Source organism: Flavimobilis soli (genome assembly GCF_002564025.1).
GTDB classification, from domain to species: Bacteria; Actinomycetota; Actinomycetes; order Actinomycetales; family Cellulomonadaceae; genus Flavimobilis; species Flavimobilis soli.
Genome location: NZ_PDJH01000001.1, coordinates 228,996 through 344,338, shown reverse-complemented (window position 1 = coordinate 344,338; position 115,343 = coordinate 228,996). Strand labels below are relative to the sequence as shown.

100 protein-coding genes, 8 tRNA genes, 3 pseudogenes and 1 riboswitch (2 of these 112 cut by a window edge) are annotated in these 115,343 nt (G+C 71.5%); of the genes and pseudogenes, 70 read left to right on the top strand and 41 right to left on the bottom strand.

The annotated features are described in order from the left end of the window. The 20 genes from carB to ATL41_RS01495 all read left to right on the top strand — a co-directional run. Window positions 1–3,268, top strand: partial view of a carbamoyl-phosphate synthase large subunit gene (carB, locus tag ATL41_RS01590; protein ID WP_098456902.1) — the 3' portion only. 77 nt of this gene lie to the left of the window's left edge; the window shows 3,268 of its 3,345 coding nt (coding positions 78–3,345); its start codon lies off the left edge, out of view; the stop codon is at window positions 3,266–3,268. After that, a complete protein-coding gene (pyrF, locus tag ATL41_RS01585; protein ID WP_281253848.1) occupies window positions 3,265–4,140 on the top strand; it encodes an orotidine-5'-phosphate decarboxylase in 876 nt (291 codons plus the stop codon). Before carB ends, pyrF begins: the two co-directional genes overlap by 4 nt. Before the next feature lie 113 nt (window positions 4,141–4,253). Further along, the gene (mihF, locus tag ATL41_RS01580) at window positions 4,254–4,565 is read left to right on the top strand and encodes an integration host factor, actinobacterial type (RefSeq protein WP_098456901.1); all 312 of its coding nucleotides are present in this window, start codon (window positions 4,254–4,256) and stop codon (window positions 4,563–4,565) included. Window positions 4,566–4,575: 10 nt separating this feature from the next. Next, window positions 4,576–5,169, top strand: coding sequence for a guanylate kinase (gene gmk / locus ATL41_RS01575; RefSeq protein WP_425432642.1), 594 nt, complete (start codon window positions 4,576–4,578; stop codon window positions 5,167–5,169). Window positions 5,170–5,288: 119 nt separating this feature from the next. Continuing rightward, window positions 5,289–5,561 carry a DNA-directed RNA polymerase subunit omega gene (gene rpoZ / locus ATL41_RS01570; protein ID WP_098456900.1) on the top strand — a complete coding sequence of 91 codons (273 nt, stop codon included), beginning with the start codon at window positions 5,289–5,291 and terminating at the stop codon, window positions 5,559–5,561. 30 nt (window positions 5,562–5,591) lie between these two features. Beyond that, the gene (gene coaBC / locus ATL41_RS01565; protein WP_098456899.1) at window positions 5,592–6,809 is read left to right on the top strand and encodes a bifunctional phosphopantothenoylcysteine decarboxylase/phosphopantothenate--cysteine ligase CoaBC; all 1,218 of its coding nucleotides are present in this window, start codon (window positions 5,592–5,594) and stop codon (window positions 6,807–6,809) included. 55 nt (window positions 6,810–6,864) lie between these two features. Continuing rightward, window positions 6,865–8,064, top strand: a complete 1,200-nt coding sequence (gene metK, locus ATL41_RS01560; RefSeq protein ID WP_098456898.1) for a methionine adenosyltransferase — start codon at window positions 6,865–6,867, stop codon at window positions 8,062–8,064. Between the two features lie 7 nt (window positions 8,065–8,071). After that, window positions 8,072–10,270 (top strand): primosomal protein N', encoded by a 2,199-nt coding sequence (locus tag ATL41_RS01555; protein WP_098456897.1) that lies wholly within the window; start codon window positions 8,072–8,074, stop codon window positions 10,268–10,270. A gap of 93 nt (window positions 10,271–10,363) precedes the next feature. Next, the gene (locus tag ATL41_RS01550) at window positions 10,364–12,388 is read left to right on the top strand and encodes an acyltransferase family protein (RefSeq protein WP_143556549.1); all 2,025 of its coding nucleotides are present in this window, start codon (window positions 10,364–10,366) and stop codon (window positions 12,386–12,388) included. 476 nt (window positions 12,389–12,864) lie between these two features. After that, entirely contained in the window at window positions 12,865–14,634 is a 1,770-nt protein-coding gene (locus tag ATL41_RS01545; RefSeq protein ID WP_169924477.1) for a YhgE/Pip domain-containing protein, read from the top strand. A gap of 100 nt (window positions 14,635–14,734) precedes the next feature. Beyond that, window positions 14,735–15,667, top strand: a complete 933-nt coding sequence (fmt, locus tag ATL41_RS01540; RefSeq protein WP_098456894.1) for a methionyl-tRNA formyltransferase — start codon at window positions 14,735–14,737, stop codon at window positions 15,665–15,667. Then, on the top strand, window positions 15,664–17,187 hold the full coding sequence (locus ATL41_RS01535) for an RsmB/NOP family class I SAM-dependent RNA methyltransferase (RefSeq protein ID WP_098456893.1): 1,524 nt from the start codon (window positions 15,664–15,666) through the stop codon (window positions 17,185–17,187). Before fmt ends, ATL41_RS01535 begins: the two co-directional genes overlap by 4 nt. A 42-nt stretch (window positions 17,188–17,229) precedes the next feature. Next, a complete protein-coding gene (rpe, locus tag ATL41_RS01530; RefSeq protein WP_098456892.1) occupies window positions 17,230–17,892 on the top strand; it encodes a ribulose-phosphate 3-epimerase in 663 nt (220 codons plus the stop codon). Between the two features lie 104 nt (window positions 17,893–17,996). Continuing rightward, window positions 17,997–18,139: riboswitch (FMN riboswitch) on the top strand. An 87-nt stretch (window positions 18,140–18,226) separates the two neighbouring features. Then, the gene (gene ribD / locus ATL41_RS01525; protein WP_098458858.1) at window positions 18,227–19,348 is read left to right on the top strand and encodes a bifunctional diaminohydroxyphosphoribosylaminopyrimidine deaminase/5-amino-6-(5-phosphoribosylamino)uracil reductase RibD; all 1,122 of its coding nucleotides are present in this window, start codon (window positions 18,227–18,229) and stop codon (window positions 19,346–19,348) included. Continuing rightward, complete coding sequence (locus ATL41_RS01520) at window positions 19,348–19,947, top strand: riboflavin synthase (protein ID WP_098456891.1); 600 nt, start codon at window positions 19,348–19,350, stop codon at window positions 19,945–19,947. The genes ribD and ATL41_RS01520 overlap by 1 nt, the downstream gene beginning before the upstream one ends. Continuing rightward, window positions 19,944–21,260, top strand: a complete 1,317-nt coding sequence (ribB, locus tag ATL41_RS01515) for a 3,4-dihydroxy-2-butanone-4-phosphate synthase (RefSeq protein WP_098456890.1) — start codon at window positions 19,944–19,946, stop codon at window positions 21,258–21,260. Before ATL41_RS01520 ends, ribB begins: the two co-directional genes overlap by 4 nt. Continuing rightward, complete coding sequence (gene ribH, locus ATL41_RS01510; protein ID WP_098456889.1) at window positions 21,257–21,724, top strand: 6,7-dimethyl-8-ribityllumazine synthase; 468 nt, start codon at window positions 21,257–21,259, stop codon at window positions 21,722–21,724. The genes ribB and ribH overlap by 4 nt, the downstream gene beginning before the upstream one ends. 55 nt (window positions 21,725–21,779) lie before the next feature. Continuing rightward, window positions 21,780–22,043 (top strand): phosphoribosyl-ATP diphosphatase, encoded by a 264-nt coding sequence (locus tag ATL41_RS01505; RefSeq protein ID WP_098456888.1) that lies wholly within the window; start codon window positions 21,780–21,782, stop codon window positions 22,041–22,043. A 66-nt stretch (window positions 22,044–22,109) separates the two neighbouring features. Next, window positions 22,110–22,955 (top strand): ATP phosphoribosyltransferase, encoded by an 846-nt coding sequence (gene hisG / locus ATL41_RS01500; protein ID WP_098456887.1) that lies wholly within the window; start codon window positions 22,110–22,112, stop codon window positions 22,953–22,955. A 47-nt stretch (window positions 22,956–23,002) separates the two neighbouring features. Continuing rightward, a complete protein-coding gene (locus ATL41_RS01495; protein ID WP_098458857.1) occupies window positions 23,003–23,413 on the top strand; it encodes a PH domain-containing protein in 411 nt (136 codons plus the stop codon). A 163-nt stretch (window positions 23,414–23,576) separates the two neighbouring features. On the opposite strand, the gene ATL41_RS01490 is transcribed toward ATL41_RS01495, so the two are convergent. Together ATL41_RS01490 and ATL41_RS01485 are read right to left on the bottom strand one after the other, a co-directional pair. Next, complete coding sequence (locus tag ATL41_RS01490; protein WP_098456886.1) at window positions 23,577–25,562, bottom strand: DEAD/DEAH box helicase; 1,986 nt, start codon at window positions 25,560–25,562, stop codon at window positions 23,577–23,579. Between the two features lie 223 nt (window positions 25,563–25,785). Next, window positions 25,786–26,394, bottom strand: coding sequence for a DUF4126 domain-containing protein (locus ATL41_RS01485; RefSeq protein ID WP_098456885.1), 609 nt, complete (start codon window positions 26,392–26,394; stop codon window positions 25,786–25,788). Window positions 26,395–26,524: 130 nt separating this feature from the next. On the opposite strand from ATL41_RS01485, the gene ATL41_RS01480 reads away from it, so the two are divergent. The 7 genes from ATL41_RS01480 to ATL41_RS13120 all read left to right on the top strand — a co-directional run bounded on the left by ATL41_RS01480 (window position 26,525) and on the right by ATL41_RS13120 (window position 31,109). Then, complete coding sequence (locus ATL41_RS01480; RefSeq protein ID WP_143556548.1) at window positions 26,525–27,439, top strand: DUF881 domain-containing protein; 915 nt, start codon at window positions 26,525–26,527, stop codon at window positions 27,437–27,439. 22 nt (window positions 27,440–27,461) lie between these two features. Continuing rightward, window positions 27,462–27,794, top strand: coding sequence for a small basic family protein (locus ATL41_RS01475; protein WP_098456883.1), 333 nt, complete (start codon window positions 27,462–27,464; stop codon window positions 27,792–27,794). After that, window positions 27,791–28,762, top strand: a complete 972-nt coding sequence (locus ATL41_RS01470) for a DUF881 domain-containing protein (RefSeq protein ID WP_098456882.1) — start codon at window positions 27,791–27,793, stop codon at window positions 28,760–28,762. Before ATL41_RS01475 ends, ATL41_RS01470 begins: the two co-directional genes overlap by 4 nt. Before the next feature lie 125 nt (window positions 28,763–28,887). Further along, window positions 28,888–29,379: an FHA domain-containing protein gene (locus tag ATL41_RS01465; RefSeq protein ID WP_098456881.1), complete on the top strand. Its 492-nt coding sequence runs from the start codon at window positions 28,888–28,890 to the stop codon at window positions 29,377–29,379. Next, a complete protein-coding gene (gene ftsR / locus ATL41_RS01460) occupies window positions 29,376–30,149 on the top strand; it encodes a transcriptional regulator FtsR (protein ID WP_245854546.1) in 774 nt (257 codons plus the stop codon). The genes ATL41_RS01465 and ftsR overlap by 4 nt, the downstream gene beginning before the upstream one ends. 186 nt (window positions 30,150–30,335) lie before the next feature. Then, entirely contained in the window at window positions 30,336–30,923 is a 588-nt protein-coding gene (locus tag ATL41_RS01455) for a MerR family transcriptional regulator (RefSeq protein ID WP_098456880.1), read from the top strand. 18 nt (window positions 30,924–30,941) lie between these two features. Continuing rightward, the gene (locus tag ATL41_RS13120) at window positions 30,942–31,109 is read left to right on the top strand and encodes a hypothetical protein (RefSeq protein WP_169924476.1); all 168 of its coding nucleotides are present in this window, start codon (window positions 30,942–30,944) and stop codon (window positions 31,107–31,109) included. Between the two features lie 110 nt (window positions 31,110–31,219). On the opposite strand, the gene ATL41_RS01450 is transcribed toward ATL41_RS13120, so the two are convergent. Both ATL41_RS01450 and ATL41_RS01445 read right to left on the bottom strand, forming a co-directional pair. Further along, entirely contained in the window at window positions 31,220–32,458 is a 1,239-nt protein-coding gene (locus ATL41_RS01450) for a phospholipase D-like domain-containing protein (protein ID WP_245854544.1), read from the bottom strand. 47 nt (window positions 32,459–32,505) lie between these two features. Further along, entirely contained in the window at window positions 32,506–32,910 is a 405-nt protein-coding gene (locus tag ATL41_RS01445; protein WP_098456878.1) for a RidA family protein, read from the bottom strand. Between the two features lie 75 nt (window positions 32,911–32,985). Here ATL41_RS01445 and ATL41_RS01440 point away from each other — a divergent pair, with 75 nt between their 5' ends. Both ATL41_RS01440 and ATL41_RS01435 read left to right on the top strand, forming a co-directional pair. Further along, window positions 32,986–33,399 carry a winged helix-turn-helix transcriptional regulator gene (locus tag ATL41_RS01440; RefSeq protein WP_098456877.1) on the top strand — a complete coding sequence of 138 codons (414 nt, stop codon included), beginning with the start codon at window positions 32,986–32,988 and terminating at the stop codon, window positions 33,397–33,399. Window positions 33,400–33,620: 221 nt separating this feature from the next. Next, entirely contained in the window at window positions 33,621–34,097 is a 477-nt protein-coding gene (locus tag ATL41_RS01435; protein ID WP_245854543.1) for a GNAT family N-acetyltransferase, read from the top strand. A gap of 144 nt (window positions 34,098–34,241) precedes the next feature. Here the strand turns inward: ATL41_RS01435 and ATL41_RS01430 are convergent, their stop codons facing one another. Next, a complete protein-coding gene (locus ATL41_RS01430) occupies window positions 34,242–36,632 on the bottom strand; it encodes an ATP-binding cassette domain-containing protein (RefSeq protein WP_098456876.1) in 2,391 nt (796 codons plus the stop codon). Window positions 36,633–36,972: 340 nt separating this feature from the next. On the opposite strand from ATL41_RS01430, the gene ATL41_RS01425 reads away from it, so the two are divergent. Beyond that, the gene (locus tag ATL41_RS01425) at window positions 36,973–37,317 is read left to right on the top strand and encodes an RNA polymerase-binding protein RbpA (protein ID WP_098456875.1); all 345 of its coding nucleotides are present in this window, start codon (window positions 36,973–36,975) and stop codon (window positions 37,315–37,317) included. 88 nt (window positions 37,318–37,405) lie between these two features. Here ATL41_RS01425 and ATL41_RS01420 read toward each other — a convergent pair whose 3' ends face one another. From ATL41_RS01420 to ATL41_RS01375, 10 genes are all read right to left on the bottom strand, one after another. After that, window positions 37,406–38,179, bottom strand: coding sequence for a polyprenol monophosphomannose synthase (locus ATL41_RS01420; RefSeq protein WP_098456874.1), 774 nt, complete (start codon window positions 38,177–38,179; stop codon window positions 37,406–37,408). Next, the gene (gene lnt, locus ATL41_RS01415) at window positions 38,176–39,729 is read right to left on the bottom strand and encodes an apolipoprotein N-acyltransferase (protein WP_098456873.1); all 1,554 of its coding nucleotides are present in this window, start codon (window positions 39,727–39,729) and stop codon (window positions 38,176–38,178) included. Before lnt ends, ATL41_RS01420 begins: the two co-directional genes overlap by 4 nt. Window positions 39,730–39,802: 73 nt before the next feature. After that, window positions 39,803–41,464 carry an amidohydrolase gene (locus ATL41_RS01410; RefSeq protein ID WP_098456872.1) on the bottom strand — a complete coding sequence of 554 codons (1,662 nt, stop codon included), beginning with the start codon at window positions 41,462–41,464 and terminating at the stop codon, window positions 39,803–39,805. A 108-nt stretch (window positions 41,465–41,572) separates the two neighbouring features. After that, a complete protein-coding gene (locus tag ATL41_RS01405) occupies window positions 41,573–44,455 on the bottom strand; it encodes a DEAD/DEAH box helicase (protein ID WP_098456871.1) in 2,883 nt (960 codons plus the stop codon). A gap of 39 nt (window positions 44,456–44,494) precedes the next feature. Next, entirely contained in the window at window positions 44,495–45,409 is a 915-nt protein-coding gene (locus tag ATL41_RS01400; protein ID WP_098456870.1) for a diacylglycerol/lipid kinase family protein, read from the bottom strand. Then, window positions 45,406–46,191, bottom strand: coding sequence for a twin-arginine translocase subunit TatC (gene tatC / locus ATL41_RS01395; protein ID WP_342744397.1), 786 nt, complete (start codon window positions 46,189–46,191; stop codon window positions 45,406–45,408). The genes ATL41_RS01400 and tatC overlap by 4 nt, the downstream gene beginning before the upstream one ends. A 3-nt stretch (window positions 46,192–46,194) precedes the next feature. Further along, window positions 46,195–46,620: a twin-arginine translocase TatA/TatE family subunit gene (locus ATL41_RS13450; protein ID WP_098456869.1), complete on the bottom strand. Its 426-nt coding sequence runs from the start codon at window positions 46,618–46,620 to the stop codon at window positions 46,195–46,197. Between the two features lie 93 nt (window positions 46,621–46,713). Then, window positions 46,714–47,040, bottom strand: coding sequence for a hypothetical protein (locus tag ATL41_RS01385; protein ID WP_098456868.1), 327 nt, complete (start codon window positions 47,038–47,040; stop codon window positions 46,714–46,716). A gap of 36 nt (window positions 47,041–47,076) precedes the next feature. Beyond that, the gene (locus ATL41_RS01380; RefSeq protein WP_098456867.1) at window positions 47,077–48,042 is read right to left on the bottom strand and encodes a helix-turn-helix transcriptional regulator; all 966 of its coding nucleotides are present in this window, start codon (window positions 48,040–48,042) and stop codon (window positions 47,077–47,079) included. After that, window positions 48,035–49,072: a helix-turn-helix transcriptional regulator gene (locus ATL41_RS01375; RefSeq protein ID WP_245854542.1), complete on the bottom strand. Its 1,038-nt coding sequence runs from the start codon at window positions 49,070–49,072 to the stop codon at window positions 48,035–48,037. The genes ATL41_RS01380 and ATL41_RS01375 overlap by 8 nt, the downstream gene beginning before the upstream one ends. Before the next feature lie 33 nt (window positions 49,073–49,105). Here ATL41_RS01375 and ATL41_RS01370 point away from each other — a divergent pair, with 33 nt between their 5' ends. Both ATL41_RS01370 and ATL41_RS01365 read left to right on the top strand, forming a co-directional pair. Continuing rightward, window positions 49,106–50,221, top strand: a complete 1,116-nt coding sequence (locus ATL41_RS01370; RefSeq protein WP_098456866.1) for a DUF3866 family protein — start codon at window positions 49,106–49,108, stop codon at window positions 50,219–50,221. 101 nt (window positions 50,222–50,322) lie between these two features. Next, window positions 50,323–50,943, top strand: a complete 621-nt coding sequence (locus tag ATL41_RS01365) for a Dps family protein (RefSeq protein WP_245854541.1) — start codon at window positions 50,323–50,325, stop codon at window positions 50,941–50,943. Window positions 50,944–50,952: 9 nt separating this feature from the next. On the opposite strand, the gene ATL41_RS01360 is transcribed toward ATL41_RS01365, so the two are convergent. Then, window positions 50,953–51,399, bottom strand: a complete 447-nt coding sequence (locus ATL41_RS01360; protein ID WP_098456864.1) for a hypothetical protein — start codon at window positions 51,397–51,399, stop codon at window positions 50,953–50,955. A 303-nt stretch (window positions 51,400–51,702) separates the two neighbouring features. Here ATL41_RS01360 and ATL41_RS01355 point away from each other — a divergent pair, with 303 nt between their 5' ends. From ATL41_RS01355 to ATL41_RS01335, 5 genes are all read left to right on the top strand, one after another. Beyond that, window positions 51,703–54,174: a glycogen/starch/alpha-glucan phosphorylase gene (locus tag ATL41_RS01355; protein ID WP_245854540.1), complete on the top strand. Its 2,472-nt coding sequence runs from the start codon at window positions 51,703–51,705 to the stop codon at window positions 54,172–54,174. Window positions 54,175–54,411: 237 nt separating this feature from the next. After that, window positions 54,412–55,557: an LLM class flavin-dependent oxidoreductase gene (locus ATL41_RS01350; RefSeq protein ID WP_098456862.1), complete on the top strand. Its 1,146-nt coding sequence runs from the start codon at window positions 54,412–54,414 to the stop codon at window positions 55,555–55,557. After that, window positions 55,554–56,060 (top strand): MarR family winged helix-turn-helix transcriptional regulator, encoded by a 507-nt coding sequence (locus ATL41_RS01345; RefSeq protein WP_098456861.1) that lies wholly within the window; start codon window positions 55,554–55,556, stop codon window positions 56,058–56,060. The genes ATL41_RS01350 and ATL41_RS01345 overlap by 4 nt, the downstream gene beginning before the upstream one ends. Continuing rightward, the gene (locus ATL41_RS01340; RefSeq protein WP_098456860.1) at window positions 56,057–56,674 is read left to right on the top strand and encodes an FMN reductase; all 618 of its coding nucleotides are present in this window, start codon (window positions 56,057–56,059) and stop codon (window positions 56,672–56,674) included. Before ATL41_RS01345 ends, ATL41_RS01340 begins: the two co-directional genes overlap by 4 nt. A gap of 63 nt (window positions 56,675–56,737) precedes the next feature. Beyond that, on the top strand, window positions 56,738–56,953 hold the full coding sequence (locus ATL41_RS01335) for a hypothetical protein (RefSeq protein WP_098456859.1): 216 nt from the start codon (window positions 56,738–56,740) through the stop codon (window positions 56,951–56,953). Between the two features lie 110 nt (window positions 56,954–57,063). On the opposite strand, the gene ATL41_RS01330 is transcribed toward ATL41_RS01335, so the two are convergent. The 3 genes from ATL41_RS01330 to ppdK form a co-directional block, all read right to left on the bottom strand. Beyond that, window positions 57,064–57,642, bottom strand: coding sequence for a ScyD/ScyE family protein (locus tag ATL41_RS01330; protein ID WP_143556547.1), 579 nt, complete (start codon window positions 57,640–57,642; stop codon window positions 57,064–57,066). A 478-nt stretch (window positions 57,643–58,120) separates the two neighbouring features. Beyond that, a complete protein-coding gene (locus ATL41_RS01325; RefSeq protein ID WP_098456857.1) occupies window positions 58,121–58,630 on the bottom strand; it encodes a gluconokinase in 510 nt (169 codons plus the stop codon). Window positions 58,631–58,754: 124 nt separating this feature from the next. Further along, window positions 58,755–61,463, bottom strand: a complete 2,709-nt coding sequence (gene ppdK, locus ATL41_RS01320; RefSeq protein ID WP_098456856.1) for a pyruvate, phosphate dikinase — start codon at window positions 61,461–61,463, stop codon at window positions 58,755–58,757. 245 nt (window positions 61,464–61,708) lie between these two features. On the opposite strand from ppdK, the pseudogene ATL41_RS01315 reads away from it, so the two are divergent. Next, window positions 61,709–63,502 (top strand): annotated as a pseudogene (locus ATL41_RS01315) (heavy metal translocating P-type ATPase); the annotation flags it as partial. Between the two features lie 37 nt (window positions 63,503–63,539). On the opposite strand, the gene ATL41_RS13445 reads toward ATL41_RS01315, so the two are convergent. After that, complete coding sequence (locus tag ATL41_RS13445) at window positions 63,540–64,898, bottom strand: APC family permease (RefSeq protein WP_098456854.1); 1,359 nt, start codon at window positions 64,896–64,898, stop codon at window positions 63,540–63,542. A 96-nt stretch (window positions 64,899–64,994) separates the two neighbouring features. Between ATL41_RS13445 and ATL41_RS01305 the strand changes: the two genes are divergently transcribed. Genes ATL41_RS01305 through ATL41_RS01295 form a run of 3 tightly spaced genes read left to right on the top strand, consistent with a single transcriptional unit; the run spans window position 64,995 to window position 66,587 of the window. After that, window positions 64,995–65,609: a DUF2238 domain-containing protein gene (locus ATL41_RS01305; RefSeq protein WP_143556546.1), complete on the top strand. Its 615-nt coding sequence runs from the start codon at window positions 64,995–64,997 to the stop codon at window positions 65,607–65,609. Further along, window positions 65,606–66,349: a glycosyltransferase family 2 protein gene (locus ATL41_RS01300; RefSeq protein ID WP_098456852.1), complete on the top strand. Its 744-nt coding sequence runs from the start codon at window positions 65,606–65,608 to the stop codon at window positions 66,347–66,349. Before ATL41_RS01305 ends, ATL41_RS01300 begins: the two co-directional genes overlap by 4 nt. Window positions 66,350–66,404: 55 nt before the next feature. Further along, window positions 66,405–66,587, top strand: a complete 183-nt coding sequence (locus ATL41_RS01295; RefSeq protein WP_098456851.1) for a hypothetical protein — start codon at window positions 66,405–66,407, stop codon at window positions 66,585–66,587. A 29-nt stretch (window positions 66,588–66,616) separates the two neighbouring features. On the opposite strand, the gene ATL41_RS01290 is transcribed toward ATL41_RS01295, so the two are convergent. After that, entirely contained in the window at window positions 66,617–67,000 is a 384-nt protein-coding gene (locus ATL41_RS01290) for a hypothetical protein (protein WP_245854539.1), read from the bottom strand. Between the two features lie 190 nt (window positions 67,001–67,190). On the opposite strand from ATL41_RS01290, the gene ATL41_RS01285 reads away from it, so the two are divergent. Beyond that, the gene (locus tag ATL41_RS01285) at window positions 67,191–67,787 is read left to right on the top strand and encodes a M15 family metallopeptidase (protein ID WP_098456849.1); all 597 of its coding nucleotides are present in this window, start codon (window positions 67,191–67,193) and stop codon (window positions 67,785–67,787) included. 83 nt (window positions 67,788–67,870) lie between these two features. On the opposite strand, the gene ATL41_RS01280 is transcribed toward ATL41_RS01285, so the two are convergent. After that, window positions 67,871–67,944: transfer RNA gene (locus tag ATL41_RS01280), tRNA-Pro, on the bottom strand. 526 nt (window positions 67,945–68,470) lie between these two features. Here ATL41_RS01280 and ATL41_RS01275 point away from each other — a divergent pair. The 7 genes from ATL41_RS01275 (at window position 68,471) to ATL41_RS01245 (ending at window position 76,635) form a co-directional block, all read left to right on the top strand. Further along, the gene (locus tag ATL41_RS01275; RefSeq protein ID WP_098456848.1) at window positions 68,471–68,773 is read left to right on the top strand and encodes a WhiB family transcriptional regulator; all 303 of its coding nucleotides are present in this window, start codon (window positions 68,471–68,473) and stop codon (window positions 68,771–68,773) included. Window positions 68,774–68,885: 112 nt separating this feature from the next. After that, entirely contained in the window at window positions 68,886–69,665 is a 780-nt protein-coding gene (locus ATL41_RS01270) for a DeoR/GlpR family DNA-binding transcription regulator (protein WP_098456847.1), read from the top strand. A gap of 26 nt (window positions 69,666–69,691) precedes the next feature. Further along, window positions 69,692–70,903, top strand: a complete 1,212-nt coding sequence (galT, locus tag ATL41_RS01265) for a galactose-1-phosphate uridylyltransferase (protein WP_098456846.1) — start codon at window positions 69,692–69,694, stop codon at window positions 70,901–70,903. Further along, window positions 70,900–72,096: a galactokinase gene (gene galK, locus ATL41_RS01260; protein ID WP_098456845.1), complete on the top strand. Its 1,197-nt coding sequence runs from the start codon at window positions 70,900–70,902 to the stop codon at window positions 72,094–72,096. Before galT ends, galK begins: the two co-directional genes overlap by 4 nt. A gap of 114 nt (window positions 72,097–72,210) precedes the next feature. Further along, window positions 72,211–74,394: an MMPL family transporter gene (locus tag ATL41_RS01255; RefSeq protein WP_098456844.1), complete on the top strand. Its 2,184-nt coding sequence runs from the start codon at window positions 72,211–72,213 to the stop codon at window positions 74,392–74,394. After that, on the top strand, window positions 74,391–74,891 hold the full coding sequence (locus ATL41_RS01250; protein ID WP_098458852.1) for a MarR family winged helix-turn-helix transcriptional regulator: 501 nt from the start codon (window positions 74,391–74,393) through the stop codon (window positions 74,889–74,891). Before ATL41_RS01255 ends, ATL41_RS01250 begins: the two co-directional genes overlap by 4 nt. A gap of 55 nt (window positions 74,892–74,946) precedes the next feature. Further along, window positions 74,947–76,635 (top strand): long-chain-fatty-acid--CoA ligase, encoded by a 1,689-nt coding sequence (locus ATL41_RS01245; RefSeq protein WP_098456843.1) that lies wholly within the window; start codon window positions 74,947–74,949, stop codon window positions 76,633–76,635. 73 nt (window positions 76,636–76,708) lie between these two features. Here ATL41_RS01245 and ATL41_RS01240 read toward each other — a convergent pair whose 3' ends face one another. From ATL41_RS01240 to ATL41_RS01220, 5 genes are all read right to left on the bottom strand, one after another. Continuing rightward, window positions 76,709–78,361 carry an ABC transporter ATP-binding protein gene (locus tag ATL41_RS01240; protein WP_098456842.1) on the bottom strand — a complete coding sequence of 551 codons (1,653 nt, stop codon included), beginning with the start codon at window positions 78,359–78,361 and terminating at the stop codon, window positions 76,709–76,711. Beyond that, entirely contained in the window at window positions 78,361–79,347 is a 987-nt protein-coding gene (locus ATL41_RS01235; RefSeq protein WP_098456841.1) for an ABC transporter permease, read from the bottom strand. Before ATL41_RS01235 ends, ATL41_RS01240 begins: the two co-directional genes overlap by 1 nt. 1 nt (window position 79,348) lies before the next feature. Next, a complete protein-coding gene (locus ATL41_RS01230) occupies window positions 79,349–80,434 on the bottom strand; it encodes an ABC transporter permease (RefSeq protein ID WP_219810356.1) in 1,086 nt (361 codons plus the stop codon). 67 nt (window positions 80,435–80,501) lie between these two features. After that, window positions 80,502–82,145: an ABC transporter substrate-binding protein gene (locus tag ATL41_RS01225; protein WP_098456840.1), complete on the bottom strand. Its 1,644-nt coding sequence runs from the start codon at window positions 82,143–82,145 to the stop codon at window positions 80,502–80,504. Between the two features lie 200 nt (window positions 82,146–82,345). After that, window positions 82,346–83,149: a M17 family metallopeptidase gene (locus tag ATL41_RS01220; RefSeq protein WP_098456839.1), complete on the bottom strand. Its 804-nt coding sequence runs from the start codon at window positions 83,147–83,149 to the stop codon at window positions 82,346–82,348. A 317-nt stretch (window positions 83,150–83,466) separates the two neighbouring features. Here ATL41_RS01220 and ATL41_RS01215 point away from each other — a divergent pair, with 317 nt between their 5' ends. After that, on the top strand, window positions 83,467–84,735 hold the full coding sequence (locus ATL41_RS01215) for a nucleotide sugar dehydrogenase (RefSeq protein WP_245854537.1): 1,269 nt from the start codon (window positions 83,467–83,469) through the stop codon (window positions 84,733–84,735). A 122-nt stretch (window positions 84,736–84,857) separates the two neighbouring features. Continuing rightward, window positions 84,858–85,421, top strand: a complete 564-nt coding sequence (locus ATL41_RS01210; protein WP_219810355.1) for a GNAT family N-acetyltransferase — start codon at window positions 84,858–84,860, stop codon at window positions 85,419–85,421. On the opposite strand, the gene ATL41_RS01205 is transcribed toward ATL41_RS01210, so the two are convergent. From ATL41_RS01205 to ATL41_RS01190, 4 genes are all read right to left on the bottom strand, one after another. Further along, window positions 85,418–85,840 carry a CoA-binding protein gene (locus ATL41_RS01205; RefSeq protein ID WP_098456838.1) on the bottom strand — a complete coding sequence of 141 codons (423 nt, stop codon included), beginning with the start codon at window positions 85,838–85,840 and terminating at the stop codon, window positions 85,418–85,420. The two genes, ATL41_RS01210 and ATL41_RS01205, sit on opposite strands and share 4 nt — an antisense overlap. Window positions 85,841–85,954: 114 nt before the next feature. Then, window positions 85,955–86,029: transfer RNA gene (locus ATL41_RS01200), tRNA-Val, on the bottom strand. Window positions 86,030–86,115: 86 nt separating this feature from the next. Further along, the gene (locus ATL41_RS01195) at window positions 86,116–86,958 is read right to left on the bottom strand and encodes an aminotransferase class IV (RefSeq protein ID WP_098456837.1); all 843 of its coding nucleotides are present in this window, start codon (window positions 86,956–86,958) and stop codon (window positions 86,116–86,118) included. Window positions 86,959–87,011: 53 nt separating this feature from the next. Continuing rightward, complete coding sequence (locus ATL41_RS01190; protein WP_098456836.1) at window positions 87,012–88,091, bottom strand: chorismate-binding protein; 1,080 nt, start codon at window positions 88,089–88,091, stop codon at window positions 87,012–87,014. A 213-nt stretch (window positions 88,092–88,304) separates the two neighbouring features. Here ATL41_RS01190 and ATL41_RS01185 point away from each other — a divergent pair. The 3 genes from ATL41_RS01185 (at window position 88,305) to ATL41_RS01175 (ending at window position 88,577) form a co-directional block, all read left to right on the top strand. After that, window positions 88,305–88,376 (top strand) — tRNA-Gly (locus tag ATL41_RS01185). 42 nt (window positions 88,377–88,418) lie between these two features. Next, window positions 88,419–88,489 (top strand) — tRNA-Cys (locus ATL41_RS01180). 13 nt (window positions 88,490–88,502) lie between these two features. Then, window positions 88,503–88,577, top strand: a tRNA-Val gene (locus ATL41_RS01175). A 111-nt stretch (window positions 88,578–88,688) separates the two neighbouring features. On the opposite strand, the pseudogene ATL41_RS01170 reads toward ATL41_RS01175, so the two are convergent. After that, a pseudogene (locus ATL41_RS01170) lies at window positions 88,689–88,982 on the bottom strand (2,3-butanediol dehydrogenase); the annotation flags it as partial. 216 nt (window positions 88,983–89,198) lie between these two features. On the opposite strand from ATL41_RS01170, the gene ATL41_RS01165 reads away from it, so the two are divergent. The 6 genes from ATL41_RS01165 to ATL41_RS01140 all read left to right on the top strand — a co-directional run bounded on the left by ATL41_RS01165 (window position 89,199) and on the right by ATL41_RS01140 (window position 93,586). Next, window positions 89,199–89,270 (top strand) — tRNA-Gly (locus tag ATL41_RS01165). Between the two features lie 42 nt (window positions 89,271–89,312). Beyond that, a tRNA-Cys gene (locus ATL41_RS01160) sits at window positions 89,313–89,383 on the top strand. Between the two features lie 13 nt (window positions 89,384–89,396). Further along, a tRNA-Val gene (locus ATL41_RS01155) sits at window positions 89,397–89,471 on the top strand. A 121-nt stretch (window positions 89,472–89,592) separates the two neighbouring features. After that, window positions 89,593–90,375, top strand: a complete 783-nt coding sequence (locus ATL41_RS01150) for a helix-turn-helix transcriptional regulator (RefSeq protein ID WP_098456835.1) — start codon at window positions 89,593–89,595, stop codon at window positions 90,373–90,375. Window positions 90,376–90,534: 159 nt separating this feature from the next. After that, a complete protein-coding gene (glgX, locus tag ATL41_RS01145) occupies window positions 90,535–92,700 on the top strand; it encodes a glycogen debranching protein GlgX (RefSeq protein ID WP_098456834.1) in 2,166 nt (721 codons plus the stop codon). A 25-nt stretch (window positions 92,701–92,725) separates the two neighbouring features. Further along, window positions 92,726–93,586, top strand: a complete 861-nt coding sequence (locus tag ATL41_RS01140) for a polyphosphate kinase 2 family protein (protein ID WP_098456833.1) — start codon at window positions 92,726–92,728, stop codon at window positions 93,584–93,586. Window positions 93,587–93,593: 7 nt separating this feature from the next. Here ATL41_RS01140 and zapE read toward each other — a convergent pair whose 3' ends face one another. Beyond that, window positions 93,594–94,631: a cell division protein ZapE gene (gene zapE, locus ATL41_RS01135; RefSeq protein WP_098456832.1), complete on the bottom strand. Its 1,038-nt coding sequence runs from the start codon at window positions 94,629–94,631 to the stop codon at window positions 93,594–93,596. A gap of 211 nt (window positions 94,632–94,842) precedes the next feature. Between zapE and ATL41_RS01130 the strand changes: the two genes are divergently transcribed. From ATL41_RS01130 to ATL41_RS01120, 3 genes are all read left to right on the top strand, one after another. After that, complete coding sequence (locus ATL41_RS01130; RefSeq protein WP_098456831.1) at window positions 94,843–95,649, top strand: dihydrofolate reductase family protein; 807 nt, start codon at window positions 94,843–94,845, stop codon at window positions 95,647–95,649. A gap of 21 nt (window positions 95,650–95,670) precedes the next feature. Further along, the gene (locus ATL41_RS01125) at window positions 95,671–96,156 is read left to right on the top strand and encodes a hypothetical protein (RefSeq protein WP_098456830.1); all 486 of its coding nucleotides are present in this window, start codon (window positions 95,671–95,673) and stop codon (window positions 96,154–96,156) included. A gap of 94 nt (window positions 96,157–96,250) precedes the next feature. Continuing rightward, complete coding sequence (locus ATL41_RS01120; RefSeq protein ID WP_143556545.1) at window positions 96,251–97,477, top strand: carboxylate--amine ligase; 1,227 nt, start codon at window positions 96,251–96,253, stop codon at window positions 97,475–97,477. A gap of 104 nt (window positions 97,478–97,581) precedes the next feature. Here the strand turns inward: ATL41_RS01120 and ATL41_RS01115 are convergent, their stop codons facing one another. Then, on the bottom strand, window positions 97,582–98,742 hold the full coding sequence (locus tag ATL41_RS01115; protein WP_169924475.1) for a DegT/DnrJ/EryC1/StrS family aminotransferase: 1,161 nt from the start codon (window positions 98,740–98,742) through the stop codon (window positions 97,582–97,584). 99 nt (window positions 98,743–98,841) lie between these two features. Next, a complete protein-coding gene (gene gndA / locus ATL41_RS01110) occupies window positions 98,842–100,275 on the bottom strand; it encodes an NADP-dependent phosphogluconate dehydrogenase (RefSeq protein ID WP_098456827.1) in 1,434 nt (477 codons plus the stop codon). A gap of 291 nt (window positions 100,276–100,566) precedes the next feature. On the opposite strand from gndA, the gene ATL41_RS01105 reads away from it, so the two are divergent. The 5 genes from ATL41_RS01105 (at window position 100,567) to ATL41_RS01085 (ending at window position 107,024) form a co-directional block, all read left to right on the top strand. Beyond that, entirely contained in the window at window positions 100,567–101,142 is a 576-nt protein-coding gene (locus tag ATL41_RS01105) for a DUF3000 family protein (RefSeq protein ID WP_098456826.1), read from the top strand. A gap of 83 nt (window positions 101,143–101,225) precedes the next feature. After that, a complete protein-coding gene (locus ATL41_RS01100; protein WP_098456825.1) occupies window positions 101,226–102,488 on the top strand; it encodes an HRDC domain-containing protein in 1,263 nt (420 codons plus the stop codon). Window positions 102,489–102,511: 23 nt separating this feature from the next. Continuing rightward, window positions 102,512–103,513: a lipid II:glycine glycyltransferase FemX gene (locus ATL41_RS01095; protein WP_098456824.1), complete on the top strand. Its 1,002-nt coding sequence runs from the start codon at window positions 102,512–102,514 to the stop codon at window positions 103,511–103,513. Between the two features lie 109 nt (window positions 103,514–103,622). Next, entirely contained in the window at window positions 103,623–104,876 is a 1,254-nt protein-coding gene (locus ATL41_RS01090; protein ID WP_098456823.1) for a thiolase family protein, read from the top strand. A 9-nt stretch (window positions 104,877–104,885) separates the two neighbouring features. After that, window positions 104,886–107,024: a 3-hydroxyacyl-CoA dehydrogenase NAD-binding domain-containing protein gene (locus ATL41_RS01085; protein ID WP_098456822.1), complete on the top strand. Its 2,139-nt coding sequence runs from the start codon at window positions 104,886–104,888 to the stop codon at window positions 107,022–107,024. 58 nt (window positions 107,025–107,082) lie between these two features. Here the strand turns inward: ATL41_RS01085 and ATL41_RS01080 are convergent, their stop codons facing one another. Continuing rightward, entirely contained in the window at window positions 107,083–108,063 is a 981-nt protein-coding gene (locus tag ATL41_RS01080) for a CAP domain-containing protein (RefSeq protein ID WP_143556543.1), read from the bottom strand. A 202-nt stretch (window positions 108,064–108,265) separates the two neighbouring features. Here ATL41_RS01080 and ATL41_RS01075 point away from each other — a divergent pair, with 202 nt between their 5' ends. Both ATL41_RS01075 and ATL41_RS01070 read left to right on the top strand, forming a co-directional pair. Further along, window positions 108,266–109,105: a sulfurtransferase gene (locus ATL41_RS01075; protein ID WP_098456820.1), complete on the top strand. Its 840-nt coding sequence runs from the start codon at window positions 108,266–108,268 to the stop codon at window positions 109,103–109,105. Window positions 109,106–109,133: 28 nt separating this feature from the next. Beyond that, window positions 109,134–109,424 (top strand): DUF1416 domain-containing protein, encoded by a 291-nt coding sequence (locus tag ATL41_RS01070; RefSeq protein ID WP_098456819.1) that lies wholly within the window; start codon window positions 109,134–109,136, stop codon window positions 109,422–109,424. Window positions 109,425–109,533: 109 nt separating this feature from the next. On the opposite strand, the gene pflA is transcribed toward ATL41_RS01070, so the two are convergent. The 5 genes and pseudogenes from pflA to ATL41_RS01040 form a co-directional block, all read right to left on the bottom strand. Further along, a complete protein-coding gene (gene pflA / locus ATL41_RS01065) occupies window positions 109,534–110,415 on the bottom strand; it encodes a pyruvate formate-lyase-activating protein (RefSeq protein WP_098456818.1) in 882 nt (293 codons plus the stop codon). A 50-nt stretch (window positions 110,416–110,465) separates the two neighbouring features. Further along, window positions 110,466–112,864 (bottom strand): annotated as a pseudogene (pflB, locus tag ATL41_RS01055) (formate C-acetyltransferase). A 177-nt stretch (window positions 112,865–113,041) separates the two neighbouring features. Continuing rightward, window positions 113,042–114,922, bottom strand: a complete 1,881-nt coding sequence (gene dxs / locus ATL41_RS01050; RefSeq protein WP_098456815.1) for a 1-deoxy-D-xylulose-5-phosphate synthase — start codon at window positions 114,920–114,922, stop codon at window positions 113,042–113,044. A gap of 126 nt (window positions 114,923–115,048) precedes the next feature. Further along, window positions 115,049–115,288, bottom strand: a complete 240-nt coding sequence (locus ATL41_RS01045; protein ID WP_098456814.1) for a hypothetical protein — start codon at window positions 115,286–115,288, stop codon at window positions 115,049–115,051. A gap of 11 nt (window positions 115,289–115,299) precedes the next feature. Then, a protein-coding gene (locus ATL41_RS01040) for an inorganic phosphate transporter (protein WP_169924577.1) crosses the window boundary here: on the bottom strand, window positions 115,300–115,343 show its 3' end. 1,210 nt of this gene lie beyond the right edge of the window; the window shows 44 of its 1,254 coding nt (coding positions 1,211–1,254); its start codon lies beyond the right edge, outside the window; the stop codon is at window positions 115,300–115,302.

The window sequence follows — 115,343 nt, the reverse complement described above, 5'->3', positions numbered from 1 at the left end:
CGACTACTCGGGCACGCAGGCCTGCCGCGTGCTCAAGGAGGAGGGCCTGCGGGTCATCCTCGTGAACTCGAACCCGGCGACGATCATGACCGACCCCGAGTTCGCCGACGCGACGTACGTCGAGCCGATCACGACCGAGGTCCTCACGACGATCATCGCCAAGGAGCGCCCCGACGCGGTGCTCGCGACGCTCGGCGGCCAGACGGCGCTCAACGCCGCGATCGAGCTCGACAAGGCCGGCGTCCTCGAGCAGTACGGCGTCGAGCTCATCGGGGCCAACATCGCCGCGATCGAGAAGGGCGAGGACCGCCAGCAGTTCAAGGACGTCGTCGAGAAGTGCGGCGGCGAGAGCGCGCGCTCGGAGATCATCCACACGATCGACGAGGCGCTCGCCGCGGCCGAGACCCTCGGCTACCCGATGGTCGTCCGCCCCTCCTTCACGATGGGCGGCCTCGGCTCGGGCATCGCGTACGACGAGGCCGACCTGCGCCGCATCGTCGGCCAGGGCCTGCACTACTCGCCGACGACCGAGGTGCTCCTCGAGGAGTCCATCCTCGGCTGGAAGGAGTACGAGCTCGAGCTCATGCGCGACAAGGCAGACAACGTCGTCGTCATCTGCTCGATCGAGAACGTCGACCCGGTCGGCGTGCACACCGGTGACTCGATCACCGTCGCTCCCGCCCTGACCCTCACCGACCGCGAGTTCCAGAAGCTCCGCGACATCGGCATCGCGGTCATCCGCGAGGTCGGCGTCGACACGGGCGGCTGCAACATCCAGTACGCCGTCCACCCGGAGACGGGGCGCGTCGTCGTCATCGAGATGAACCCGCGCGTGTCGCGCTCCTCGGCCCTCGCGTCGAAGGCGACCGGCTTCCCGATCGCGAAGATCGCTGCGAAGCTCGCCGTCGGCTACACGCTCGACGAGATCACGAACGACATCACGGGCTCGACCCCCGCGTCGTTCGAGCCGACGCTCGACTACGTCGTCGTCAAGGTGCCCCGCTTCGCGTTCGAGAAGTTCCCGGCCGCCGACGACACCCTCACGACGACCATGAAGTCCGTCGGCGAGGCGATGGCCCTCGGCCGCAACTTCACCGAGGCGCTCGGCAAGGCGCTGCGCTCGATCGACAAGTCAGGCGCGGTCTTCCACTGGGACGGCGAGCCCGTCTCGGGCGCCGAGCTCGACGAGCTCCTCGAGACGATCAAGAGGCCCACCGAGAAGCGCCTCGTCCAGGTCCAGCAGGCGCTGCGCGCCGGCGCGACGATCGAGCAGGTCTTCGAGTCGACGAAGATCGACCCCTGGTACCTCGACCAGATCCAGCTCGTCAACGAGATCGCCGCCGAGGTCGCCGCGGCGCCCGCGCTCACGCAGGACGTGCTCGCGCGCGCCAAGCGCCACGGGCTGTCCGACCAGCAGGTCGCCAAGCTCCGGGGCATCGGGGGCGCGGCGGGGGAGGCGGTCGTCCGCGAGGTCCGGCGTGCGCTCGGCGTCCGGCCCGTCTTCAAGACGGTCGACACGTGTGCCGCAGAGTTCGCGGCGTCGACGCCGTACCACTACTCGTCGTACGACGTGGAGTCCGAGGTCGCCCCGCGCGAGCGCGAGGCGGTCATCATCCTCGGCTCCGGCCCGAACCGCATCGGCCAGGGCATCGAGTTCGACTACTCGTGCGTGCACGCGACCCTCGCACTCTCGGACCGCTACGAGACCGTCATGGTCAACTGCAACCCCGAGACCGTCTCGACGGACTACGACACGTCCGACCGCCTCTACTTCGAGCCCCTCACTTTCGAGGACGTCCTGGAGGTCTACGAGGCAGAGCTCGCCGCGGGCCCGGTCAAGGGCATCATCGTGCAGCTCGGCGGCCAGACGCCGCTGAGCCTCGCCCAGCGCCTGGCGGACGCCGGCCTGCCGATCCTCGGCACGTCGCCCGAGGCGATCGACGCCGCCGAGGACCGCTCGGTCTTCGGTCGTGTCCTCGAGGACGCCGGGCTGCCCGCGCCGGCGTTCGGCACGGCGACGAGCCTCGCCCAGGCCAAGGAGATCGCCGCGAGCATCGGCTACCCGGTCCTCGTGCGCCCGTCGTACGTCCTCGGCGGCCGCGGCATGGAGATCGTCTACTCCGACGAGCACCTCACCGGCTACGTCGAGCGGGCGCTCGGGGAGGCCGCCCTGGCTGGCGGCCGGCTTGCACCGATCCTCATCGACCGGTTCCTCGACGACGCGATGGAGATCGACGTCGACGCCCTCTACGACGGCACCGAGCTCTACCTCGGCGGCGTCATGGAGCACATCGAGGAGGCCGGCATACACTCGGGCGACTCCGCCTGCGTTCTGCCGCCCGTGTCGCTCAGCCAGTCCGAGCTCGACCGTATCCGCCGCTCGACCGAGGCGATCGCCAAGGGTGTCGGCGTGCGGGGACTGCTCAACGTCCAGTACGCGCTCGTCTCCGACGTCCTGTACGTCCTCGAGGCGAACCCGCGCGCGTCGCGCACCGTGCCCTTCGTCTCGAAGGCGACCGGCGTCTCGCTCGCGAAGGCGGCTGCCCGGCTCATGGTCGGCGAGTCGATCGCCGAGCTCCGCGCCGCTGGCGTGCTGCCCGCGGAGGGCGACGCCGCGGTGATCGACCTCGACCAGCCGATCGCGGTCAAGGAGGCGGTGCTCCCGTTCAAGCGGTTCCGCACCGCCGACGGCGCGGTCGTCGACACGGTGCTCGGTCCGGAGATGCGCTCCACGGGCGAGGTCATGGGTCTGTCGGCGCAGTTCCCGACGGCGTTCGCGAAGTCACAGTCGGCCGCGTTCGGCGGGCTCCCGACGTCGGGCACCGTCTTCGTCTCGGTCGCCGACCGCGACAAGCGCGACCTCGTGTTCCCGATCAAGCGTCTCGTCGAGTCGGGCTTCACGATCCTCGCGACCGCCGGCACCGCGGCGGTGCTGAGCCGCAACGGTGTCCCGTCCACGGTCGTGCGCAAGCACTCCGAGGGCACGGGGCCTGCAGGCGAGCCGACGATCGTCGAGCTCATCACGCGCGGCGAGGTCGACATGGTCGTCAACACCCCGTCGGGCCAGGGTGCCCGCGCCGACGGTTACGAGATCCGCGCCGCGACGACCGCCGCCGACAAGGCGATCGTCACGACCATCCAGCAGCTCTCTGCCGCGGTCCAGGCGATCGAGGCGGTCCTCGCCGGGCCGTTCGAGGTCCAGTCGCTCCAGGAGCACATGACGGCGCTCGCCGAGTCGAGCCTGCCCACCCCCGGGGCGATCGCGTGAGCGCCGCCCCTCTCGTGTCGTCGGACGCGCCCTTCGGGGCGCGTCTGGCGGCCGCCATGGACGACCACGGCCCGCTGTGCGTCGGCGTCGACCCGCACGTCAGCCTGCTGCAGCAGTGGGGCCTGCCCGACTCCCCGGACGGGCTGCGCGACTTCTCGCTGCGCGTGCTCGAGGCCGTCGCCGGTCACGCGGCCGCCCTCAAGCCGCAGGCGGCGTTCTTCGAGCGGCACGGGTCCCGCGGGCTCGCGGTCCTCGAAGAGCTCGTGGCGTCAGCCCGTGACGCAGGCATCCTCACGATCGTCGACGCGAAGCGTGGGGACATCGGCTCGACCATGGCGGCGTACGCCGACGCGTTCCTCCGTGACGGCTCGCCGCTCGCGGGAGACGCGCTCACGGTGTCGCCCTTCCTCGGGTTCGGCTCGCTCGCGCCCGCGCTCGACCTCGCGGCGAGCACCGGCCGAGGCCTGTTCGTCCTGTGCCTCACGTCGAACCCCGAGGGTGCGTCCGTGCAGCACGCGACGACGACCGACGGCACGACCGTCGCCGCCTCCGTCGCAGCAGCTGCAGCGCAGCGCAACGCGGGCGCGACGCCGCTCGGGTCTGTCGGCCTCGTCGTCGGCGCGACAGTGGGGGAGGCCGCTACCGCGACGGCGACGGACCTGGCCGCCGTCAACGGCCCGCTGCTCGCTCCCGGTGTCGGAGCGCAAGGTGCGGGTGCGGCCGAGCTGCGCCACGTCTTCGGTGACGCGCGCCGTGCCGTCCTCGCGTCGTCATCGCGTGGCGTGCTCGCCGCGGGCCCCGAGATCTTGGGCCTACGGGCCGCGGCGGTCGCCGCGTCCGCGCAGGCCAGGGACGCGCTCAGAGCGGGCTGATGAGCCGCCGCGCGGGTGGAGCCACCTTCCCGCGCGTTGCGGCATCCGCATACCGAAGTTAGGTTCGTCACAAGGTTGTGCAGGTCTTGCCCCAGTTCAGGAAGGTGATACCCATGGCGCTCCCACCGTTGACACCCGAGCAGCGTGCGGCCGCACTCGAGAAGGCCGCAGAGGCTCGCAAGGCGCGTGCCGAGATCAAGAACCGCCTGAAGTACTCTCAAGGCTCGCTCTCCTCCGTGATCGAGGCAGGGAAGACCGACGACGTGATCGGCAAGATGAAGGTCGTCGCCCTGCTCGAGTCGCTCCCGGGGGTGGGCAAGGTCAAGGCGCAGGCGATCATGACCGAGGTCGGGATCGCGCAGTCGCGCCGTATCCGCGGACTCGGACCCCACCAGGCCGAGGCGCTCATCGAGAGGTTCGGCTGACATTTCCACCGTGGACGCACAACTGCATGCAGCACCTGCCCGGCTCACCGTCCTCGCGGGCCCGACCGCAGTAGGGAAGGGCACCGTCTCCGCAGACCTGCGGGCGCGGTACCCCGAGGTGTGGCTCTCCGTCTCCGCGACGACGAGGGCCCCGCGCCCGGGCGAGATCGACGGCGTCCACTACCACTTCCTCACGACCGAGGAGTTTGACCGCCTCGACGCCGAGGGCGAGCTTCTCGAGTCCGCCGTCGTCCACGGCCGCAACCGCTACGGCACCCCGCGCGGTCCGGTCGAGGCTCGGCTCGCGGCAGGTGAGCCCGCCCTGCTCGAGATCGACCTGCAGGGCGCACGTCAGGTGCGCGAGACCATGCCCGACGCCCGCTTCGTGTTCCTCGCGCCCCCGAGCTGGGAAGAGCTCGAACGTCGTCTCGTCGGTCGCGGGACCGAGGGGCCTGAAGAGCGCGAGCGTCGCCTCGCGACCGCCCGCGTGGAGCTCGCTGCCGAGTCGGAGTTCGACCACGTCATCATCAACGACGACGTCCACCGTGCGACCGACGAGCTCGTCAGCGTGATCGGGCTCGAGCCGCGCCCGGTCGACGGCTAGGTGGCGCTCCACCGCTGACGGGCGGCCGCCTGATAGCATGATTTGCTGGTCGCACCTGCCCTGCCCGGCTCAGCCGGCGGTGGTCCGCGACAACCTCGGAACGAAGCTCGGAGATCATCTTGTCTGGAACCGTTGCCCAGCCCACGGGCATCACCGACCCGCCCATCGACAACCTGCTCGAGCGCGCGAACTCCAAGTACGCCCTCGTGGTGTACTCGGCCAAGCGGGCCCGCCAGATCAACGCCTACTACTCGCAGCTCTCCGAGGGCCTCCTCGAGTTCGTCGGTCCGCTCGTCGAGACCCGCAACCAGGAGAAGCCGCTCTCGATCGCGATGCGTGAGATCAACGCCGGTCTGCTGACCGTCCGCGACACCGAGGAGACCGAGGGCTGAGCCCTCGGTGACCTTGCCCGGCGAGCCCTCGTGAGGATCCTGCTCGGCGTCAGCGCGGGCATCGCCGCGTACAAGTCTGTCCTGCTGCTCCGCCTCCTGAAGGAGGCGGGACACAGCGTCCGCGTCCTGCCGACCGCGACGAGCCTCGAGTTCGTCGGGCGCGCGACGTGGGAGGCGCTCTCGGGCGAGCCCGTGACGGACCGCGTCTTCGAGGACGTGCCCGACGTCGCCCACGTGCGCATCGGCCAGGCCGCGGACCTCATGATCGTCGCCCCGGCGACGGCCGACGTCATGGCACGGGCAGCAGCCGGGCGCGCGGACGACCTCCTTACCGCGACCCTCCTGACGGTGCGGTGCCCGGTGCTCTTCGCCCCGGCGATGCACACCGAGATGTGGTTGCACCCCGCGACGCGGGCCAACGTGGCGACCCTGCGCGAGCGGGGCGTCACCGTCCTGGACCCGGCGGTCGGGCGCCTCACCGGTGCCGACTCGGGCCCCGGGCGGCTCCCCGAGCCCGAGGAGATCGCAGCCGCGGCACTCGGTCTCGTCGCCGCGCCGTCGGCGTCGGGCCCCCTCGACCTCGCCGGCCGCCGCGTCGTCATCAGCGCTGGCGGCACGCAGGAGCCCCTCGACCCGGTGCGCTTCCTCGGCAACCGCTCGAGCGGCCGCCAGGGCGTCGCGCTCGCCGAGGCCGCTCGCGACCGGGGTGCTGACGTGCACCTCGTCGCGGCCAACCTGCTCGTCCCTGCCCCCCACGGGGTCACCGTGACACCCGTGGGCAGCGCGCTCGAGCTGCGCGACGCCGTCCGCGCCGCCGCCGCGGAGGCCGACGTCGTGGTCATGGCGGCCGCGGTCGCCGACTTCCGCCCGCAGACGGTCCCCGACAGCAAGATCAAGAAGGTCGCCGGCTCACCCCCGCCCACGATCACCCTCGTCGAGAACCCGGACATCCTCGCAGAGCTCGCTCAGGACCGTCTCCGTGCGGACCAGGTGGTCGTCGGTTTCGCTGCCGAGACCGGGGATGCCGAGACCGGCGTGCTCGCGCTCGGGCAGGCCAAGGCGCGCCGCAAGGGCGCGGACCTGCTCGTCGTCAACGACGTGTCCGGGGGCAGGGCTTTCGGGGCGGCGGACAACACCGTGCACGTGCTCGACCGGAACGGCACCGTATGCGCGGAGGCGACGGGTACCAAGCGCGACGTCGCGGACGCGATCCTCGACGCCGTCGTGCCGCTGCTCGTCCACGGCTGACCTCTCATCGTGGACGCGTTCCGGCGTTGTCCGCCCCGGCGTCTACGCTGATCCCATGACCGATCAGCTACGCCTCTTCACCTCGGAGTCCGTCACCGAGGGACACCCGGACAAGGTCTGCGACCAGATCTCCGACTCCATCCTCGACGCGATCATCGAGCAGGACCCGCAGGCGCGGGTCGCCGTGGAGACGATGGTGACGACCGGGCTCGTGCACGTCGCGGGAGAGGTGTCGACCTCGGCCTACGTCGAGATCCCGCAGATCGTCCGCTCTGTCGTCAAGCACATCGGTTACACGTCGTCGTCGATCGGCTTCGACGGCGACTCGTGCGGCGTCTCGGTCTCGATCGGTCAGCAGTCCCCGGACATCGCGCAGGGCGTCGACAAGGCCCTCGAGATGCGCCTCGACGCGAGCGACCACGACCCGCTCGACCAGCAGGGCGCGGGCGACCAGGGCCTCATGTTCGGCTACGCGTGCTCCGACACCGCGCAGCTCATGCCGGTCCCGGTCTGGCTCGCGCACCGACTCTCCGAGCGCCTCGCCGAGGTGCGCCGTTCCGGTGAGATCCCGGGGCTGCGCCCCGACGGCAAGACGCAGGTCACGATCGGTTATGACGGCGACCGGGCCGTGCGCCTCGACACGGTCGTCCTCTCGACCCAGCACGCGCCGGAGGTCCGTCAGGACGAGCTCCGCGAGGCCGTCGACCTCCAGGTCGTCCGCCCCGTCCTCGAGGCCGCCGACCTCGACCTCGACGTCGCGCGGTACAACCTGCTCGTGAACCCGACCGGCATCTTCGAGATCGGGGGCCCGCAGGGGGACGCCGGCCTGACCGGACGCAAGATCATCGTCGACACGTACGGCGGTATGGCCCGCCACGGCGGCGGCGCGTTCTCGGGCAAGGACCCGTCGAAGGTCGACCGTTCGGCCGCCTACGCGACCCGCTGGGTCGCCAAGAACGTCGTCGCCGCGGGCCTCGCGACGCGCTGCGAGGTCCAGGTCGCGTACGCGATCGGGCGCGCCCACCCGGTCGGCGTCTACGTCGAGACGTTCGGCACCGAGACCGTGCCGCTCGACCGCCTGAGCCGTGCGATCCAGGAGGTCTTCGACCTGCGTCCCGGAGCGATCGTGCGCGACCTCGACCTGCTGCACCCCATCTACCGCAAGACCGCGGCCTACGGGCACTTCGGACGCGAGCTCCCCGAGTTCACCTGGGAGCGCACGGACCGCGTCGCGGACCTGCAGTCCGCCGTCTGAAGTCGCAGTGCCGACGGAGCGACCGAGCGCCGCTGAGGGCGAGGTCGGCGGCGCGGGGGAGCCCGAGCAGCTGACGCTCCCCGGGCTCGCGCCGCCCCGGAAGCGCGCCCGCAAGACAGGCGTGGGGGGCGACGCCCTGATCCCCGCGGAGAACCTCCCCGTCGCCCAGGTCGCAGTCGACGTCCCCGCGGCGCACCTGGACCGGACGTTCGACTACCTCGTCCCTGCCACGATGGATGCCGTCGCCCAGCCGGGCGTGCGGGTGAAGGTGCGCTTCGGCGCGCAGGATCTCGACGGCTTCGTCGTGAGCCGGAGCGACGCGAGCGGGCACGACGGGCGGCTGAGCCCGGTGCGGCGCGTCGTCTCCGCCGAGCGGGTCCTCGTCCCCGAGGTCCTTGCGCTGTGCCGCGCCGTCGCGAACCACTACGCCGGCTCGCTCGCGGACGTCCTGCGCCTCGCGGTGCCGCCGCGCCACGCGCGCACAGAGGCCGAGCCGCACGTTGCCGACGGCGTGCCGCTCCCTCCCGCACGATCGTCCGCCGACGCGAGCAGCCCGTGGGCGGCGTACGCCGGTGGTGAGGCGTTCCTCCGCCACCTCGCGCAAGGAGGGGCCCCGCGTGCCGTCTGGTCGGCGCTCCCGGGGCGCTGGACCGCTGACGGCGACGACCCGACGGTCGCGAGCGAGGGCTGGGAGGAGCTTCTCGTCGACGCGGTGCTCGTCGCACGACGAGCCGGACGCGGTGCTCTCGTCGTCCTGCCCGACAAGCGTGATGTCGACCGCCTGTCGCGAGCCCTCGATGCCGCGGGTCTCTGGCAGGACGCACCAGGGCACGCGCGGGGGCACTACGTGCGCCTGCTCGCCGACGTCGGCGCCGAGCAGCGCTACCGCTCGTTCCTCGCCCTCAGCCGCGGCGAGGTGTCGATCGCGATCGGCACGCGAGCCGCGGCTTTCGCGCCCGTGCCCGACCTCGGCCTCGCGGTCTGCTGGGACGACCTGGACCAGAGCCACGCCGAGGCTCGGGCCCCGTACCCGCACACGCGCGAGGTGCTCGCGCTGCGCAGCGAGCTCACGGGCTGCGCGCTCCTCGTCGGCTCGACGAGCCGCTCGGTCGAGGCGCAGGCGCTGCTCGCCTCCGGCTGGGCGCGCGAGATCGCCGCGCCGCGCGACGTCGTCCGGGCGCGCGCTCCGCGGGTCCGCGCGATGACGAGCGTCGAGCTGGCGTCCGAGGGACCGGGCGCAGCCGCCCGCATCCCGTCGGCAGCCTGGCGGTTCGTCCGGGACGGGCTGACTCGTGGCCCGGTCCTGGTCCAGGTGCCGCGGCGCGGCTACATCCCGGTCGTCGCCTGTCAGCGGTGCCGCGAGCCCGCGCGCTGCGCGGTGTGCCACGGCCCGTTGGGACTGCCCGCCGACGGCGGTGCGCCGCAGTGCACGTGGTGCGGGCGGCTCGCCGCGGCCTGGCGGTGCAGCGAGTGCGACGGGACCGCGCTGCGTTCGGTCCAGGTCGGGTCCGAACGAACCGCCGAGGAGCTCGGTCGCGCGTTTCCCGGCGTGACCGTCAAGGTCTCCGGGACGGGGACGGCGTCGGGCGTGCTCGACCTCGTCACCTCGAAGCCCGCGCTCGTCGTCTCGACGCCAGGGGCCGAACCGGTCGCCGCGGGCGGCTACGCAGCCTGCCTCCTGCTCGACGCCGCCGTCCTCACGTTCGGGACCGGCCTGCGCGTACGGCAGGACGCCCTGCACCGGTGGATCTCCGCCGCGAGCCTGACCCGGACCCCGAGTGACGGGGGACAGGTGATGGTGGTCGGCGACGGCGACCCGGTCGTCACCGGGGCGCTGGTCCGCTGGGACCCGGCTGGCCTCGCGGCGCGGGACCTCGACGAGCGCACCGAGCTCGGCCTGCCGCCCGCGCTGCGGGTCGGCGCGCTCACGGGTGCGCGACCCGCGGTCGAGGCGATGCTCGCCCGGCTTCGCCTGCCCGACGGCGGCGCGGTGCTCGGCCCGATCGCACTGCCCGGGCAGGACGGTACAGGCAGTCGGCAGGGCCTCCTGGGCGACGACGAGGAGCCCGTCCGGGCGATCGTCCGAGTGCCGCGTGGTCAAGGCAGGGCCCTGGCGCTCGCCCTCAAGGAGGCTGTCGCGGTCCGCGGCGCACGGCGCGAGCAAGGTCACGTCCACGTCCAGATGGACGTCGCCGAGCTCGTGTGACGGAACGCCGTGCGGCGCTCGGCCGGTCGGTGGCCGGACCGTGCGAGACTGGATGACGCAAGCAGGGGCAAGCTCGGAGGCACGACCAACGCTGTGACAGAACCACGCACCATGGAGCTCGAGGCGACCGCCGTCACGGAGGTCGCGGAGGCAGGCGACGCAAGGAGTCCTGAGCCCCACCGGCGCTGGATCCCGGGCCTGGACGGCCTGCGCGCGATCGCCATCCTGCTGGTCCTGGCGTTCCACCTGGCCCCGACCGCGATGCCGGGCGGCTTCGTCGGGGTCGACGTCTTCTTCGTGATCTCCGGCTTCCTCATCACGACCGGCATCGTGCGCGAGCACGCCAGCACGGGACGCCTCGCGCTCGGGACGTTCTGGGCGAAGCGTGCCCGTCGTCTGCTGCCGGCTCTCTCGCTCGTGCTCGCCGTCGGCGCCTCGGCCGCCCTCGTCGTCGGGGGTGACGTACGCGTCGACCTGGACCGGCAGGCGTTCGGCGCCATGACGTTCTCGAGCAACTGGGTGTCGATCGCGGGGGAGGACACGTACTTCGCCGCGCTCAGCCCGCAGCTGTTCGCCAACCTGTGGTCGCTCGCGGTCGAGGAGCAGTTCTACCTCCTCTGGCCCTTCGTGGCGCTCCTGGTCCTGCGGTTCCGCCGCAGCTGGCGTCCTGTCGGCGTGCTGCTCGGCCTCTCTGCTGCGGCTGCGTCCGCTGTCGCGATGAGCGTGGTCTGGTCACCCGACACCGACCCGACCCGCGTCTACTACGGCACGGACACCCACCTCTTCGGGCTCATGCTCGGCGTCGCCCTCGCGTTCTGGTTCGCGCGACCCGCGGCCGAGCGTCGCGGGTCACCCGTCCGGCTGCCCCGGCCGACGGTCATGGCGGCCGCGGGCTTGGCCGCGATCGCGGTCCTCGCCGCAGTGCTGCCGTGGGAGTCGGCGTGGACGTATCGTGGAGGCCTCCTCCTCGCCTCGCTCGGCTCCGCGGCGGTGATCGCCGCGCTGCTCCGCGGTGGCACGGTCCACCGTTGGCTCGAGAGCCCGGTGCTCGTGTGGGTCGGGCGACGCAGCTACGGCCTGTACCTGTGGCACTGGCCGGTCTTCGTGCTCCTGACGCAGATCTTCGCGAAGCAGTACGTCGAGGGGACGGGCGTCTACCTCGTGTGGGTGCTGACGATCATCGTGACGTTCGTCCTCGCCGGGCTGTCCTACCGCTGGGTCGAGGTGCCGGTGCAGAAGCTCGGGTTCGCCGGCGCGGCCCAGGCCCTCGGCGCCTGGGCGACGACGTCTGCCGGCGCGATCTCGCAGAGCGCGCCCGTCCCGCTCGCCGCTCCTCAGCGCCGCTTGCGCGCGCGTGGCGCCGCGTTAGCCGCGCTCACGAGCCTCGCCGTCGTCGGCGCGGGCGTCGCTATCGCGACGGCCCCGTCCGTCTCGGCGATCGAGGAGCAGATCGAGAAGGGGATCGGGGTCGCGTTCGAGTCGGCGCCGACGACCCTTCCGCCCGCGCTGACCGAGACTCCCGGAGCGCCCGCGTCGACCGAGCCGGGCAAGGCCGCGGACCCGAAGGTGTCGGCCACCCCGAGCGCAAGTCCGGGCGCTTCGGCCGAGCCTTCCCCGGAGCGGACCGAGCCTGCGCCGTTGACCGGCGCGGACGTGACGATCATCGGGGACTCGGTGACCCTCGCGAGCGCCGAGGAGCTCGCGAAGGTCCTCCCCGACGCGGCGATCGACGCCGAGGTGTCCCGTTCGATGCTCGCGGCGCCGGGCATCATGGCCAACCTCGAGAAGAAGGGACGGCTGCGTGACGTCGTCGTCCTGTCGCTCGCGACGAACACGACCCTGCGGCGCGACCAGGTCGCCGACGTGATGGAGGCTGTGGGCCCCGAGCGTCGGGTGATCTTCGTCAACGCCTACGGGGCGCGGTCGTGGATCAAGGGGACGAACAAGGAGCTGGCGCGCGCCGCGAAGGACTACCCGAACGTCGTCGTCGCGGACTGGAGCGGCGCGATCTCTAAGAAGGGCGAGGGGCTGGCCGCGGACGGTGTGCACCCGAACCCCTCGGGAGCAAAGGTCTACGCGCGCGTCGTGCTGGACGCGTACACCGATCTTCCGCGCTGAGGCCCGGACCAAGGTCCCACCGGCCTCGACGGGTAGGTCGCGGCCGTCGACGAGGGCTGCTTCGCGGAGCGTCTCGCCGCAGGTCAACGCTCGGAATGCCCCAGAACGGGGTGATCTCGCCACGCCGAGCGTGTGATTCAGTTCACAGACGCGACGGTTCTTGGTAGGCTCTTTGCAGAGTTACCTAGTACTTCAAGTATCACTTATCCTCCAGCACGGCCCGCCGGGCGGGGAGGAGAGACCCCTGCCGGCCTGCGGCGACCGCCGCCCGACCCGGACGCTCAACGACGAGCGTCTCGCCCTGACCCACCAGCGCATCGCGACCTCGCCACCGCGTGGCGCGAGCGTGCCCGAAACAGACCGACGACAGCCTCCGGCTGCTGAGAAACGCGCGCCAACGACGGCCGCGGACAGGAACGCCCATGACTTCGCCCCGCTCAGCCGCACCCAGATCCTCACTGGCCACCACGATGCACGTGATCGGCCACGTCCTCCTCGCCCTCACCGCGATCGCCCTGATCACGTTCCTGCTCGTCTTCCACGGGAAGGTGCGAGACGGGTCGATCAAGCTGTCCGACGGCTCCGGCCGGGTCGACGAAGGTGCGGCCACGCTCGCGGAAGGCGCCAGCACGGCAGCCGAGGGAGCCACGACGCTGGCGACCGGCGCAGCCGACCTCAAGACGGGCGCCGGCACGCTCAACGAGGGCGCTAACCGCCTCGCGGAGGGCGCCGGCTCGCTCGCGGATGGCACCGGCAAGCTCGTCGACGGCTCGACGACGCTCGCCGACGGGCTCCAGTCTGCGGACGCGGGCGCAGCACGACTCGCGCAGGGGGCCGCCCAGGCCTCGTCGGGCGCGTCACGCCTCGCTGAGGGCGCCGGCTCGCTCGACGCTGGCGCCTCGAAGCTCCACGCCGGGACGGGCACCCTCACCAAGGGCACCAAGTCGCTCTCGACCGGCGCCGCCGCGGCCGCCGACGGCGCGGTCGCCGTGAAGAACGGTGCGAAGAGCCTCAAGGCAGGCGCCGACAAGCTCGCCGACGGCAGCACGAGGCTCAACTCCTCCGCCGGGACCCTTGCCGCGGGCATCAAGTCCGCGGACGCTGGTGCCGGCAAGGTCTCCGACGGCGCGATCGCGCTGCGCGACGGTGCGCAGGGCGCGCTCGCCGCGTTCGCGGGTGACGAGGGCATCGTCGCCGGTGCCGACCAGCTCGCTGGCGGCCTCGCGGCTGCGCCCGCAGGAGCGCGCGGGCTCGCCGCTGGCGCCGACCTGCTCGACAGCGGCCTCGACACGGCGATCCCCACGCTCGAGCAGATCGAGGCGATGCTCGCCGACAACGAGCTCACCGGAGCCGAGATCCCGAGGTTCGCCGAGATGATCAGCGGCCTCAAGGACGGCGTGGGCGACGCGAAGGCCGGGGCGCAGGAGATCAGCCGCCAGGCCAACGGCTTCGCGACGAAGCTCGACGGTGCCCTCGCGGGTGCCAAGCGTCTCCAGGGCGGCAGCGTGAAGTTCCGCGACGAGGCGCTCAAGCCGCTCGTCGGTGGCAGCAAGGATCTCGCCGCCGGTGCCGCGGACCTCAAGGCCGGCACCGGGAAGCTTGCTGCGGCGACCGGTCCGCTCACGACCGGTACTGGTGCGATCGCCGACGGCAGCACGGCTCTCGCCAAGGGCGCCAAGGATCTGGTCAAGGGCACCGACGCTCTCGCAGCGGGCGCGGGCAAGCTGAAGAACGGCGCGTCGAGCCTGTACGCCGGAGCGCGTGACCTCCGCAGCGGCGCGGGCACGCTGGCTGCTGGCACAGGCACGCTGCGCGAGGGCGCGGTGTCCCTCGCCCAGGGCAACGGTGCGCTCGCATCCGGGGCCACGGAGCTGCAGTCGGGCACGTCGCGTCTCGCGACCGGTGCGATCACGCTGCGCGACGGCCTCAGCGAGGCAGACGCCGGCGCCGGCCAGCTCGCCGAGGGCAGCAGCGAGCTGGCCGATGGCGCTGGTCGTCTCGCCGAGGGCAGCACGTCCCTCGCTGACGGCGCAGAGCAGCTGTCCGCGGGCAGCGCGACGCTGTCCGCGGGTGCCGCCGAGCTGAGCTCGGGCACGACGCAGGTCGCCGACGGCAACGCCAAGCTGCGTGCTGACGTCGAGGAGAGCCCGACGACGTCGCTCGCCCTCGGTGGTGGCGTCCTGACGGCTCTCGCGATCGGTGCGGCGGCGACGGGCCTCGCCCGCCGCAACCGCCTGGAGGCCTGACCTCGACGACGAGCGTGGGGTGGGACGGTGACCGCCGTCCCACCCCACGCGTGCGTCCGGGCCCGGGCGGGCGGGCGTCCGACGCCTAGGATGGGTGACCATGCGCCTCCTGTTTGCCGGCACGCCTGACGTCGCCGTCCCCACGCTCGACGCCCTCGTGGCCTCGCCGCACGACGTCGTCGCGGTCCTCACCCGGGCGGACGCCCCGGCGGGCCGTGGGCGCAGGCTCGTGCCGAGCCCCGTGCGCGTGCGCGCCGAAGAGCTCGGCATCGAGGTCATCACCGGACGGCCTCGCGACCCCGAGGTGCTCGAGCGCCTGCGCGAGCTCGATCTCGACTGCGCGGCGGTGGTCGCGTACGGCGAGCTGCTGCGACCCGAGGCGCTCGCGATCCCGCGCATCGGCTGGGTGAACCTGCACTTCTCGATCCTTCCCGCCTGGCGCGGGGCCGCCCCGGTGCAGCGCGCGCTCATGGCGGGTGACGAGGTGACGGGCGCGACGACGTTCCTCATCGACGAGGGCCTCGACACCGGCCCCGTGCTCGGCACGCTGACCGAGACCATCCGCCCGCGCGACACGTCGGGCGAGCTGCTCGAGCGTCTCGCGACCGCGGGCGCGCCGCTCATGGTCGCGACGATGGACGGTCTCGCCGGCAACCAGCTCGGCCCGGTCGCCCAGCCCGCTGACGGCGTCTCGCACGCCGCGAAGCTCACGCCCGCCGACGCCCAGGTCGACTGGGGCGTCCCCGCGCTCGCCGTCGACAGGCGCGTCCGCGCGTGCACGCCCGCACCGGGCGCGTGGACGACGCTCCCGAGCGGCGAGCGCCTCGGCCTCGGGCCGGTACAGCCCGTCGCAGACACGACCGGCCTCGCCCCGGGCGAGGTCCAGGTCTCCAAGCGCGAGGTGCTCGTCGGGACAGCGACGTCGGCCGTGCGGCTCGGTGACGTCGTGCCGGTCGGCAAGAAGAAGATGGCCGCTGCGGACTGGGCGCGCGGTGCGCGCCTCGAGCCCGGCACCGTGCTGGGGGCGCTGTGAGCACCGCGGGGCCTCCGGACGACGGCGGTCGGCGGCGCAACGCGCGCGGCCACGAGCGTGGTGCGGTCCGTCGACCCGAGCAGCGGGGCGCCCTCGCGCCGTCTCAGCGTCGTCGCGGTTCCGACCCGGCTCGCGAGGTCGCGTACGAGGTGCTCCGCGAGGTGGCCGAGGCGGACGCGTACGCGAACCTCGTCCTGCCGCCCGCGCTGCGCCGCGCGCGGCTCAAGGGGCGCGACGCTGCGTTCGCGACCGAGCTGACCTACGGCACCCTGCGCCTGCGCGGGCGCTACGACGCCGTGCTCGCGAAGTGCCTCACCAGGCCGCTCGACCAGGTCGACCCTCCCGTGCTCGACGTGCTGCGCCTCGGCGTCCACCAGGTCCTCGGGATGCGCGTGCCGGCGCACGCGGCCGTGTCGGAGACCGTCGGACTTGCTCGCGCGCACGTAGGTACGGGCAGCGCCCAGCTCGTCAACGCGGTCCTGCGCAAGGTCGCGGCGACCCCCGCCGAGGAGTGGTGGCAGCGGCTCGCTGCTGAGGAGAGCGACGACGTCGCACGCGCCGCGCTGCTCGGGTCGCACCCCGTCTGGGTCGCTCGTGCTCTGCGCGACTCGCTCGCGGGCAACGGTCGCGAGGCGAGCGAGCTCGAGGCGCTGCTCGAGGCAGACAACGACTCGCCTCGCGTGACGCTCGTCGCCCGCCCCGGCCTGCTCGACGTCGCGCAGCTGCGCGAGGAAGCGCTCGAGGCGCTCGGCGGGGACGACGGCGCACTGGTCGCCGGCCGGTTCGCGTCGACGGCGGCTGTGCTGCCCGGGTCCGACCCGTCGAGCATCCCGGCGGTCCGCGCAGGCGCTGCGGGCGTGCAGGACGAGGGGTCACAGCTCGTGACGCTCGCGTTCGCCTCCGTGCCGGTCGAGGGCCCGGACGAGCGTTGGCTCGACATGTGCGCCGGGCCGGGCGGCAAGGCGGCGCTGCTCGCGGCGCTCGCGGGGGAGCAGGGTGCGCGGCTCGTCGCGAACGAGGTGGCTCCGCACCGTGCACGGCTCGTCGAGGGCGCGCTCGCCGCGGTCCCTGCGGATGCGGTCGAGGACGTCGTCGTGGGCGACGGCCGCCGGTTCGGTGAGGAGCAGCCCGGGGCGTTCGACCGCGTGCTGCTCGACGCGCCGTGCACGGGCCTCGGCGCGCTGCGCCGCCGCCCCGAGTCGCGGTGGCGCCGCGAGCCGTCGGACGTTCCTGCGCTCGCCGCGCTGCAGCGCGAGCTGTTGCGGTCGGCGCTCGGCACGGTCCGCGTCGGGGGCGTCGTCGGCTACGTGACGTGCTCGCCGCACCTCGCAGAGACGCGCGTCGTCGTCGACGACGTCCTGCGGGAGCGCGACGACGTCGAGCGCGTCGACGCGGCGGCGGCCGTGCGCGAGGTGAGCGTCTCGCCGATCGACGTCGGCGACCGGAGCGACGTGCAGCTGTGGCCGCACGTGCACGGGACCGACGCGATGCACCTGACTCTCCTGCGGCGTACACGCTGACCAGGGCGGCCGCGCCCGGGCGGTCGCCGCTAGGCTGACCGCATGGGCATCGCGATCAACCCGAGCATCCTCTCCGCCGACTTCACGAACCTCGAGCGTGACCTCCAGGCGATCGCGACGGCCGACGCCGCGCACGTCGACGTCATGGACAACCACTTCGTGCCGAACCTGACGATCGGCCTGCCCGTCGTCGAGCGCATCGTGCAGGTCAGCCCCGTGCCGGTCGACGTGCACCTCATGATCGAGGACCCCGACCGCTGGGCCCCCGGCTTCGCGGAGGCTGGCGCCGCGTCGGTCACGTTCCACGCGGAGGCCGCCACCGCGCCCGTCCGGCTCGCGCGCGAGCTGCGACGGCTCGGTGCGCGCGCGGCTCTCGCGCTGCGGCCCGCCACGCCCGTCGAGCCGTACCTCGACCTCCTCCCGGAGTTCGACATGGTGCTCGTCATGACGGTCGAGCCCGGTTTCGGCGGCCAGTCGTTCATCGAGGGCACGCTCCCGAAGATCCGCCGTGTGCGCGAGGCGATCCGTTCGTCCGAGCTGTCGCTGCAGCTCCAGATCGACGGCGGCGTGTCCCGGAGCACGATCGAGCGGGCCGCCGAGGCGGGCGCGGACGTGTTCGTCGCCGGTTCCGCGGTGTACGGCGCCGACGACATCCCCGGCGAGATCGAGACCCTCCGGCGCATGGCGTCGGCGCACCAGCACTGACCCGTCCTGCACGTGCGGGCGTGCGGGAACGGACGGTCCGCACACCGAGACGTGCGACACGATGCTGCTCGCACGCCGTCGGATGTGGGATGGTTGAGGTCGAGCACGTGCTCCGGGGTCGGTGAAATTCCGAGCCGGCGGTGATAGTCCGCGAACCTGATCGTCCGTTCCACCCGGAGCGGAGGTGATGGCCGACCTGGTGGAACTCCAGGACCGACGGTCAAAGTCCGGATGAGAGGCGTACGTGTCGCAGCGGCAGCGACCCTCCTCGTCGCGCGCCCCTGCGCGGATCGTGCTGCCGATCCTCACCCCGGAGCTGACCTTCGGGAGCAGCATGAGCACCCTGGACACCGACGCGGGCACAGCGCCGTCTGCCGTGACGCTCGTCGACGCCGCGAACGTCGCCCTGCGCCTCGCCGCGCTCGGACCAGCGCACGGGCCCAACCCTCGCGTCGGTTGCGTCCTGCTCGCGCCGCGCGTGGACGGAGCACCGTCAGACGCCCCCCGCGCGGTCCTCGGGACGGGATACCACCGCGGCTCCGGCACGGCCCACGCCGAGGTCGACGCGATCGCCGCCGCCCGCCGCCGCGGCCACGACACCCGGGGTGCCACCGCGGTCGTCACCCTCGAGCCGTGCAACCACACGGGCCGGACCGGCCCGTGCGCCGAGGCCCTGATCGCCGCGGGCGTCGCCGAGGTCGTCCACCTCGTCCCGGACCCGAACCCGGCCGCCGCCGGGGGAGCAGAGCGCCTGCGTGCCGCTGGCGTCCAGGTCCCCGGGCCGCTCGAGGACGGCGCAGGCCCGGGGCACGACCTGCTGCGGGTCTGGCTGCACGCGGTCACGACCGGGCGCCCCTTCGTGACGCTCAAGACCGCGACGAGCCTCGACGGTCGCGTCGCCGCGATCGACGGCACGAGCCGCTGGATCACCTCGGCGCAGAGCCGCGCGCACGCGCACAGGGTGCGCCGCACCGTCGACGCGATCGCCGTCGGCACGGCGACCGTCCTCGCGGACGACCCGACGCTCACCGCGCGCACGCCCGGCGACGCGGACCCGGACGGGCATCAGCCGGTCAGGGTCGTCGTCGGTCACCGGGACGTGCCGTCGCGTGCCCGGCTGCGCACCGCACCCGGCGGCCCGCTCGTGCACGTGCGGACCCACGACGTGCGCGTCGTACTCGCTGAGCTCGCCGCGCGCGAGGTCCGGCACCTGCTCGTCGAGGGTGGGCCCACGCTCGCGGCCGCGTTCCTGCGCGCTGGCCTCGTCGACGAGGTGCACGCCTACGTCGCTCCCGTCCTGCTCGGCGCAGGTCCGTCCGCTCTCGCCGACCTCGGTGTCACGACGATTGACGCGGCCCTGCGCCTCGAGACGCTCAGCACACAGCCCCTCGGGCCCGACGTCCTCGTCGTCGCCCGCCCCCAGCCCGTCCGCTCCACGCACCCCCAGGAGGCCTGATGTTCACCGGAATCGTCGAGGAGGTCGGCGAGGTCGTCGCCGTCGAGGACCTCGGCACGGACTCGCGGCTCGTCCTGCGCGGCCCCGTCGTCGTCCCCGGCACCGTGCACGGCGCGTCGATCGCGGTCGACGGCGTCTGCCTCACCGTCACGACGACCGACGAGCCCGCCGGGACGTTCGCGGCCGACGTCATGCCCGAGACGCTGCGACTGACGACGCTCGGCGACCTGCGGCCCGGTTCCCGGGTGAACCTGGAGCGCGCCGCCCGCGCCGGCGGGCGCCTCGACGGGCACATCGTCCAGGGTCACGTCGACGGAGTCGGCCACCTCGTCTCCCGCACGCCCGGACCGCGCTGGGACGACCTCGTCCTCGCCGCACCTGCCGACCTCCTGCGGTACGTGGCGACGAAGGGCTCGGTCGCCGTCAACGGCACGTCGCTCACGGTCACGCACGTGTCCGACGAGAGCTTCGGCGTCTCGCTCATCCCCACGACGCTCGAGGCGACCAACCTCGGCGCACTGGAACCCGGGGACCGCGTGAACCTCGAGGTCGACGTGATCGCCAAGTACGTCGAACGACTGCTGGAGGCCCGCTCATGAGGCTCGCTACCGTCGAGGAGGCCCTCCCAGAGCTCGCCGCGGGGCGTCCTGTCCTCGTCGCCGACTCACCGGAACGGGAGAACGAGGCGGACGTCGTCCTCGCGGCGTCGACCGCGACGGCGGAGTGGGTCGCGTGGACGATCCGGCACTCGTCGGGCTACCTCTGCGCACCCATGCCTGCGGCGCGGGCCGACGCGCTCGACCTGCCGCTCATGGTGCCGCACAGCCAGGACCCCAGGCGCACGGCGTACACGGTCACGGTCGACGCTGCGACGGGCGTGACGACCGGGATCTCTGCTGCCGACCGGACCCGGACGCTGCGCGTCCTCGCGGCGCCCGGCTCAGGCGCCGAGGACCTCATCCGCCCGGGCCACGTGCTCCCGCTGCGCGCCGTGCCCGGCGGTGTCCTGCACCGCGCCGGGCACACCGAGGCGGCGGTCGACCTCGTGCGCCTCGCCGGCCTCGGCGAGGTGGGCGCGATCGCGGAGCTCGTGAACGACGACGGCACGATGATGCGCCTGCCCGACGCCGCAGCCCTCGCCGAGAAGGAAGGCCTCGTGCTGCTCACGATCGCCGACCTGATCGCGTGGCGGGCGGCGAACGACCCCGTCCGCGAGGCGCCGGCGCCCGACGGCGATGCCAGCACGCGCGTCGCGCGCACGGCAGAGGCGTCCCTGCCGACGGCGCACGGAGACTTCCGGGTGCTCGGGTTCCGTGACCTGCGCACCGGCGCGGAGCACGTCGCCCTCGTCCCCGCCGCGGCGCCGTCCGCTCCCGCGAGGCGTCCCGTCGTCCGCGTGCACTCCGAGTGCCTCACCGGTGACGCGTTCGGCTCGCTGCGCTGCGACTGCGGCCCGCAGCTCCACGCAGCGATGCGCACCGTCGCCGAGCGCGGGGGCGCCGTCGTCTACCTTCGCGGGCACGAGGGCCGGGGTATCGGACTGCTCGCCAAGATCGGTGCGTACGAGCTGCAGGACGCCGGTCTCGACACCGTCCAGGCGAACCTCGAGCTCGGCTGGCCCGCGGACCGCCGCGAGTACGGAGCCGCCGCCGCGGTCCTCGCCGAGCTCGGCCTCACGGAGATCGACCTGCTGACGAACAACCCGGCGAAGGTCGTCGGCCTGCGCGCCGCCGGCATCACCGTGTCCAGCACGATCCGGCTCGAGGTGGGCCACGGCCCGCACAACCACGACTACCTGGTGACCAAGAAGGTCCACATGGGCCACGTGCTCGACACCATCGAGGTGCCGACCACGATCACGACCACGAACGCGGCGCAGACCGCCGCCGACCATGAGGAGGACGCTCGATGAGCGGAGCAGGAGCACCGACCATCCGGACCGACGGCACGGGCCTGCGCGCGGCGCTGGTCGCGGCGAGCTGGCACACCCAGGTCATGGACGGCCTGATCGCGGGCGCGCGCCGAGCGTTCGCGGAGTGCAACGTCACCGACGTCGTCGAGGTTCGCGTCCCCGGCTCGATGGAGCTCCCGGTGGCCGCCGCGACCGCTGCCTACCAGGGCTACGACGTGATCGTCGCCCTCGGCGTCGTCATCCGCGGCGGGACGCCGCACTTCGACTACGTGTGCCAGGGCGTCACCCAGGGCCTCACCGACGTCTCCGTGCGCAGCCGCGTGCCCGTCGGCTTCGGCGTGCTGACGACCGACGACGAGGCGCAGGCTCTCGACCGCGCCGGACTGCCCGGTTCGAGCGAGGACAAGGGCGCCGAGGCCGTCGAGGCAGCCGTCGCGACCGCCGTCGCGCTGCGCGCGCTGTGACCGGCTGGCGGGACGCGCCACGAGGCGCGTCCCGCCTTCGATAGGCTTGACCCTCGTGAAGACCTTTGAGGACCTGTACGCAGAGCTGACCCGCAAGGCGATCGAGCGACCCGAGGGCTCGGGCACGGTCGCAGAGCTGGACGCCGGGGTCCATGCGATCGGCAAGAAGATCGTCGAGGAGGCCGCAGAGGTCTGGATGGCGGCCGAGCACCAGAGCAAGGCCGAGCTCGCCGAGGAGATCTCGCAGCTCATGTACCACGCGCAGGTGCTCATGATCGCCAGGGGGCTCACGCTCGAGGACGTCTACTCCTACCTCTAGGCGGCCCCGCGTCCCCGCCGCCACCAGCGCCCGCCCCGCGGGCTCCCATCCGAAGGAACTGCCCTCGTGCTCCGTATCGCCGTCCCCAACAAGGGATCCCTGTCCGAGCCCGCCACCGACATGCTCCGCGAGGCTGGCTACCGTCAGCGCCGCGACTCCCGCGAGCTCGTGCTCGCCGACCCCGAGAACGACGTCGAGTTCTTCTTCCTGCGCCCGCGCGACGTCGCGGTCTACGTGGGTTCCGGGACCGTCGACGTCGGCATCACGGGCCGTGACCTCCTGCTCGACTCCGGCGCTCAGGCCGACGAGCACCTCGCTCTCGGTTTCGCCGGCTCGACGTTCCGCTTCGCCGCGCCCGCGGGCACCGCGTCCTCCCTGGAGGACATCGCGGGCAAGCGCATCGCGACGTCGTACAACGTCCTCGTCGCGAGCTACCTCGCGGAGAAGGGCGTCGAGCCTGCCGGCATCGTGCACCTCGACGGCGCGGTCGAGAGCTCGGTCAAGCTCGGCGTCGCCGACCTGATCGCCGATGTCGTCGAGACGGGCACGACGTTGCGCGCGGCCGGCCTCGAGGTCTTCGGAGAGCCGATCCTGCGCTCCGAGGCGGTGCTCATCAAGCGCCACGGGGTCGACGCCGCGGGCGTCGACACGTTGACCCGTCGCCTCCAGGGTGTCCTGACGGCCCGCGAGTACGTCCTCATGGACTACGACATCCCGCTCGCGCTCGTCGACGCCGCGGTGGCGATCACGCCGGGCCTCGAGTCGCCGACGGTCTCGCCGCTGCACGACCGCGAGTGGGCCGCCGTCCGCGCGATGGTCCCGCGCAAGCACACCAACCGCGTCATGGACGACCTGTACGACACGGGCGCCCGCGCGATCATCGTCACGTCGATCCACGCGTCGCGCCTGTGACGAACGAGCCCGCGGCGACGTCGCCCTACGCCCCCTTCCGCCCGCGCATGACGCGAATCGTCGGGAGGGCGATCGCCGCGGTGCTCGTGCTCGGGGGCATCGCGCTGCTGTACGCATCGCCAGGCGCCCAGGGGCCCTGGTACGACCCGCTGAACACGGCTGCCATGGTCGCGCTCGTCGCGCTGTCCGTCCTCCTCGTGCTGCGGCACGCGACGGTGTTCGCGCTCGTCGACCCGCAGGGGATCCGGGTCCGGAACCTCGTGCGTACCACGACGCTCAGCTGGGACCGGATCGAGGGCGTGCGTTTCGGGGCGGGGGAGCCGTGGGTCACGCTCGACCTCGTGGACGGCCGCACCCTCGCCGTGATGGCGATCCAGTCGGCTGACGGCGCATACGCCCACCGCGAGTCTCAGCGTCTTGCCGCGCTCGTGATCGCGGGAGGCGGGGGAGTCCGCTGACACGGCACTCCTGAGCGGGCCCGACCGGGCGGTCGCAGCAACGGGGTGCAGGCCGCGACAGCGACGGGGCGCACCGCGACAGCGACCGGGCGCACAGAGAGCACGAGGGCGGGGGCCAGGCACATCGTGCCCGGCCCCCGCCCTCGTGCTTCTCTGCTAGGCGTCAGCCGCGGGTGCGCGGCTTGCGCGGCCCGTCGAAGCTGCGGTCGTCGCGACGAGCGGAGTCACGGTAGCCACCCTCACGACGCCCGGCCGGCGCCGCGTCGCGGCGGCTGCTCCAGCCAGAGTCCCGACCCGAGTCGCGGCGGGCGCTCGGCGCACCGTCGTAGCTGCGCTCGTGCGAACGCTCGGGGCGCGGTCCACGGCCACCGGGGCCCTGGTCGATCGTGATGCGCAGCATGCGGCCGCCGACGCGGGCACGCGAGATGCGGTCGATCGTGCTGGCGTCGAGCGGCGTGATGATGTCGACGAGGGAGAAGCTCGGGAAGATGTCGATCTTGCCGAGGTCCTTGCCCTCGAGCCCACCCTCGTTCGTCAGCGCACCGACGATGCCGCCGGGCTGCACGCCGTGGTTGAAACCGACCGCGAGGCGGTAGCGCGTGCCCTGCGCGTCGCGCGGGCCGTGCTCACGACGCGGACGACGCTCACCGTCACGCTGGTCGCGACGGCCGCCCTCGTCGTCGAAACGACCCGGACGGCGAGCACCGCGCTCGGCGAGGCGCTTCGCCTCGGCGCGCTCCTCCTCGGCCGCGACCTGCTCCGCGTGGGCGCGGGGGCCGTCGTCGCCGACGTGCAGGGCGAGCATGACTGCGGCGAGCTCGGCGGCGTCGACGACGCCCTCGTTGCTCGCGAGGAACTCGTTGACGAGACCGCGGTAGAGGTCGAGGCGACCGGACTCGCGGCGCTCGGCGATCTGACCGAGAAGCTTGCGAGCGCCGTGCGCGGAGACGTCGGCCGGCGTCGGGACCTCGGTCAGCGTGAGCTGCGTGCGGATCGTGCGCTCGATGAACTTCAGGCGGTTGCGCTCCGACGGCGTGACGAAGCTGATCGCCTTGCCCGTGCGGCCGGCGCGGCCCGTACGGCCGATGCGGTGCACGTACGCCTCGGGCTCGCCCGGGAGGTCGAAGTTGACGACGAGACCGATGCGGTCGACGTCGAGGCCGCGGGCCGCGACGTCCGTCGCGACGAGCACGTCGAGAGCGCCGGAACGGAGGCGCTCGACGATCTTCTCGCGCTCCTTCTGCGCGACGTCACCCGAGATGGTCGCGGCGGAGATGCCACGCTCGACGAGAGCCGAGCCGACCTCCTCGGCCGCGCCGCGGGTGCGGCAGAAGACGATCGCCGCGTCGGCGTCGGACGTCGCGAGGATGCGCGTGAGCGCACCCGTCTTGTGCCGGAACGGCACGACGGCGTAGCTCTGCTCGACGGACGTGACCGTCGAGGACTGGCGGGCGACGGTGATCTCGACGGGCGACGTGAGGTGCTCGGTCGCGACGCGGCGGATCTGCGGGGGCATCGTCGCCGAGAAGAGCGCGACCTGGCGCTCGGCCGGCGCCTGCGCGAAGACCTTGTCGACGTCCTCGGCGAAGCCCATGCGGAGCATCTCGTCGGCCTCGTCGAGGACGAGGAAGCGCACGTCGGCCATCTTGAGCGCGCCGCGCTCCATGTGGTCGATCACGCGGCCGGGTGTGCCGACGACGATCTGGGCACCGCGCTCGAGCGCGCGCTGCTGCGGGACGTAGGGGGCGCCGCCGTAGACCGGGACGACCTCGATGTGGGGGAGGTGCGACGCGAACGAACGCACGGCGTCGGCCACCTGCATGGCGAGCTCACGCGTCGGGGCGAGCACGAGGGCCTGCGTGGCGCGGAGCGTCGGGTCGATGCTCGCGAGCATCGGGAGGCCGAACGCGGCCGTCTTGCCGGTGCCGGTCTGGGCGACGCCCGTGATGTCGCGACCGGAGAGGAGTGCGGGGATCGCCTGCACCTGGATCGCGGAGGGGGTCGTGAAGCCGAGGTCGCGGACGGCGGCCATGAGGGGCTCGGGGAGACCGAGCTCGTCGAAGCGGGGGGAGTCGGTGACGGCCGTCTCGAGAACGGCGTCGGAGGTGTTGCGGGCGCGCGAGGGCGCGCTGATGTCAGAAGACGTCATGCGTGGGGGAACCCAGTTTCTTGAGGTTGTTCGGAGCCGGTGCACGGGACTTCTTGACCCGTACGGTCGCAATCCCGAAAACCCCAGCCCGACCGGGCCACAAGAATCGATCTCTGTCTCGAGATCACACGCGGGACGCGCGACACACTCCAAGGTGACTCCACGAGCATACCGTCCGGACGCGCCCCTGTCCGGGAGCGAGGCCGGTGAGGTGCGCCACGTGCTAGGCCTCGGCGGCTGCGACGCGCCTGCGCGCCCGGTCGTCCCGCCGCCGGCGCAGCCGCCGGACGAGGAGCGCCACGACGGTGACGGCGCCGATCGCGGCCAGCACAGGGACGACGACGGCGGCGATCGTGAGGGCGACCGCGCCGGCGTCCTCGGCTGCGGACAGGACGGGGGCGGCGAGACCCGCCGTCATCGTGTTGGCGACGGGCCGCACGGCGGCCTTGAGCAGGTGCACGACGAGCGCGACGCCCACGCCGACAGCGACCGGCACCCACGCGTTGTCCGCGAAGAACGCGGACGGGTCGTCCACCTGGAGGGTCTGCGACGTCGTGCCCGCTGCGAAGACCATCCCGCCCGAGGCCGGGCGCACCGCGGTCTGCAGGACGTCGTTGATCGAGTCGACCGCAGGCACCTTGTCGGCGACCATCTCGACCACGAGGAGCACAGCGACGACGACGAGGAGCCGCTCGTCCGTGAGCCACGCCCACGCGTCCGGAAGTGTCACGAGGTCCGTGAACCGGGCGAGCAGCCCGATGCCCAGCAGCGGGAGATAGGCGTTGAGCCCCGCAGCGGCGGCGAGGCTCGTGCCGGTGAGCACCTCGATCATGCGCGGACCTCCCTGTCGGACGTGTGTGCGTGACCAGGGCACGCCCCCATAGGATGGCAGGCGTCGCGGCGCGTGACGAGCGCTGCGCCGCCCGGTGGAGACGCCCCGGGGCGAGCACGGGGGAGGCAACGTGTCCACGAGCACGAACGTCTCCCGGCCACGCCCCGACGCGTCGATGGTGCTCCTCGACGAGGTCATGCGCCGCCCCCTCGATCCTGGGTACGCCGAGGCCGCTGCTCGGCGCGCCGCCGGCACCGCGCCCCGGAGGGGACCCGTCCGCCTCGGCCTCCTGCTCGTGGCCGCCGTCGTGCTCGGTGGCGGCACCGCTGCCGCGGCCGAGGCGCTGCGCACCCCCGGTGACGGCGTCCTCTCGTCGACCGCGATCCTCGAGGACCAGATCGTCGAGCGCCGCGCGGCCGTCGACGCCCTCGTCGATGCCGTCCAGCAGACCACCGCCGAGATCGAGTCGTTGCAGAGCGACGCGCTGGGGGAGCAGTACCCCGTGCTCCTCGAGGCGGCCCTGCGCGACGGAGCCGCCGCCGGCACGACCGCCGTCACGGGGCCCGGGCTCGTCATCAAGCTGAACGACGCCGTCCCGCTCCTCGGCGAGACGGACGACGCCGCACGCGTCCAGGACTACGACATCCAGGTCGTCGTCAACGCGCTCTGGGCCTCAGGCGCGGAGGCGGTCGCGGTCAACGGTCACCGCCTGACGAGCACGAGCGCGATCCGCAGCGCGGGCGAGGCGATCCTGGTCGACCTGATCGGTCTGTCCCACCCGTACACGATCGAGGCCGTCGGCGACCCGAAGACCCTACCTGCCTACTTCGCCCGTTCGCTCGGCCAGGAGCACATGATCGTGCTCGGTTCGCGGTACGGGATCACGTCGTCCGTGTCGCAGGAGGACGAGGTCACGCTGCGAGCCGGGCGAACCCCGGACCTCCTCAACGCGCGCCGCGGCGCTTCTGCCGACGGCGACAGCGGTGAGGTCACGCTCACCGAGGACACACGCACCGCCATGAGCACCGGGGGAGTCCCTCGGTGAGCCCGACGAAGGAGCCCAACTCGTGATCGCTGTCATCGGCCTGCTGATCGGTGCCCTGCTGGGAGTGTTCTTCCAGCCTGACGTACCGGTCGCGCTGCAGCCGTACCTCCCGATCGCCGTCGTCGCGGCGCTCGACGCCATCTTCGGTGGCCTGCGCGCACTGCTCGACGGCATCTTCGACGACAAGGTCTTCGTGGTCTCGTTCCTGTCGAACGTCGTCGTCGCGGCACTCATCGTCTTCCTCGGCGACCAGCTCGGTGTCGGGAACCAGCTGTCGACGGGGGTCGTCGTCGTCCTGGGCATCCGGATCTTCTCGAACGCGGCCGCGATCCGCCGCCACCTGTTCAAGGCATGACCGCGCCCGAGAGGCCCGGGGACGGGTCCAGCCCCGAGGAGGCCGCCACCGTGCAGCCCGACCGCGCCCAGGACCAGCAGGGCGACGTCGCCAAGGCGGCCGCCGAGCCCCTGTCGGCCGACGCGGCGGGCCCGGACATGGAGCAGCACGCACCGGACGGGCACGTCGCGCCCGTCAGCACACCGGCAGCGCCCGCAGCACCTCCGGCGCCGGGGCACGGACGCCACGAGGCAGCCCCGCCGGCACCGCCGTCGGCCTGGCAGACCCTCGGGAGGGCGCTGCGCCCGCGCCTCACCATCTCGCAGCTCGTCGCGGCACTGCTCTGCGGGCTGCTCGGCTTCGCTCTCGCCGTCCAGCTCACGGCCGACGAGCGCAGCTCTCTCGCGGGCCTGCGGCAGAACGAGCTCGTCCGCATCCTCGACGAGGTCACGCGGCGCGGCGAGGACCTCGAGCAGCAGGCGCAGACGCTGCGCGGACAGCTCGCCGAGCTCCGCAGCAGCACCGACGACCGCGCCGCGGCCGTCGAGGTCGCGCTCGAGCGCGCGGAGGTGCAGGGCATCCTCTCGGGCCGCCTGCCGGCGGAGGGCCCGGGGATCATCGTGCGGATCGACGAGGGTGACACCGTCCTGCCGGCGACGACGATGCTGTCCGTCCTGCAGGAGCTGCGCAACGCGGGCGCCGAGGTGATCGAGCTCAACGGCGTCCGCATCGTCGCGTCCTCGGCGTTCACGGACACCCCGCAGGGGCTCGTGCTGGACGGCACGCTCCTGACGTCCCCGTACGTCTGGAACGTCATCGGATCCGCCGACACGCTCACGCCCGCGCTCGAGATCCCCGGCGGTGCGATGGCGTCCGTGCGCAACGCGGGCGGCCGGGGAACCGTCACCGCGGACGGCGAGGTGCGGATCGACGCGGTGCGCGAGCCTCCGGCCCAGCGATTCGCGACGCCGGTGACGCCTCCCTCGTGACGGTCCCGACGCCGGTCCGGGCGCTACCGCTATGGCTCCACGCCGGATCATGCATAAAGTGGAGGTGCAGGTCGACCGATGTGTGAGTGGCTGCGCACGTGCGCAGCCAAGGCCGAGGAGGGTGCATGACTGACGGTACGCACGAACAGGTTCCCGGCGGCTCGGTCGAGCCCCCGTCGGGGATCGAGGCGACCGTCGTCTTCGGCGCCGTGCCACGCGAGGGCGCCCCCGTGGGCGTCCCGAGCGACGCCGTCGCTGGGCTGGGCACCGAGGACAAGGCGGCCATCGCCGCGCTTCCCGCTGACTGTGCTCTTCTCATCGTCCAGCGCGGGCCCGGCGCCGGTGCCCGGTTCCTGCTGGACGCCGACCGCATCCTCGTCGGCCGGTCCGAGCGGTCGGACATCTTCCTCGACGACGTCACCGTCTCCCGCAAGCACGCGTCCTTCGAGCGCGCCGGCGGCGAGTTCTCGGTCCGCGACTCGGGCTCCCTCAACGGCACCTACGTCAACCGGGAGCGGGTCGACGCCGCAGTGCTCCGTGCGGGCGACGAGGTCCAGATCGGCAAGTTCCGCATGGTCTTCTTCCCGAGCCAGCGCGCTGCGGGAAGCGGCCAGTGAGCCCGGCCCACCCGCAGGCGACGCCCGCCGAGGACGGCGCAGGCTCGACCCTCCCGCAGCTCGTCGAGACCTGGCCTGCTGGTGTCTCGACGCGTGCGTCGATGCGGATCTCGGACGTGCTCGCGGCGCTGCGGCCCGAGTTCCCTGCACTGACGAGCTCGAAGCTCCGCTTCCTCGAGGACCAGGGGCTCGTGGAGCCGGTGCGGACGCCCGCCGGCTACCGTCAGTACTCGCCCGCGCACGTCGAGCGGCTGCGCTTCGTGCTGGGCCAGCAGCGCGACCACTACCTGCCTCTCAAGGTGATCAAGGACCGCCTCGCCGAGATGGATGCAGGGCTCTACGAGCCCGCTCCCGTCTCGCCGCGCCTTGCCGCCTCGGACGGCGAGCGAGCAGACCTGCGCCCTGCGGACCGTCTGACGGCGGCGACGCTCGCCGCGGAGGCTGGCGTCGAGGTCAGCCTCGTCGAGGAGCTCCTGGAGGCCGGGATCATCCGCGCGGACGCACGCGGGAGGTTCGACTCGTGGGCGCAGCAGATCGTCGTGCACGCGGCCGCCCTGCACCAGCACGGCATCGGGGCTCGGCACCTGCGCGCGCTGCGCTCTGCGGCGGACCGGGAGCTCGCTCTCGCGGAGCAGGTCGTGGCGCCGGTGCGAGCGCAGGGCACGCCGTCGGCGCGCGCGCGTGCTGACGCGACCGCGGTCGAGCTGGGGGAGTCGTTCATCCAGCTTCACGCAGCGCTCCTGCGGCAGGCGCTCTCGGAGCACGACTGAGCAGGCACAGGCGCTGCGGCGACGCCGCAGAGGGCGAACCCTCAACCTCAAGTTGAACGTGAGACACGTCTCGCGACACGCCGGGAGCGCTTGACGCCGTGGTCGTTGACGCTGTCAGAGGTGGCCCGTAGCGTAGCCATCAGAGACAGGGCCGAAGCGGCCGTGCAGGTCAAACAGGAGGCTGGCGTGAGCACCACGAGCGAGACCGGCGAGCAGCCGGCGGCGCGGGCAGCAGCCGCCTCCCAGGGGCTGCTCTTCGGCGATGATCTCACGGAGCAGGACGCAGCCACGGGCTACCGCGGCCCCACGGCGTGCCGCGCCGCGGGCATCACGTACCGCCAGCTCGACTACTGGGCACGTACCGGTCTCGTCGAGCCGACCGTCCGCCCCGCGAACGGCTCCGGGACGCACCGTCTCTACAGCTTCCGCGACATCCTCGTGCTCAAGGTGGTCAAGCGCCTCCTCGACACGGGCGTCTCGCTCCAGCAGATCCGCACGGCGGTCTCGCACCTGCGTGAGCGCGGTGTCGACGACCTCGCCCAGATCACGCTCATGAGCGACGGTGCGAGCGTCTACGAGTGCACGAGCGCGGACGAGGTGATCGACCTGGTCCAGGGCGGCCAGGGCGTGTTCGGCATCGCTGTCGGGCGCGTGTGGCGCGAGGTCGAGGGGTCCCTCGCCGAGCTCCCGACCGAACGTCTGGGCGACGAGGAGTCGGCCAGCACCCCGACGGACGAGCTCGCCGCTCGCCGTCGCGCACGTTCCGCTGGATGATCTAGCCGGGAGGCCAGCATGGCCGAGACAACCGACCCCGCAGACGTCGCTGCGGCCGAGCTGGCTGCGCACCCCGAGTTCGCCGAGGTGCCCGTCATCGAGGCTGACGAGACAGTGCCGCCTCGCCCCGAGGAGGAGATCGCGGACGTCGTCCGGGCCGACCCCGATCGCCGAGAGGCGCGCTGAGACCTCTTCGAGCTGGTCCGGCGACCGAGAGCCGACTTCCGCCCGTGAGGAGCCGCGGACGATCCCTGTCGCGCACGACAGGGGAGCGGGCTTCTAGGGGAGCACGCGCGTCACATCAGAGGCCGCAGGGGAGCGAGCACCCGCTCGCTGATCCGCGCGACGCGCCCGCGCTCCTCCCACTCCTCAGCCGTGAGCTCGCGGCAGTTGCTCAGGTCCGACTCGAAGACCCGCTCCATCTGCGCAGCGAGCCCCTCGTCGTAGATCTCCATGTTGATCTCGTAGTTGCCCGAGAGGCTGAGACGGTCGATGTTGGCCGTGCCGATCGTGGTCCACACGCCGTCGATCGTCGCGGTCTTCGCGTGCACCATCGCGTCCTGGAACAGCCAGATGGTCACACCGCCCGCGAGCAGGCTCGAGTAGAACCCGCGTGACAGCCAGTCGGTGACGACGTGGTTCGAGTTCTCCGGGACGATGACCCGCACATCGACGCCCCGGCGCGCCGCCGCGAGGAGCGCGTCGAGGATCTCGTGGTCCGGGATGAAGTACGCCTGCGTGATGTAGATGTGGCTCTGCGCCCGGTCGATCGCCTGCAGGTAGATGCCGCGGATCGGGAAGAGCAGGTGCCCCGGCGCGTTGCGGGCGGGGCGGATGTGCGGCTCCCAAAGATCCGAGCCCGGGTCCGGCAGCACCGGAAGGTGCGAGCGGCGCGTGCTGTTCCAGAAGTCCACGAACGCGTTGCGCAGATCCCACACGGCGGGGCCCTCGAGACGCAGGTGGGTGTCGCGCCAGTCCGTCGCGTAGAGCGAGCCGATGTTGTAGCCGCCGACGAACCCGATCTCGTCATCGACGACCAGGATCTTGCGGTGGTCGCGGCCGGAGTGGCGCACGTTGAGCGTGAGGAGGCCGGGCCGGAACGCGGGGTAGCGAAGCACGTGGACGCGCTCGGGGAACTGGAGGAACTCACGCGGCACGACGAGGTTGGCGAAACCGTCGAAGATCACGTAGACGCTGACCCCGCGGTCGGCTGCCTCGATGAGCGCGTCCTTGAACTCCGCACCGATCGCATCACCCTTCCAGATGTACGACTCGAGCATGATCGTGTGCTGCGCGCCGCGGATGGCCGCGAGCATGTCCGCGTACAGATCCTCGCCATACGTGAAGAGTCGCGTGCGCGTGCCGGCGACCTCGCCGTCGAGCGGTGGCAGATGAGGGAACTTCACCTCTGTCGTGTCGCGCCGGTACTTCTTGACTGCGTCCGTGACGATGAGCGCGGCGGCGACGGCGAAGGGGGCGGCGACGGTGAGCGCGCCTGCTCGTACGACGGCGCGGGGGAGTCGGGGGCGGGGCACGCTGCAAACATAACCGCATTGCCCCGACCGCGACATCCAGGATCCTGTCAGTCGAGGACCGCTGTCGCCTCGATCTCGACGAGCATGTGCGGCTCGAAGAGCGCCGCGACACCGATGAGCGACGCCGGGGGCAGCGGATCGGGGATCGCCAGCTCGCCGCGGACACGAGCGACGCCGTCGAGAAGCTCGGGCAGCCGCTCCGAGCCGGTCCATCCGGTCACGTAGAACGTGAGGCGAACGACGTCGCCGAACGTGGCGCCCGCAGCGGCGAGGGCCTGCCCGACGTTGCGCAGCGCCTCGGCGACCTGGTCGGCGAACGAGCCGGGCGCATCCGGCGAGCCGGCGCCCACCTGTCCGGCGACGTGCACCTGGCGCGCGCCCGTGCCGACAGCCACGTGCCGGTAGGGGACCGCGAGCTCGAGGCCTGCGGGGTCGATCATCTGGACTGCCATGTGTCCTCCTGGGAAGCGAGTAGATATCCAAGTGATATCTGGTGTCCGGAGGGCACTTCAACGAGACTAGGTTTCATGAAGGAAACCACGCAGACACAGCCGGGCCCGCTGCGCGTCAGTGCGTCGCACCGCGAGCTGCTCGATCAGGTCCTGGACAAGTGGTCCTTGCTCGTCATGGAGGAGCTCTGCGACCGTCCGTCGCGCTTCAACGAGCTGCGCAGCGCGATACCCGCAGTGACCGCCAAGTCGCTGTCCGCGACGCTGCGACGCCTCGAGCGGAACGGCATGGTGGAACGGATCGTCGGTGACAGGCGCCCCGTGAGCGTCACATACAGGATCACGCCGCTCGGCAAGACGATGCGGGAGCCTGTCGAAGCGCTGCTCGCATGGACGACGACCCACCTTCCTGCGGTCGAGGCGGCGAGAACGGCGTATGACGAGCGGGCGGACGGAGGGGGGCACGCAGTCCAATCCCGACCGCCGGATTGACATAATGTACCTTATCGGTAACTAGGGAAGTGCTGACTCGAGGCTCTGACGGCCCGCAACCGCCACCTGCGGGACACGACCCCCTGCGCGGCGATCGCTCGTCACGTCGCCAGCACGCGAGGCGGCGCCCGCGACCGTCGTGCAGTCGGGTGCCGCGTTGCAGACGCCCGTCGCCGCGGCGCCGCACGCCTCGACGACGCCGCCCGCTAGGCTCACGACCCGTGACTACCATCGAGGTCGTCGACCCGAGCTCTCCAGTCGCCGCTCAGATCGTGCGCGCCTACATGGCCGACGTCGCGTCTCGTTACTACGGACGACCTGCGACGACCGCAGAGATCGACAAGGCGCTGCTGGACGAACCGTTCGACGACCTGGCCGGCCCGTCGGGCGTCCTGCTCGTGGCCCTGCGCGACGGCGAGCCCGTCGCATGCGCGGGCGCGCGGTTCGTCGACGACACGGCCGAGCTCACCAAGGTGTTCACCACCGCGTCTGCACGAGGCTCGGGGTTGGCGAGGCGGCTCGTGGCCACGCTCGAACAGATGTTCGCCGAGCGCGGGCTGCGGACCGTGCGTCTCGACACGCGCAGCGACCTCGTCGAGGCGTGCGCGCTCTACGAGAGCATCGGCTATCGCCGCGTCGAGCCGTTCAACGACGAGCCATACTCCGACCGCTGGTATGCGAAGCGGCTGACGCACTGATCCCACATCCCGGCAACACCCGGGCGCGTGCTGTCCAGTGCACGGCCAGCTCGCGTACCGGCCGCGCTCCATGCGCCAGCGGGCTCGCGTACCGGCCGCGCCTGGCGCGACGCCCTCACGCGGACCCCGGGGCCGGTGATCAGGTCAGGCGCCGACGTACTCCGCGAGGTGCTGCCCCGTGAGGGTCGACCGGTCGGTGACGAGGTCAGCCGGCGTGCCCTGGAACACGATGCGGCCACCCTCGTGGCCAGCGCCCGGACCGAGGTCGATGATCCAGTCGGCGTGCGCCATGACAGCCTGGTGGTGCTCGATCACGATCACCGACTTGCCGGCGTCGACGAGGCGGTCGAGCAGGCCGAGCAGGTTCTCGACGTCGGCGAGGTGCAGGCCTGTCGTCGGCTCGTCGAGGATGTAGACGCCGCCCTTCTCCCCCATGTGCGTCGCGAGCTTGAGGCGCTGACGCTCACCTCCGGAGAGCGTCGTGAGCGGCTGACCGAGACTGACATAACCGAGGCCGACGTCGACGAGACGCTCAAGGATCTTGTGCGCTGCCGGGACACGCGACTCCCCCTCCGCGAAGAACGTCACCGCCCGCTCCGCGGGCAACGCGAGCACCTCGGAGATGTCGAGACCGCCCAGCCGGTACTCCAGGACCCCAGGTTGGAACCGCTTGCCCTCGCACGCGTCGCATGTGCTCGAGACACCCGACATCATGCCGAGGTCCGTGTAGATGACGCCGGCGCCGTTGCACGCCGGGCACGCACCCTCGGAGTTGGCGCTGAACAGCGCGGGCTTCACGCCGTTCGCCTTCGCGAACGCCTTGCGGATCGGCTCGAGCAGTCCGGTGTAGGTCGCAGGGTTGCTGCGCCGCGACCCCTTGATCGCGCTCTGGTCCACCGACACGACGCCCGCGTCCCTCGGCATCGACGTGTGCACGAGAGAGCTCTTTCCCGAGCCGGCGACACCCGTGATCACCGTGAGCACCCCCAGCGGGATGTCGACATCGACGTCGACGAGGTTGTTGGCGTTCGCTCCGCGGATCTCGAGACTCCCGGACGGCGAGCGCAGCGCGTCCTTGAGGCGCGCCCGGTCGTCGAGGTGCCGTCCGGTGAGCGTGCCGCTCCCCCGCAGACCCTCGACCGTGCCCTCGAAACAGATCTCGCCACCCTTGGTGCCGGCACCGGGTCCGAGGTCGACGACGTGGTCGGCGATCGCGATGACCTCCGGCTTGTGCTCGACGACGAGGACGGTGTTGCCCTTGTCGCGCAGACGCAGGAGCAGCTGGTTCATCCGTGCGATGTCGTGCGGGTGCAGACCGATGCTGGGCTCGTCGAAGACGTACGTGACGTCGGTGAGCGCCGAGCCGAGATGGCGGATCAGCTTCGTCCGCTGCGCCTCACCACCGGAGAGGGACCCGGACGGCCGGTCGAGGGACAGGTAGCCGAGCCCGATCTCGACGAAGTGCCCGAGCGTGTCGCGCAGCGCCGTGAGCAGCGGAGCGACCGCGGGCTCGTCGAGATCAGCGACCCACTCGGCGAGGTCGCTGATCTGCATCGCGCACAGGTCGGCGATGTTCTTGCCGGCGATGCGTGAGGAGCGCGCCTCCGGGCTGATCCTCGTCCCCTCGCACTCCGGGCAGACCGTGAACGTCACCGCGCGGTCCACGAACGCGCGGATGTGCGGCTGCATCGCCTCGCGATCCTTGGAGAGGAAGGACTTCTGGATCTTCGGGACGAGCCCCTCGAACGTCACGTTGATGCCGTCGACCTTGATCTTGGTCGGCTCCTTGTAGAGCAGGTCGTGCAGCTCGCGCTTCGTGAAGTCGCGGATCGGCTTGTCGGGGTCGAAGAAGCCCGAGGCGCGATAGATCCGCCCGTACCAGCCGTCCATCGAGTAGCCCGGGATGGTCAGCGCGCCTTCGCTCAAGGAGAGACCGTCGTCGTACAGCGCGCTCAGGTCGAAGTCGTTGACCTTTCCCATGCCCTCGCACCGGGGGCACATGCCGCCGAGCTGGTCGAACGTGGCCTTCTCGGCCTTCGTCCGCCCACCGCGCTCGACCGTGATGGCGCCGCTCGCGTGCACCGACGGCACGTTGAACGAGTAGGCGTTCGGCGGACCGATGTGCGGGTCGCCCAGCCGGCTGAACAGGATGCGCAGCATCGCATTGACGTCGGTGACCGTGCCGACGGTCGAACGAGGGTTCGCACCCAGCCGCTCCTGGTCGACGATGATCGCGGTCGTGAGGCCCTCGAGGACGTCGACCTCGGGGCGCCCCACGGTCGGCATGAACCCCTGGAGGAAGGCGCTGTACGTCTCGTTGATCATGCGCTGCGACTCCGCAGCGATCGTCGCGAAGACGAGCGAGCTCTTGCCCGAGCCGGAGACGCCCGTGAACACGGTCAGTCGACGTTTCGGGATCTCGAGGCTGACGTCCTTCAGGTTGTTCTCGCGCGCGCCCCGCACGCGGATCACGTCGTGCGCGTCGGCGGCGTGCACGGCGAGGGCGCCTGCAGCGCCCGGCTCAGGGTTGGCCATCGTCTCTCCTGTGTCCGGTCGACCTCTGCGCGGCCACGACGCCGCACCTGGTCATCATGCCTCGCCCGACAGACACGGGTGTGGTCAGGCCCACGCCGTGGCGAGCGCCCAGGCGCGTGCAGGCGGGCCTCCCGCCCGTGTAACCTTCCGGGTGGCGCATCGCCATTTGCACGGCAGGATGGTTGTCAAACGGACCGCTCGTCCCGGCGAGCCGGTAGCTGCAGTTCACCAGACCTTCACCGCCGACCTCCCGATCGACGGAACAAATCAGCGCCCGTAGAACGTTCCACCTGCAGACCCTGCACACGCAACGGCTGCACACAGCCCTCTGGAGGACACCATGGCCGACCGGTCACTGCGCGGAATGAGCATCGGCTCGAAGAGCATGGAGACTGACGAGGGGGTCGACTTCGCGCCTCGCTTCCAGGCTCACTACGACTGCCCGAACGGGCACACGATCATCCTCCCGTTCTCGACCGAGGCCGAGGTCCCGGTCGAGTGGGAGTGCCGCTGCGGCGAGCTCGCGCTCCTGCGCGACGCCGACCGTCCCGAGCCCAAGGCGACCAAGCCTGTCCGTACGCACTGGGACATGCTGCTCGAGCGCCGCACGATCAAGGAGCTCGAGGAGCTGCTCGATGAGCGCCTCGGCCTCCTGCGCGCCGGGAAGCTCCGCCGCAGCGCCTGACGCACCGCGGCACGCATGAACGGGTCGGCCCCCAGAGAGGGGGCCGACCCGTTCGTCGTGTCTGGACCGGCGCGCACGCCGCCGCACCTCAGCGGCGCGAGAACATCCCCGCGACCTGGCGTCCGCGGCGCTGGAAGCCCCACAGCGTGACCTTGCCGAGCGCCTCGACGATGATCGAGCGGCTCATCTTCGACACTCCCGCCTCACGCTCGACGAACGTGATCGGGACCTCGCCGACCGCTCCCCCGGCGTCGATCACGCGCATCGTCATGTCGACCTGGAAGCAGTAGCCGTGCGACGCGACCGAGCTCAGGTCCAACCGCGCGAGCATCGGCGCGCGGAACGCGCGGAACCCGCCCGTCGCGTCACCGACGCCCAGGCCGAGCATGATCCGCGTGTACAGGTTCGCGCCGCGCGAGAGGACCTCGCGGTGCAACGGCCAGTTGACGACCTTGCCGCCAGGCACCCACCGTGCACCGATCACGAGGTCGACGTGCGGCTCGGCCTCGAGCCGCGCGAGCAGCGCCGGCAGCTCCTCAGGCCGGTGGGAACCGTCCGCGTCCATCTCGCACACGACGTCGTACCCCCGCGCGAGAGCCCAGCGGAAGCCGGCGATGTACGCCGATCCGAGGCCCTGCTTGCCCGTGCGGTGCATCACGTGGACGGCAGGGTCCGCGGCGGCCATCTTCTCGGCGAGGTCGCCGGTGCCGTCAGGGCTGCCGTCGTCGACGACGAGCACGTCGGCGTCGGGGACGGCGCGGCGCAAGCGCTCGAGCGTGCCCGGGAGCGTGAGCGACTCGTCATAGGTCGGCACCACGACCACCGTGCCGCGGCCTGCCGTCCCCTGGCCAGCGTCCGTCATGACTTCCTCCTGCTCCTGCGCGCGCTCACCGCGACGATCATCCCCGCCACCGTAGTGGCTGACGCGACCGCGGCAGCCACCTGTGCGGGCAGCGTGCCCAGGCGTGTCGCAGGCGTGAGGGTGGTGCGCAGCGGCACGGACGCGACGAGCTGGGCCGGCTCGAAGAGGCCGGTGCGCTGCTGCACCCGGCCGGTCGCGTCGATCACGCCGCTCACGCCGACCGTCGAGATCTGGATCGTCGCGCGGCCGGACTCGATCGCGCGGATGCGCGACATCGCCAGCTGCTGCGTGGACTCGGCGCTGTAGCCGAAGTTCGAGTTGTTCGTCTGGACGAGGAGGATCTCGGCGCCGCCGGCGACCGCCGACCGCACGATGTCGTCGTACGCGACCTCGAAGCAGATGACGTCCCCGAGAACGACGGTCCGGCCGAGGCGCGGCGACTCGAGGGCGATCGTCCCGATCTCCTCGCCCGGCAGCATGTCGGTCGTCACGAGGTCCGTCATGTCGGAGAACCGGCTGAAGAACGAGCGCATCGGGATGTACTCGCCGAAGGGGGCTGGCCGCTGCTTCGCGTAGAGCGCGACGATCCCCTCGCCCGGCTGCCACAGCAGGCTCTGGTTGTACCGGCCGCCGTCGACGTACTGCTGCGAACCGACGAGCACCGGCGCGTCGACGTCGCGCGCCGCCTGGTCGATGACGTCCCATGCCGTCTGGTCCTTGCGCGGGTCGACGTCGGAGGCGTTCTCCGGCCAGACGACGAGGTCGAGTTCACCGGGCTCGACCGTGTCGAGCAGGGCACGCGTGCCGTCCGCATGGAAGCCGAGCACCTGGTAGCGCGTCGCGAACGCGCGCAGCCCGGGCTCGGCGACGTTGCCCTGGACCGCTCCGAGGGCGAGACGGCCGTTCTCCGGCTGGGAGGTCAGGGGAACGAAGAGCCCACCAGCGACGAGCACGAACGCGACGACGACGGCCCCGCCCGCGCGTCCGAGGTGCAGACGCACGAGGCTCAGGAGGGCGACGGCGACGAGGGCTCCGACGAGCGCGACGAGGAACGACACGAGCACGGTCCCGCCGAGCCAGGCGAAACGTCCCAGAGGCGAGTCGGCTTGCGAGAACGCGAGACGCCCCCACGGGAAGCCGCCGAACGGCCACGAGCTGCGCAGCACCTCGCCCGCGGTCAGCGCGAGAGCGAAGGCGATCACTCGCAGGGCCTCGCGGTGCGCGACGGCCGGGATGCGCGTCGTCCAAGCGAGGGCGGCGCACGAGACGCCGACGAGAAGGCCTTCGGCGGTCGCGAGGGCGAACCACGGCAGGTCACCGGCGGCGAAGCCCGCCCACGAGAGGTGCGGGACGAAGAAGCCGATCCCCCACAGGCTGCCGAGGACGAACGCGGCACGCGCCCGGTGGCCGCGCAGAGCGATGTAGAGGAGGCCGACCGCGGCGTACGCGAGCGGCCAGACGCCCCGGTCGGGGAAGGCCACGTCGAGCCCCAGCCCGCCGATGATCGCCAGCGGTATCGCGAGGAGCAGCGGAGTCGGGCGAGGTGGCACGAGCGAAGCCTACGCGATCAGCCTGTGCCGACCGGGCTGCTCACGGCCTTGCGCGGCGCGTGCCCACGCGCGCTCAGCCAAGCGCGTCGTAGATGACGACGCCGTCGCGCAGGGTCTGCAGGCACGTCGGGGCCGGCTCGCCCTCGCCGAGCGCGGGAAGCAGCGGCGTGCCGGAGCGCGCGTCCGTGCTCCATGCGGCGATCGTGCTGTGCGGGCCCTGCACGCCGAGGTGGTCGGACCGCCACAGCGCGAGGTGCGCGGGCGCACCGACACGGATCTCGCCTGCGCCCGTGTGGTCGAGCCCGGCGAGGCGCCAGCCGCCGCGCGTGTGCGCGCGGAACGCGGCACGGGCGGAGATGCGCTGGTCGGCGGCGTTGAGGAAGAGCGACGCCGCGACGGCGCCCCACGGGTCGAACGGCGTGACGGGCGTGTCCGAGCCGAGCGCGAGCGGGACACCCGCCCCGGCGAGGTCGGCCAGCGGGTTCATCGCCTCGGCGCGCAGCTTGCCGAGCCGCTTCTCGTAGAGGCCGCCGGGTCCGCCCCAGATCGCGTCGAAGGCGGGCTGGACGGACAGGCGGACCCCCATGAGGACGAGCGCGGCGAGCGCGCTCGCGTCGATCATCTCGGCGTGCTCGAGCCGGTGCCCGGCACCCCGGATCGCGGCGAGGCCTTCGAGGTCAGCCGCGGCCTGGAACCCGAGCACGACCTCGCTCATGGCACGGTTGCCGATCACGTGGAAGCCCGCCTGCACCCCGGCCCTCGTCGCGGCGAGGACGTGGTTGCACACCTGCTCGGCGGTCAGCTCGAGGACGCCCGTGCGCAGCGGGTCGTTCGGGTCCTTCACGTCGGCGTACGGGCTCGTGAGCGCGGCCGTACGCGAACCGATCGAGCCGTCGACGGGCATGTCACCGCCGACGCCGGTGAGGCCGGGGATCGCCGCGAGGAGCTCGCGCACGTCGTCGGTGGTCTCGCACAGCTCGCCGCGGTAGCCGACGACGAGCGGCAGGCCGGACCCGGCCGAGCCCGTCCGGGCGATCAGGTCGGCGAGGCCGGCGCGGGTGTCCGTCGACGGGAGCGAGTGCTCGTGGACGGCCACGATGCCGCGGCTCGCCGCGAGCTGCAGGGCGCGGTCGGTCAGCTCGCGGTGGCGGGCGTCGGCGTCGGCGCGAAGCTCGGCCATGACGGTCTCGTGGGCGTCTCCCGTGAGCCAGCCCTGCGCGTCCCAGCCTGCTCGGCTGTCGAGGCCGAGGCGCTCGCAGACGACGCTCGACGCGAGGCTCGAGTGGAGGTCGGGGCGCACGAGGACGACGGGCGCGCCGTCGGCGGCGGCGTCGAGCCCGTCGCGCGTGGCACGAACGGCGTCCGGCCACGCGGCCGTGTCGCAGCCCCACCCGACGAGCGGGCCCCGGGCCTCGGTCTCCTCGCGGCGCACGTCGCGCACACGGTTCGCGACGGCCGCGAAGGCGGACGTCGCCGTGGCGATGTCCGCCTCGAGCGACAGGTCGAGCCCTTCGAGCGCCATGCCGGTCGACAGCAGGTGCACGTGGGCGTCGACGAACGCGGGCGCCACAAGAGCACCGTCGAGGTCCACGACCTTCTCCGCGCGGGAGACGAACGACGCCGCGGAGTCGTCGGCCCCGAGCCACGCCACGACACCGTCCTCGACGAGGAGGGCTTCGGCGAACGGGTCCGCGGGCGAATGGATCACGCCGTTGCGGTAGAGGATGGAGGCCACGAAAGTTCACGATAAGCCACGGCCGACGTCGAGGGAGCGGTCTCGCCCGCCCCGTGACACGCCTCACCCGCTGTTCGCGCTCTCCAGCGCCTCACGGAGAGGTGAGCGTCACACCGAGGTGTACGCGACCACGCCGCGCCGCAGCAGCCCGACGGCCTCGTGCGCGGCGAGCGCCGTCTCCTGGTCAGGGGCCGCGACCGAGATCTGGTCGAGCACGTCGATCACCTGCTTGCACCAGCGCACGAAGTCACCGGCCGCGAGCTCCGTGCCGCGCAGGACGGCCTCGAGGGAGCGGCCCTGGGCCCACCGGTAGACGGGTGCGACGAGCGTCGTGTCCACGACCGGCGTCGGCTCGACGCGGTGCGCGACCTCGATGTCCTCCAGGCGTGACCACTCGCGCACCGTGCCCTCGACCGCGCGGGCCAGGCGCCCTTCAGGGCCGCCCGGCAGGTTCGGCTCCTCGCCGCCGTCGTCCCGGCGCGCCTCGTACACGACCGACGAGACGACCGCCGCGAGGCCTGCGGCGTCGAGCCCCGCCCACACGCCCGAGCGCAGGCACTGCGCGAGCAGCAGGTCGTTCTCCGCGTAGAGACGCTTGAGCGCCTTCCCGTGCCCGGTGACGGTCGTGCGCAGGCGCGAGTCCGCGTCGTCGTGCTCGACGTCGTCCGCGTCGCGAGCAGGGCGCACGCGGAGATAGCCCAGGTCGACGAGGACGTCACAGACGCGGTCGAACTCGCGAGCGATCGTGCCGGTGCGACCCTCGATCCGGCGCAGCAACGCTCGGTGCTCCTTGTCGAGGCGCGCCCAGCGCTCGGCCCAGCGCGCGTGCGACTCGCGGTCCGGGCACGCGTGGCACGGGTGCTGCCGCAGCTCGCGGCGCAGCCGTTCGAGCTCGGCATCGTCCGCTGCGCTCGCCCGTCCCTTGCCGCGGGGGCGCGACGGCACGCCGTCGGCGTCGGCGAGGGCCGCGCGCATCTTCGCGACCAGCTCGCGCCGCTCGCGCGGCACGCGCGTGTTGAGCTGCTTGGGCAACCGGATGCGCGTGACCTGCTCGACCGCTTCGGTCAGCTCGGTGACGCTCAGCCGCGAGACCCTGCCGTCCTCGGTCAGGACCGTCGGGCGGGGGCCCTCGAACGCCTCGGTCGTGCCGCCGTCGAGCACGACGGCGTAGCCCGCCCTGCGCCCGGAGGGCACCGTGACGACGTCACCGCGGCGCAGCGCGCCGAGCGACGCTGCGACGAGCGCACGACGTCGGCCCTGGTCGCGCTTGCGCAGCTCACCCTCGCGCGAGGCGATGGCCGAGCGCAGCCGGGCGTACTCCCGGAAGTCGCCGCGGTCGCACGTCATCGCCTCCCCGTACCCGGCGAGGGCTTCCGCGTGCGACCGCGCCTGCTTCGCGAGGCCCACGACCCCGCGGTCGGCCTGGAACTGCGCGAAGCTCGTCTCGAGGATCTCTCGCGCGCGCTCGCGGCCGACGCGGTCCACGAGGTTGACCGCCATGTTGTACGTCGGCCGGAAGCTCGACCTGAGCGGGTAGAGGCGGCGCGACGCGAGACCGGCGAGAGCCACCGGGTCGAGCTGCGGGTGGTCGACGACGACCGCGTGCCCCTCGACGTCGATACCGCGCCTCCCGGCCCGCCCGGTGAGCTGCGTGTACTCGCCCGGAGTGAGGTCGGCGTGAGAGCGTCCGTCCCACTTGACGAGCTTCTCGAGGACGACCGATCGCGCGGGCATGTTGATGCCGAGCGCGAGGGTCTCCGTCGCGAACACGACCTTGACGAGGCCGAGGGAGAAGAGGTGCTCGACCGTCTCCTTGAAGATCGGCAGCATCCCGGCGTGGTGCGCCGCGAGGCCGCGGGCGAGCCCCTCGACCCACGTCACGTAGCCGAGGACCGCGAGGTCGGACGGCGCGAGGGTCGCGCAGCGTTCCTCGGCGACCTGCCGGATGCGCGCCTCCTCCTCGGGCGAGGTGAGCGAGATTCCTGAGGCGAGGCACTGCGCGAGCGCGCCCTCGCACCCTGCCCTTGAGAAGATGAAGTAGATCGCCGGGAGCAGCTCCTGCTCGTGCAGGGCGTCGACGACGGAGAAGCGTGAGAGCGGACGCCGCGAAGGGCCACGCTCGGGGCGTCCGCCCCGGTCGCGCGCGTCCCTCGGACCGCGGCTCCCGCGGTTGCGGCCGCGGCGCGCGAACGGGTCTTGGCCGCGCCGCAGCGCGATGCTCAGGTCCGGGTTGATCGGCGGGTTGACGCCGGGGTCGGTCGGGTCGACGTGCCCGGCGTACAGGTCGAGGAGCTGAGCGCTGCGCTCGTCCGCGCGCGTCGCCACGTGCTGCCACAGGGGTACGGGGCGCCGCTCCTCGACGACGACCGCGGTGTCGCCGCGCACCATCTCGAGCCAGTCGCCGAACTCCTCGGCGTTCGACACGGTCGCGCTGAGGGACACGAGCTGGACCGGCTCGGGCAGGTGGATGATCACCTCTTCCCACACGGGCCCGCGGAAGCGGTCGGCGAGGTAGTGGACCTCGTCCATGACGACGAAGCCGAGGTCGTCGATCGCCGAGGAGCCCGCGTACAGCATGTTGCGCAGCACCTCGGTCGTCATGACGACGACGTCGGCCCCGCCGTTGACCGACGTGTCGCCCGTGAGGAGCCCGACGCGGTCGGCGCCGTGGCGCGCGACGAGGTCGTGGTACTTCTGGTTGCTCAGCGCCTTGATCGGGGTCGTGTAGAACGTCTTGAGCCCACGGGCGAGCCCGAGGTGGACGGCGAACTCGCCGACGACGGTCTTCCCAGCCCCGGTAGGCGCGGCGACGAGGACGCCCCGGCCCTTCTCGAGCTCGCGGCACGCGTGCACCTGGAACTCGTCGAGGTCGAACTCGAAGGACTCGCGGAAGCGTGCGAGCTCGGTGCGCTCGTCCTGCTGACGCTGACGGGCCGCGGCGTAGCGTTCCGCAGGTGACATGGGCTGGTCCACCCCGGAGGCTCGACTCATGCTGTCCACGGTAGTCGAGGCCCCTGCACCTCCGCCGACTCAGACGAGCAGACGGACCGCCCGCGCGTGCACCTCGACCTGGAGGGGCAGCGGGCCGATGGACTCGCCGTCGGCCATCGCGACGGGCGGCGCGAGGCCCGCGTCGGTCGGCTCGACGAGCACCTTCGTCGCGCGGACGACGTCGACGCTCGGGTGCTTGACGTGGCTGCCGCCGTAGACCCGCGGCAGGATCCGGGTCGCGCCCCAGCGCGTGAAAGGTCCGGCGAGCACGACGTCGAGCTGGCCGTCGTCGACCTCCGCCTCCGGCGCGATGCGCAGCCCACCGCCGAACGCGGGGCTGTTCGCGACCGAGACGAGCGTCCCGGCGGACTCCCAGACCCGCTCCCCCATCGTCACTCGGTAGCCGAACGGCTTGAACGCGCCGAGCTCGCCGACGAGCGCGCGCATGTACTTCAGGTGGCCGCGCGGGAAGGAGAGCCGGTTGGCACGCTCGTTCACGGCCGCGTCGAGGCCGGCGGACAGCACGCCGGCGTACCAGCGCCCGTCGAGGTGCCCGGGCACGTTGACGTGGGCCGCGTCGACGGCGCGGAAGCGTCCGTTGCCGAGCGCGTCGAGCAGCACGTCGACCGCGGCGTCGACCTTGTGCCGCGGCAGACCGGTCGCCCGAGCGAAGTCGTTGCCCGAGCCGACCGCGACGATGCCGAGCGGCACCGTCGTCGCGGCGACGGCGTTGAAGCCCAGGTGCACCATGCCGTCGCCGCCGACGACGACGAGCGCGTCGAGCCCGTCGATCACCCCCTGACGCGCGTGGTGCATCGCGTCGAGCAGCGACGAGCCGGACAGGTCGACGACCGTGTGCCCTGCGGTGGTCAGCCGGTCGCGGGTGCGTATGCCGGCGGTCGTTCCCCTGCCCTTGCCGGACGTGGGGTTGACGACGAGTCCGATGCGGCTCACAGGCCGTCCTCCTGCTCCTGTGCAGCAAGGCGCCGGTCACGGCGCCTGTCGTTGAGGGCCGCGACACCGACCGCGGCGAAGTACAGCACGATGATCGGCAGGGTCATCGCGAGCATCGTCACGACGTCGGGCGTGGGCGTCATGACGGCGGAGAACACGCAGCCGAGCACGACGGCCCAGCGCCAGCCCCGCAGGTAGGTGCGGGCGCGGACGATGCCGACCATGTTGAACGCGACCATGAACACGGGCAGCAGGAACACGAGCCCGAACGCAAGGATGATCTGCGCGACGAACGACAGGTACGCCTGCGCGTCCTGGATGTTGAGCGCCTGGTCGGGGACGAACTCGACGAGGAGGACGACGGCGCGCGGCAGCACCCACCAGGCGAGGCACGCACCCGCGAGGAAGAGCGGTACCGCGGTGCCGAGGAAGCCGAGGGTGTAGAGCTTCTCGCGGCGGGTCAGACCGGGGACGACGAACGCCCAGACCTGGTAGAGCCACCAGGGGCTCGACACGATCAGACCGAGCCAGACGGCGATCTTGACCTGCATGTCGATCGCGCTCGCGACGCCGGCGAAGTTGAGCGCGACGGTGCGGCCCTTCTCGGCGGCGACGTCGAGGATCGGCTGCTGGAGCAGCTCGAAGACCGGCTCGTAGAGGAACCAGCCCACGACGGTGCCGACGAGGATGCCGATACCGGCGAGGAAGAGGCGGTTGCGCGCCTCGACGAGGTGCTCGCGCAGAGGCATCCGGCCGTCACGAGCACGCCGCTGCGTGCGCACGGGTCAGTCCTTCGTGGGGCTGTCCCCGGCATCACCGTCGCTGGCGCGCGCAGGATCGGCGGGCTGCTGCGGCGCGGCGGGCGTGGCGTCGGCGGGCGCCTGCGGGGCGGCAGGCGGCGCGGCGGGCGCCTGCGGAGCGACAGGCGGCGCGGCGGGCGCCTGCGGAGCGACAGGCGGCGCGGCGGGCGCCTGCGGAGCGACAGGCGGCGCGGCAGGCGGCGCCGCGGGGGCCTGGGCCGCGGGGGCCTGGGGCGCCGTCGTCGTCGGGGTCTGGGAGTCGTCCTCGCGGAGGTCCTTGACCTCCTTCTTGACGATCTTCAGGGCGCGACCCATGTTGCGGGCGAGGTCCGGGAGCTTCGAGGAGCCGAACAGCATCACGATGATGAGGATGAGGACCGGGATGACCCAGGGGTGCGAGCGAAGGCCCATGACGGCGTTCTCCAGACTGTTCGACGGACGGGGCAATCCTAGACCGCGTGGCAGGTGCGGGTGTGCCTCGGTTCGGGGAAGGTTCGGCAGGTCTCAGCGCCAGACGCTGCGCCAGCGCTCCCACACCTCGGGGCGGGGGCGTCTGCGCCACGCCTTCCGGGCGAGCCGCTCCTCACGGAGCCGGTCGACACGCGCCCTCAGCTCGGCACGCGGTGCGGTCACCGTCGGCGCGGTCGACGGAGCCTCGGCCAGACGCTCCTCGGTGCGCGCGGTGACCCGCTCCCAGACCTGCCCGAGACGCTCGGCGGACGTCCCGGCCTCGGAGCCGGCGCGACGGAACCGGCGCCACGCGTCACGCCACACGAAGAACGCGACGAGCGCGGCACCGAGCACGAGGGCCGTCCAGATCCAGAACCACACGGGAGCCACGCTACCTTCCGGCCGTCGGTAGCCGGGCTAGGCGTACAGGGCGAGAGCGTCTCGCGCTGCAGCCGCAACCTCGTCGGCGACCCACGCTGGCTCGATCGAGCGGACGTGCCGGGCGTTCTGCAGGAGGAGCTGGCGCAGCCACGCGGGCTCGGCGACCACGAGCTCGACGGCGAAGTCGCCGTCGTCCAGGTCCGTGACGGACTCGACCGGGATCTGTTCGGCGATCCAGCGGGCCGGGCTCGCGAGCACGAGCCGCACGTGGTGCGTCGGCCCGGCGACGGCCTCGGGGCGGAACGCCGCACCCTTGACCCCCTCGTGCCGTCCGGCGGGCTCGTCGAGCACGGTCGCCTCGAGGATGCGGTCGGTACGGAAGGACCGCTCGTCCTCGGCCCGGGTGCACCACGCGACGAGGTAGGAGTGCTCGTCCTCGACCTGCAGCCGGATCGGGTCGACGACGCGCTCCGTGACGACGTCGGCGACGCTCGCGTAGCGGATGAGCAGGCGGCGGCCCGACGTGAGGGCCGCCCCGAGCGCGGCTGTCACCGCGGGCGAGCCGCGCTCGGCGAGACGGACGTCGAGCGCGGCAGCCGCCTCGCCCGTGGCCGCCGTGAGGACGGCGAGCGTCCCCTCGACCTCCGCGCCGAGGCGCGGGTCGATCGTGTCGTCGAGCGTCTCCTTCATCGCCCGCAGCGCGGCGATGAGCGCGACCGCCTCGCGCGTCCCGAGACGCAGCGGCGTCGTCATCCCCTGCGGCTGGACGAGCGCGACCGTGCCCGCCTCGTAGTCGAGGTCGAAGTCGATGAGGTCGTCGGTCCAGTGTCCGGGCGTACCGGACACCCACAGCAGGTCGAGGTCCTTGACGACCTGCTCGACCGTGACCCCGAAGTGCGCGGCGAGGTCGGCGATCTCGACGCGGGGCCGCTCCCCGCCGGCGTCGAGGTACGTGATGATCCCGAGGAGGCGGACGAGCCGCTCGCTCGTGCGCTCAGCCATGGTGGTCCTCCGTCGCGTGGTGGGCCTTCTCGGGGAGGTCGGCAGCGGCGTCGAGCATCGCGACGACGGCCGCCCGCACCTGCGGGGGTGCGAGCACGACGACGGCGTCGCCGTAGCCGACGATCTCGCCTGCGAGAGTGTCGGGGTCGTCGGCGTCGAGCGCGAGCAGCTCGCGGCCGGCGAGCCGCTCGGGCAGCCGGACGGGCGCGCCGAGCTCGGCAGCCTCGCCGGGCGTCACGACGCGGGCGTGCGCCCGCAGCGCGGCGGCACGCTCAGGCACGACGGCGACCACGGCCGGGACGGGCGCACGGCTCGTGCCGAGCAGCTCGTCGACGTCGAGGTTCTCCGGGACGGCGAACGCGTGCTCCGGGCCGACGGCCCGTACGCGGCCCGCGATGCGGCTGAGTCGGAAGGCGCGTGCCGCGTCGCGACCCCGGTCGCGGCCGATGACGTACCAACCTCCGCCGCGCGCGACGACGCGCCACGGCTCGACCGTGCGCCGCGTGAGCTCGCCGGTGCTCGCCGCCCGGTAGTCGAAGGTCACCGCGCGGCGCGACGTCGTCGCGTCGAGCAGCGGTCCGTAGGCGTCGCCCGCCTCGCGGACGCGCGGGGCCAGGGCCGCGACCGCAGCACCCTCGGCGTCGAGCGCCGGCCCGCCGGCCGCGCGCAGCTTGGTCAGCGCGCGAGCAGTGTCGTCGCGGAGCATGCGGTCCTGCCAGAGCTCGGCCGCGACGCCGAGGACGGCGAGCTGCGCGGGCGAGAGCTCGAGCGGCTCGAGCGCGTACGCGTCCATGTCGATGCGGTAGCCCGTCTCGGACGCGTGCGCCCCCTCGACCGTGACAACAGGGACGCCGAGCTCGCGCAGCAGGTCCTTGTCGCGCTCGAAGGTGCGCTCGAACGCTGCGTCCGACGTGCCGGCGTATCCGACGACCGACGCCCGGATCTGCTCGCGCGTCATCCTGCGGCCGGCGTTCACCAGCGCGATCACCAGGTTCAGCAGCCGCTCGGCCGCGGGGGTCGTCTCGCTCACCGGCACCACGCTAGCGGGCGGTACCGTGTCTGCGTGATCAACTGGCGCGATGGGGTCGTGGTGTCGCTCGGACGCGAGTGGCACGGCGCTCTCGAGACGACCGTCCGCACGCCCGACGGCTCCGAGCTGCGCGCGCTCGCGTACCCGGCGCTCGTCGGCCGCCCTGCCGAGGGCGACCGTGTCCTGCTCAACACGACTGCCCTCGACCGCAGTCTCGGGACCGGCGGGTACGCGCTCGTGACGGCGCTCCCCGACGCCCTCCCCCAAGCGCCCCCGCAGGGGCCCGGGCACCTGGTCAAGGCGCGGTACACGCCGCTCCAGACGATGGTCCTCGGTGTCGACGAGCAGGAGTCGGAGCACCACGAGACGCTCCGCGAGGCCGACTCGCTCGACGGCATGCCCGTCGTCGTCGCCGACCTGCACTCGGCGCTGCCCGCGATCGTCGCGGGCGTCCGCGCGCAGGCGCCCGACGCGCGCATCGCCTATGTCATGACCGACGGCGGAGCGCTCCCCGCCTGGTTCTCCCGCACCGTCGCTCAGATGCGTGACGAGGACCTGATCGCCTCGTGCCTGACGGTCGGCCAGGCGTTCGGCGGCGACCTCGAGGCCGTCACGGTCCACTCGGGGCTGCTCGCGGCCAAGCACGTCGTCGGGGCCGACGTGGCCGTCGTCGCCCAAGGCCCCGGCAACCTCGGCACGGGCACCCGCTGGGGCTTCTCCGGCGTCGTCGCCGGCGAGGTCGTCAACGCGGTCGCGACGCTCGGCGGGGCGCCCGTCGCGTCGCTGCGCGTGTCAGCGAGCGACGCCCGCTCGCGCCACGTCGGGGTCTCGCACCACTCGACCACGGCCTACGGCCGCGTCGCGCTCGCGGCCGCCGACGTCGTCGTGCCCGAGTTCGACGAGACGATCGAGGTCCCCGCGACGCTCGGCGGCCCGAGCGGGCTCAACGCACTCGTCGACGAGCAGGTCACGCCGCTCGCCGCGCGCCACCGTCTCGTGCGCCGCGCCGCGGGCGCGCCGCTGCTCGAGACGCTGCGCCGCTCCCCCGTGCGCATGTCGTCGATGGGCCGCAACCTCGACGCGGACCCGACGCCGTTCCTCGCCGTCGCGGCGGCGGGCGAGCACGCGGCCACCCTGCTGCGCCGCTGAGGGAGCGCCCTCCCAGCGTGCGGGAGGCGTCGACCCGTCGGATGCTGGGACGGCAAGGCCGTCCGTGCGGAGGACGGCCACGACGACGAAGGAGCATCACGGTGGCATCCTCGAAGGGCAGCGCGAAGAAGAGCACGAAGAGCAGCGGTTCGGCCGCAGGCCTCCCCGCCTACACGGTCCCCTCGCTCACCCTCGACGAAGGCGCGAAGACCGCCCAGATCCTCCAGACCCGGTTGCACGCGCTGATCGACCTGGCGCTGACGCTCAAGCACATCCACTGGAACGTGATCGGCCCGCACTTCATCGCGGTCCACGAGATGATCGACCCGCAGGTCGACGCCGTGCAGGCGATGGTCGACGAGACGGCCGAGCGCATCGCGACCCTCGGCAGCGTGCCCCTCGGCACGCCGGGTGCGATCGTCGCCAGCCGCACGTGGGACGACTACTCGATCGGGCGTGCGAGCACGATCGCCCACCTGGGCGCGCTCGACGAGGTGTACCGCGGCTTCATCACGGACCACCGCGAGGCCGCGACGGCGACCGAGGAGCTCGACGACGTCACGAACGACATGCTGATCGGTCAGCTCGCGTCGCTCGAGCAGTTCCACTGGTTCGTGCGTGCGCACCTCGAGTCGACGTCGGGCGAGCTGTCGACGGCGGACGCCAGGAGCGAGAAGAGCGCGGCGCGCAGCGCCGAGGCCGACGCCAAGGGCCGCGCCTGAACCAGCTGCTCACCAGCTCCAGCCCCGGGCGCCCAGCTCCAGCTCGCGCTGGAACCGGGCGTCCGGGTCTCCGAGCGACTGCGTGCTGAGCGCGGACACCTCCTCCGGGAGGTCCTGCGCGGACAACGCACGCTTGAGCGCGGTCACCTCGACCGCGTGCCGCTCGACGTCCGGTTGCCCTGCCCCGGCGATCTCGCACGCCTCGCGGAGGAGCGCGTCATAGGCCCAGAGCGCTGCGCGCAGGTGGTGGGCCCGGGCGAACATCGTGGGGTCCGCGTCGACCCTGCGGATCCGCTCGGCCGCGACCGCGAGCCGGCGCTCGAGCTCGAGGACGCGGAACGGGTCGACCTGCGCGTTCCGCTCCTCCTCGTGGGCGATCGTCGACGTCCTGAGCGTCCACAGGACGCAGCCGACGACGAGCATGGCGAGGACGCACCAGACCAGGAGCACGGCCACCACCGCCTCGGATCCGCACCTTCGGGGACCTCTCAAGCCTAGGCACGGGGCGACCCGGACGGAAGGGCACGATCCGGACGCCCATCTCTGCAACGATCCTGCAACTTTCAGCACGCCTTGCAACGAGGGGTGGGCGGAGGGTGAAACTGCACACAAGCGGCGCGCTCCCCCATCGTTGCAGGTCAGAGCCCTTTTCTGCGTCGCGCGGACGGCTTCGCGCCACGGGTTGCGGCCGATGTACGCGTACACGACCTGAGCCAAAGGTCATGGCGAAAGGGCACGCTCACGGGTAGCGTGCTGCAGGTGACTGAAACCACCGAGAGGTCCACCTCTACCCCCGCAACCGTTGATTCGTTCAAGGACGAGTTCCTCCGGCAGTTGCGCTACGAGCAGGGCGTCGAACTGGGCACCGCCAGCCGTGACGACCTGTTCCAGGCGCTCGCCAGGACCGTCCGCAACTACATGGTCGACAACTGGCTGACCACGGTCGAGACCCAGAAGGCCGCCGGCTCCAAGGTCGTCGCCTACCTGTCCGCCGAGTACCTCATGGGTCCGCAGCTGGACAACGCCCTCCTGTCGACCGGCCTGACCGACGTCGCGGACACCGCTCTCTCCTCGCTCGGCCTGTCGCTCGACGACATCCGTGCGACGGAGGTCGAGCCGGGTCTCGGCAACGGTGGTCTGGGCCGCCTCGCCGCGTGCTTCATCGACTCGCTCGCGACGAAGAACATCCCGGCCATCGGCTACGGCATCCGTTACGAGTACGGCATCTTCCGCCAGACGTTCGTCGACGGCCGCCAGGTCGAGCAGCCCGACTCGTGGCTCTCGAACGGCACGCCCTGGGAGATCCCGCACACCGACCAGGCCGTCGAGGTCGCCTTCGGCGGTCACACCGAGCAGGCGATCGACCAGACGGGCCGCTCCGTGACGCGCTGGGTGCCGGGCGAGACCGTTCTCGCGGTCCCCTACAACTACATGGTCCCGGGCTACGGCACGGCCAACGTCAACACGCTGCGCCTCTGGAGCGCGAAGGCGACCAACGCCTTCAACCTGCACATCTTCAACTCGGGCGACTACGAGTCCGCCGTCCGCGCCCAGACCGTCGCCGAGAACATCTCGAAGGTGCTCTACCCCGAGGACTCCACGCCTCAGGGCAAGGAGCTGCGCCTCAAGCAGCAGTACTTCTTCGTCGCCGCGTCCATCAAGGACTTCCTGCGCACGCTGCCCGAGGGCTTCGACCTCAAGAAGCTCCCCGAGCGCATCGTCTTCCAGCTCAACGACACGCACCCGGTCATCGGTGTGCCCGAGCTCATGCGCATCCTCGTCGATGAGCGTGGCCTGGCCTGGGAGGACGCGTGGGACATCACCCGCCGCTCCTTCAACTACACGTGCCACACGCTGCTCCCCGAGGCCCTCGAGGTCTGGTCGGTCGACCTTCTCGGCCGCCTGCTGCCGCGTCACCTCGAGATCATCTACCGGATCAACGAGCAGTTCCTCGCCGGCATCCGCGCCACGTACCCGGGTGACGAGCTCCGCGTGCGCCGCATGTCGATCATCCAGGAGCAGCCGGAGCGCGCTGTCCGCATGGCGTTCCTCGCCACGGTCGGTTCGACCAAGGTCAACGGTGTGGCCGCGCTCCACTCCGACCTGCTGCGCGACAAGGTCCTCGACGACTTCTCGGCCTACTGGCCCGACAAGTTCACGAACGTCACGAACGGCATCACGCCCCGACGCTTCGTCCAGCTGTCGAACCCGTCGCTCGCGAACCTGATCGACGACACGATCGGCACCGGCTGGCTCAACGACCTCGAGCGCCTCAAGGAGCTCGAGCCGTACGCCGAGGACGCGTCGTTCCGCAAGGCCTTCCGCGAGGTCAAGCAGGCCAACAAGGACCGCTTCGTCTCGCTGCTCGCGCAGCGCGACGGCATCGAGCTCTCCTCCGACGCGCTGTTCGACGTCATGGTCAAGCGTCTGCACGAGTACAAGCGCCAGATGCTCAAGCTCCTGCACGTCGTCACGATCTACGACCGCGTGCTCAAGGGCGAGATCAAGGCCGCCGACCTGACGCCGCGCGTCGTGGTCTTCGGCGCCAAGGCCGCCCCCGGGTACAAGATGGCGAAGGAGATCATCTTCCTCATCAACTCGGTCGCGAAGGTCGTCAACAACGCGCCTGAGCTCGAGGGCCGCCTGCGCGTCGCGTTCCCGGCGAACTACAACGTCACTCTGGCCGAGAAGCTGATCCCCGCGGCGGACCTGTCCGAGCAGATCTCGCTCGCCGGCAAGGAGGCGTCGGGCACGGGCAACATGAAGTTCGCCCTCAACGGCGCCCTGACGATCGGCACGCTCGACGGCGCGAACGTCGAGATCCACGAGCTCGTCGGCGGGGAGAACTTCTTCCTGTTCGGCATGACCGAGCCCGAGGTGCAGAGCCTGTCGGACGCGGGCTACCACCCGACGTCGTTCTACGAGGGCAACGCGTCGCTGCGCGGTGCGATCGACCTGATCTCGTCGGGCATCTTCTCGGGCGGCGACCGCACCGCGTTCGAGTTCGTCATCTCCGACCTGCTCTACAAGGACCGCTTCATGGTCCTCGCGGACTACCAGACGTACATCGAGGCGCAGGAGCGCGTCGAGGTCGCCTACGCGGACCAGGAGTCCTGGTCGCGCAAGGCGATCCTCAACGTGGCGCGCACCGGCTTCTTCACGTCGGACCGGTCGATCCAGGACTACCTGGACCGCATCTGGCACGCTCCCGCGTTCCCGGTCACGAAGTGATCTGATCCGCACCTGCCGGAGTGCCGCCTGAGCGGCTCACGGCTTGCAGTCCGGGCCCCGTCCCGGCACGGCACGCACGGCCCCGTCCCCGGTCTCCGGGGCCGGGGCCGTGCTTCGTTCGACGTGGCGCGCGTCACCGAAGGCTGCCGGGAATTTTCATGCGTCTGCATTGATTGAAGGCTAAAGTAGATGCAGGACGGATCCCGCGGCGACGCGGCCACACGACAGGAGCGCACGATGCAGTTCGGAATCTTCACGGTCGGCGACGTCACCACGGACCCCACCACCGGCCGCACGCCCACCGAGAACGAGCGCATCAAGGCCACGGTCGCGATCGCGAAGAAGGCCGAGGAGGTCGGTCTCGACGTCTTCGCGACGGGTGAGCACCACAACCCGCCGTTCGTCGCCCCGCCGAACCCGACGGTCCTCCTCGCGAACCTCGCCGCGCAGACCGAGCGGATCATCCTCTCGACGTCGACGACGCTCATCACGACGAACGACCCGGTGCGCCTCGCCGAGGACTACGCCTATCTGCAGCACCTCGCCGACGGCCGCATCGACCTCATGATGGGGCGCGGCAACACCGGCCCCGTCTACCCCTGGTTCGGCAAGGACATCCGCCAGGGCGTCGAGCTCGCCGTCGAGAACTACGCGCTGCTGCACAAGCTGTGGCGCGAGGACGTCGTCGACTGGCAGGGCCGGTTCCGCACCCCGCTGCAGGGCTTCACGTCCGTGCCGCGGCCGCTCGACGGCGTGCCGCCGTTCGTCTGGCACGGCTCCATCCGGACCCCGGAGATCGCCGAGCAGGCCGCCTACTACGGCGACGGCTTCTTCCACAACAACATCTTCTGGCCCATCACCCACACGAAGCAGATGGTCGCGCTCTACCGCCGCCGCTTCGAGCACTACGGTCACGGCTCGGCCGACCAGGCGATCGTCGGCCTCGGCGGCCAGGTCTTCATGCGCAAGAGCTCCCAGGACGCCAAGCGCGAGTTCCGCCCCTACTTCGACAACGCGCCCGTCTACGGGCACGGCCCGTCGATGGAGGACTTCACGGAGCAGACCCCGCTCACGGTCGGCAGCCCGCAGGAGGTCATCGACCGGTACGCCACGATGCGCGACCACGTCGGCGACTACCAGCGCCAGCTGTTCCTCATCGACCACGCAGGTCTCCCGCTCAAGACCGTCCTCGAGCAGATCGACATGCTCGGCGAGGAGGTCGTCCCGGTCCTGCGCAAGGAGCTCGACTCCAAGCGCCCGGCACACGTGCCCGACGCCCCCACGCACGCCTCGCGCGTCGCGGCGGCCGGCGGCAAGAACGACTCGACCGTCTACGCGCCCGCTGACGACGTCACCGGCGCCTCCCCGGCGGCCGCACGATGAGCACACCCACGCACCTCGCCGGTTCTGCCGCCGCGAACGCGTGGGAGGCCCTCTTCCGCGCTCAGGTCTCCGTCCTCCGAGAGCTCAGCGCCGACAACATCTGGCGCGAGCTGTCGATCAAGGAGTACGACGTGCTCTTCACGCTCTCGCGCGCCGAGGGACGCGGCATGCGGCTCAAGGACCTCAACACCGAGGTCCTCATGCCGCAGCCGTCGCTCTCGCGCCTCGTCGAGCGTCTCGAGGCCCGCGGCCTCGTGAACCGCAGCTCCGTGCCCGGGGACCTGCGCGGGACGTGGGTCGAGCTCACCGACGCAGGCGCCGAGGCGCAGCGCACGACCGGCCGGCGCCACGTCCAGTCGATCGACCGCCTCGTCGGATCTGCCCTCAGCCCGGAGGAGCTCGACGCTCTCGAGATGCTGTGCACCCGTCTGCGTGCGCATGCTGTGTCGAGCAGCGTGGACTCCCCTGTCACCACCGTGTCCCACCTGGAGGATCGCTCATGACCACCCGCAGGATCGTCGCCGTCGCCGCCGGCCTGTCCCAGCCGTCGTCGACCCGCATGCTCGCGGACCGGCTCTCCGCCGCGACCGCCGACGCGCTGCGCGGGCAGGGTCACGAGGCCACGGTCGAGGTCGTCGAGCTGCGCGACCTCGCCCACGACATCACCGACATGATGCTCACCGGCTTCCCGAGCGTCCGGCTGTCGACGGCGATCGACGCCGTCAAGGGCGCGGACGCGCTCGTCGCCGTGACGCCCGTGTTCACGGCGTCGTACTCGGGCCTGTTCAAGTCGTTCTTCGACGTCCTCGACTCGAAGTCGCTCGTCGGCAAGCCCACGCTGCTCGGCGCGACGGCTGGCACCCCGCGCCACTCGCTCGTGCTCGAGCACGCGCTGCGGCCGATGTTCGCCTACCTGCGTGCCGACGTCGTCCCGACGGCGGTCTTCGCGGCGACGGACGACTGGGGGGACAGCGACGCCGAGGGCGCGGAGCTGCCGACGCGTGTCCGTCGCGCCGCGGGCGAGCTCGCGACCCGCGTCGCGAGCTACTCCCCCGGGCCTGATCTCACAGACCCCTTCGCGACGCTCGTGCCGTTCGAGCAGCACCTGTCGCGATAGTCTCGGAAGCAGGCGCGCTGGGAGAGACCTGCGGCGCGCGCAGCACTGTAGAGGGGAATCCCGATGGACCAGCACGACCACGACGCGATCGACGGGGCCAACGCTCCCGTCCCCGCCGCGTTCAGCGCCCTGTTCTTCCTCGTGACGATGGCGATCTTCGTCGCCGGGTTCTGGGGCATGGCTGAGGGCTTCTCCCAGGAGAACGGCCTGTTCTTCAGCGCGGGCCTGCTCGCTTCGTGCCTCGCGGTAGCGATCGCGATCCACGCGAAGCGGGACTGACCGCGCCGTCCGCGGCGGGTAGGAGCCTGCGGACGACGTCGCGACAGCACACGGAAGGGGCCGTACCGGACACCGGTACGGCCCCTTCCGCGTCCGTGGCGGTCTCGCGGTCAGCGTGCCTTCGCGACGACGACGGTGCCCTCTGTGAACCCCTTCGTGCTCACGACGAGCTTCCCGCGCGAGTACTCGATCGCCGCGGGTGACTCGGCGCGGAACAGCGTCGAGACCTTCCCGCGTCGGTCGACCTTCGAGACCTCGCCGCTGAACAGCTCGGTCACGTAGATCGTGCCGCGCGGCGCGACAGCGAGGCCCGTGGCTCCCGAGAACCCGGACGCGAGCGTCTTCACCGTGCCCGTGCGAGGGTTCACGCGGTGGACGGCGCCGAGCGCTCCGAGCGAGCCATCCTCGGGCCCGCCCGGGAGGGTCGTGACGTAGAGGAAGCCGTCCCGGCCCACCTCGACGTCCGTCGGCACCGGCTCGAGCGCGACCTTCTTCCCGACGACGCAGCCCGGCAGGCCGAGACCGTCCGCGACAGCGGCGGTCACCTTCGCCTTCACGGACGGGAGCACGGCGACCGTGCGGACCTTGCCCTTCGGGTCCACCGACAGGACGGCGTTCGCCCCCGGCGTCGGCGACGTACGTGCGGCCCCGGCTGGTGACCGTCCCGTACGGGTGCGAGTCGATGCCACCCGGGCTGCCGAGCAGCTCGGGCGGGAGCTGGGCGGCGCAGTCCGGGGCGAGGCCGACGAAGCCGTAGGTGCTGCGCGCGTCCGGGTTCGTGGCCTTCTCGTAGGCGAGCAGGTCGACCGTGCGCGTGCGTCGCTTGGCGTCACGGCGCACGAGCTCGGCGGACACGGGCGCGAACGTCCCTTCGTCATGGACGGACGTCCCCCACGTGAGCGTGCCCCGGTGCTGCGAGGGTCCGGCGACCTCGCTCCCGCTCGGCGCGACCACCTGACTCACCTTGCCCTTCGTGCTGATCGCGTCGATCCCGCCGGTCGCGGCGGAGCCGACGAGCACCTTCCCGCCGCGCCCCACAGCGAGCGACAACGGCGTGACGGGGTTTCGTCCTGCTCCTCGCGGCGCTCCGTCGCGCCGCGGCTCCCCTCAGGATCACCTGCCCGCTATGTCCGGTAAAGACGGAACGACCCTTCCTGCCGCGGGCGGTCAGCCCGCGGACAGCCGCGTGCGCACCTCGTCGAGGATCGCCGGGACCTCCTGGTCGACGTCGACCACGAATCCCCGCTCGTCCTCCTCGAGCGGCTCGAGCGTCGCGAGCTGCGAGTCGAGGAGGCTCGCGGGCATGAAGTGGTCGCTGCGACCCTCCAGACGCGCGCCGAGCACCTCGCGCGTGCCGTGCAGGTGCACCATGACGGCTGCGGGGGCTGCGGCGACGATCGCGTCGCGATAGGCGCGCCGCAACGCCGAGCACGCGACGACGACGCCGCCCTCGCTCGTCGCGAGCACGCGCCCGACCTCGGCGAGCCACGGCCAGCGGTCCTCGTCCGTCAGGGGCGTGCCGCCCGCCATCTTCGCGACGTTCTCGACCGGGTGGAGCGAGTCACCGTCGACGAACGGCACCCCGAGCTCGTGCGCGACGAGCGCACCGATCGTCGACTTGCCGCACCCGCTGACCCCCATGACGACGACGGCGGGCGGGTTCGTGGACGAGGTCATGCTGCTCCTTCGCATCGGTCGCGGGCGGGCGTCTGACGACGCAGGGGCGCCCCGCACCGCAAGTCTCGGTGCAGGGCACCCTGGTCAGCAAACGGTTGCCGCGCCTTGCCAGGGCGTCGTCACGTCACGCCGTCGCATCGCCTCCGGCTTCCACCGCGGCCCGCCCCGCCTCGAGCCGGGCGATCGGGACGCGGAAGGGCGAGCACGACACGTAGTCGAGACCGACCTGCTGGAAGAAGTGGATCGACTCAGGATCGCCGCCGTGCTCGCCGCACACGCCGACGTGCAGCGACGGCCGGGTCGCTCGACCTCCCTCGACACCGACCCGCACGAGCGCGCCGACACCCGCGGCGTCGAGCGTCTCGAACGGGGAGATCGTCAGGACGCCGTTCTCGAGGTAGTCCGTGAAGAACGCACCTTCGACGTCGTCGCGCGAGAAGCCCCACGTCGTCTGCGTCAGGTCGTTCGTGCCGAACGAGAAGAAGTCCGCCTCCTCCGCGATGCGGTGCGCCGTCAGAGCGGCTCGCGGCAGCTCGATCATGCAGCCGATCGGCAGGTCGAGGCGCATCCCGGCCGACGCGCCGACCTCGCGGAGGATGCCTTGCGCTTCCTCACGCACGATCTGCAGCTCACGGACCGACCCGACGAGCGGCACCATGATCTCCGGTCGCGGGTCGAGCCCGCGTCGGCGCAGCTCGACGGTCGCCTCGGCGATCGCCCGGATCTGCAGGGCGAACAGCCCGGGCACCTTGAGCCCGAGGCGCACGCCGCGCAGGCCGAGCATCGGGTTCTGCTCGTGCATGCGCCGCACCGCGGCGAGCAGCCTCACCTGGTGGTCGTCGACGTTCCCGTCACGCTCGGCGAGGGCGACGGCGACCGACAGCTCGGTGAGGTCCGGCAGGAACTCGTGGAGCGGCGGGTCGATCAGGCGGATCGTCGTCGGCAGGCCGTCCATCGCCTCGAGCAGACCGACGAAGTCCTCGCGCTGCAGCGGCAGCAGCTCGGCCAGCGCAGCGTCGCGCTGCTCGTCGGTCTCCGCGAGGACGACGTGCTCGATGTACGTGCGCCGGTCGCCCAGGAACTGGTGCTCCGTGCGGCACAGGCCGATGCCCTGTGCGCCGCGGTCGCGCGCCCGGCGCGCGTCGAGGGCTGTGTCGGCGTTCGCGCGCACCTCCATCGTGCGGGTCGCGTCGGCATGCTCGAGGACGCGGTGGACGGCAAGCACGAGCTCTTTCGTCGCCTCGTCGGGAGCCGCGCCCAGCCCCGCTTCGAGCCCGTCGGAGATGTAGCGCATGACCGGCGAGTCCGTGACAGGGACCTCGCCGAGGAACACCTCGCCGGTCGAGCCGTCGATCGCGATCACGTCGCCCGGGCGCAGCGTGTGGCCGGCGACGCGCACCTCTTGCGCTGCGGCGTCGACGTCGATCTCCTCCGCCCCGACGACGGCGCACTTGCCCATGCCGCGCGCGACGACCGCCGCGTGCGACGTCTTGCCTCCGCGCGCCGTCAGGACGCCGTCAGCAGCGATCATGCCCTCAAGGTCGTCGGGGTTGGTCTCACGCCGCACGAGGATCACGTGCGCGCCGGCCGCCGCGCGCGTGATCGCCTGCTCGTTGTCGAGCACGATCTCGCCGACCGCGGCCCCCGGGGATGCCGCCATCGCCTTCGTGAGGAGAGTCGTGTCACCACTGCGGTCGAACTGGGGGAACATGAGCTGCGAGAGCTGCTCGCCGCTCGTGCGGGCGATCGCCTCGTCCATCGTGATGAGGTGCTCGTCGACGAGCTGGGTCGCGATGCGGAACGCCGCCGCAGCGGTGCGCTTGCCGACGCGCGTCTGCAGGAGCCACAGCTTGCCGCGCTCGATCGTGAACTCGATGTCGCACAGGTCGCGGTAGTGCGTCTCCAGCCGGCGCATCGCCTGCAGCAGGTCGCGGTAGCTGTCCGGGTCGATCTCCTCGAGCGCCGCGAGCGGGAGCGTGTTGCGGATGCCCGCCACGACGTCCTCGCCCTGCGCGTTCGGAAGGTAGTCGCCGTACACGCCTGCCTGGCCCGTGGACGGGTCGCGGGTGAAGCAGACGCCGGTGCCCGAGTCGCTGCCCAGGTTGCCGAACACCATCGTCACGACGTTGACCGCCGTGCCCAGGTCGTCCGGGATGCGCTCGCGGCGGCGGTACAGCCGCGCACGCTCGGTGTTCCACGACCCGAAGACGGCCTCGATCGCCAGGTCGAGCTGCTCGCGCGGGTGCTGCGGGAACTCCCGGCCGGTCTGCTCGAGCACGATGTGCTTGAACGTCGCGACGAGGTCGCGCAGGTCCTCGGCGCTGAGGTCGACGTCGGTCGCGGCGCCGACCTCCGCCTTCTTCGCGTCGAGAGCGGCGGAGAAGAGGTCGCCGTCGAGGTCGAGCACGGTCTTGCCGAACATCTGGATGAGGCGACGGTACGAGTCCCAGGCGAAGCGCTCGTCCCCCGTGAACTCCGCGAGCCCCTTGACGGACGCGTCGTTGAGGCCGACGTTGAGGACCGTCTCCATCATCCCGGGCATCGAGAACTTGGCGCCGGACCGGACCGACACGAGGAGAGGCTCGTGGAAGTCGCCGAGCTGGCGACCGAGCGTGTCCTCGATCTCGCGGACCGCCATCGTCACCTCGACACGCAGCTCGGGCGGGACGACGCCCTCGCGCATGAACTCGCGGCACGCCTGCGTCGAGATGGTGAACCCGGGCGGTACGGGGAGGCCGATCTTGACCATCTCGGCGAGGTTGGCCCCCTTGCCGCCCAAGAGGTCCTTCTGGTCCTTGTCCCCCTCGCTGAACCTGTACACGTACTTGGCCATGTCAGACCTCCTCGGTACGGGAACGCCCCGTTGCGCTCCGTGAAGGGCACCGTTCGCGGCGCATCGTCGGTGACGCGTCTGCGGTGTCGTTCCTCTCCATCATTGCTTACCCGCGGCGGTCTGCCCCGTCCTGGTACCAAGGTCCCGGAGGCCCGGATCGCCGCGGATCCGACGGGGCACAAGGGGCATGTAGGACAGGCTCACCATGCTGGCGGCGGACGCCTCGAAGGGCATATGAGTGGAGCATGTCGATCGTCGTGCGCGCCGGGCGCAGGTACCCGTGGGTCGTCGCCACCCTCGTCGTGGGGGCGCTCGGCGGCGTGCTGTCCGCGCTCGGCGAGGGGCGGGCGACCACGCTCCTCCTCGGGGGCTACGCGGTCCTCGTCGCCGCTCGTGCGGCGTGGTCGATGGTGCGCGAGCTGCGTGAGGGCACGTTCGGCGTCGACGTCCTCGCGGTCACGGCGATCGGCGCGTCGGTCGCTGTCGGCGAGCTGTGGGCTGCGCTCGTCATCGTGCTCATGCTCACCGGCGGTGAGGCGCTCGAGGACTATGCCGCACTCAGGGCGCGAGCGGACCTGTCCGCGCTGCTCGAACGAGCGCCGCAGGTCGCGCACCGGACGCTCGTTGACGGGACCCTCGAGGACGTCCACGTCGACGAGGTCGCCGAGGGTGACCAGATCGTCGTTCGGCCGGGAGAGGTCGTCCCCGTCGACGGCACGCTCGAGTCAGCGGCGGGCGAGCTCGACGAGTCGTCGCTCACGGGCGAGAGCCTGCCGGTCGAGCGTGTCGCCGGAGACGTCGTCCTGTCGGGGGGCGTCAACGGTTCCGTCCCGCTCACGCTGCGGGTCCTGCGCCCCGCGCGGGAGAGCCAGTACCAGCAGATCGTCGCGCTCGTCGCCGAGGCCGCGGCGAGCCGCGCCCCCATGGTGCGCCTCGCCGACCGGTACGCGATCCCGTTCACGGCTCTCGCCCTGAGCATCGCGAGCGTCGCGTGGTGGTGGTCGGGCGACGCGGTGCGCTTCGCGGAGGTTCTCGTCGTCGCGACGCCGTGCCCGCTGATCATCGCCGCACCCGTCGCGTTCATGGCCGGGATGAGCAGGTCCGCCCGCAAGGGCGTGATCGTCAAGAGCAGCGCGACGCTCGAACAGCTGTACCGCGCCAAGGCGGTCGCGTTCGACAAGACCGGCACCCTCACGCGGGGCGAGCCTCGGCTGAGCGACGTCCGGACGGTCGACGACGCCGACGAGACGCTGCGCCTCGCAGCGTCCGCCGAGCAGCTCTCGTCGCACGTCCTCGCGTCGGCGGTCATCGACGGAGCGGCTGACCGCGGTCTCACGCTGACGAGCGCGAGCGACGGCCACGAGTCGACCGCGAACGGCGTGACGGCCACGGTCGACGGGCGCCGCGTCGTCGTCGGCAAGCGGTCCTTCGTCGCCGAGGCGACGGGGCACGACGTGCCCGCACCCGAGCTGGCCGCGGGCGAGCTCGCCGTGCACGTGGGCATCGACGGCCGCTACGTCGGCATGCTCGTCCTGTCCGACGAGATCCGCCCGACGTCGCGCGAGACGGTCGCATCCCTGCGGCGCACGGGCGTGCGCCACGTCGTCATGCTCACGGGCGACGGCGCTCAGACAGCAGAGCACGTCGCCGCGGACGTCGGCATCGAGGACGTCCGCGCCGAGTGCCTGCCAGCCGACAAGGTCGACGCGGTCGTCGGGCTCACGGACAGGCCGGTCGTCATGGTCGGAGACGGCGTGAACGACGCGCCCGTGCTCGCCGCGGCCGACGTCGGGATCGCCATGGGCGCTCGCGGCTCGACCGCCGCGAGCGAGTCGGCTGACGTCGTGATCCTGCAGGACGACGTCGCGCTCGTCGCGACCGCGCTCACCATCGGCCGCGACACGGTGCGGGTCGCTCTCCAGAGCATCGGCGTCGGCATCGCGCTGAGCGTCGGCCTCATGCTCGTCGCGGCCTTCGGCGCCCTCCCGGCCGTCGTCGGGGCGTGGTTCCAGGAGGGCGTCGACGCCGTCGCGATCCTCTGGGCGTTGCGGGCGGCAGGGGGCGCCCGCGACCGCGCTACTCTGCCTCGACGGCAACCTCGGGACGCTGCTTCTGGCTCGCCCGACGCGTCGCGAGGTGCAGAACAGCGCCAGCCGCGAGAAGGATCCCCGCTCGGAGCCACGTCCCCGCGCTCTGCTGGGTGAGCAAGAGCACGCACGAGAGCGCACCGAGCACCGGGACGATCGTCGCGACCCGGAAGTGGTCCTTGTCGACGCGGTCCTTGCGTAGCACGAGCACCGCGACGTTCGTCGCGATGAACACGATGAGCAGCAGCAGGACGACAGTCTCGGCGAGGGCCTGCAGGCCGCCGGTGAAGACGAGCGCGATCGCGACGAGCGTCGTCACGACGATCGCGACCGCGGGCGTCTTCCAGCCCGGGAGCACCCGCGCGAGGACCGGCGGCAGGAGCTGCTGCGACGCCATGCCGTAGGTCAGGCGGCTCGCCATGATCATCGTGAGGAGCGCGCCGTTCGCGACCGCGATGAGCGCGATGAGCGAGAACACGGTGTCCGGCACGACATCCGCGACGTGCACGACCTCGAGGAGCGGGCCGGTCGAGCCGGCAAGCTCGTCCGGCGACACGACCGCGACGGCGGCGACACCGACCGCGACGTACACGACACCGGCCGTGAGCAGCGAGGCGAACAGCGCTCGCGGGTAGACGCGGCGGATGTCCTTGACCTCCTCGGCCATGTTCGCGGACGTCTCGAAGCCCACGAACGAGTAGAAGGCGAGCAGGGACGCGCTGAGCACGGCGAGCGCCGGGTTCACGCCTTCCTTGAAGTCCATGACGCGGCTGATCTCGCCGTCACCGCGGCCGAGGACGACGAGCGCGAGCACGACGACGAGCACGAGGCCCGACAGCTCGATCGCCGTCATGACGAAGTTCGCCCGCAGCGACTCCTTGATGCCACGCATGTTGAGCAGAGCGACGAGCACCAGGAAGACGACGGCGACGAGGTTGGTCGGCAGGTCGACGAAGGTCGTGAAGTACTCCCCCGCGAACGCGATCGAGAGGCCTGCGGCGCTCGTGACGCCCGCCGCGAGCATGCTGAAGCCGACGAGGAACGACACGGCGGGACGCTTGAAGGCGCGCTCGGCGAAGACGGACGCACCGCCGGCGCGGGGGTACTTCGTGACGAGCTCGGCGTACGAGCCGGCCGTGAGCAGCGCGAGCCCGAGAGCGACGAGGAGCGGCAGCCACACGGCGCCGCCCACCTCGCCGGCCATGATCCCGACGAGCGCGTACACGCCGGCGCCGAGGACGTCGCCCAGGATGAAGACGTAGAGCAGCTTTCCGCTGACGGTGCGCGAGAGCGCGGTGGCTCCCTGGCTGGGGGCGGCCTGCTCGCCGGCGTCGGGTTCTGCGGTCATCCCGACACCTTGGCAGCGGATCGGCGCCCTCGCACGACGAGACGGCAGGGCGTCGTTCGCACTGCGGGCCCACCGTCGCCAGGTGACACTGACGGGATGCCCTCCCCTCGAAGCCGTGCGCCCCGCACCGACGCCGCCCGTCCCGGCGCCGTGCTCGCTCGGCGCCTCGTCCCTGGTGACGCCGTCCGCCTGGTTGCAGCGACGTCGTTCGTCGTCCTCGTCGTCGCGGGCGAGGCGATCGGGGCAGCGCTCTTCCTGCTGATACTCGGCGGGACGGTGGTGCCTCGCGCCGTAGGCGCGTCCGCGGCGCTCGACGTCGCGTGCGGGGCGTCGCTCGTGCTCGCCGGCTGGGCGTCGCACCTCGACTGGTACACCTCCGTGCCGTGGCTCGACCTCGCCGTGCACGTCGTGTACACGGGTCTGCTCGCCGCGCTCGCGGAGGTGGTCCTGCGTCACGTGAGCCAGCGTCGCGAGCGCGCCGAGTGGCACGGAGCCGTTCGCGCCGTGTCGCGCGGCAGCACCGAGACGGTGCTGCTCGTCGGTGGCCTGGGCGCGATCCTGGCCATCTTCTGGGAGGTCGGCGAGTGGGCGGGACACACGTTCCTCGACGAGGGCATCGGGGTCGGCTACAACGACACCGTCTCGGACCTCGTCGCCGGTCTCGCTGGCTCGCTCGCCGCTGGCGTCGTCGTGGCGCGGAGCAACCGGTGACCGCCGGGCACGACGGCGCGCTGCGCGTCTCCGTCGTCATCCCGGTGCGAGACGACGCCGCAGAGCTCGAGCGTTGTCTCGCCCTGCTCGCGCGGCAGACTGTCGCTCCCGCCGAGGTGGTCGTCATCGACAACGGGTCGAGCGACGACTCGGCGGAGGTCGCGCACCGCTGGGGTGCGGTCGTCGTGCGTGAGCCGCGCGTCGGGATACCCGCGGCCGCGGCTGCTGGCTACGACGCGGCGCGCGGTGACGTGATCGCACGGCTCGACGCGGACTCGCGGCCGGGTCCGCGCTGGGTCGAGACCGTCGTCGCGCACATGGCCGATCCCTGGCTCGACGCGGTCACGGGCGCGGGGACGTTCCACGACCTGCCCCGAGGGGCACGTGAGCTCGCGTCGGCCGGGTACCTCGGCGCGTACTACGCGCTCGGGCACCTCGCGCTCGGGCACCCGCCGCTGTGGGGCTCGTGCATGGCTGTGCGCGCGACGGCGTGGCGCGAGGTCCGCGGCGACGTCGAGCGGGTGGACCCCGAGGTGCACGACGACCTTGACCTCGCGTTCCGCCTCGGCCCTGGCCGCGCGACGCGCTTCGACCGGTCGTGGCGCGTGGGTGTGAGCGGCCGCTCTCTGCGCGGGCGCGCGCAGCGGCGCCGACGCATGGAACGCGCGGTGCGCACGCTGCGGATCAACTGGGCGGTGCAGCCCCCGTGGAGCCGTTGGGCCGCTCGTCTCGCCCGATGATCCTGCCTGACGCCATGCCCGTGACAGGGAGCAGCGCCAGCGAGACGATGGAGCCATGACGGTTCCTCACACCCCGGCGGTGACGGACGACCCGCGGGAGATCATCTCGATCGGCGTGCTGATGGCCAACGGACGCCTCGCGCCGCGGACCTTCGCGTCCCGTGCCGACGCGGAGGCGTGGGCGCAGCCGGACGAGCAGGTCGTCGAGTACAACCTCCTGTGCGAGTGCGACCGCTGAGCACGTGAGCGTCGACGGCCACCTGCGGATCAGAGGAGCACGCGGCGCGACCGGTCTGCGCGCCCCCGGAACACGACGGCCGCGATCACGACGACCAGCGCCGCGACGGCAGCCGCCACGGCGGTCACGGTCGACTCAGGCTCGGTAGCGGCACGACCGACGGCGATCCACGCGAGACCCCACGTCGCTGCGAGGGCCACTCCGATGCGGCCACGCAGCCGGCGCGCCAGGAACACCGCGATGCCTGCCGTGCCAGCAAGCACGACGACGGCGAGCACCTCGATCACCGACCAGATGGAGAAGGCGGTCCCTGCGGGTGCGAGCAGCGTCGCGGTCGCCGACAGGCTGCCGCCGGACGACTCCTCGACCCGCTCTCCGAGCACCCCGGTGCCATACAGAGTTCCTACGAGCATCGCGGCGGCGCTGAGCGTGGTCGCGACCTGGCGGACGCGGTCGTTCGTCGTGACCTGGGACAGGTGACTCCTCGGTGTCGGTTGCGCTCCACTCTGCCAAGGGTCGTGCCCGCCCGCCGGGCGAGAGCCTCACATCGCTCCGGCTGCGTCCGATGGGACATAGCGACCACACCTGAAGGGCAGGCAGTGCATGAGCGGGATCGCAGGGATCACCAGTCGGATGCTCGAGATCCAGTCGATGATCGACCGGCTCTCCCCGACGCCTACCCCAACGGTCGCGGCGCAGGCCCCCGCGACGTCGTTCGACGACGCGCTCGGTCAGGCGGTCAAGAACGTCGCCGGGGCGCAGGCCGCCGCGGCGCCCCAGTCCCCCGCTGACGTCGCCTGGGCCGAGCCCGGCGTCCCTGCTGAGCTCGCGAAGTACGGCAACGGCAAGGTCCCGGCCGAGGCGCTCACGCAGATCTCGGGCAGCAACCATCGCCTCTGGGCCCCCGCTGCCGGCGCGTTCGAGCAGCTGCGCGCGGCGGCGGCGAAGGACGGCGTGGACATCGGCATCACGGACTCGTACCGGTCGTTCGACGCGCAGGTCGACGTCGCCAAGCGCAAGGGCCTGTACAAGAACGGCGGCCTCGCTGCTGTCCCGGGCACGAGCCCGCACGGCTGGGGGGTCGCCCTCGACCTCAAGCTCGACGCGAAGGCCCAGGCGTGGATGCGCGCCAACGCGGGCGACTTCGGCTACGTGGAGGACACGCCGCGCGAGCCGTGGCACTGGGTCTTCAAGAAGTAGCCCCGGGCGCAACGGCCCCGGCTGCGTCGGGCCGAGAACGACGGAAGCCCTGGTGAGAGGAGCTCTCACCAGGGCTTCTGCTGTCGGGATGACAGGATTTGAACCTGCGACCCCTTGACCCCCAGTCAAGTGCGCTACCAAGCTGCGCCACATCCCGTCGGACGCCGCGGCGTCCTGACCAGCCCCGAAGGGCCGACAGAAATACTACCCCACGTTCGACGGCCTCCTTGCCACCTGACCGACACGTCCGACGACTCGTGCGCCTGGGGCGACGACGCCGTGGATGCGTGCGTCGAGCCGGACCTGCGCCGTGGTTGCACGCGCCGCGCGTATGCACGCGCCGCACACAGCTCGAGGAGCCCCCGGCCGTCTGTCGGACGGCGCGGCGCGCCACTGGTCCATCTCGCGATCACCGGGCGTGGCCCGGAGCGCCAGCGGACGGGGGAAGCTCGTCTGAGACTGAATCGTTTCAGGCCTTGACAGGAAAGTCGGGTCGTTGACGTGCGGAAACGCCGAATCGCTTCAGCGCTGAAACGATTTGGCGAGAGGCTTGCACAACCCCTGAAGCGGTTGTACTGTCGAGTCACGAGCGCAAGGGACCTTTGACCTGAAGGACGAGACTCGCACCGAACGAACAGGGTTCGACCCCGGGGGCCGGGGTCGCGACGAGAAGGGGAATCACCATGGCTGAGCTGTCTCGCCTCCCGGGGCCCGTGATGGATCTCTGGGAATGGCAGTTCGAGGGCGCTTGCCGCGATCTCGACGACTCGATGTTCTTCCACCCTGAGGGCGAGCGCGGCGCGGCCCGTCGGCGCCGCATCGAGGCAGCGAAGGCTGTCTGCAACTCGTGCCCCGTGATGATGCAGTGCCGCGAGCAAGCCCTCGCGATCCGGGAGCCGTACGGGGTCTGGGGCGGCCTCAGCGAGGAGGAGCGCGAGGCGATCATCGCCCAGCGCCGCGCAGCTCGCCTCACCGTCGCCGGCTGACTCTGCGCCAGGACCGCCGTCGACCGCCCTGCGGTCGGCGGCGGTCTTGTCATGACCGGGCAAGCTGCGCCCCGATGTTGGTTCATGCTCGATTCTGTGCGAGCATGTTCACATGCTCGTCGACCAACGACACACGATCATCCTCGACCGCGTCGCCGCGCACGGAGCCGTTCGCGTCACCGACCTGAGCACAGAGCTCGGCGTCTCCGACATGACCGTGCGCCGCGACATCGCCGAGCTCGCCGCACGGGGCCTCGTCCGCAAGGTCCACGGTGGCGCCGTCGACGCGCGCCCCTCCGCGCACGAGCCCGGCTTCGCGACCAAGAAGTCCGTCGCGACCGACCAGAAGCTCGCGATCGCCGACGCCGCGCTCGAGCTCGTGCAGCCCGGCGCCTCGATCGCACTGTCCGCCGGCACCACGACCTGGGCCCTCGCCACCCGTCTCGCCGAGCGCGCCGACCTCCGCCCGCTCGCCGTCGTCACCAACTCCCTCCCCGTCGCCGACGCGCTCCACGCCGCGGGCGACGTCGGCGAGGTCGTCCTCACGGGCGGCAGCCGCACGCCGTCCGACGCTCTCGTGGGCCCGCTCGCCGTCGCCGCGCTCGAGACGCTCCATGTCGACCTGCTGTTCCTCGGTGCGCACGGGATCGACGCCGACGCCGGGCTCACCACGCCCAACCTGCTCGAGGCCGAGACCAACCGCGCCCTCGCCCGCAGCGCGCGACGCACCGTCGTCGTCGCCGACTCGACGAAGTGGGGCACCCTCGGCATGGCTCGCTTCCTCACGCTCGAGGATGTCGACGTCCTCGTGACCGACGACGGCCTGCCCGACGACGCCCGCACCCACCTCGCGGACGCCGGCGTCCGCGTCATCCTCACCCCCACCGCCTGACCCGCCCCGTCCACCGGAGGACATCGATGACCACCGTCAGACGCACGTCGACCCACCTCGCCGACGGCCGCGAGCTCATCTACTTCGACGACTCGGAGCCGTACGTCTCGGGCGGCGCGACCCGTCGGCTCGACGACCCGCGCCCACTAGCGCCCCGGTTCGCGCCCGACACGGTCGGCCCCGAGATGCGCCGCGACCCTCTCACCGGCGAGTGGATCCCCATGGCGACGCACCGCCAGAACCGCACGTTCCTGCCCCCGGCAGACGCCAACCCCCTCGCCCCCGCGAAGCCCGGCGCGGCCTACTCCGACGGCGAGATCCCCGACACGGACTACGACGTCGTCGTCTTCGAGAACCGCTTCCCGTCGCTCGTCCGTGTCCCCGACCAGCCCGACGACGTCACCCACGTCGACGGAGAAGAGATCTGGCAGGTCCGTCCGGCCGCAGGGCGCTGCGAGGTCATCTGCTTCTCCCCCGACCCGACCCAGTCCCTGCGCGACGTCTCCGTCCGGCGCATGCGCACGATCATCGAGGCCTGGGCCGACCGCACGGCGGCGCTCTCCCGGCTGCCCGGCGTCGAGCAGGTGTTCTGCTTCGAGAACCGCGGCGAGGCGATCGGCGTCACGCTGCACCACCCCCACGGCCAGATCTACGCCTACCCGTACCTCACGCCCCGCACCGCGACGATGCTCGAGCGTGCGCGCGAGCACCGCGCGGCGACGGGCCGGAACCTCCTCGCCGACGTCATGGAGGCGGAGAGGCGTTCGGGCCGGCGGATCGTCGCGGAGAGCGAGCACTGGCTCGCATACGTGCCCGCGGCCGCCCGCTGGCCGGTCGAGGTGCACGTCGCCCCGAAGGACACGAGCCGCCCCATCCCCGACCTCGCCTCGCTGACCGACGCGGAACGGGACGACCTCGCGCCGCTCTACCTGGAGATCCTCGCGCGGTGCGACCGCTTCTTCCCCGCACCCGACGGCACCCCCGCGAAGCTGCCGTACATCGCCGGCTGGCACCAGGCTCCCGTCACCGAAGGGCGCGACGACCTGCGGCTGCACCTTGAGCTCGTCTCGATCCAGCGCGGACCGGGCCGCCTGAAGTTCCTCGCAGGCTCGGAGTCCGGAATGGGCGCATGGATCTCGGACACCGTCCCCGAGAAGATCGCCGACCGATTCCGCGAGGTCGCTTCGCCGACGTGGACGGACACGACCGGTGCGGGCACGACGGGTGGTGACCGATGACCGGGATCGTCTGGAACCGCGCCTGGGACCGTGAGGAGGGCGAGTCGCGGGTGCGGTCGCTCTTCGCCCGCACGTTCGGTGCGGGTCAGCTGCCCGACGGCGTGTGGTCCGCGCCGGGACGCATCAACCTCATCGGTGAGCACACCGACTACAACGGGGGCTCGTGCCTGCCGTTCGCGCTCCCCCACCGGACGTACGTGGCCCTGCGCCGCCGTGAGGACGATCTCGTCCAGCTCTCGTCGGGTCAGGAGGACGGGCTCTGGACGGCGCGGCTGTCCGAGGTCGGTCCGGTGGGCACGCCCGGGGAGGTCTCCGGGTGGGGTGCGTACGTCGTCGGCGTCGCGTGGGCGCTGCGCGAGGCTGGGCACGACGTACGTGGCTTCGACGCGGTCGTCGACTCGTGCGTGCCGTACGGCGCGGGCCTGTCGAGCTCCGCGGCGCTCGAGGCGGCGTTCGCCGTCGCGCTCGGCGACGCGTCCGACGACGCGGCGCGTGCACTGCTGACTGCTGCGTGCGTGCGGGCGGAGAACGAGATCGCGGGAGCACCGACCGGCGGTATGGACCAGTCCGCAGCGCTGCGCAGCACCGCGGGACACGCGCTCCTGCTCGACTGCACGACGTGGGAGGCGCAGCAGGTGCCGTTCGCGCCGGGGACGCACGAGCCGGCTGGCGAGGTGCTCGTCATCGACACGAAGGCGCCGCACCAGCTCGTCGACGGACAGTACGCCGCCCGGCGCGCGGCGTGCGAGGAAGCTGCGCGCACCCTCGGGGTCGCGACGCTCTCCGAGGTCACGAGCCTGCCGGACGCGCTCGCCGAGCTGCCCGACGACACGGCGCGCCGCCGGGTGCGGCACGTCGTCACCGAGATCGCTCGCGTGGACGAGGTCGTGGGCCTGCTGAGCTCGGGTGGGGACCTGCCTGCGGTCGGTCGTGTCCTCGTGGCGGGCCACGAGTCGCTGCGTGACGACTACGAGGTCACGGTCCCGGAGCTCGACGTCGCGGTCGAGACTGCCGTCGCTGCCGGTGCGTTCGGCGCTCGGATGGTCGGCGGTGGTTTCGGTGGTTCCGTCATCGCGCTGGTACCTGCGGGGTCGGCGGAGGACGTCGCGGCGAACGTCGCTGCGGTGTTCGCGGCGCGCGGCTTCGCGGCTCCGGCGTTCCTGCTGGCAGAGCCGTCGGACGCCGCTTCCTGACGACCAGGTGCGCCCTGTCCGGTCCTCGGGCCGGGCGCACCCTGGCGCTTCTGGAACAGGGTGCTAATATTGCTAGCCTATCTAGCAATCTGGTCCCCGACCTCGGAGCGCCTCGTGCCCAAGTCCTCCCCTGCACTCCACGCCGGCCGCACGTCCAGCGGCACCCGGCGCTGGTTGCGCACCTTCCTGCCTGCCGTCCTGGTCCTCGTGTGGCTCGGGCTCGCGGCTGTCGGAGGTCCCCTGTTCGGCCGCGTGGACGAGGTGTCCTCGAACGACGCCACCGCCTATCTCCCGACGAGCGCCGACGCGACCCAGGTGCAGAAGGCGCTCGGGGACTTCCAGGGCTCTGACGCGATCCCCGCGATCGTCGTCCTGGCCTCCGAGGAACCGCTCACCGAGGCGCAGATCGGCCAGATCGGCGCCCTCGCCGAGTCGCTCGCCTCGCTCCCCGAGGTCCCCACGCAGCCGAGCCCACCGATCCCCTCCGAGGACGGCAAGGCGATCCAGGTCTTCGTCCCGCTCGACGCCGAGGGTGAGATCGCGGAGAACGTCGAGGCGCTGCGCGAGGCGCTCTCCGAGGGCGCACCCGAGGGTGTGACCGCCCAGGTCACCGGCCCCGCCGGCTTCACCGCCGACCTCACCGAAGGCTTCGCCGGGATCGACGGCCTCCTGCTGGTCGCAGCGCTCGGGACCGTCCTGGTGATCCTGATCGTCGTCTACCGCTCGCCGATCCTGCCCTTCGTCGTCCTCTTCACCTCCCTGTTCGCGCTCTGCGCCGCGCTCATGACGGTCTGGTACATGGCGCGCGAGGGCATCGTCCTGCTCAGCGGCCAGACCCAGGGCATCCTCTTCATCCTGGTCATCGGCGCCGCGACCGACTACGGCCTGCTCTACGTCGCCCGCTTCCGCGAGGAGCTGCGCAACTACACGAGCACGTGGGAGGCGACCAAGGCCTCCGTCAAGGGCTCCGCCGAGCCGATCCTCGCCTCGGGCGGGACGGTCATCACCGGCCTGCTGTGCCTCCTCCTCTCCGACCTGCAGTCCAACCGGTCGCTCGGCCCGATCGCCGCGATCGGCATCGTCTTCGCGCTGCTCGCCGCGTTCACGCTCCTGCCCGCGATGCTCCAGCTCATCGGTCGCGCCGCCTTCTGGCCGCGCCGTCCGGTCCTGCTCACCGAGGCGGAGAACGCGGACGAGGACGCCCACCTGCCCACCCGCGGCGTCTGGCACGCCATCCCCCGCGCCGTCTCGCGCCGCCCCCGTACCCTCTGGGTCGCGACCACGCTCGTCCTGATCGTCGCGTGCGCCGGCCTCCCGCAGCTCAAGGCGACCGGCGTGCCCTCGAGCGACCTCGTGCTCGGCTCCTCTCAGGCCCGCGACGGGCAGAAGACCCTCGGCGAGCACTTCCCCGGCGGTTCCGGCACCCCCGCCTACGTGCTCACCCCCGAGGCCGAGCTGCAGCAGGTCGCGGACACGCTCCTCGCGAACGACGGCGTCGCGTCCGTCGCCGTCACCGCCGCCGACTCGCCCAGCGGCTCCGCAGCCGTCACCGCCGAGGGCATCACCGCCTTCGGCCCGCCCGGGACCCCCGCGCCAGACCCCACGGTCGCCGAGGGCAAGGTCCTCCTCCAGGCGACGCTCACCGACGCGTCCGACTCGGACGCGGCCGCGCAGACGGTCCGCGAGCTGCGCGAGGCCGTCGGCCCCGACGTCCTCGTCGGAGGCGTCACCGCGACGTCCGTCGACTCGAACGACGCCTCGGTGCGCGACCGCAACCTGATCATCCCGGTCATCCTCGGGGTGATCCTGCTGATCCTCATGGCGCTGCTCCGCTCGGTTCTCGCGCCTGTGCTCCTCATCGCGACGGTCGTGCTGTCGTTCGGCTCCGCCCTCGGCATCTCCGCGCTCGTGTTCAACCACGTGCTCGACCTGCCCGGCGCCGACCCGGCCGTACCGCTGTTCGCGTTCGTCTTCCTCGTGGCGCTCGGCATCGACTACAACATCTTCCTCATGACCCGAGTTCGCGAGGAGACGATCAAGCACGGGACGCACGCCGGCATCACCCGCGGCCTCGCGATCACGGGCGGCGTCATCACCTCGGCAGGCCTCGTCCTCGCGGCCACGTTCGCCGCGCTCGCCGTCATCCCGATCCTGTTCCTGCTGCAGCTCGCGTTCATCGTCGCGTTCGGCGTCCTCCTCGACACGATCATCGTCCGGACGATCCTCGTGCCCGCGCTCGCCCACGACATCGGCCGCAAGATCTGGTGGCCGTCGAAGCTCGCCATGGCGGCACGGTGACACAAGAGCCCCAGTCCCCCTACTGGTTCGCCGAGGCGGGCATCCGAGAGCTGCTCGAGGCGGTGCGCCGGTTCCGGCGCGCCGACCAGCAGATGCGCCGCCGCGCCTCGGCAGCCATGGGGATGAACGTCACGGACATGCAGGCGCTCCAGGAGGTCATCTCCGCCGAGCGACGTGGCGTGCTCGTCACGGCCAACCTGCTCGCGACCAACCTGGGCATCTCGACGGCGTCGACCACGAAGCTCCTCGACCGCCTCACAGCGTCCGGGCACCTCGAGCGGCGGCCGCACCCGCACGACCGCCGCGCGGTCGTCGTCGTCGCGACCGAGCACGCCCACGACGAGGTGCGCTCCCGCCTGACAGACATGCACGACGTCATGGCGCAGATCGCCGCCGCCGTCCCGCCCGAGTCCCGCGCCGACGTCGCGCAGTTCCTCTGCGCCCTCGCCACGCACCTCGACAACGTCGAAGGGCCCGAGCCGCTCACCCCCGCCTGAGCCCGACGCCACGGACGTTTCCCCCGACCAGCGCCGCGGGTGGACAATGGGAGGCATGTCGAACGTCGAAGAGATGCCCTGGGTGAAGAACTACCAGCCGGGGGTGCCCGCTCAGATCGACCTCCCGACCGAGTCGCTCGTCACCATGTTCGAGCACTCCGTCGCCGAGGCCGGCAAGCACCCGGCGACCGAGTTCTTCGGGCGTCGCACGACGTACGCCGAGCTCGGCGACCAGGTCGCCCGCGCCGCCGAGGGCCTGCGGAAGCTCGGGGTGCGCCGCGGCGACCGCGTCGCTCTCATCCTCCCGAACTGTCCGCAGCACGTCGTCGCGTTCTACGCGGTGCTGCGGCTCGGCGCCGTCGTCGTCGAGCACAACCCCCTCTACACCTCCCGCGAGCTGCGCCACCAGTTCGAGAGCCACCAGGCACGCGTCGTCATCGCGTGGGACAAGGCGGTCGCCGCGCTGCGCGAGTTCCCGTCCGACGTCGTGATCGACCACATCGTCTCCGTGAACATCCTCGAGGCGTTCCCGGCGATGAAGCGCGCAGCGCTGCGCGTACCGATCAAGAAGCTGCGAGCGACGCGCGCCTCGCTCACCGCGCCGGCCCCCGGCACGGTGCCGTGGAACAAGCTGCTCGAGAACGACCGCATCTCGACGACGCACCCCTACCCCGATGTCCACGACCTCGCCGCGATCCAGTACACGTCCGGCACGACCGGGCAGCCCAAGGGCGCGATGCTCACGCACTTCAACCTCTACTCCAACGCCCTGCAGGGCGAGGCGTGGATGTACGGGGCCGAGTACCGCAAGGAGGTCTTCTACGCGATCCTGCCGATGTTCCACGCGTTCGGCATGACGCTCTACCTCACGTACGGCGTGCGCAAGCAGGGGCTGCTCGTCCTGTTCCCCAAGTTCGACCCGGACATGATCCTCGACGCGATGAAGAAGTCGCCGGCGACCGTCTACTGCGCTGTCCCGCCGATCTACGAGCGCACCGCGCTCGCGGCGAAGGAGCGCGGGATCTCGCTGAAGTCCTGCAAGTTCTGCATCTCCGGCGCGATGAACCTGCCCGACCACGTCGTCGAGCTGTGGGAGTCGATGTCCGGCGGCCTCCTCGTCGAGGGATACGGCATGACCGAGTCCTCCCCCGTCGCGCTCGGCAACCCCTTCCACCCGACCCGCCGCGCGGGCACGATCGGCGTCCCGTTCCCGTCGACCCTCATGAAGGTCGTCGACCAGAACGACCCGACGCGCGAGGTCGAGCCGGGCGAGCCCGGCGAGCTCCTGCTCAAGGGCCCGCAGGTGTTCCAGGGCTACTGGAACAACCCCGACGAGACCGCCAAGACGCTCACCGAGGACGGCTGGCTGCGCTCGGGCGACATCGTCACCGTCGACGCCGACGGCTTCACGACGATCGTCGACCGCGCCAAGGAGCTCATCATCACGGGCGGCTTCAACGTCTCCCCGAGCGAGGTCGAGGCCGTGCTGCGGCTCCACCCCGACGTCGCGGACGCCGCCGTGATCGGCAAGCCGCTCGAGCGCGGCGGCGAGATGGTCGTCGCCGCCGTCGAGCTCGAGCCGGGCAGCACGCTCGACGAGGACGCGCTGCGCCAGCACTGCCGCTCGCACCTCGCCGCCTACAAGGTGCCGCGTCGGATCGTCGCGATCGAGGACACGCCACGCTCCATGCTCGGCAAGGTCCTGCGCAAGCAGGTGCGCGACCAGGTGCTCCCGCTCGTCTGAGCAACCCGGTCCCAGACCGACGACGAGGGGCGGTGCAGCGTCGCTGCACCGCCCCTCGTCGTACGACCGCCTGTCAGGCCTGGCCCGTGAGCCTCGCCAGAGCGATGCGACGCCTCGCCTGCTCGTCCGGGTCAGGGACAGGGACGGACGTCAGGAGGCGCTGCGTGTACGGGTGCTGCGGCGACGCGAGGACCTGCGCGCTCGGGCCCTGCTCGACGAGGTCCCCGCGGTAGAGGACCCCCACGCGATCGGCCACCATGCCCACGACCGCGAGGTCGTGGCTGATGAACAGCGTCGCGAAGCCGAGTCGTTCCTGCAGCTCGAGGAACACCTCGAGCACGCGCGCCTGCACCGACACGTCGAGCGCCGACGTCGGCTCGTCGGCGATCAGCAGGTCAGGGTCGAGCGCTAGCGCCCGTGCGAGGCTCGCGCGCTGCCGCTGCCCGCCCGAGAGCTCGTGCGGGAACCGCTTCGCGAACTCCTGCGGCAGGTGGACGGCGTCGAGCAGCTCGGCGACACGCGGGCGGGCAGCGCGCCAGTCCCGTGCCTTGCCGTGGATGACGAGCGGCTCGGCGAGTCCCTCGGCGATCGTCATCTTCGGGTTGAAGCTCGTCGCCGGGTCCTGGAACACGAAGCCGATGCGCTGGCGCAGCGGCCGGAACTCACGCTCCTTGTAGCCGACCATCTCGTGGCCGAGCACCGACAACGAGCCACCCGAGGCGTGCGTGAGGCCGGCGATCGCACGACCGATCGTCGTCTTGCCAGAGCCGGACTCCCCGACGAGGCCGAGGACCTCGCCAGGACGGATCTCGAAGTCCACGCCCTTGACCGCACGGAACGCAGGGCGACCGAGGCGGCCCGGGTACGTGATCTCGAGACCCTTCGCCTGGACGACCGGGTCCGCCGACACGTCTACCGGCGTCGTGCGCTCACGCGTCTGCGTGCCGAGCACGGGCACGGCCGCGAGGAGCGACCGCGTGTACTCGTGCTGCGGGTTCGAGAAGATCGAGCGGACGTCGGCCTGCTCGACGATCTTGCCCTGGTTCATGACGGCGACGCGGTCGGCGAGGTCGGCGACGACACCCATGTTGTGGGTGATGAGCACGATCGCGCGGCCGAACTCGTCGCGCACACGACGCAGCAGGTCGAGGATCTCCGCCTGGACCGTCACGTCGAGCGCCGTCGTCGGCTCGTCCGCGACGATCACCTTGGGCTCGAGCGCGAGCGCCATCGCGATGACGATGCGCTGCTTCTGCCCGCCCGAGAACTGGTGCGGGTAGTGGTCGACGCGCTCCTCGGGGTCAGGGATGCCGACCTTCCCGAGGATCTCGATCGCCCGGGCGCGTGCCTCCTGCTTGGAGACCTCGCCGTGGGCGCGCAGCCCCTCGGCGATCTGCCAGCCGACCGTGTACACCGGGTTGAGCGCGGTCGAAGGCTCCTGGAACACCATGGCGACGTCGCGGCCGCGGGCGGCGCGCATCTGCGACGCCGAGAGCGTCACGACATCCTGCCCGGCGAGGACGACGGCCCCCGACACGGTCGTGTTCTCGGGGAGGAGCCGCAGGATCGTCTTGGCGGAGACGCTCTTGCCGGAGCCGGACTCACCGACGATCGCGAGCACCTCGCCCGCGCTCACGTGGAGGTTGACGCCGTCGACGGCGCGCACCTCTCCCGCGTCCGTCGTGAAGTCGACGCGCAGGTCCTTGATGTCGACGACGGTCTCCATCACTCGGCTCCCTTCGTCTCGGTTGCGGGCGACACGGCCTTGCGGCGCGGCGCACGTCGGATGCGCAGACGCGGGTCTGCGAGGTCGTTGAGGCTCTCGCCGACGAGCGTGATCCCCATGACCAGCAGGACGATCGCGACGCCGGGGAAGACGCCGGTCCACCAGATGCCGCTCGCGACGTCGGCGACCGCCCGGTTGAGGTCGTAGCCCCACTCGGCGGCCTTGGTCGGGTTGATGCCGAAGCCGAGGAAGCCGAGACCCGCGAGGGTGAGGATCGCCTCGGACGCGTTGAGCGTGACGATCAGCGGGAGCGACCGCGTCGCGTTGCGCAGGACGTGCTTGCCGAGGATGCGCGTCGTCGGGGCGCCCAGGACGCGGGCTGACTCGACGAACGGCTCCGCCTTGAGGCGGACCGTCTCGGCGCGCACGACGCGGAAGTACTGCGGCACGAACACGACCGTGATCGAGATCGCGGCGGCGATGATGCCGCCCCAGAAGCTCGACTGCCCGCCCGAGATGATGATCGACACGACGATCGCCAGGAGCAGGGACGGGAACGCGTAGACGGCGTCCGCGATCATCACGAGGACGCGGTCGAGCCAGCCACCGAGGTAGCCGGACACGAGGCCGAGCGCGACGCCGAGGAAGATCGACGCGACGACGGCGAGGATCACGGTCAGCAGCGCGGTCTGGGTGCCCCAGACGACGCGTGAGAAGACGTCGTAGCCGCCGACGGTCGTGCCCCAGACGAACTCGTCCGACGGCGCGGCCTGGCGCGGGAAGGACCCGTCCGCGTCGGAGAGCTGGCTGAAGCCGTACGGCGCGATGACCGGGGCGAGCAGCGCCACGATCACGAACACCGCCGAGATCAGGAGGCCCGCGACGAGCATGCCGCGCTGCAGGCCCGCGCTGTGGAACAGGTGCCAGACGATCGGCAGCCGGCGCCAGCGGGGCTCGTGGGTCACGCCCACGGGCTGCGTAGCCATGTCAGTACCTCACTCTCGGGTCGATGAGCGCGGCGACGACGTCGACGATGAAGTTGGTCACCGCGACGATCACCGCGAGCAGCGCGACGATGCCCTGCACGGCGACGTAGTCGCGCGCCGCCAGGTACTGCGCGAGCTGGAAGCCCAGGCCGCGCCACTCGAAGGTCGTCTCGGTGAGGATGGCGCCGCCGAGCATGAGCGCGATCTGCATGCCCATCACGGTGATGATCGGGATCAGCGCCGGCTTGTACGCGTGCTTGCGCAGGAGACGTCCTTCGGAGACGCCGCGCGAGCGCGCCGCGTCGACGTAGTCCATGGACAGCGTCCCGATGAGGTTCGTGCGCACGAGCCGCAGGAACACGCCCGCTGTGAGGAGGCCGAGCGCGACGGCGGGGAGCACGGCGTGCGACAGGACGTCGGAGATGAGGTCCCAGCGTCCGGTGCGCAGCGCGTCGATGATGTTGATGCCGGTCGAACCGTCGATGCGGTCCAGGATCAGCTGCGTCTGCGGTGTCGAGCGACGCCCGAGCGGGAGCCAGCCGAGCTGGACCGAGAAGACGAGCTTGAGCAGGATGCCTGCGAAGAAGACGGGCGTCGCGTAGGCGAGGATCGCCAGGACGCGCAGCGTCGCGTCGGACCAGCGGTCGCGGCGGTAGGCCGCGATCCGGCCGAGCGGGATGCCGACGAGCAGCGCGATGATGAGCGCGAAGGTCACGAGCTCGAAGGTCGCGGCCCCGTATGTCAGCAGGATCTCGCTGATCTCACGGTTGTCCGTGACGGTGCGGCCGAAGTCGCCCGTGAAGATCTCCTTGAGGTACTCGAGGTACTGCACGAGCACCGGGCGGTCGTAGCCCGCGGCAGCGAGACGCTCCGCGAGCTGGGCCTCGGTGAGGCGCCCTCCGACGGACGCCGTGATGGGGTCGCCGACGACGCGCATCAGGAAGAACACGAGGCTGACGAGGATGAAGACGGTGGGGAAGATCAGCAGGAACCGGACCAGGATGTAGCGTCCCAGCCCTCCCCCTGGCGCTGCTGAGGTGGGTTTGGCCGCAGCTGTCGCTGCCGGCTCGTCCGTGAGCGCAGTCACGTTCTCTCCTTGGTACGCGGACGGGACGCCGCGTGCGGCGTCCCGTCCGGTGTGTGGTGCGGTGCGGTCAGCGACCGAGCGGTGCGTAGCGGAACTTGAAGGAAGCGTCGAGGGTCACGCCCGTGACGTCCTTGCCCGCGACGGCGACCTGGGAGCCCTGCAGGAACGGCAGGGTCGACAGGTCCTCGGCGACGATGCGCTGAGCCTCCTCGATGAGCTCGACGCGCTTCGCCTCGTCAGGCTCGCTCGCCTGGCCGAGGATCGCCTTCGTGGCGTCGTCGTTCTCGTAGTGGTTGCCGAGGAAGTTGTCCGGCAGGAAGAACGGCGACAGGTAGTTGTCAGCGTCCGAGTAGTCCGGGAACCAGCCGAGCTGGTAGGCCGGGTAGACGTCCTCACGGCGCTCGGTGGAGTAGACGTCCCAGAGGGTCGACTGGAGCGTGATGTCGAACAGGCCCGTCGCCTCGAGCTGAGCCTCGACCATGGCGTACTCCTCGTCGGAGGAGTTGCCGTAGTGGTCCGGGCTGTACTGGAGGTTCAGCTTGACCGGCGTCTCGACGCCGGCCTCCTCGAGGACCTTGGCGGCCTTGTCCGCGTCCGGGCCACCGTTGCCGTCGCCGTACAGCTCCTTGAGCGGCTCCGCGGCGCCCGTCAGCCCCTCGGGGACGTAGGAGTAGAGCGGCGTGAACGAGCCCTGGTAGATCTCCTCGCCGAGCTTGGCACGGTCGAGCAGGTGCGCGGCGGCCTGGCGGACGGCGAGCGCCTTCTTCGGGTCGGCGTCGGCCGTGTCCGTGCCGTACGGCTGGGTCGCGAAGTTGAAGACGATGTAGCGGATCTCGCCGCCGGGGCCCTCGTGGATCGTGACCTTGTCGTCCTTCGCGAGGTCGGCGAGGTCCGTCGGGGACAGGCTGCGGAACGCGACGTCGACGTCGCCCTGCTGCACCGCGAGCTTCAGCGAGGTCTCCTCGGTGAAGTACTGCGCGGTGACGACCTTGGTGACGGCGGGGTCGAGCAGACCCTTGTAGTCCTCGAACGCCTCGTAACGGATGAGCTCGTTCTCGGTGTAGTCCGTGATGATGTACTGCCCGGCGAACGCCTTCTCCGAGACGATCTTGTCCGCGGGGGTGATCTCGGTGGCCGAGAACACCTCCTCGTCGACGATCGGGCCGACAGGCGAGGACAGGATCTGCGGGAACGTCTGGTCGTTCTCGCTCTTGAGCTTGAACACGACCGTGAGGTCGTCCGTGGTCTCGAGCGAGTCGAGGTTGTACAGGAGCGAGGACGGGCCGTTCGGGTCCGCGATCGCGAGCTGACGGTCGAAGCTGAACTTGACGTCCGAGGCAGTCAGGGCGTGACCGTTCGCGAACGTCAAGCCCTCCTTGAGCTTCACGGTGTACTCGTTCGGCGCGGTGAACTCGGCGCTCTCCGCGATGTCGGGGGCGACGTCAGGGCTGCCGTACGGCGAGTTCAGCAGGAACGGGAAGACCTGGTTCTGCACGGCGAACGAGCCGTTGTCGTACGAGCCGGCCGGGTCGAGCGAGGTGATGACGTCGGTGGTGCCGACCGCGATCGAGTCGGCGCCTCCGCCAGAGGTGCCTCCGGTGCCGCCGGTGGGGGCGTCGTCGCTGGTGTCCGCGCACGCGGTCAGCACGAGGCCGAGCGCGGCGAGCACGCTCACGGCGCGCACTGTGCGGCGTCCAGTTCCTGCAGTCATTGCTCACATCCTCACTGCGTCGTGCCAGCACGGGGGGTACCGGCACTCTGTTGACGGGTCATGGACCAAACCCTGACGCTGTTCTTACCACGGGACCTAGGACCCGTGACGGACAGGACCGCGGGCGATACCCATTCGCAACAAAACGTGACCTGCCGGAAACACTCCTGCTGGCGACGATCTCGCGCGCCGGCACGGCGTCACGCCGGCACCCGGAAGTGTGCCGCGACCTCTGCGAGCAGCCGCGCCCCGAAGCCCGTGGCCTCCTTCACGCGCCACGCGGTGTCCACGTCGACACGCATCGGACCGGCGATGTCGAGGTGGGACCAGGGCGTGTCGCCCACCTGCTCGGCGAGGAACAGGGCTGCGACGATCGCACCGGCCGACTCTCCGCCCAGGTTCTTGATGTCGGCGATCTCGGAGTCGAGCCACGGCCGGTAGGCGCGCTCGAGCGGAAGCTCCCAGACCTTCTCGTCGGTGCGCACCGACGCGTCGCGCACCTGCTCGACGAGGTCGGGCGACGTCCCGATGACACCGGCGGCCGCCGGTCCGAGCGCTGCGAGGCACGCCCCCGTGAGCGTCGCGATGTCGACGATCGCGTCGACGCTGTCCTCGTTGGCGAGAGCGATCACGTCCGACATGACGAGCCGCCCCTCGGCGTCGGTGTTGACGACCTCGATCGTCCGACCGGACCGGGTCGTCAGGACGTCGCCGAGCTTCATCGCGGACCCCGAGGGCATGTTGTCCGTGCACGCGAGGTAGGCGCTCACCACAACCTCGACACCCAGGACGAACTGCTCCGCGCTCGGGTCGACGTGCTCGCTCACGTACGCCTGCTCGAACGTCACGGACGTCCCGGCGACGTAGAAGACGTGGGACAGGACGACGAGCAGCACGATCAGGCCGAGGAAGATCACGACCGGGTGCGGGACCTTGTTACCGACGCGCTCGATCGCGTCGAGGGCCCGCTCGAGCGGGCTGCGACGTGCGACCTCCTGGGCCATTCGAGCCCTCCACACCACGGCTGAGCCGCTCGTGACGGGTGAGGCGTCCGGCGAGCCGGACGTGGTCCCGGCGGGACGGGCCCGCACCGCGCGAACGAGAACACGAACCGGACCAGCTGCCCGGGCTTTCACCCGGGCACCCGTCTGCCCGAGCGTCAACGGAGCCTCCCCCTCGCCGACCGCGCCACGTTCACCCTCGACCACCCCCCGTCTCGCACCACGTTCACCCCCGGCCACCCGCTGCAGGCACCACCGGGCGCAGTAGCGTCGAGAACGGCCGACCGAGGGAGTCGGACCGAGCGCTAGGGGGAAGCACAGTGGACGCCAAGAGCCAGAAGATCGTCATCATCGGGCAGGGCTATGTCGGCCTCCCGGTCGCCATGCGTGCGGTCGAGGTGGGCTACGACGTCGTCGGCCTGGATCTCGACGCGGCGCGCGTCGAGCGCCTCGCAGGAGGCAGCTCCTACGTCGGCGACATCTCCGACGAGACGCTCCGTGCGGCGCTCGACAGCGGTCGCTTCCTCCCCACGGCCGACTACGCCGCCGCCGAGGGCTTCGACGTCGCGGTCATCACGGTCCCGACGCCTCTCAAGGAGACTCTCCCGGACCTGAGCTTCATCGAGCAGTCCGGGAAGAGCCTCGCGCCCTACGTGACGCCCGGCTCCGTCGTCGTCCTCGAGTCGACGACTTACCCCGGCACGACGGAGGAGATGCTCGTCCCGATCCTCGAGGCCGGCAGCGGCCTGCGCGCAGGCGCCGACTTCCACGTCGGCTACTCCCCCGAGCGCATCGACCCGGGCAACAAGAAGTACGGCTTCGTCGAGACACCCAAGGTCGTCTCGGGCATCGACGCCGCGTCCCTGGCCCGTGTCGACGCGTTCTACTCGTCGCTCATCGAGCGGACCGTGCCGGTCTCGGGGACGAAGGAGGCGGAGCTGACGAAGCTGCTCGAGAACACGTTCCGCCACGTCAACATCGCGCTCGTCAACGAGCTCGCGGTCTTCGCGCACCAGCTCGACATCGACATCTGGGAGTCGATCGACGCCGCCTCGTCCAAGCCGTTCGGCTTCATGGCGTTCACGCCCGGCCCGGGCGTAGGCGGCCACTGCCTGCCCGTCGACCCGAGCTACCTGTCGTGGCAGGTCCGCCGCACGCTCGGTCAGAGCTTCCGTTTCATCGAGCTCGCGAACGACGTCAACGAGCACATGCCCGACCACGTCGTGACGCGTCTCGCGACCCTCCTCAACGACGAGCGGAAGGCGGTCCGTGGCTCGAAGGTGCTGCTGCTCGGCCTCGCGTACAAGCGGGACACGAACGACATCCGCGAGTCGCCCTCGCTCAAGATCGTCGAGCTCCTCACGGCCCTCGGTGCCGACATCCTCGCGGTCGACGACCTCATCGACGACTCGCGCTGGCCGGCAGGCGTCAAGCGGGTCGCGCTGACCGAGAAGACGCTCGCCGACGTCGACGCGGCGCTCGTCGTCACGGCCCACTCGGACCAGCCCTACCACCTGCTCGTCGAGAACGACGTCCCGACCCTGGACACCCAGCGCGTCCTGCGCGGGCCCAAGGTCTCCCTGCTCTGAGCAGCTGACCGCGAGGGCCGTGCGCACCCGAGGGTGTGCACAGCCCTCGCGTGTATCCCGGGCACGGCGACCGCCGGAGAAATCCCGTGGCCCTCACCGCGGCTCGATGAGATGGTCGACCGGTGACGCGCCCAACCGAGCTCGACGTGCCCACCCTCGTCTGGCACGACCCGTCCCTCTCCCCCGCCGTGTCGCTGCACCGGCTCGACCTCGCGACGATCGACGCGCTCGCACGCGGCGACCTCGCCGCCGCGCGCGTCTCGTCAGGGCTCACGCTCGACCCACACCTGGTCGCCGACGGCTCGCGCGGCGTCTGGCGGGTCCGCAGCACGCAGATCGCCGAGCACGCCGCGCACGCGCCGTGGATCACGCGCGCGCTCGTCCTGGGCGGCGACGTCGTCGGCAAGGCAGGGTTCCACGGGCCGCCCGAGCCCGGGACAGGGATGGTCGAGGTGGGTTACTCGGTCGCTCCCGAGCGGCGGCGGCAGGGTCTCGGCCGCGCCGCGCTCCGGCTCATGCGTGCCGTCGCGGAGCACGCCCCGGACGCGCGCGTCCTGCGTGCGACGGTCTCGCCCGGCAACGTGGCGTCGCGCAACCTGGTCCTCTCCGAGGGCCTCGTCGAGGTCGGCGAGCAGTGGGACGACGAGGACGGCCTCGAGATCGTCTACGAGGCCCGGCTGGGCTAACGAGCGGCGAGCCCCAGGCGCGGTCCCTCGATCGCGGGGCACGCATCCATGACGACATCGAGCCCGGCGGCCGCGGCGCGTGCGGCGGCGTCCTCGTCGATGACACCGAGCTGCATCCAGACGGCGCGCGCCCCGATCGCGATCGCGTCGTCGACCACCGCCCCCACCAGCTCGGACCGTACGAAGACGTCGACGACGTCGACCTGCCCCGGCACTGCGGCGAGGGCCGCGTAACCCTGCTCGCCGTGCACGACGGGGGCCTGCGGGTGCACCGGCACGATCGTCTGGCCGATGCCCTGGAGGTAGGCCGCCACGCCATAGGCGGCGCGCTCGCGGTTGTTGGACAGGCCGACGACGGCCCACCTCCCCACGTCGGTGAGCAGGCGGCGGATGACCTCAGGATCGTTCGTGTGCGTCATGACACCACCGAACCACACGCGGACCCCGCGCGCGGCACGGGGTCAGGACCCGCCCTGAACCGCCTCCGGCAGACGACGAAGGCCCCCGAGCCTGAGCTTCGGGGGCCTTCGTGCTGGTGGGCGATACTGGGTTCGAACCAGTGACCTCTTCGGTGTGAACGAAGCGCGCTACCACTGCGCCAATCGCCCGTGCGTGGTGCGGTGACAACCCTAGCGCGTGATCCTCGGAGACGAAAATCGGTCGCCGCCTGCCCGCTCGCACCCGCTGACGACCCTCACGGGTCAAGGTCCTCCCCCTGCTTCCGTGCGAACAGCGCTTGCGCCGCGAGGCACAGCTCGCCTGCGGCGACCTCTTGCCCGTCGAGCGCGGTAAGCGGCGAGACGTTGCGTGTCGAGGAAGTGAGCGCGGCGTGCGCGCGCCCCTGCACGACGTCGTCGAGCACCTCGTACGGGAGCGTCGCCTCACGCACGGGAAGCCCCTCGGCGGCGGCCCACTCGAGCAAGAGCTCGCGCGTGATGCCGGCGAGGCAGCCGGACTCGAGCGGCGGGGTGAGCAGCTCGCCGTCACGCTCGACGACGATGTTCGACCCGGTCCCCTCGCACAGCTCGCCGCGCGTGTTGGCGAGGAGCGCCTCGTCGGCGCCGTACTCGGTAGCGGCAGCGAGAGCGACGACGTTCTCCGCGTACGACGTCGTCTTGAGGCCCGCGACGGCGGAGCGCTCGTTGCGGACCCAGCTCACGCGGGCGGCACGGGACGCGCGGGCGACCGTCGCTGGGCCTGCGGCTACGAGGACGGTCTGGTCCCAGCCGTCGCGGCCTGAGCCGAGCGGTCCAGGCCCGGCGGTCACGGTGATGCGCAGACGCCCGGTCTCAGGCGGTGCGACCGCGAGGACGGCAGCGACGCCGTCGCGGATCTTGTCCTCGTCGGGTGGGAGCAGGCCGAGGCCCGTCGCGCTGCGAGCGAGCCGCGCGAGGTGGCGGGTGAGAGCGAACGCGCGGCCGTCGCGGACGAGCATCGTCTCGAACACCCCGTCGCCGACCGTAATGCCGTGGTCGAGCGCTCCGACGAGCGGCTCCTCGGCGTCGCGCAGCCGTCCTTCGAACCAGACGATCGTCATCGTTCCCCCTCGGGTCGCGCACCGGCGTCGGTGCAGGTCGTCCATCGATCTTGTCAGGAGGAGGCGAGCGCGACCAGCCTTCGTGCCTTGAGCTCGGTCTCCGCCCACTCGCCGTCGGGGTCGCTCCCCCACGTGATGCCGGCACCGGTACCGAAGCGGAGGACGCCGTCGCGCCACCAGAACGTGCGGATGCCGACGGCGAGCTCGGCCGTGCCACGGTCGGCGTCGACCCAGCCGACGGCCCCGCAGTACGGGCCGCGGGGCTCGTCCTCGAGCGCGTCGATGATGCGCAGCGCCGAGGACTTCGGCGCGCCGGAGACCGACGCGGGCGGGAACGTCGCGTCGAGCACCTGGGCCCAGCGAACGTCGTCGCGCAGCTGCCCCGCGACCGTCGAGACGAGGTGGACCAGGCCGGGGTGCTGCTCGACGGCGAGGAGCGCCTCGACGCTCACCGTGCCGGGACGGCAGACCTGCTGCAGGTCGTTGCGGACAAGGTCCGTGATCATGATGTTCTCGGCCTCGTCCTTGGGGAGCAGGCCGTCGGCGGTCGCCGCCGTGCCCTTGATCGGGGCCGAGGTGAGGGTCGCGCCGTTGCGGCGCAGGAAGAGCTCGGGCGACGCCGTCACGACCCACACGGGCTCGACACCGTTGCCTGCAGGGACGTGGACGTAGCCGCCGTAAGGCGCGGGGTTGCCCGCCGCGAGCGTCGCGGCGAGCGCGACGGCGTCGGGCTCGTGGCCGTCGACCGCTGGCAGCGGCGCGCGGAGCACGCGACAGAGGTTCACCTGGTAGACGTCGCCCTCGCGGACGTGCTCGCGGATGCGCACGACGCCGTCGCGGTAGCGGTCGGCGCTCGCCGAGCTCGTCCACGTGTCTGCCTGGGGCCCCCGCCACGTCGTGGCGGCGCGCGAGAGGACGTCCCTGGCCACTCCGCCGGTCGCGAGGTCGTCGCGCTCGGCCCGCCAACCCTCACGCTCGGCGAAGCGCCACGCGTGCCCACGTCCCTCGAAGTCGAGGACGACGAACCACAGCCCCTCGTCGTCGAGCCGAGCACGCCCCTCCTCGGTCGCGAGGTCGACGCAGTCGACGACCCCGGAGGCGCTCGTGCCGGCGAACGACGCGCGTCCCGGCATCGCACGCGCGTCAGCGGCGCCAGAGCGGGCTCGGGAGGGTCGGTTCACGGGGTCAACCTACCTGCGTCACGCCGTCGGCCGCGCGGGCTCGAACCTCGCCCTGATGACGCCCGACGGAAGATCACACGGGTGTCAGTTGGACGTTTCGCAGAACGTTCGACTAATGTTTGTCAGGCGCCGCGGGCCGGAGAGATCCGACCTGGTGGTGTTCATGCGGACGTGGCTCAGTGGTAGAGCATCACCTTGCCAAGGTGAGGGTCGCGGGTTCGAATCCCGTCGTCCGCTCGGAGACGCGGCACCGGTTCTCACCGGTCGCCCGACTCGAACGGTGGAGTGGCCGAGAGGCGAGGCAGCGGCCTGCAAAGCCGTACACACGGGTTCGAATCCCGTCTCCACCTCGCATCACAGCACGGGCGATTGGCGCAGCGGTAGCGCGCTTCCCTGACACGGAAGAGGTCACTGGTTCGATCCCAGTATCGCCCACCACGCACGAAGGCCGTCCCGGTACCGGGGCGGCCTTCGTCGTTCCCAGACAGGCGTGGCGCCTGCCACGGGATCACGGGTGGACGAGGATCTTCACCGCCGTGTCGTTGCGGCATGGTCGGCGACACCGGTGTCGCGCGCCTTCGCCTTGCGAGCCTCGCTCAGCTCAGACATCAGCACGGTCACGCCCTGCGCCTTGAGGACCGCAGCCGTCAGCAGGCCGATCGGCCCTGCGCCTCCGACGAGCGCGACGTCGCCTGCCTTCGCACCGGACCGCACGTACGTGTGGTGGCCCACCGACGGCGGCTCGATGAGAGCAGCCTCGTCGAGGGGGACGTCCCCGACAGGGTGCACCCAGCGCCGTTCGACGACGACCTTCTCGCTCAGCCCGCCACCACCGCCCGGCAACGATGAAGCCCATCGACGGAAAACGTGCTGCCCTCATCGTCGATCATCTCCGCAAGGATCAGGTGGCACCCCTCCTCCTGCGAGGCTACGCGCGCCGCGGGTTCGCACAAGGGCACCCCCTCCCACGCGGCACCGCGCCGGTTTGGGCAAACGTCGGATCGTCGTCTAGTGTGTACACGCACCGATCACCTCCGGCCCGCCGGAAGAGATCGCGTTGCGGACGTGGCTCAGTGGTAGAGCATCACCTTGCCAAGGTGAGGGTCGCGGGTTCGAATCCCGTCGTCCGCTCGGAGACGCGGCACCGGTTCTCACCGGTCGCCCGACTCGAACGGTGGAGTGGCCGAGAGGCGAGGCAGCGGCCTGCAAAGCCGTACACACGGGTTCGAATCCCGTCTCCACCTCGCATCACAGCACGGGCGATTGGCGCAGCGGTAGCGCGCTTCCCTGACACGGAAGAGGTCACTGGTTCGATCCCAGTATCGCCCACCACGCACGAAGGCCGTCCCGGTACCGGGGCGGCCTTCGTCGTTCCCGGAACGGGTGTGCCCCTGCGCCCGGATCGAGCCAGAGGTCCCAAGATCTGGCGTCAGCACCTCCGGATAATCGGTACATGACAGCCCGTCGAGTCAACGCCTACCGCGCCCTCGCTTCCGCGAGCCGCGTGACGCTGCTCGACGCGCTCCAGCAGCGCGACGGGATGACGATCACCGAGCTCGCCGAGGTCTCCGGCCTCCACACCAACACCGCGCGCGAGCACCTCGGCCGCCTCATCGACGCGGGCTTCGTCACGTGCGAGCCCGAGGAGCGGCACACCCGCGGTCGCCCGCGCATGCTCTACCGCGCTGTCGCCAGGAAGGACACGGTCAGCGCCGAGACGCACGAGCAGCGCACGAAGGACGCTCTCGCCCGCGCCGAGCTGACCCGCATGCTTCTCGCGGGATTCGGGACGGGCACCCCCGAGGACGCGGGACGAGCCCGGGACCTGGGCGCGGCCGCGGCACAGGAGCACGGCTCGTTCCTGGGGGCGCCAGCACTCACCCCAGCCGCCGGGACCGACGCCTCGGAGGCACGCCTGGCTCAGCAGCAGCTCGACGTGCTCGAGGACCACTTCGACCAGATCGGCTTCGAGGTCGACGTCGACCCCGAGGGTCTCGAGCTCCACCTGCGGCACTGCCCGTTCTACGACCTCGCCCGGCAGCGCCCCGAGGTCGTCTGCCGCGTCCACGAAGGGCTCGCCTCGGGGGTGCTCTCGCGCGTCTGCGGCCCGCTCACGCTCGAGCGGATCCTGCCCTTCGTCGGCCCCGAGCACTGCATCGTGCGCCTCAACCGCCAGGCCGGCGATGCGCGCGGCGACGAGGCATCTGAGCCGGTCGGACCGCCGCCGCTCCCCTGAGCGCCACGGCGATCCCGGCGCGGGCGTGCAGGCTCGGCTCCTCGGTCGCCTGTCACGGCACCGAGGAGCCGGGCAGCGTGCGCCGCGGTTGGGAGCCAACCGTCAGGCCCTAGCGTCCTCGACCAACGCACCCGGCGGGGACGTGGCAGTCTTTTCCCCATGCTCAACTGGCCAGGTCAGCCCTATCCGCTCGGCGCCACCTTCAACGGCTCCGGGACCAACTTCGCTCTCTTCTCCGAGGTCGCCGAGCGCGTCGAGCTCTGCCTGTTCGACGACGACGGGAACGAGACACGCGTCGAGGTCACGCAGACGACGGCGCACGTCTGGCACACGTACCTTCCCGACGTCCAGCCCGGCCAGCGGTACGGCTACCGCGTCCACGGCCCGTACGACCCGGCCAACGGGCACCGCTGCAACCCCTCGAAGCTGCTGCTCGACCCGTACGCGAAGGCGATCGACGGCGAGGTCTCGGCCGACCCGGCGCTCTACTCGTACACGAGCACGGAGGACGGCGTCCTCGACGACGCGGAGCACCTCAACACCGACGACTCGGCCGCCGCGACGATGAAGTCCGTCGTCGTCAACCCGTTCTTCGACTGGGGGCACGACCGCCCTCCGGCGCACGAGTACCACGAGCTCGTCATCTACGAGGCGCACGTGCGCGGCCTGACGATGACGCACCCCGCCGTCCCCGAGCACCTGCGCGGGACCTACGCCGCCCTCGGCCACCCGGCGATCGTCGGGTACCTCAAGGACCTCGGCGTGACGGCGATCGAGCTCATGCCGGTGCACCAGTTCGTCAACGACACCCACCTGCAGGACCGCGGCCTGAGCAACTACTGGGGCTACAACACGATCGGCTTCCTCGCGCCGCACGGCGCGTACGCCGCGGGCGGCACCCGGGGCCAGCAGGTCCAGGAGTTCAAGGCGATGGTCAAGACGCTCCACGAGGCGGACATCGAGGTGATCCTCGACGTCGTCTACAACCACACGGCCGAGGGCAACCACATGGGTCCGACGCTGTCGTTCCGCGGCATCGACAACCGTGCCTACTACCGGCTCGTCGACGAGGACCTCGCGCACTACTTCGACACGACCGGCACCGGCAACTCGCTGCTCATGCGCTCGCCCCACGTCCTGCAGCTCATCATGGACTCGCTGCGCTACTGGGTCACCGAGATGCACGTCGACGGATTCCGCTTCGACCTCGCCGCGACGCTCGCTCGCCAGTTCCACGAGGTCGACCGTCTCTCGGCGTTCTTCGACATCGTGCAGCAGGACCCGGTCATCTCCCAGGTCAAGCTGATCGCCGAGCCCTGGGACCTCGGCAGCGGCGGATACCAGGTCGGCGGGTTCCCGCCGCTGTGGACCGAGTGGAACGGCCGCTACCGCGACACGGTCCGCGACTTCTGGCGCGGCGAGCCCGCGACCCTCCCGGAGCTCGCGAGCCGCCTGACCGGGTCGTCGGACCTGTACGAGGGCGGCGGCCGGACGCCGTCGGCGTCGATCAACTTCGTCACCGCGCACGACGGCTTCACGCTGCGCGACCTCGTCGTCTACGAGGAGAAGCGCAACGAGGCCAACGGCGAGGACAACCGTGACGGCGAGAGCCACAACCGCTCGTGGAACTGCGGCGTCGAAGGGCCGACCGACGACCCGCAGGTCAACACGCTGCGCGCCCGCCAGCAGCGCAACATGCTCGCGACCCTCCTGCTGTCCCAGGGCGTGCCGATGATCGCGCACGGCGACGAGATCGGTCGCACCCAGGGCGGCAACAACAACGGGTACTGCCAGGACAACCCGACGACGTGGATGGACTGGGACCTCGACGACGACAACCGTGAGCTGCTGGCCTTCACGCAGCACCTGATCCGTCTGCGGCACGACCACCCGGTGCTGCGCCGCAGCAGGTTCTTCACCGGCGCCCCGACACAGGAGGGTGGCCTGCCGGACGTCGCGTGGTTCGACCCGTCGGGCGAGGTCATGGACTCGGCTGCGTGGGACGCTGAGTTCGCACGCACGCTCATGGTCTTCCTCAACGGCGAGGCCATCACGGAGCCCGACGTGTACGGCGAGCGGATCGTCGACGACTCGTTCCTGGTGCTCTTCAACGGGCACCACGAGGACGTCGACTTCACCGTGCCCGCGTCCACCTACGGCGAGCGCTGGAGCATGGTCGCGTGCACCGACCCCGAGGTCCCCGTCGACGACGCGGACGGGATCCTCACGGCCGGGGAGAAGATCTCGGTGACGGCGCGCAGCGTGCTCGTCCTCGGTCGTCCCCCGCTCGAGCCGGTGGCCCCACCGGTGACCGAGGTCCGCTGAGCACACATCCGAGAAGGAGCAGGTCATGTCGAAGAAGCCGTCCCTGTCCCACGAGCTCACCGAGCAGCTGCGCGTGCGCGAGGGCTTCGACCTCGCGTCGTTCGACCGTGGCGCTCGGCCCGGGCTGAAGGGCGGGTCGAGCGCGGCCGAGGACCTGCTCGTCGAGCAGGGCGGCATCCTCGACGAGCTGCAGGAGAAGCTGTACGCGCACGGCCGCTCCGGAGGCACGCGCAGCGTGCTGCTCGTGCTGCAGGGTCTCGACACGGCTGGCAAGGGAGGGATCGTGCGCCACGTCGTCGGCCTGGTCGACCCGCAGGGCGTGTCGATCCGCTCGTTCGGCGTGCCGACCGAGGAGGAGCGCGCGCACGACTTCCTGTGGCGGATCCGTCGCGCGCTCCCCCAGCCGGGACGCATCGGCGTATTCGACCGGTCGCACTACGAGGACGTGCTCGTCGCGCGCGTCGACGAGCTCGTGCCGCCAGACGTCTGGGAGAGCCGCTACGACCTCATCAACGATTTCGAGGCCGAGCTGGTCGCAGCAGGCACGGTCGTCGTCAAGGTGGCGCTCATGGTCTCCTACGAGGAGCAGGGCGAGCGCCTCGCGGAACGCCTCGAGCGTCCGGACAAGCACTGGAAGTACAACCCGGGCGACATCGACACGCGCCTGCGCTGGGACGACTACCAGGAGGCGTACCAGGCGGTCTTCGACCGCACGAGCACGCCGCACGCACCGTGGCACGTCATCCCGGCGGACGACAAGCGCTACGCCCGCCTCGCGGTCTCCCAGCTCCTCGTCGAGGCGCTCGAGAGCCTCGACCTCGACTGGCCGCAGGCCGACTTCGACGTCGCGGCGGAGAAGGAGCGACTCGAGGCGACGCGTCGCTGAGAAGGCGTCAGGACGCGACGCCGACGAGCGCCCGGCCCTCCTCGGCGAGAGCACCGAGGCGGGAGAGCGCGCGCAGGTACTTCTTGCGGTAGCCACCCGTGAGCATCGCGGGTGGGAACAGCGCGGTCTCGCCGCTCCCACCGAGCAGGACGGGGACGTCACGGTCGTACAGGCGGTCGACGAGGACGACGAAGCGCAGCGCCTCCGCCTGGCTCTCGATCGTGCGCACGCCGCGCAGCGCGACGAGGGTGACGTCGTCGAGCATCGCGCCGTAGCGGCTCGGGTGCACCTGGGCGAGGTGGGCGAGCAGGTCGTCGAAGAAGTCGAGGGTCGCACCCTTGCGGTGCTCCGCGCTCTCGACGAGGGTGGCGTCGGGCAGCGGCTGCGCCGACGTGACGACGGCGCGGTGGCGGTAGTCCTCGCCGTCGACGCGCAGCACCTCGAAGCGGGCGGCGAGCGCCTGGATCTCCCGGAGGAAGTCCTCGGCCGCGAAGCGGCCCTCGCCGAGCGAGCCGGGCAGGGTGTTCGACGTCGCGACGATCGAGACGTCGCGGTCCGTGAGCTCGCGCAGGAGCCGCGACATGAGCACCGTGTCGCCCGGGTCGTCGAGCTCGAACTCGTCGATGCAGACGAGGTCCTTGCCGCCGAGCGCGTCGACGGTCGCCGCGAAGCCGAGGGCACCGACGAGGTTCGTGTACTCGACGAACGTCCCGAACGCCGCCCGCTCGGGCCCGACGGCGTGCGCGAGCGACGCGAGCAGGTGCGTCTTGCCGACGCCGAAGCCGCCGTCGAGGTACACCGCGGGCACGGTGCCGCGGCGCCAGCGGAACAGCGCTCCGAGGCCGCGCGCGGGGTTGACGAGCGTGTCCGCGACCTCGGCGAGGCGTTCGACGGCGCGCTGCTGGGTCGGGTGCGCCGGGTCTGGCCGGTAGGACGCGAACGACGCCTCGGCGAAGTGCCGGGGCGGGACGAGGTCGCGCAGGAGGCGGGTGCGGTCGGCGGCGGGCCGGATGTCGCAGAGCGACGGTGGTGGGACGAAAGTCACCCGTCGAGACTAGTTGCTCCGGGGCGCCGCCGAGGGCGCGTCCCGCGCTCCGGCGGTGTGGTGCTCGCCGCACCGTGCCCCACCGCACCGCGCCGTGCCCCAGCGAACCACGCCGTGCCCCACCGAGCTGCGCCCCACGGCACCGTGCTCCCGCCGGACCGTGCTCCCCCGCCCCAGGACATGACGGCAGGCGGCGACCTACAGTGGCCGCATGCCCTCCGTCCCGACGTTCGACCTCCTGATCGACGCCGGCCGCGCCGTCGCGCAGGCCGAGCGGATCGTTCCCGAGCCGGGCGAGCCGCGCCTGGGCGAGCTGCTCGCCCACCCAGCGCCGCGCGAGGGCCGCGTGCACGTCCGCGCGAACATGGTCGCCTCGGTTGACGGAGGCGCCTGGGGCGCCGACCACCGCTCCGGGTCCATCAACGACGCAGCCGACTTCCGGGTGTTCGAGGTGCTGCGTGCCCTCGCCGACGTCGTCCTCGTCGGTGCTGGCACGATACGCGCCGAGGGCTACGGACCTGTCGAGCGCCCGGCGCACCTCTCGTCGCTCACCGCCGCAGCGGGGAGGGCTCCGCGGATCGTCACCGCCGTCGTCTCCCGGACCGGGGTCCTGCCCGCCTCGCTCCTCGAGCCCGACGCCCGGTCGCTGCTGCTCACGACGGTCGCGGGCGCCGAGGCCCACCGTGGCTCGGAGCTCGACAGGGACGGTCGGCTCGTGGTCGTCGACGACGGCCTCGGCAGCGTCGACCTCCGCGCCGCGCTCGACGCGCTCGCCGAGCGCGGCCTGACGCGCGTCCTCACCGAGGGCGGCCCGCACCTCCTCGCGAACCTGCTCGACGACGGCCTCGTCGACGAGCTCATGCTCACGACCAGCCCGAGGCTCGTCGGGCCCGCGCCCGGCCGCATCGTCGCCGGTCCGCGCAGCCTCCAGGACGCGCTCGACACACGCACGACGCCGGCCGTCCTCCTGCACGCGGACGGCACGCTCGTCACCCGCTGGGTGTTGCGGGGCCGCTGACCGGGCGAGATAGTCGAGGACATGGACACGACCCTCGTCCTCGCGGAGGACGCACTGACCTCCTTCGACGTCTCCCACATCCTCGCGGCCGCGCCGTCGCCCGAGGTTCGCTACCACGTGCTCGTCCCTGCGGACACGGAGCGCAACATGCTCGTCGGGCTGCTCGACGACATCTACACGGACGGCTTCCGTGAGGCTTTCGCCGCTGCGCGCCGCGGCATGCCCGACTCGCGGAACGCGACGATCACGGCCAAGCAGTCGCTCGACGCGAGCATCGCGGAGCTCGCGGCCGCGGGCGCCCAGGCGACCGGTGAGATCGTCGGCGACGACCCGCTGCCCGCGCTCCGAGCGGCCGTCGCGGCCGACCCGGGCGTGACGTCGGTCGTCGTCGTGACAGACCCGCACGCGATCGAGGACACCTTCCGCCAGGACTGGGCCTCCAAGGCGCGCGACGCGCTCGACCTGCCCGTGCTGCACCTCTATCGCGGCACGAGCATGCTCGGCTGATCTGCGACCGTCCGTCGGGCCGTGACGCCGGACACGTATCATCGACGGTGCGCTCCGCGCCCCCACCCGCGACCCGAACGGACTCCTGCCCCACATGACCTCGACCCCTGATTTCGTGCCCGTCATCCTCGGCACGAACATCAACGCGTACAACGTCGCACGCTCCATCCACGAGGCCTACGGGGTGACGTCGGTCGCTCTCGGTCGTGCTCCCCTGCCGGCGACGCGCGACTCGAGCATCATCGACGTGCGGGTCGACCGGAACCTCGACCAGCCGGAGATCCTCGTCGCGCGGCTCAAGGAGCTCGCCGCCGAGATCGGTGACCGGCCGAAGGTGCTGTTCGCGAACATCGAGCTCTACACGAACATCGTCGTCGCGCACCGCGACGAGATCGGCGAGGACTACCTCGTCCCGCTCGTCGGCCCCGACCTGGCTGCGAGGCTCATGAACAAGACGGACTTCTACGCGACGTGCGCCGAGCTCGGCGTGCCGCACCCGGAGAGCGTCATCGTGAGCCCGGGACCGCTCGACGGCATCGGCGACGAGCTGCCGTTCCCGTACCCCGTGATCCTCAAGCCGTCGAACACGGACATCTACCCGCGCCTGCACTTCGAGGGCCAGCAGAAGGTCTATCTCGTCGAGGACGCGGCGTCGCTCCGGGAGATCGCGGCGCGCATCTTCGCGGCCGGGTACGACGACGACCTCGTCGTCCAGGAGTACCTCGCGGGCGACGAGTCGGTCATGCGCGTCGTCAACACGTACTCCGACCGGCACGGACGCATGCGCTTCCTCTCGGCGGGCCAGGTCGTCCTGACGGAGTACGACCCGCGCGAGGTCGGTAACAACAACGCGATCGTGTCGATCCACGACGAGGAGCTGACGGACTCGGTGCGCCGGCTGCTCGACGGCGTCGGGTACACGGGCCTCGCCAACCTGGACGTCATGCTCGACCGGCGGACCGGCCAGAACAAGATCCTCGAGGTCAACCTGCGGCTCGGCGCGACGAGCTACTACACGCGCGCCGCGGGCGGGAACGTCACCGAGCACGTCGTCGGCGACCTCGTCGAGCACGCCGAGCTCCCCGACACCGTGACGACCTCCGAGCGTCTGTGGGTCAACGTCCCGTACCTCGTGGTGCTCAAGTACGCGCCCCGAGCGTTGCGCCCGCTGCTGCGTGCGGCGAAGAAGCGCGGCGGTCCGGTGCACACGCTGCGCTACCGTCCGGACATGACGTGGCGGCGTCGCCTGATCATCGCGCGCGAGGACCTGCGTCGGACGCGCAACTATCTGCGCTACGCCGGTACGCGCCTCAACCGCTGACCCGTCCGGCTGCGGTCGTCCGCGCCCTGGCGCGCGAAGGCCCGACGGCGTCGCTCGCCGTCCGGCCTTCGTCGCACGTCCAGCGCGGGGCGCGTCGACCGTGCTCAGTCGGCGACGAGCTCGCGGACGTGCGCGACGATCTGCCGGGCTCGCTCCTCGCTGACGTTCGTCGGGAGGTTCACGAGCCGCGCGACCATGTCCTCCGACACCGCGAGGCGCGGGTCTCCGGGGACGTACCCGTACGCGGCGGCGTCGAGCGCTCCCGGGAACAGCGCGGGGCGGTACCAGCGGCCAGCGTAGACGCCGCGCTGAGCGAGCGCCTCGACGAGGCGCTCTGCTGCCACCTCGTCAACGGCGAGGAACGGGAAGCGGACGAGAGGCTGCCTGCTGCGGGCACCGTCGAGCACCTCGACGACGTCGGACAGCTCGTCGACGTAGACCCCGACCGCTGCGGAGCGCAGCCTCTCCTGCTCAGCCAGGTGCGGCAACGCCGCAGCCGCCTGCGCGACCATGTACGGCGACGGCGCGGCCGGCGCGTGCGGCAGGCCGCCGCGCTGCTCGACGGGCGCGATCGCCGGCTCGAGCAGCCCAGCCTTCACGAGCCCGCGCCGCAGCGGGCGCGACACCGCTCCGGGCAGGCGGTTGAGGACACGGTTCTGCGTGCGGTAGGCGCGCGTCACGAGGTCGAGACGACGCCCGATCGTCGGCAACCCACCGAGGGCGGTGACGATCGCACCGCGCAGCTCGGGCTCGAGCCGCGGCGACACCCAGACGGCACCGCCGAACCGCGTCGGAAGCATCTTCTCGATGCCGAACGAGTGGACCGACACGTCGGCGAGAGGTGCGCCCGTCCCGTCGGTCGCGAGGCGACCGACACAGTGAGCGGCGTCCTCGAGCAGGATCGCGCCCGCGGCATCGGCAGCGGCGCGCAGCCCGAGCGCGGTCGCCTGGTCGACGATGCCGAAGGTGTGCTGCAGGACGACGGCACGCGTCGCGGCGTCGGTCGTGAGTGCGGACGGCGCGATCGCGGCCGTGGCCGCGTCGATGTCCGCGTACACGGGGCGCAGTCCCGCAGCGATGATCGGGTCGACCGCCGTCGCGCACGTGAGCACCTGCGTGACGACGTCACCGGTGCCGCGCACACGGGCGAGCTCGCGCAGTACGACGTGCATCCCGTACCGGGCCTTGAAGACGAGGAACCAGTCAGCGGCGTCGGTACCGGTGCGCCGCGCGAGCTCTCCCGTGACGGCCGTGTGCTCGGTCATGTCTCTCCGCTTCGACGGGGCTGGCATGACGCCAGCCTGGAACACGGAAGCGAGGCGCCCTCCGGACGTGCCGGTGGAGCGCCTCGCTCGTGGTGGTTGTCAGGCCTCGTGCTCGGTACGGTCGCCCGACCACTCGGTGTGGAAGACGCCCGCCTTGTCGACGCGCTGGTACGTGTGCGCGCCGAAGAAGTCGCGCTGCGCCTGGATCACGTTCGCGGGCAGACGCTCGGCGCGGACGCCGTCGTAGTACGCGAGCGACGACGAGAACGCCGGGGTGGGCACACCGTTGAGCGCCGCCTGCGAGACGATGCGGCGCCACGCGGCGACGCCGTTGCCGACGGCTTCCGTGAAGTACGGGTCCGCGAGCAGCAGCGACAGCTCAGGGTTGCGCTCGTACGCCTCGGTGATGCGGTTGAGGAAGCGGGCGCGGATGATGCAGCCGCCGCGCCAGATTCGAGCCATCGCACCGCGGTCGATATCCCAGCCGAACTCCTCGGCAGCCGCGGCGATCTGGTCGAAGCCCTGCGAGTACGCGACGACCTTCGACGAGTAGAGCGCGAGGCGGACGTCCTCGATGAAGGCGTCACGGTCGGTCACGTTCCACTCGCCCGCGACGGCGGGCAGGACGCGCCCGGCCTCGCGCTGCGGCGTCGAGCCGGACAGCGCACGCGCGAACGTCGCCTCGGCGATGCCCGTGATCGGCACGCCCAGGTCGAGGGCGTTCTGCACGGTCCAGCGGCCGGTGCCCTTCTGCTCGGCACGGTCGAGGACGATGTCGACGAACGCCTTGCCGGTCTCCGCGTCGACGTGCTGCAGCACGTCGGCGGTGATCTCGATGAGGAAGGACTCGAGGTCGCCCTTGTTCCACTCGGCGAAGATCTCACCGATCTCCTGGGCGGACGCGCCCAGGCCCGCCTTGAGCAGGTCGTAGGCCTCGGCGATGAGCTGCATGTCCGCGTACTCGATGCCGTTGTGGACCATCTTGACGAAGTGGCCGGCGCCGTCGGAGCCGACGTAGGTGCAGCACGGCACGCCGTCGACCTTGGCGGAGATGTCCTCGAGGATCGGGCCGAGCCACTCGTACGACTCGCGCGAGCCGCCAGGCATGATCGAGGGGCCGTTGAGGGCGCCCTCCTCGCCGCCGGAGACGCCGGTGCCGACGAAGTGCAGGCCGTGCGCGCGCAGCGCCTCCTCACGACGACGCGTGTCGGGGAAGTGCGCGTTGCCGGCGTCGATGACGATGTCACCCTCGTCGAGCAGCGGGATCAGCTCGTCGATGACGGCGTCGGTCGGGCCGCCGGCCTTGACCATGATGACGACCTTGCGCGGCCGTGCGAGCGACGCGACGAAGTCGGCCATCGTCTCGCTCGGGACGAAGTCGCCCTCGTCGCCGTGGTCGGCGATCAGGGACTCGGTCTTCGCGTACGACCGGTTGTGAACTGCGACCGTGTATCCGTGGCGGGCGAAGTTGCGGGCGAGGTTCCGCCCCATGACCGCCAGTCCGGTGACACCGATCTGTGCGCGTGCCGTCATCCGTCAATCTCCCTCTGATGAGTGTCTACGACCGTCAAGCCTAGCCGGGCGCGCCCGGAGCCATCGTGGCTGTCCACGACGGTGAGACGCGGCTGCCGACGGCACCCGGGGGGCGGTCGGGCGGTGCTGGGCGTCGCTCGACGCTGAGGTCATCGTCCCACCGACCGACGTGCCCGGGGGCGAGTTGCCTCGCGTTGCCACGGACGGGGCCAGGTCGCGGGCAGGTCACGGTCTCGCGCACCCCGGCGTGGCGCTCGACGCCTCGTCTGAGACGCCTCCTAGTGTGTCGGCATGGTCAGCTCTGCGGTCACCGACGTCCCTGCGCCCTTCGCGCGGGCCCTCGGCACGCTCCGCGACGCCGCGCGCAACCTGCGCGTGCAGGTGAAAGAGGTCCCCGCGCCGCGCGCGGCGCGCTTCTCCGTCGCTCTCGAGGGAACGCTCCCCGACCCGGACGACGACGCGCACGAGCTCGCGGACGGCACGTTCGTCGTGCTGTTCGACCCCCCGACGGTCGGCGACGCGGACGGGTCCTTCAAGGTGATCGTGCTGGTGCGCGCGGAGCTCGACGCGGAGATGAGCGTGGACCCGGTGCTGAGCGAGGTGGCGTGGGCGTGGCTCACCGAGTCGCTCACGCGTTTTACGGGCCCGGTCGACGCGCTGGGCGGCTCGGTCACGCGCACGATCACGACGAGCCACGGCGCGGTCAGCTCACGCCCGGGCACGGTCGAGCTCGAGCTCCGGGCCTCGTGGGCGCCGCAGACGCCGGACCTGAGCGGTCACCTCGAGGCGTGGGCGCACGTGATGCGCAGCTGCGCCGGCCTCCCGGACGTCCCCGAGGGGGTCGCGGTCCTACCCGGCCGCTCCTGACTCCCCACGACCGGTCGCACATCACCCTTCCCGCGCGGCCACGCCTCAAGGGCCAGAGCCGTCCCGCGCCATAACCTGAACGCATGAACGAACCCGCACCGGCTGCGTCCGCGGCCGAGGAACCGTCGGCGGACGAGCCGATCATCACCCCGCTCACCGAACCGGCCGACGGCATCCCGGCCGTCGTCGACACGCCCGAGGCGCTCGCGCGCACCGCGGCAGCCCTTGCCGCGGGGATCGGGCCTGTCGCCGTCGACGCGGAGCGGGCGAGCGGCTACCGGTACGGCCAGCAGACGTACCTCGTGCAGCTGCGACGCGAGGGGGCGGGCACCGCGCTCGTCGACCCTGCCGCGCTCCCCGACCTGTCCTCGCTGAGCGAGGCCCTCGACGGCGTCGAGTGGGTGCTGCACGCGGCGTCGCAGGACCTCCCCGGTCTTGCCGAGCAGGGCATGCACGCGTCTGCGGTGTTCGACACGGAGCTCGCGGCGCGTCTGCTCGGCATGGAGCGCGTGGGCCTCGCAGCGGTCGTCGCGGACACTCTCGGCCTGGGGCTCGCGAAGGAGCACTCGGCGGTCGACTGGTCGACGCGTCCGCTCCCGGAGGACTGGCTGCGGTACGCGGCGCTCGACGTCGAGGTGCTCGTGGAGGTGCGCGACATCCTTGCGGAGCGCCTCGAGCGCGACGGGAAGGCCGAGTGGGCGCGCCAGGAGTTCGAGGCAGTGCGCCTCGCCCCGCCCGCACCTCCGCGTGTCGACCCGTGGCGTCGGGTGTCGGGCGTGCACACGCTGCGCCGGCCTCGTCAGCTCGCGATCGTGCGCGAGCTGTGGGCCGCGCGCGACGAGAACGCGCGCAAGCGCGACACCGCGCCGGGGCGCATCCTCCCGGACCGCTCGATCGTCGCGGCTGCGGTCGCGGCGCCGCGCAGCGTGCCGGCGCTCCTCGCCGTCCCGGGCTTCACGGGCCGCTACGCGTCACGTCGTGCGCCGCTGTGGCAGGCCGCGATCGACCGAGCGATGGCGCTGCCCGACGACGAGCTTCCGCCGATGCGCGGGCCGCGCACCGACGCTCCCCCGCCGCCCCGCGCGTGGCCGGACCGAGAGCCGGCCGCTGCCGCGCGCCTCGACGCCGCGAAGGCGGTCGTGGAGTCCTTCTCGAAGAAGTACAACGTCCCGGTCGAGAACCTGCTGCAGCCGGACGCGCTGCGTCGCCTGTGCTGGACGCCGCCGTCGAAGGTCACGGCCGGGTCGGTGACCGAGCAGCTCGCTGCCCGTGGTGCGCGGCAGTGGCAGACGGACCTGCTCGCCGACGCGCTCGCGACGGCCCTGACGTCTGCCGCGAAGGCCTGAGCTCCGCCGAGTAGGGTTGTCGGGTGCTTCAGATCGAGACCGTCACCGACCCTGCCGAGTGGGACCGCATCGTCGATGGAGCAGGGGGTCACCCGCTCCAGCTCTGGGGATGGGGTGAGGTCAAGGCGACGGGCCCGTGGCGCCCGGTACGTCTGAAGGCCGTCGCGGCCGACGGCGAGGTGCTGGGTGGTGCGCAGGTGCTCGTGCGGCGCCTCCCGGTGCCCTTCCGTGCGCTGTCGTACGTGCCGCGCGGTCCGTTCGTCGCTCCTGACGGCGCCGGCACGGCCGACGCACGCACCCGGGTGATCGACGCCGTCGTCGCGTACTGCAAGCGCGAGATCGGCGGCGTGGGCGTCACGATCGAGCCGGACTGGGACGTGAGCACGCCGATCGAGGCGTCTGGCCTCAAGCGTGCGTCGAACACGATCCTGTACCCGTCGACGCTCATCCTCGACCTCACGAAGCCCGAAGACGAGCTGCTGGCCGCTGCCGGGAAGTCGACGCGCTACGACATCCGCAAGGCCGCACGGACGGGCCTGGAGGTGCGCCGGGTGACGAGCGAGGCCGAGGTCCGCGACGTCATCGAGCTGTACCGCGTCTCCGCTGCGCACGCGGGCTTCCCGCTGCATGACGACGACTACTACCTGGCGATCCACCGCGAGATGGGCGACGCATCGCTCCTCGTCGCGGCGTTCTCCGAGGGCAAACCGTGCTCGTTCGTGTGGAACGTCGTCTCGGGCGCGACGGCGTTCGAGCTGTACGGGGGCGTCGACGACGCGGGGCGCAAGCTGCGGGCCAACGCACCGGTGAAGTGGCACGCGACACGGCTCGCCGCCGAGGCGGGCGTGCGCCGGTACGACATGAACGGGCTGCTCAACGACGGGATCAGCGAGTTCAAGAAGTCGTTCGCGCAGCACACGGACGAGCTGATAGGCACGTTCGACGTGCCGTTCAGCCCGCTCTTCGCGGTCTGGGACAAGGCGCTGCCCACTGCCAAGCAGGTCCTGCGGAAGATCCGCCGCTGACACACCTCGTTACTCATACTGGCGGTTCTTGAAACTGTCAGTACTATGAATCCTGACACCTCCCGGAACCGGGAGGCGGACAACGCCGTCCCACCTGTCAGGAGAGCTCATGCCAGCAACCACGAGGTCCGCGCGCCGCGCCTCCGCCCGTGACGTCGTCTTCGTCGAAGGCGTACGCACCCCCTTCGGCAAGGCCCGCCCCGAAGGCCTCTACGCCGAGACCCGCGCCGACGACATGGTCGTCAAGGCCCTGCGCGGCCTGCTCCGCCGCGTGCCGAACCTGCCCGCCGAGCGCATCGACGAGGTCGCGATCGCAGCGACGACCCAGCAGGGCGACCAGGGGCTGACTCTCGGACGCTCGGCGGCCGTGCTCGCCGGGCTCCCCCGCTCCGTGCCCGGATTCGCGATCGACCGCATGTGCGCCGGCGCGATGACCGCGGTCACCACGACCGCGTCCGCGATCGGCTTCGGGCAGCAGGACGTCGCCCTCGCGGGCGGCGTCGAGCACATGGGTCACCACCCGATGGGCTTCGACGCGGACCCGAACCCCCGCTTCGTCTCGGAGAAGCTCGTCGAACCGACCGCGCTCATCATGGGCGCGACCGCCGAGAACATCCACGACCGCATGCCGCACCTGACCAAGGAGCGCGCAGACGCCTACGGTGTCGCGAGCCAGGCCAAGTACGCCGCCGCCGTCGAGGCGGGCCGCATCGCACCCGACCTGGTGCCGATCGCCGTGCGTTCCTCGACGCTCGGCTGGGGCCTCGCCGACGCCGACGAGCTCGCCCGCCCGGGAACGACGATGGCGGACATCGCCAACCTCAAGACGCCGTTCCGCCCCGGCGGCCGCGTCACCGCAGGCAACGCGTCGCCGCTCACGGACGGCGCGGCGATCTGCCTCCTCGCCGCAGGTGACACCGCCGAGGAGCTCGACCTCCCCGTGCGCATGCGCATGGTCTCGTTCGCCTACGTCGGCGTCGACCCCGAGGTCATGGGCCTCGGCCCCGTCCCCGCGACCGAGCGCGCGCTCGCCAACGCGGGCCTCACGATCGACGACATCGGCCTGTTCGAGATCAACGAGGCGTTCGCGGTGCAGGTGCTCGCGTTCCTCGACCACTTCGGCATCGCCGACGACGACCCGCGCGTCAACCCCGACGGCGGCGCGATCGCGATCGGGCACCCGCTCGCGTCGTCCGGCGTGCGCCTCATGACGCAGCTCGCGCGCCACTTCGAGTCGCACCCCGAGGTGCGCTACGGCCTGACGTCGATGTGCATCGGGCTCGGCATGGGCGGCACCGTGATCTGGGAGAACCCGCACCACGCCGACTACTCCGGCCACATGTCCACCGAGAACGAGAGCTGAGGACCGGTCATGACCGACACCACCACCGCACCCAGCGAGACCACCGCCACCGGCGAGCGCGTCACGCACAGCCTCGTCCGCGACGTCCGCCTCCCTGGCGGGGCAGGCGTCATGGCTCTCGTGACGCTCGACAACGGCCTCGACCACACGAAGCCGACGACGCTCGGCCCGCAGGGCCTCGCCGAGCTGCGCAGCGTCCTCGAGACCCAGCAGGCGCGTGCCGCTGCAGGCGAGATCGTCGCCGTCGGCATCACGGGCAAGCCCTACTTCCTCGCCGCGGGCGCCGACCTCAACGCGGCCGTACGCGTCGACGACCGTGCCGACGCGCTCGCGCTCGGCCGTGCCGGGCACGACGCGTTCCGCCTCCTCGGTGAGATGGGCGTACCGACGTTCGCCTTCATCAACGGTCTGGCCCTCGGGGGCGGCCTCGAGGTCGCGCTCAACTGCGACTACCGCACGGTCGCGTCCGACGTGCCCGCGCTCGCCCTCCCGGAGACCGGTCTCGGCCTGATCCCCGGCTGGGGCGGCGCGTACCTCGTGCCGAGGCTCGTCGGCATCGAGAAGGCGATCGACGTGATCCTCACGCGTCCCGCCGCGAACAAACCGTTCAAGGCGAAGGAAGCCGCGGAGATCGGCCTTGCGGACGCCCTGTTCGAGGCAGCCGACTTCCTCGAGCAGTCGCTCGACTGGGCGGCACGTGTCCTCACGGGCGCAGTGACCGTCGGCCGCCCGGAGCCCGCAGACGCGGAGACCTGGCAGGCCGTCGTCGACGCGGCCCGCGGCCGGATCGACGCCGTCGTGCACGGCTCGCGCCCCGCGCCCGGCCGCGCGCTCGACCTGCTCGCGCTCGGCCCGGACGTCGACCGCGACACCGCCTTCGCGGCGGAGGACGACGCGCTCGCCGACCTGATCATGACCGACGAGCTGCGCGCGAGCATCTACGCGTTCAACACGGTCAACAAGGCGAAGCGGCCCGAGGGCGCACCGGACCCGAAGATCGCGCAGCCTGTGACCCGGGTCGGCATCGTGGGCGCAGGCCTCATGGCCGCGCAGCTCGCGTTGCTGTTCGCGCAGCGCCTCTCGGTCCCTGTCATCATGCGGGACCTCGACGACGACCGCGTCGCCCAGGGCCTCGCGCACGTCCACGGCTCGCTCGACAAGCTCGTGTCGACGGGCCGCATGTCGGCGAACGCCGCCGACCGGATCCGTGCGGACGTGCACGGCACGACGAGCCTCGAGGACATGGCTGGCTGCGACTTCGTGATCGAGGCCGTCACCGAGATCCTCGACCTCAAGAAGCGCGTCTTCGCGGAGCTCGAGACGATCGTCTCCCCCACGACCGTGCTCGCGACGAACACGTCGGCCCTCTCCGTGACGCGCATGGCGGCGGACCTGAAGAACCCTGAGCGCGTCGTCGGGCTGCACTTCTTCAACCCGGTCGCGCAGATGCCGCTCGTCGAGGTGATCCACGCCGAGAAGACGTCGATCGAGGCAACGGCGACGGCGTTCGCCGTCGCGAAGAAGCTGCGCAAGACCGCAGTGGACGTCGCCGACCGGCCCGGCTTCGTGGTCAACCGTCTGCTCGTCCTGCTGCTCGGCGAGATCGTGCGTGCGGTCGAGGCGGGCACGCCGGTCGAGGTCGCGGACCGCGCGCTGCGCCCGCTCGGCCTGCCGATGGGGCCGTTCGCCCTTTTCGACCTCGTCGGGCCGGCGGTAGGCCTGCACGTGCTGACGTCCTTGCGCGAGGATCTCGGCGACCGCTTCGCTCGTTCCGAGGGGCTCGAGCGGATCGTCGCCGACGGCATCAAGGTCGTGAAGCCGCCGGTGGCGAAGGGCATCCCGGCCGAGGTCGACCCGGCGATCCAGGAGGTCTTCGGGCCTGCGGGCGGTCCGGGCGCTCTCGACGAGGCAGGTGTGCTCGACCAGGTGCTCACGGCGCTGGCGGTCGAGATCGGGCACATGCTCGACGAGGAGGTCGTCGCGAACGTGTCGCAGATCGATCTGTGCATGATCCTTGGCGCCGGCTGGCCGTTCGCGTCGGGAGGCATCGCGCCGTACCTCGACCGCACCGGGTACAGCGAGAAGGTGCTGGGTCGCAGGCTCCTGCCCGACGGCGTCGCGAACGTCCCTGAGGGCGCCGTGCGCTGACGCGCGCGCGACGACCACGGGCCTCGTGCCGGGCTGCCTGAGCAGCCCGGCACGGGGCCTACTTCTTCTTCGCGACCTTCGCCGCGTTGATGAGCTTCACCTTGTAGGTGTAGGACTTGGGCCCCGTGGCGCCGACCCAGCGGATGCCCGTAACCGTGACCTTGTAGGTGGCCGTCTTCTTGCCCTTGGGGGCGTTGACCCACTTCTTGAGGTCCCACGAAATCGTGTCCGGCAGGCTGCCAGCGGCGGGCGCCTTCTTGAGCGCGAGCTTCTTGCCCTTCGGGTCGCGGACGACGACCTTCGCCTTCGTGAAGTCGGCGCCTATCGCGGTGAGCGACCACCGGCCGTTCGGCTCGGCCTCGTACGGGAAGTAGCCCGACGTCGGCCACGGGAGGAAGCGGGGGTTCTTCCCGACCTTGTCGGAGCCAGTGTCGCCGAACACCTTCATCGAGCTCGCGATGCTGGTCGAGCCGATGCCCACACGGGTGGTGCTGGGGTCGAGGATCCACCGACGGTGGCCGACGGTGACGTTGTGCGCCCCCGGGTCGTCGAGGTAGAGCATCACGGACCACGGCCCGGTGGCGCCGAACGCGATGTTCGACGTCGTGCCGCCGACCTGTGCGGCCTTGGAGAAGCACTTGTCCTTCGGGGTGACGTCGTGCGTGAGGCGGCTGTTGGCGGTCGTCATGAGCGCGTGCGCACGAGCCTGGCGCGCCCACGACGCGTCCCATCGTGCGGGGCTCAGGCCCGCCTGCGCGCGGGCCCAGTTGACGGTCGCGAGCGACGCCTTGTCGTGCTTCTTCGAGTTAGTCCCGATCTTGCAGCCCTTGACCTTGCCCGTCCACCCCGAGGACACGTTAAGGGTCTTCGCCATCTTCACGTAGGCCTTCGCGACCGCCGTCTTCGAGGTGCGGTCGATGCTCGGCGACGACGCGGCCGCCGCGGTCCCCGTCCCGGTCGCGGCGAGCGCGATGGTCATGAGCGCGGCGACGATCCACCGTGCGCCTCGTCGGGGTGTCGTGCTGGGTCGCGCTGCCACTGGGTCTTCTCCGTACGTCGAGTGCGTTCCGCTGCTCCGATCGGCGTCGACCGGGCAGGCGTGAGGTAGGTGCTATTACCTATCGTCCTGCAGTTTCGCGAGACGCCTGTCCGCGATCCGAGATTTCCCTCGTCGTTCGAGAACTCCGGGCGTCACGCCGCTACGTTCGCGCCAACAGCAGCCGTCCACCGCAGGAGGAACCATGGCACGCAACGACGTACTCGTCTCGGCCGAGTGGGCCGAGGCCAACCTCGCCACCCCCGGCCTCGTCTTCGTCGAGGTCGACGAGGACACCACCGCTTACGACACCGGCCACCTCGAGGGCGCCGTCAAGCTCGACTGGAAGCTCGACCTCCAGGACCCCGTCCGCCGCGACTTCGTCAACAAGGAGCAGTTCGAGGCGCTCCTGTCCGCGAAGGGCATCGCCAACGAGGACACCGTGATCCTCTACGGCGGCAACAACAACTGGTTCGCCGCCTACGCGTTCTGGTACTTCAAGCTCTACGGCCACCAGGACGTCCGCCTGATCGACGGCGGCCGCAAGAAGTGGGAGCTCGACGGTCGCCCGCTCACCGACGCTCCGGTCACCCGACCGGCCACGACGTACACCGCGACCGAGCAGGACCTGAGCCTGCGCGCCTTCCGCGACGAGGTCGTCGCGTCGATCGGCCAGAAGAACCTCGTCGACGTGCGCTCGCCTGAGGAGTTCGCCGGCAAGATCCTCGGCCCGGCGCACCTCCCGCAGGAGCACTCGCAGCGCGGCGGCCACGTCCCGGGCGCGATCAACATCCCGTGGTCCAAGGCCGCGAACGACGACGGCACGTTCCGCAGCGACGAGGAGCTCGCCGAGCTCTACGGCGCCGCCGGCCTCGACACCGACCGCCCGACGATCGCCTACTGCCGCATCGGTGAGCGCTCGAGCCACACGTGGTTCGTCCTTTCGCAGCTCCTCGGCCAGCAGGACGTCAAGAACTACGACGGCTCGTGGGTCGAGTACGGCTCGCTCGTCGGCGTCCCGATCGAGGTCCCCGCGACCGCCTGATCGTCCTGCCACCACTCCAGGAGGAACCATGAGCACGTGCGGGGCACCTGCGCAGGGTGGCGACGTCGTCGTCGCCCCGGGCGCCACGGTCGTCGACGGCGTCGTCGTCCACGAGGGCGCGCCCGTCCCGGGCGCCTACGTCCGCCTGCACGACGGCGACGGCGAGTTCACCGCCGAGGTCGTCACCGGGCCGGGCGGCGAGTTTGTCTTCTACGCGCGCCCGGCGCGCTGGGAGCTGCGCGTCCTGAGCCGCGCGGGCTCGACGACGCAGCAGGTCGACGCTGCCGTCGGACGGACCAGCGTGACGCTCGCCGTCTGACGGTCGGGCGAGCCACCGCGCCGTCTGGACGGCCGACGCGCTCGACAGGGAACGACGAAGGTCCGCGACATCCGTCGCGGACCTTCGTCGTGCTTCTGTGCGGGAGCGGTCAGTAGACCGTGAGCCCGCGCTTGCGGAAGCGGGCCCGGACCGACTCGACCTCGTCGTTCGTCGGCGGCTTCGTGTCGGCGAGCTGGTAGTCGAGCCCGAGCGACTGCCACTTGTCCTTGCCCATCTGGTGGAAGGGCAACACCTCGACGCGGGAGACGTTCGAGAGCGTGGCCGCGTACTCCGCGACCTTCTCGACGTTCTCCGGAGCGTCGGTGAGACCGGGCACGAGCACGAAGCGGAGCCAGACCTCGATGCCCTTCTCGGCGAGCCGGCGGCCGAAGTCGAGCGTGGGCTGCAGCTCGCGGCCCGTGACCTTCTTGTAGGTCTCCGGGTCGCCCGACTTCACGTCGAGCAGGACCAGGTCGATGTTGTCGAGCATCTCGTCGGTGCACGCCGCACCGAGGTAGCCCGACGTGTCGATCGCGGTGTGGATCCCCATCTCCTTCGCGCCGGCGAGGATCGTCGCCGCGAAGGCGGGCTGCATGAGCACCTCGCCGCCCGAGAGGGTGATGCCGCCCCCCGTCGCACGGAACACGGACCGGTAGCGGCGGATGCGACGCAGCAGCTCGCTCGCCTCGACCGGGTCACCGGACCGCATCTGCATCGTGTCGGGGTTGTGGCAGTACAGGCACCGCAGCGGGCAGCCCGAGAGGAACACCGTCATGCGGGTCCCGGGGCCGTCGACGGCCGTGACGAGCTCCCACGAGTGCACCGAACCGAGCTGGCCCGCCCGCATCTGCGCGAACCGCTCGCTGCGGTCGGCGTGGGACAGCTCAAGCGCTGCCGTGCCAGCACCTTCGGCGCGACCCACTGGGGCGTCGAACCCCTGGTCACCGCTCGCCCCGCCGCCGACCACGGGGGCGGGAAGACTGATGGTCATCTCGTCTGTCTCCGTTTCTTGTCGGTCGGGGCGGGGCTGCGGTGAAGAGCTCAGGCGCTCTGGTGGAACGTCCGCGAGAGGACGTCGAGCTGCTGCTCACGTGTCAGCTTGACGAAGTTCACAGCGTATCCGGAGACACGGACCGTGAGCTGCGGGTACTTCTCGGGGTGCTCCATGGCGTCCTCGAGGGTGTCCCGGTTCAGGACGTTGATGTTGGCGTGGTACAGGCCCTTGACGCCGCCGTTGCAGTCCCGCGCTGCCTTCATGTCGGCGAGGCGCTCGTCGAACTTCTTGCCCATCGTCGTTTCCTTCCGTCTGTCCTACGAGTGTGTCGGTCGAGTCAGTCCTGCGGGACGAAGCCAGCGTCGAGGATTCCGACCAGGTTGGAGACCTGCTCGTCCTTCGTGCGGCCCAGGCCCGAGGGGGTGATCGTGTTCGTCAGCGAGATGCCGTCGAGCGCGTCGTTGTAGTCGAGCTTGCCGACCGAGAGCATCGAGGCGACCATGCCGTGCGTGTCCGCGCCGTTCTCCGGGTTGGCACCCGGGGCGAACGGGGTGCCCGCCTCGTGGCCCGAGGGGAACGCGCCGGTCGCCTTGCCGTAGACCACGTTCGAGGTGATCGTCAGGACGGACTGCGTCGGGATCGCGTCGCGGTACATCGGGATCGCCTTGATCTTCGACATCACCGTGTGCACGATCGTCGCCGCGATGTCGTCCGCACGGTCGTCGTCGTTGCCGTACTTCGGGAAGTCGCCCTCGGTGATGTAGTCGACGACCAGACCGGTCTCGTCACGGACCGGGGTGACCTTGGCGTACCTGATGGCGGAGAGCGAGTCCGCGACGATCGACAGGCCCGCGATGCCGCAGCCCATGGTCCGGATGATGTCGCTGTCGTGCAGCGCCATCTCCATGGCCTCGTAGGCGTACTTGTCGTGGCTGTAGTGGATGATGTTGAGCGCCTCGACGTAGGTGCCGACGACCCAGTCGAGCATGTCCTCGTACTTGGCCCAGACCTCGTCGAAGTCGAGCGGACCGTCGCCCTGGACCGGCTCGAAGCCGGTGACGACCTGCTTGCCACTGACCTCGTCGCGACCACCGTTGATCGCGTAGAGCAGGGACTTCGCGGCGTTGACGCGCGCCCCGAAGAACTGCATCTGCTTGCCGACCTTCATCGGGGAGACGCAGCACGCGATCGCCGCGTCGTCGCCCCAGCGCTCACGGATCTGCTCGTCCGACTCGTACTGGATCGAGCTCGTCTCGATCGAGATCGCGGCGCAGAACTCCTTGTAGCCCGCGGGCAGGTCCTCGTCCCAGAAGATCGTGATGTTCGGCTCGGGGGCGGGGCCCAGGTTGCGCAGCGTCTGCAGCAGGCGGAACGACGTCTTCGTGACGAGCGTGCGGCCGTCCTCGGCGATGCCACCGTCAGACCAGGTGGCCCAGTACGGGTCGCCCGAGAAGATCTGGTCGTAGTCGATCGTCCGCAGGAAGCGCACGATGCGGAGCTTGATGACGAGGGCGTCGATCATCTCCTGGGCGTCCTGCTCGGTGATCGTGCCCTCGGCGAGGTCACGCTCGAAGTACGCGTCGAAGAACGCGGAGAGGCGGCCGAACGACATCGCGGCGCCGTCCTGCGACTTCACGGACGCGAGGTAGCCGAAGTACGTCCACTGGACGGCCTCCTTGGCGTTCGCGGCCGGGCGGCCCAGGTCGAAGCCGTACTGCTCGCCGAGCGTCTTGAGCTTCTTGAGCGCGCGGATCTGCTCCGAGTGCTCCTCGCGGTAGCGGGCCCAGTGCTCGGAGAAGGGCTGGTCGGCGACCTTGTCCTTGTCCTTCTGCTTCTGCTCGATGAGGAAGTCGACGCCGTACAGGGCGACGCGACGGTAGTCGCCGATGATGCGGCCGCGGCCGTAGGCGTCGGGCAGGCCCGTGATGATGTGCGACGAGCGGGCGGCGCGGATGCGCGGCGTGTAGATGTCGAAGACGCCCTCGTTGTGCGTCTTGCGGTACTTGGTGAAGATCTCCTTGACGCGCGGGTCGGGCTCGAGGCCAGCCTCGCGGATCGCGGTCTCGACCATGCGCCACCCGCCGTTGGGCATCATCGCGCGCTTGAGCGGGGTGTCGGTCTGCAGGCCGACGATGACGTCGTCCTCCTCGCAGATGTAGCCGGCGGGGAAGGCGTCGATGTCAGCGGGGGTCTGCGTGTCGACGTCGTAGACACGCTTGGCGCGCTCGACGGACAGGTAGTTCTTCTCGAGGGTGTCCCAGACGGCCAGCGTCTTGGTGGTGGGGCCGGTGAGGAAGGACGCGTCGCCCTCGTAGGGGGTGTAGTTGCGCAGGATGAAGTCGCGCACGTCGACCGTCTCGGTCCAGGAACCCTTGTCGAAGCTGCGCCATGCATCAGTGGTGACGGTCTCGGGGGTGCCCGTGGTTCCGTCTGCGGTCGTCGTCATCGCCGTCTCCTCGTGGATGGATCATCGTTCTGATCTTGGTTCCACCGTAGGGAGAAATTCGTGGGACGACTTGGGACCTAGGGCTCTCTGGAGCCCGCCCCGCTGAGTCGTGCGTCACAGGGGCAAGGACCCACCGGAAGTCCGGCCTCCTCACCGTTCAGGCGCTGTGCGCCGAGGTCAGATCCCGAGGATCCGCAGCACGTCCGCGGTGATGTCCGGGACGGTCAGCCTGTTGCCCTCGACGACCTGCTCGCGGCTCGCGTGCGGGAGGAACGCGGTCGGCAGCCCGACCGTGTGCACGGGCGTCCGCACGCCCGCCTCCGCGGCACGCTCGCGCACGAGCGCGCCGACGCCCCCGTCGGCGAGGCCGTCCTCGATCGTCACGACCAGGTCGTGCTCCCCCGCCGACTTCACGAGCGCGCTCGGCAGCGGCAGCACCCACGTCGGCGACACGACGGTGCACCCGAGCCCGAGGGCGGCGAGCTTCTCCCCCAACCCCAGCCCGGTACCGGCCATCGAGCCGATACCGACGACGAGCACGCGCCGCAGCTCGCCGTCACCCGGCTCGTGGCGGGCGAGGACGTCCACGCCGTCGAGCTCGTCGATCGCCGCGAGGTCAGGGCCGACCGAGCCCTTGGGGTACCGCACGACCGTCGGAGCGTCGTCGACGTCCACCGCCGCACGCAGCGCGGACCGGAGCGTCGCCTCGTCTCGGGGCGCCGCGAGGCGCAGCCCGGGCACGATGCGCAGCATCGCGAGGTCCCACATCCCGTTGTGGCTCGCGCCGTCGTCCCCGGTGATCCCGGCACGGTCGAGCACGAACGTCACGCCCGCGCGGTGCAGCGCGACGTCCATGAGCACCTGGTCGAACGCCCGGTTGAGGAACGTCGCGTAGACCGCGACGACCGGGTGCATGCCCGCGAACGCCATCCCGGCCGCAGAGGTGACCGCGTGCTGCTCCGCGATGCCGACGTCGAACGTGCGGTGCGGGAACTCCGCCTGGAAGGGTGCGAGACCGACCGGGTTGAGCATCGCCGCGGTGATCGCGACGACGTCGGGCCTGCGGCGGCCGATCGCGACGATCTCGTCGGCGAACACCGACGTCCAGCCGAAGCGTGACGGCGCGACGGGCAGGCCCGTCTCAGGGTGGATCTGCCCGACGGCGTGGAAGCGGTCCGCGACGTCCTGCTCGGCAGGCGAGTAGCCGCGCCCCTTCTCCGTCATGACGTGCACGAGGACGGGACCGCCGAACGCGCGCGCCGCGCTCAGGGAGCGCTCGAGCGCGGCGATGTCGTGACCGTCGACCGGGCCGATGTACTTCAGGCCCAGGTCCTCGAACATGCCTTGCGGCGCGACGACGTCCTTGATGCCCTTCTTCAGACCGTGCAGCGCGTCGTACGTGACGCGCCCGGGCAGGCCCGAGCGCTTGAGCGTGCGCTTTCCCCAGCTGAGCACCTGCTCGTAGCCGCGGGTCGTGCGCAGCGTGTCGAGGTGGTGCGCGAGGCCGCCGATCGTCGGCGCATACGAGCGGCCGTTGTCGTTGACGACGATGACGAGGCGCTCGTCGGTCGAGTCTGCGATGTTGTTGATGGCCTCCCAGGCCATGCCGCCGGTGAGGGCGCCGTCACCGATGACGGCGACGACGTGCCGGTCGAGCGCGCCCTTGAGCGCGTTCGCCTTCGCGATGCCGTCGGCCCACGAGAGGGCGGTCGACGCGTGCGAGTTCTCGACGACGTCGTGCTCCGACTCGGCGCGGCTCGGGTAGCCGGACAGCCCGTCGTGGCGGCGCAGCCGGGAGAAGTCCTGGCGACCGGTCAGGAGCTTGTGCACGTACGACTGGTGGCCCGTGTCGAACACGAAGGTGTCCGTCGGTGAGCTGAACACGCGGTGCATCGCGATCGTCAGCTCGACGACGCCGAGGTTGGGGCCGAGGTGACCGCCGGTCCGGGAGACGGCCTGCACCAGGAACTCGCGGATCTCCTCGGCGAGCTGCTCCGTCTGCGCGATCGTCAGCGTGCGCAGGCGCGCCGGTCCCGTGATCTGCTCGAGAAGCCCCATCGCGTCGTCCTCCAGGTCTCCGGCCCCGACCGGGTACCGGACGTCCGCCGGTCTCCCACTCTACGGGGCGGCCGCGCAGGGGGGGCGCGCAGACCGCGGGGACAGCCGTGGAGCGCGCGGGGAGGTTCAGTGACCGCCGGAGACGATCCAGACGATCCCGGCGACGACGGCGGCGAGCACGACACCGAAGCACACGACCGCGCGGACGCGGCCCGACGTCGTCATGCGCTCGACGCCGTCAGGTCCGGTCTCGACGGCGGCGGTCGCGCGGATGCCGATCGCGAAGATCGCGGGCAGCCCCGCGCCGAGGAGGAGGCCGACGGCGACGACCTTGACGAGGGAGATGCCGAGCTCTGCTGCGTTCATGTCCAGTCCTCTCAGACCGCGGCCGGGACGGCGGGCGACGCGGCCTCGGGGCGGG

Coding starts and splice junctions, on each gene's coding strand:
- ATL41_RS01420 (WP_098456874.1), bottom strand. CDS start 38,179: ATGACGGACGCTGGCCAGGGGACGGCAGGCCGCGGCACGGTGGTCGTG.
- ATL41_RS01120 (WP_143556545.1), top strand. CDS start 96,251: ATGACCTCGACCCCTGATTTCGTGCCCGTCATCCTCGGCACGAACATC.
- ATL41_RS01340 (WP_098456860.1), top strand. CDS start 56,057: ATGACCACCCGCAGGATCGTCGCCGTCGCCGCCGGCCTGTCCCAGCCG.
- glgX (WP_098456834.1), top strand. CDS start 90,535: ATGCTCAACTGGCCAGGTCAGCCCTATCCGCTCGGCGCCACCTTCAAC.
- metK (WP_098456898.1), top strand. CDS start 6,865: ATGACCGATCAGCTACGCCTCTTCACCTCGGAGTCCGTCACCGAGGGA.
- ATL41_RS01490 (WP_098456886.1), bottom strand. CDS start 25,562: ATGACGTCTTCTGACATCAGCGCGCCCTCGCGCGCCCGCAACACCTCC.
- ATL41_RS01205 (WP_098456838.1), bottom strand. CDS start 85,840: ATGACGCACACGAACGATCCTGAGGTCATCCGCCGCCTGCTCACCGAC.
- ATL41_RS01325 (WP_098456857.1), bottom strand. CDS start 58,630: ATGACCTCGTCCACGAACCCGCCCGCCGTCGTCGTCATGGGGGTCAGC.
- ATL41_RS01070 (WP_098456819.1), top strand. CDS start 109,134: ATGAGCACGTGCGGGGCACCTGCGCAGGGTGGCGACGTCGTCGTCGCC.
- ppdK (WP_098456856.1), bottom strand. CDS start 61,463: ATGGCCAAGTACGTGTACAGGTTCAGCGAGGGGGACAAGGACCAGAAG.
- ATL41_RS01195 (WP_098456837.1), bottom strand. CDS start 86,958: ATGACGATCGTCTGGTTCGAAGGACGGCTGCGCGACGCCGAGGAGCCG.
- ATL41_RS01225 (WP_098456840.1), bottom strand. CDS start 82,145: ATGACTGCAGGAACTGGACGCCGCACAGTGCGCGCCGTGAGCGTGCTC.
- ribD (WP_098458858.1), top strand. CDS start 18,227: ATGAGCACCCTGGACACCGACGCGGGCACAGCGCCGTCTGCCGTGACG.
- ATL41_RS01105 (WP_098456826.1), top strand. CDS start 100,567: ATGGTCAGCTCTGCGGTCACCGACGTCCCTGCGCCCTTCGCGCGGGCC.
- ATL41_RS01445 (WP_098456878.1), bottom strand. CDS start 32,910: ATGGCAGTCCAGATGATCGACCCCGCAGGCCTCGAGCTCGCGGTCCCC.
- ATL41_RS01425 (WP_098456875.1), top strand. CDS start 36,973: ATGGCCGACCGGTCACTGCGCGGAATGAGCATCGGCTCGAAGAGCATG.
- ATL41_RS01285 (WP_098456849.1), top strand. CDS start 67,191: ATGAGCGGGATCGCAGGGATCACCAGTCGGATGCTCGAGATCCAGTCG.
- ATL41_RS01270 (WP_098456847.1), top strand. CDS start 68,886: ATGCTCGTCGACCAACGACACACGATCATCCTCGACCGCGTCGCCGCG.
- ATL41_RS01470 (WP_098456882.1), top strand. CDS start 27,791: ATGACCGCGCCCGAGAGGCCCGGGGACGGGTCCAGCCCCGAGGAGGCC.
- ATL41_RS01085 (WP_098456822.1), top strand. CDS start 104,886: ATGACCGACACCACCACCGCACCCAGCGAGACCACCGCCACCGGCGAG.
- ribH (WP_098456889.1), top strand. CDS start 21,257: ATGAGCGGAGCAGGAGCACCGACCATCCGGACCGACGGCACGGGCCTG.
- ATL41_RS01220 (WP_098456839.1), bottom strand. CDS start 83,149: ATGGCCCAGGAGGTCGCACGTCGCAGCCCGCTCGAGCGGGCCCTCGAC.
- galK (WP_098456845.1), top strand. CDS start 70,900: ATGACCGGGATCGTCTGGAACCGCGCCTGGGACCGTGAGGAGGGCGAG.
- galT (WP_098456846.1), top strand. CDS start 69,692: ATGACCACCGTCAGACGCACGTCGACCCACCTCGCCGACGGCCGCGAG.
- ATL41_RS01345 (WP_098456861.1), top strand. CDS start 55,554: ATGAGCACACCCACGCACCTCGCCGGTTCTGCCGCCGCGAACGCGTGG.
- ATL41_RS01130 (WP_098456831.1), top strand. CDS start 94,843: ATGCCCTCCGTCCCGACGTTCGACCTCCTGATCGACGCCGGCCGCGCC.
- ATL41_RS01075 (WP_098456820.1), top strand. CDS start 108,266: ATGGCACGCAACGACGTACTCGTCTCGGCCGAGTGGGCCGAGGCCAAC.
- ATL41_RS01485 (WP_098456885.1), bottom strand. CDS start 26,394: ATGATCGAGGTGCTCACCGGCACGAGCCTCGCCGCCGCTGCGGGGCTC.
- ATL41_RS01495 (WP_098458857.1), top strand. CDS start 23,003: ATGACGCGAATCGTCGGGAGGGCGATCGCCGCGGTGCTCGTGCTCGGG.
- ATL41_RS01440 (WP_098456877.1), top strand. CDS start 32,986: ATGAAGGAAACCACGCAGACACAGCCGGGCCCGCTGCGCGTCAGTGCG.
- ATL41_RS01245 (WP_098456843.1), top strand. CDS start 74,947: ATGTCGAACGTCGAAGAGATGCCCTGGGTGAAGAACTACCAGCCGGGG.
- pflA (WP_098456818.1), bottom strand. CDS start 110,415: ATGACCATCAGTCTTCCCGCCCCCGTGGTCGGCGGCGGGGCGAGCGGT.
- ATL41_RS01290 (WP_245854539.1), bottom strand. CDS start 67,000: ATGCTCGTAGGAACTCTGTATGGCACCGGGGTGCTCGGAGAGCGGGTC.
- ATL41_RS01350 (WP_098456862.1), top strand. CDS start 54,412: ATGCAGTTCGGAATCTTCACGGTCGGCGACGTCACCACGGACCCCACC.
- ATL41_RS01465 (WP_098456881.1), top strand. CDS start 28,888: ATGACTGACGGTACGCACGAACAGGTTCCCGGCGGCTCGGTCGAGCCC.
- ATL41_RS01430 (WP_098456876.1), bottom strand. CDS start 36,632: ATGGCCAACCCTGAGCCGGGCGCTGCAGGCGCCCTCGCCGTGCACGCC.
- rpe (WP_098456892.1), top strand. CDS start 17,230: ATGGGCATCGCGATCAACCCGAGCATCCTCTCCGCCGACTTCACGAAC.
- ATL41_RS01240 (WP_098456842.1), bottom strand. CDS start 78,361: ATGGAGACCGTCGTCGACATCAAGGACCTGCGCGTCGACTTCACGACG.
- ATL41_RS01090 (WP_098456823.1), top strand. CDS start 103,623: ATGCCAGCAACCACGAGGTCCGCGCGCCGCGCCTCCGCCCGTGACGTC.
- ATL41_RS01275 (WP_098456848.1), top strand. CDS start 68,471: ATGGCTGAGCTGTCTCGCCTCCCGGGGCCCGTGATGGATCTCTGGGAA.
- mihF (WP_098456901.1), top strand. CDS start 4,254: ATGGCGCTCCCACCGTTGACACCCGAGCAGCGTGCGGCCGCACTCGAG.
- ATL41_RS01190 (WP_098456836.1), bottom strand. CDS start 88,091: ATGCCGGGACGCGCGTCGTTCGCCGGCACGAGCGCCTCCGGGGTCGTC.
- ATL41_RS01235 (WP_098456841.1), bottom strand. CDS start 79,347: ATGGCTACGCAGCCCGTGGGCGTGACCCACGAGCCCCGCTGGCGCCGG.
- ribB (WP_098456890.1), top strand. CDS start 19,944: ATGAGGCTCGCTACCGTCGAGGAGGCCCTCCCAGAGCTCGCCGCGGGG.
- ATL41_RS13445 (WP_098456854.1), bottom strand. CDS start 64,898: ATGACCGCAGAACCCGACGCCGGCGAGCAGGCCGCCCCCAGCCAGGGA.
- ATL41_RS01100 (WP_098456825.1), top strand. CDS start 101,226: ATGAACGAACCCGCACCGGCTGCGTCCGCGGCCGAGGAACCGTCGGCG.
- dxs (WP_098456815.1), bottom strand. CDS start 114,922: ATGGGGCTTCTCGAGCAGATCACGGGACCGGCGCGCCTGCGCACGCTG.
- gndA (WP_098456827.1), bottom strand. CDS start 100,275: ATGACGGCACGCGCACAGATCGGTGTCACCGGACTGGCGGTCATGGGG.
- ATL41_RS01115 (WP_169924475.1), bottom strand. CDS start 98,742: ATGACCGAGCACACGGCCGTCACGGGAGAGCTCGCGCGGCGCACCGGT.
- ATL41_RS01380 (WP_098456867.1), bottom strand. CDS start 48,042: ATGGCTGAGCGCACGAGCGAGCGGCTCGTCCGCCTCCTCGGGATCATC.
- ATL41_RS01125 (WP_098456830.1), top strand. CDS start 95,671: ATGGACACGACCCTCGTCCTCGCGGAGGACGCACTGACCTCCTTCGAC.
- fmt (WP_098456894.1), top strand. CDS start 14,735: ATGCGCCTCCTGTTTGCCGGCACGCCTGACGTCGCCGTCCCCACGCTC.
- ATL41_RS01045 (WP_098456814.1), bottom strand. CDS start 115,288: ATGAACGCAGCAGAGCTCGGCATCTCCCTCGTCAAGGTCGTCGCCGTC.
- ATL41_RS01295 (WP_098456851.1), top strand. CDS start 66,405: ATGACGGTTCCTCACACCCCGGCGGTGACGGACGACCCGCGGGAGATC.
- ATL41_RS01140 (WP_098456833.1), top strand. CDS start 92,726: ATGTCGAAGAAGCCGTCCCTGTCCCACGAGCTCACCGAGCAGCTGCGC.
- ATL41_RS01305 (WP_143556546.1), top strand. CDS start 64,995: ATGCCCTCCCCTCGAAGCCGTGCGCCCCGCACCGACGCCGCCCGTCCC.
- ATL41_RS01520 (WP_098456891.1), top strand. CDS start 19,348: ATGTTCACCGGAATCGTCGAGGAGGTCGGCGAGGTCGTCGCCGTCGAG.
- ATL41_RS01335 (WP_098456859.1), top strand. CDS start 56,738: ATGGACCAGCACGACCACGACGCGATCGACGGGGCCAACGCTCCCGTC.
- ATL41_RS13120 (WP_169924476.1), top strand. CDS start 30,942: ATGGCCGAGACAACCGACCCCGCAGACGTCGCTGCGGCCGAGCTGGCT.
- ATL41_RS01150 (WP_098456835.1), top strand. CDS start 89,593: ATGACAGCCCGTCGAGTCAACGCCTACCGCGCCCTCGCTTCCGCGAGC.
- ATL41_RS13450 (WP_098456869.1), bottom strand. CDS start 46,620: ATGGGCCTTCGCTCGCACCCCTGGGTCATCCCGGTCCTCATCCTCATC.
- ATL41_RS01405 (WP_098456871.1), bottom strand. CDS start 44,455: ATGAGTCGAGCCTCCGGGGTGGACCAGCCCATGTCACCTGCGGAACGC.